Below are 106,797 nucleotides of genomic sequence, written 5' to 3'. Positions count from 1 at the left end.
GCAACGTCGCCGATGCCAGTCTGTACCGTTCGTTCGGGAAGATAGCCGTTGCGCACCACGGCACGGCGGCCGTCTTCCAGCGTCTTGTCGGCGTATTGCTCCAGGAACGTGCTCAACTCCGCCTCCACGGCCTTGGCGATCAGGTCTCGGGCCCCTTTGCGCAGCAGCTCATGCAACGGATCAGTAGCGCCGGCGTCTGGCTGCGTCACGGCTTGGAGAGTAGAATTGCTCATGGCGTATCCATCCTATGCTGGTTGTGATCTGGCGTGATCAATCAGCAGGATACGCCACCCTCTCTACTTCCCTCCATACACAAGACTTGAGCTTAACTCTACAACCAGCGGCAGGAGCCCAGCGACAAAGCCATCTGCGACCTCCTGGCCGAGACCATCGAACGCCACCTGCCCGAGGCCAAGAGCAAGGTGTGGCATGCCCACCCTGTCTGGTTCCTCGATGACAACCCGATAGTCGGCTACAAGAAGCTCAAGCACTGCGTGCGGCTGCTGTTCTGGAGTGGCCAATCCTTCGAAGAGGAAAGTTTGCAGAAAGAGGGCAGCTTCAAGGCCGCGGAAGCCCGTTACACCGCCGTCGAGCAGGTCAACGTCGAGGACCTCGAGCGCTGGCTCGGCAAATCCCGCGACATTCAGTGGGATTACCGAAACATCGTCAAACGCAAGGGGCGGCTTGAACGGTTGAAGTGAAGGGCGTACGCCACATCCTCAGCTCTGTAGAGGCGCTAGCCAGACCTGCCGGCCCTCGCGCCGAACCCTTCCTTCGCGCTGAAGCTGTGCCAGCGCGCGATAGACCGACTCGTGCGTCAGCCCGATCTCACCTGCCAGGGCTTTCCAGCTGCCCGGCAGCGTAAACTCCGCGTTCTCTCCGCTGGCGTGCGCCTGTAGATAGGCGAGCAGGCGCTCCTGGGCACGGGGTATGTTGAGAATCTCGATGCGCAGGCGCGCCTCATGCAGCCGCCGGGCCAGATCGATCATGAGCTCGGTCGCCAGCGCCGGTTGCCGCTGCATGCCTTCGACCACGGCGGCCTTGGGGTAGCTGAGCAGACAAGCCTCGGTGTCGGCCATTGCATCGCAATGGTAGCGAGCTGCGAACAACGAAGCCTCGGCCAACCAGCGGGCGGGGCCGGCGCGGTCGACGGTCACTTCCGCTCCCGCCAGGTTCATCCGCATCATCCGCACCTGACCGGACAGGATCACGTACACCGAGGCGACAGGCTCCCCGGCGTGGAATAGCATCTCCCCGGAGACCAGCCGCCGCCGATGGCCAGGGCGGTCGGCTAGCGTCTCCAGGGTCGAGGCGATGCCCGGTAACGAACTGAATATGATCTCGCTCATACCCAAATGATGCTGCCGGGCCCACTCTAGGTGCAACCGAAACCGAGAGAGGGCATTCCAATGACACGTCTGTTGGCTTTTGTGCTGTTAGTTATCACCACCGGGGCGGCCCAGGGGGAAGCGACAGGGCATGGCTCCTACGCCGGGTTCCATTCACGCGAGATCAAGGCGCTCTCTGCCAGCGACGTGGAAGGGCTCCAGCAGGGCAGAGGGATGGAGCTGGCCCTGCCAGCTGAGTTGAACGGCTACCCAGGCCCCATGCACGTGCTGGAACTGGCCGATGCACTGAACCTGACGGAAGAGCAGCGGGAGCGCACCGAACAAGCCTTTGAGCGCATGCGTGAACGTGCCAGTGACCTCGGCGAGCAGGTAATCGAAAGCGAGCGCGAACTCGACCGGCTGTTTGCCGAGCGCCGCGCAACGCTCGAGGAAATCGAGCGCCTAACCGATCAGACGGCTCGGCGCTGGGGCCAACTGCGGGCGGTACACCTCGAATACCACCTGGTCATGCTCACGGTGCTCGATGACGAGCAAGTTCGGCGGTATGTCCACCACCGTGACCAGCCTGATAATGGCCACGGAGACAGGCATGGCCACGGTCACTTGCACTAGGACTTGCTCATCCCCTTGTTTTCACCTTGACGGCGTAGGACGTGTGTCCTACGCTCAGGCTATCGTTAGGACGAGCGTCCTATCCGTCTCGAAGCAGCTAGGTGCAAGGAGGTTCGATGCAGGCAAACTCGACCCGTGAGTCGATTGTCAGTTCAGCGGATGATCTTTTTTATCGGCAAGGCTTCGAGCAGACCACTTTTGCGGACATAGCGGGGGCTGTTGGCATATCCCGGGGTAATTTCTATTACCACTTCAAGACGAAAGACGAAATTCTGGAAGCCGTGATAAAGCGGCGCCTCGCCAACACGCGCAACATGCTCGATCAATGGGAGGCCAATAGCAGCGAGCCCGAAGAGCGCATCCGCAGCTTCATTCGCATCCTGATCGGTAACCGGGGCAAGATCATGCGCCACGGCTGCCCGGTCGGCACGCTCTGTGCCGAGCTTGCAAAGCTGGAGCATCTCCAGCGCGATGCTGCGAACGAAGTCATGACCTTGTTCCGTACCTGGCTACGCCGGCAATTCGCTGCCATGGGACATGAAGCCGATGCCGATGTACTCGCGATGCACCTGCTGGCGCGAAGCCAAGGGATTGCCCTCGTGGCAAATGCCTATCAAGACGGGAACTTCGTCGATGCGGAGGTCGAGCAGTTGCTCGATTGGCTAGACACCTGCACAGGCGTATCTCCGCGCCTGCGCGCCGAACAATCACAAAAAGAGGGCTAGTCATGCACTTGGTACTTCTACGCTTCGCCAGCAACAAGAGCGAGGCAGGTCGCTTCATGGAGGGGCACAAACAGTGGCTCGAGCGCGGCTTCGATGAGGGAGTGTTCCTTGTCTCGGGCACTATCCAGCCGAAGTTGGGGGGAGCCATCTTGGCGCATAACGCCTCTCTGGATGATCTTCAGCAGCGTGTCAGCGAGGATCCGTTCGTGGCAGAAGGTGTCGTGAGCGCGGAAATCATCGAAGTGGCTCCCTCCAAGGCGGATGAGCGGCTAGCGTTTCTGCTCTCCTAGCATTCCGACCTGCTTCACTCAGGACGACAAAATGACAAATCTGATTCCTGGCCCTGACGGACGCCAACGTTGCCGCTGGTGTAGCGCTGCACCTGAGTTTCTTGCGTACCACGACACTGAATGGGGATTCCCGGTCAGCGATGATCGGCGCCTGTTCGAAAAGCTGTGCCTCGAAGGGTTTCAGTCAGGCTTGAGCTGGCGCACGATACTCGCGAAGCGAGAGAACTTTCGCGCCGCTTTCTGCGGCTTTGACTTTACCCGTATCGCTCGGTTTGACGATCACGACGTCGAGCGCTTGCTAGGCGATCCGGGCATCGTTAGGCACCGCGGCAAGATCGAAGCAGTCATCAATAATGCTCGCTGTGCCATGGAGCTCGTCGAGCGAGAAGGTTCTCTTGCGGCCTTCTTCTGGCGCTATGAGCCAGCTGCTCACCAAGACGTCGAGCCACAGAGTGCATCGACATCGGCGGAGTCGATAGCCCTGTCGAAGGCGCTCAAGAAACAAGGCTGGAAGTTCGTTGGCCCGACAACGGTTTACGCCTTCATGCAGGCCATGGGGCTGATCAACGACCACGCGATAGGCTGCGTCATCCGAGACGAGGTCGAACGTGCCCGTCTGAGCTTCGAGCGGCCTGTCGCTGCGTAGCCATACAGCGAAAGTGCCATTAGTGCCCCGAGCCAGGTATCTGGCCCAGGGCACTACCGTTTAACGATGAAGGCCGGCTCGGCTCTCTACACCTTGCTCACGATCAGCGCGGCATTCACCCCGCCGAAGCCGAACCCGTTGCACAGTACGTGCTGAGTGGCGTGCTCCCGCGCCTGGCCGGAGACGATATCCAGGTCGTGCAGATCCTCGTCGCGGTTCTCCAGGTTCAGGGTAGGGGGTAGGCGATCGTGCATGGCGGCCAAGGCGGAAAAGATGCTCTCCACGCCGCCGGCGGCACCCAGTAGATGCCCTGTCGAGGACTTGGTGGCAGAGATCGGAATGCCAGCCAGGGCGTCGCCGAAGGCGTTGCGCAGGGCGGCGATCTCGGCCCGGTCGCCGACCGGGGTCGAGGTGGCGTGAGCGTTGATGTGGTCGATATCGGTGGGCTTCAGGCCCGCCATTCGCAGCGCGGCCCGAATGGCCGCCGCGGCGCCACCGCCATCTTCCGGGCCGGCGGTGATGTGGTGAGCATCGGCGCTGGTGCCGTAGCCGCTAAGGATCGCCAGCGGCGTCGCCCCGCGCGCCTCGGCGTGGGCCAGGGTTTCGATCACCAGCAGCCCTGCGCCTTCTCCCATCACGAAGCCGTTGCGGCCCTGGTCGAAGGGGCGTGACGCCTTGCCGGGATCGTCCTGCTCGGTGGAGAGTGCCTTCATGGCGTGGAAGCTGGCCAGCGACAGCGGGTCGATACAGGCCTCGGCGCCGCCCACCAGGGCCACCTCGGCCTCGCCGCTGCGAATCATGCGCATGCCGTCGCCGATGGACTGCACCCCGGCCGCACAGGCCGTGACCGGGCAGCCGATCGGCCCGCGCAGGCCATAGCGGATCGAGACGTTACCCGCCGCCAGGTTGGCCAGGAAAGCCGGCACGGTGAATGGGGAGAGTCGGCGGTGGCCGCGCGCCGTCAGGGTGCTCTGCGCCTGGGTGATGGTGGGGAAGCCGCCGATGCCGGAACCGATGATGGTGGCGGTGGCCAGCCGGTCCGCATCGCTTTCGGGAAACCAGTTGGCCTGGGTCAGCGCCTCTTCGGCGGCGGCCATGGCATAGAGGCTGAACAGCTCCAGCTTGCGACGCTCCTTGGCATCCAGCACGCGGTCCGGGTCGAGGCCGGCTTCAGGGTCATCCTCGATGCCTGGCACCGAGCCTGCCACCTTGATCGGCAGTTCGCCGGTATCGATGCGGGTGATCGGAGAGATGCCGGAACGGCCGGCGAGAAGGCGCTCCCAGCTTGCCTTGACGCCACAACCAAGGGGACTGATCATGCCCATGCCGGTGATGACGAGCGGTGATTGCATGGTAATTTCCTGAACAGCTTGGGGTTGTGCCACGCTAACAGTCAGGTTGATATGATCAACATAATATTCAGCGTGGGAGTGTGAGATCGCCATGCCCTACTCGACGAACCACAAGGCCAAATCGCGCGAGCGTATTCTCAAGTCGGCCATCGAGCTGTTCAGCCGCAAGGGTTTCGAGAAAGTCTCCATCGCTCAGATCATGAAGCTGGCCAAGATGACCCACGGCGCTTTCTATGCCCACTTCGCCTCCAAGGAAGCGCTCTACCACGCCTCGGTGCGGCAAACCCTCGAGAGCAGCCGCGCGGCCAGGCTGGTCAAGGGGCCGCTCTCGGTGAAGCACCTGACCGAGCTGGTCGCCAACTGCTGGAATCTCCAGGAGCTGGAGCGCAAGCACAAGCCGGGGCCGGAGACCGTGCTGTTCAACGAGATCGGCAACGAGAACGCCGAGGTCCGCACGCTCTTCGAAGCCTCCTACCTGAGCATGAAGAAGATGCTGGAAACCCGGCTCATCGCCTTGAGTCGCTTGAAGAAACTGCCCTTCGAAGCCGACCGCGAGGTCATCGCCGACAAGTCCCGCGCCATTCTCGCCTCGCTGGTAGGCGCCGTGGCTATCGCCAAGAGCCTGCCCGGCGAGCAGGAACGCCAGCACATCCTCAATGCCGCCCAGCGCAACATCCTGCAGATGCTCGGCGTCAGCGAGAGCGAGCTGGAGAGTATGCTGGGCGATATAGGGCGAGAGCAGAGCCCCGCGTAGCATGCGTCTGCACATCCATATTGATACCTGAGGCGTTACAGGTTACACTTGAGACATGATCCGAAGCTTCAAACACAAGGGCTTGGCTAAATTCTTCAAGTCCGGCAGCACAGCAGGGATTCAGGCCGCTCATGCCAATAGGCTTCGGTTGATTCTCGGTAGGCTGAATGCAGCAACAGATGCCAAAGATATGGATTTGCCTGGCCTTAGGCTGCACGCCCTTACAGGGAACCGCTCCGGAATTTGGTCAGTCACGGTTAGTGGTAACTGGCGAGTGACGTTTCGGTTCGAAGATGGAGATGCCGAGATAGTAAATTACGAGGATTATCACTGAGGTACCCGCCATGCTGATGCACAATCCCCCCCACCCTGGTGAAGTATTGCGCGAGCTATGCCTCGAGCCTCTTGGCTTGTCTGTAACGGCGGCCGCAGAAGGATTGGGCGTGAGTCGAAAGACCCTGAGCGCTGTGTTGAACGGTAAGGCTGGCATTAGCCCGGAAATGGCAATACGGCTGTCTATCGCGTTTGATACATCGGCAGAAAGCTGGCTGAACCAGCAGGCGCAATACGAACTTTGGCATGCCGAACAGCATCGCAATGAGCTCAAGGTCAAGCGGCTTGTTGCTGCCTAGGTAACTTATCCGGGGTAGGGCGGTAGCTGACCGGCCTGCCGGCGTCACGCCAACCGCCTTCATTCGAACGGATCAGGGAGGAAAGGCACAAATGGCACGCGATAATCCCAAACCCTCGGCCGAAGCCAAGCCGAAGCTTCTTTCGGGAGGCAACCCACAGATCCCCAAGGGTGACGGCGACGCCCCGGTGCAGGCCTACATCGCCGCCATGCCGGAGTGGAAGCACGACGTCGGGCGCAGGCTCGATGCGCTCATCGTGCGTACGGTTCCCGAGGTGCGCAAGGCCGTGAGATGGAACTCGCCCTTTTATGGGGTCGAGGGCCAGGGGTGGTTTCTCACCTTCCACTGCTTCACCAAGTACCTCAAGGTGGCGTTTCTCAACGGCGCCTCGCTGGAACCACCGCCACCCATCGAATCCAAGGACCCCAACACCCGCTACCTGCATATCCACCAGGACGAACCGATCGACGAAGCGCAGCTCACGGAATGGCTTCGCCAAGCCTCCCGGCTGCCCGGCGAGCGCATGTTCTAGCGAAATCTCGGCCGGCGTTTCATGGTGGTTGTTGAGCACATGTGGTTGCGAGCCGCGCTCATAGCCTACCCCTATCGAGCCGAAAGCCTCCCTCTTGCTTGACGGCTTCGTTCCTGACTCCTTCACTGTATTTTGACGGCTTACAGGACGCCTCTCTTCCTTCTGGCTCGGTCAGAGGGTGCTGAATCCGAGGCGATACAAAATCGTCAGTCCAACTGTCCTGTGGGCCACCATTCAGTCGAGGAGAAGACCGTGTCCGATCAAAAGCCTACACGCCGGGAGTACGGGGCGCGCACCACGTCCCGTCTGCAGGGCAACGAGCACTGGTGGCCCGACCAGCTCAACCTCAACATTCTTCATCAGAAGCACCCGGATGCCAGCCCGTTCGGTGCCGACTTCAGCTATGCCGAGGCGTTCTCGCAGCTCGACGTCGACGAGCTATGCGCCGACCTCGATGCCTTGATGACCGACTCGCAAGACTGGTGGCCCGCCGACTGGGGCCACTACGGCCCGTTCTTCATTCGCATGTCGTGGCATGCGGCCGGTACCTACCGCGCGCTGGACGGTCGCGGCGGCGGCGGCACCGGCGCCCAGCGCTTCGCCCCGCTCAACAGCTGGCCCGACAACGGCAACCTGGACAAGGCACGCCGCCTGCTGTGGCCGATCAAGCAGAAGTACGGCGAGAAGATCTCCTGGGCCGACCTGCTGGTGCTCGCCGGCAACCGGGCGCTGGAAACCATGGGCTTCCGCACCTTCGGCTTCGGCTACGGTCGCGCCGACATCTGGGCGCCCGAGGACGACATCTACTGGGGTCCCGAGACCGAGTGGCTGGCCACCAACGACGAGCGTTACACCGGCAGCTGGGAAGACGGCAGCCGCGTACTCGACAACCCCCTCGCCGCGGTGCAGATGGGTCTCATCTACGTCAACCCGGAAGGCCCCAACGGCGTGCCGGACGCCATGAAGTCCGCCCAGGACGTACGCGAGACCTTCGCCCGCATGGGCATGAACGACCGCGAGACCGTGGCGCTGACGGTGGGCGGCCACACCTTCGGCAAGATGCACGGCAACGGCTCGCCGGATGCCGTGGGTGATGCCCCCGAGGCCGCCAAGATCCACGAGCAGGGCTTCGGCTGGGCCAACACCAATGAGACCGGCCTCGGCGAGTACACCGTGACCTCCGGCCTCGAAGGCGCCTGGACCCCGACCCCGACCAAGTGGGACAACTCCTACCTCAACACCATCTTCGCCCACCAGTGGGAGGTGAAAAAATCGCCCGCCGGCGCCAACCAGTGGGAGCCGGTCGAGGTCAAGGAGGGCTACTGGGTGCCCGACGCCCACGTGGAAGGCAAGAAGAACCCGCCGGTGATGAACACCGCCGACATGGCGATGATCACCGATCCCACCTACCTGGAGATCGCCAAGGAATTCCACCAGAACCCGGACAAGCTCGCCGACGAGTTCGCTCGCGCCTGGTACAAGCTGCTGCATCGCGATATGGGCCCGCGCGCCCGCTACCTCGGCCCGCAGGTGCCGGATGAAGAGCTCATCTGGCAGGACCCGGTACCCGATCACCAGGGGCCGCTGGTCAACGACCAGCAGATCGCCACCCTCAAGCAGCAGATCGCCGACTCCGGCCTCACCGCCAAGCAACTGGTGAGCACCGCCTGGGCCTCGGCCTGCACCTACCGCCAGACCGACCACCGCGGCGGCGCCAACGGCGCGCGCATCCGGCTCGAACCGCAAACAGGTTGGGACATCAACAAGCGCTCCGGCGTGTTCGAGGTGATCGACAAGCTCGAGCAGATCAAGGACGACTCGGACGCCAACATCTCCCTGGCGGATATGATCGTGCTGGGCGGTAGCGTCGGGGTCGAGATGGCGGCCAAGGCGGCCGGGCACAACGTCACCGTGCCGTTCACCCCGGGCCGTACCGACGCCACCCAGGAGATGACCGAGGTGGATACCATCGCCTACCTGGAGCCGAGGCACGACGCCTTCCGCAACTACATGCAGCCCCAGGCGACCTCCATCCCCGCCGAGCATCTGATGGTGGACCGCGCCTTCATGCTCAACCTCAGCGTACCGCAGATGGCCGCGCTGCTCGGCGGCATGCGGGCCATCGGCGTCAACGTGGGTGACAACGACGACGGCATCCTCACCGACCGCCCCGGCCAGCTGACCAACGACTTCTTCGTCAACCTCGTCGACATGGGCACCGTGTGGGAGCCCCTCGACGAGAGCGAAGAGCGCTTCGAAGGCCGCAACCGCAAGACGGGTGAGAAGAAGTGGACCGCCACCCGCGTCGACCTCGTGTACGGCTCCAACTCCCAGCTACGCGCCATCGCCGAGGAGTACGCCGCCAACGGCGGTGAAGAGCGCATGATCGACCGCTTCGTGAAAGGGTGGGTCAAGGTCATGGAGAACGACCGCTTCGACCTGCACCGCTGAACGACAGGTCCGCGGCAGTAACGCGGACCTGATTTAAATAATTGACCCCGAAGGTTGGTTACCCAGCCTTCGGTTTTTTTTGTTCCCCTCATGCTTTCGTTGACGTTGCTCTAAACGTTTCGCTTGGTTACGGTTAGTAAAAAGTCACAGAAGATGACTAAGTAACCAAGACGTACTCAGGGACTGCCGCATTAGGATGATGCGAACCATCATCCATTCTGCCAGCAGGGGCGGTAGCGTGCCCCGACTCCCAACTTCCCCGCCAGACGAAATCAGTCCTATTTACATTCTCCAGTAACTTACTGAATCCAAATAGTTTCGACCGCGCATGGTATTCTCTGACAATTGATTGATTCAGAAGAGATAACCCATGCGTCATGAAGGCAAACTCACCGAGTGGAACGACGCCAAGGGCTTCGGCTTCATCACGCCAGCCGCAGGCGGCCCTCGCGTGTTCGTCCACATCAGCGCCTTTCCCCGCGATGGGCGCCGCCCAACAGTCAACGAGCCGATTACCTACCACCTGACACGAGATAGCCAGAACAGACCGAGAGCGCAGAAGGCGGGCTACCTGAAAGCGGCACGCCACGCATCACCACGGTTCCAGAGGACTGATAATGGCATGCGCCATCGCCGCTGCGTTCTTTGCACTCCTGGCAGCCCTGAGCGCTGCCGGCCACGTGCCAATGCATCTCCTGGCGGCATACGCGCTGCTGAGCGTGATCACCTTCGCCATGTACGGCATCGACAAAGCCGCAGCAGGGAAGGGCAGAAGGCGCACACCGGAAGCCACGCTGCTCTTCGCAGGCCTGATCGGTGGTTGGCCAGGCGCGCTGATAGCGCAGCGGCTGTTTCGGCACAAAACTAGGAAGCAGCCATTTCAGGTCATATTTTGGTGTGGGGTAGTGGTGAATTGTGGGGTGATTGGGTGGCTGATTTATACAGGTGAGGCGGCGCGGCTTTGGGCTGGTTTAGGAATCGGTTAACAGAAACAAAATCTGGTGTGCAAAAGGCACTCGGCTACATACCAGCATATTAGGTAAGCCGCATACAGTATATTGGAGCCGGCAAAGCACGCACGTACGCGAATTCTGCATAAGTTGCTGAGCTATACTTAGGCGTTTGAAAAATCAACGAGTTGGAAGAAATGAAGCGCGTCAGATAATATTTTTGAACGAGCAGGTTGTTCATTGAATATCAGGATGTGCAGTCCAATCACTGTTATGTTTGGCAAGAGGTCAAATTTTGAGTCACCCGATATTTGATTCGTTCCTTAGAGATCTTGAGACTCATGCCAAGGATGAGGCGCTAGACGATATTCAGCAGTACCATGTTGATTGCTGGAAATCATGCAAGACCATTCGGATCGCTCTAGACAAGCTGAAAATTGCCGAAGACTGTATTCGGCAGTCATACCGTTATTGCCAAAATGATCATCAGCTCGCTGAATACATAGAGTTTCATGTTGAAAATTACTTGATTCGAAGTAGGTCGGTTTATGACAGGGTTCTAATCTTTGTGAATTATCTCTGTGATATTCAGATGGCTAAAGAACATGTAAATCATAACTCTATTTTGACCAACCGGAAGGTGGAGCAGTCAGGACTAAAAGAAGCAATAAAAAGAGTAAAAAAGACATGTGAGGTTTATCGTTTCGAGAGAAACTCTGTAGTTCATCATGATAGCTATACCGACGATCGGCTTGATTGGGTGGATACGGCACTCAAAGCGAAGAACATACTGGGTGGGAGATTAGATTCCATTGGGTTAAATGAGAGTCACGTAACCGATGCCGCTGCTTCGTTCCTTGCTGAGAAAATGGAGGAGTTTAGGAAGAATTCTGAAAGCATTGCGGGCGCGGTCTTTGGGTTTTTGGATGACGCGCAGATAGTTTACGATCAGCGTGCACAATGAACATAACAATCACAGTCACTGCGACGGTTACTGCATTGCGGCTTCGCCTCCATTTCGTAACCGCGCGTGCTGTGCGGCGTTATGTGCTCAAAAAACGGTGACACACATTGTCTTGGTCATGCTTTGTAGACATAGTGAATGTAGTTTCCCAGATTGCGACGACCGCAATTGCTGGATTTGGGGCATGGATCGCCTACCAGACGTTGCTGCGAACACCTGTACAAGAACCGGAGCCCGAAGAGCCAGAACTTCCGGCTACAGCGGCGTTGGAGCCAAAGAGCGTAAAAGTTTTTCACACTTCGACTCAAGAAACGTGGCTCAAAGTTACTAATATGGGCCTTGAGTGCCACCTTGAGGACACTCGTCCGGGCAAACGCAGCGGTCTTCAGTGGCGGTTCACGAAGGAGCAAGCAAAAGCGATTCTATCGGCCTATGACTTCAGGGTGTATCCAGGGTACAAGCTGTATAGCGGTGTCTTTTCGATTGGTCCTCGGCGAAATTGGCTCTATTCAAAAAGGCTCTACCCGGAGCCAACGCTCCTTGAGTCGGAGATAGAAAGGCTGTTGAAAGATGCAAGCACATAACAAACCCATCAACTCGGACAGCAAAAAGCGGCGCTCCTCGTTCCTCGTCGCTCTGCTTTTTGCTGCCGGTGATGGCGAGCGTTATACGGATTCAACATCTGGTGCACAGTACAATTGAGAAAGAATATGACATTTGATGATTGGAAAGCCGAAACTAAGTCAAGGTTACCAACTTGCTCTGTTTATCGCGTTCTGAAAGACAAGTGCGACGACGATCCTGCTGGAACTCAAGTTCTTGAGATTATTGACAACGCTACCTACTACGCCTTCCAGAGAACAAAAAGCATTCTTAGACACATGGGAGAGTTCACTCTACACGATGGTGATCATTTATTCCGTGTTTTGTCGTTGATGGAGCGCTTGCTATCCGAAGAGCAGTTAAATTCACTGAATATCCCGGAATTAATGCTGCTCACATTATCTGCTTTTTTTCACGACATTGGCATGGCTCCAGATGAAGCAGATGTAATAGCCTGGAAGAAGGTATGGGACACGAGCCCAAACTTTGAAAATGAAGAGGAAAAGCTAGAGTATAGAAAATTCCAGCGGTTCTATTTTTCCAGACCAGATGACCTTGATTGGATAGAGAGGTGCATAGATAAAGGAGATCAAACTGGAGCTGATACTGCAAAGGCTCATCTTATTACAGAATATATAAGGACTACACATGCAGATCGAGCTAAGGAAATCATAAAAAAAGATTGGATGAATAAAATCGTATTTCGAGACACTGATCTTACAGTTGAGTTTGCGCGAATATGTTTCAGTCATAACGAAGATCCGCTTTGCGTATTTGATTTAGACTCGGCGTACTTATGTGGCCCAAGCCTTTATGCAAACCTACAATTGATTGCTAGTCTTCTGCGCCTAGCAGATATCCTTGATTTTGACGCAAAGCGAACGCCTTCCGTTCTACTGTCCCATCTGTATGTGCGTCATCCAGTTTCGTTACGCGAATGGAATAAGCACCGAGCAGTAGAAGCATGGAGTATAACACCGGATATTATACAGTTTCATGCAAAGTGCGGTCACCCAGCTATTGAGGCTTCGATAAACGATTTTTGCGATCTGATCGATATCGAGCTCGGCGCCTGTAACAATATTTTTGCGTCTATAAATAAACAAGATAATCGCTTTTTAGGGCAACATGCAATTAATCTTCCTCTGAGAGTTAATCGCTCAAAGATTGAAACGCAAAAAAATATCGACGGCGACCCGATTTATCTTTATAAGCAAACTCAGTTCAATCTAAGTAAAAAGCAAGTAATAGATCTTCTGATGGGGACTAAACTATACGGTAACCCCGAGGTTGCATTGAGGGAGCTTATTCAAAACTCTATTGACGCGTGCTTGTTGAGGCAGGCTTTAGAGTGTGCATGGGAAACAAACTATTCGCCAAAAATATTGGTAAAATATTATTCTCATGAAGGGCAAGATATTCTCGAGGTGGAAGACAACGGGACTGGAATGGACCAGCATATTATCGATTCTTACTATTCAAAAGTTGGTTCATCGTTCTACAAGTCGTCCGAATTCTATGATCTCAAGTCGCAATCTAAGGCGAGTTTTACGCCCACATCAAGATTTGGTATTGGTATTCTTTCGTGCTTTATGGTTGCAGACACGCTTTCTGTCGATACTAGGCGTGTATATGGACCACATGAATCTAGCGCGCCGTTGAGCCTTACTGTCGAAGGGCAAGAAAGTATATTTTGGATACAGCCTGGGAATCGATCAATACCTGGTACGACCACAAAATTGTTCCTTCGTAAATCTGAAAACCCTTGGGACCGTATGAGTGAAAGCGAATTTATAGATTCTGTAGAAGGAATTATTCCCAACCCACCATTCGAAATTAAAATAGAAACTTCTTCACACAGCAAATCTAGGGACGAGACAAGCTTTCTTCAGGTTCGCGCTAGTTCATTAGAAAACCACTCATGGGCAGATCATGATAACGTACGGAAAATTGAGGTCGAATTTAATGAACCATCAAAAGGATTCGTCGGATCTGCAGTGATAGCCATACTAGAGAGTCATGGTGTGCCCGTATCTAGATTAGAAATGACCTCTCGAACTATAGATATCAACGGCGAAGCGTATGAACTTGGTAAGAGTATTTCTCTTGGTGTAAATGAAATAAAAGAATCGGCGACAAATATATCGATCGATGAGGATGGTGAAATTGATCAATCTGATTCGTATCGCGTGCTCAATAAGTCTGTCTCAAAGCTATCGCTACACGGTATTGAAGTGCCAACCACATTGTTTCCTGAGTCATGGAGAATGCAAAAGAATCAAGTGAGGCTTTCATGGCCGCTTCCAATAATTTTGGTAGTAGATATTTGTGGAGACGCAGATTTAGATCTAAATTCACCAAGAACACAGATTATTATGTCGGAAAAATGGGCGGATTTTGAAAGACGGCTTGCATTTGAGATGTTTTCAGGTGTCCTGAAGCAGGTTTCAAGTGAATACTGGGGGCGTCTCAAGGACGTTTTGATTGAAAATACGGAAAATACAAACCTAATCCAAATTCTAAATCAAATCTCGAAATGTGATGAATTTTCAAGTGAAGTACAACGACGTAAAAAACTTCGCTGAGCTACGATTTTTACTCGTGTGATCTGGCCGGACAAAAAAATAGCTAGGAGCACCTAACGTGAAAATAAGAAAGTTGTCAGTTAATGGGTTTAGATGCCTGCTCGACTTTTGTATTGATTTTGATGATGAATTAACAGTTGTTGTAGGTGAAAATGATGCAGGAAAGTCTTCTCTTATTGAGTGCTTGAAACTTATAACTCAAGGAAAAATGATTGAGCTAGATGATTTCAATCATGATCTAGAAATAATTGAGATTGGTGTTGAGACGGAAGATTTTACATTTAGCAAGATCTATCAGAGAAATGACGACATTATTAATCAGAATAACTTAATAGCAGTTCCCACACCTCGTTATATTGGAGAGATTACCGATTGGTTGCAAGATGATGATCTTGACGTATCCCTTCAGGAAACAGAGGCGAGGATCAAGCAGATTGCAAAGACGTTAGGGCTCCCAGTTAGGTCGAATTCAAATGTAGAAAATTTAAAATCGTTAATATTGGGAAAATTGTCAGGTGATGAGGTAGAGATAGAAGGGGCCTCGTTTCCTTCTTTCAATAATATTCAACTTGATGGAAGGCATTTTGAAAATGTTTCCGGTTTTTTCAAAGAGGTTTTTCTAAAGGGAAAACAAAGTGAGATTTGGGACGAAAAGATAAGCGAAGATAAAACTATAGAAGAAATTGTTAGGGAAAAGATTAATAGCTATTCCCAGCATATAGAACAAAGCATTGCAGAGACGGGAATTCTTGATCGTATGCAAATGTTTCTAAGTGAACTCACAGAAGTTAAAATTGAACCAATATATCAAAAGAGGGATTTAAATATTGATGCAAAGGTTAAGTTTATGGAAGGTGGCAAGGAGGTGTCAATAGATAAGAAAGGGGATGGAACTAAGCGAAGAATTACCATGGCTCTATTGGAGTATAAAAAAGAGCAATCCCTTCTGGAGCATGATACATCCACAATTTACTTACTTGATGAGCCAGATACTCATCTTCATGTAAAAGCACAAATTGAATTTTTGGATACAGTAAAAAGTTTCTCTCGTAACGGGAGTCAAGTAATCCTCACCACTCATTCTCCTTTTATAATCAATGCAGTAAGTCCAAGACAGCTTAGGTTGCTTGAAAACAACGAAAACAGAAGCCGGGTTCGATATTTAAGACAGGATGTCGAACTGGCAGACAGAGTTCTCCGCTCTCTTGGAGTTGAGAACACATATCTGTTCTTTTCACGACATATTGTTATCGTCGAAGGAGAGACTGAGGAGCAGTTTTTACCATCTTATTTCCTTAACAGATTTAATGAAACACTATCGTCGTCTCTTATAAAAGTAATGAACTGCAAAGGAATAACTAACATACCTGGGTTTGCACGAGCAATTCTTGAAATACATAACCCTGATAATATTCATTTGCTATATGACAATGATGCCTCTCCAGAGCTTTCAGAGCTGATAAATAATTTGAATGTTCCGAACGAGAGGAAGTACGTGGTCGGCGATAGAGAATTCGAGGATGCATTCAGTGATGAGGCGCTGCACTCAGGCTGGAGCCAGTATTTACAGGCAGCGGAGAAAGAGGTGCCGACGGGTTGGACTGTTGAGGCAATTTCGGAGCTTCGCGCAAGCTGTCAGGAAAACGAAGAGAAGTTTTCTAAGAAAATTAGAAGCTTAAATCAGGGAGGAAAGAGGATGAGCAAACCAATTTTGGGAAATGCTCTAGCAGAACACCTGTCCGACGAGCAGCTCCCGGAAAGACTGCTTGAGCTTATCCAAGCGGTTAGACAGGTATAACGATTTGCAGCAGTGCACGCCTTCGGCGCCGGACGCTCGTACCTTGCGCCGCTGTGCAAAGCGTTAGGTTGTTGAAAAAAGAGGTCTTTTAGATGTCAACAGCAAGGATATCTGAGTCTCTAACAGGAGACAAGCTCTATCAGCGGCGTGCGAGAGAGGCGCTGCCCCTTCTAGTGCGCCAAGCTTATGCTGGCGAGCCGATTACGTACGAGAATCTTGCCGCAGAGCTTGGTATGCCGAATCCCCGCAACCTGAACTACGTGCTTGGGAGTGTGGGCCAGAGCATGATCGCGGTGGGGAAGCATTGGCAGCTAGAAGTTCCTCCCATCCAGTGCCTCGTCATTAACAAAAGCAGTGGGCTTCCGGGCGAGGGCATAAGCGAGTTCTTTGGCACGCTCGCTGACTATAGGAAGCTCTCGAAGCGGCAGCGTCGGCAGGTGGTGGATGCAGAGCTGGCGAAGATATATGGGTTCTCGCGGTGGGCAGAGGTTTTGGAGTTCTTTGGCTTGTCTCCTGCCGCTCCCGATTTTCATGTGTTTGTGGATCAGGCAAGAGAACGCAGGGGTGGAGAGAGCGAGGCCCACAAGGCACTAAAGGCTTACATTGCAAAATATCCTCACGTTGTTGGGCTGCCGCCCACCCTTAGCCCTGGGGAGCAGGAGTATGCACTGCCATCTGGAGACTTCGTAGATGTGTTCTTTAATCATCGTGGTGAGCACATCGGTATCGAAGTGAAGCCTGCCTCATCGGATGATGTGGACATCACCCGAGGACTCTACCAATGCATCAAGTACCAAGCAGTACTTGAGGCGGTTCAGGGTGCTAACGGGCAGGCAAAGAATGTAAGGACGGTACTTGTTCTAGCCGGCGCGCTCTCGAGGCCGCTGATCGCACTGAAGAACGTGCTTGGTGTTGATGTCATTGATGAGGTGCAGGTGCCGAGGACCTAACTACAAGTTGCCGACGACGGCTTCACTGCGGTTGCAACTTCGCGTTAGCCAACCATCCCTCTCATGCCCCACCCACCTGACAAAGGAAGCCACCAGTGATCATCCCCCAAGACGGGCGCTTGCGGCTGGATCGTGAGCGCTTGAAGCAGCATCGCAAGCGGCTGGGCCTGAGTCAGGAGGCGCTGGCTGAGTACTGTTTTGATCGGCGCTTGTGCGTTTCCATCGCTTCCATCAAGCGGGCCGAGAGTGGCAAGGCGGTGCTTTATCGTATGGTTACAGGCGCGATAAATTTACGCGTCTAACCGGTGCGGCGCCAAACGCCTTCATTTTACTGTGCGAAGCTTAATGATTTGGGGCGAGCTGACAGTTTGGCGTTAATTTTGCAGCATGCTTCATGCTTAATGGTTGACGGGAAATGTTTATGGATAGGTGGCGAAAATACAAAACTAATGGTGAATCTCCCATTATTCTTGTTCCTGACAGCCTTGAGCCTGTCCCCGATAAGAGTCAAAAGCGAAACAAATATTCTCAATTGGCGGCATGGGTTGGGGCTCTTTCTCAAGCAGCTATGCTTCTCGTTGTGTTGTTTGGTTATATTTATACTGTTCGGCCCGTATTCCAACATCAACTTCTGCAAGAAAAACTTGCATCAGCGGAATTGAGTAGATTAGAAGTTGAGAGCCAGACTCTTATTTTGCAAGCTGAGAGAGATGAGGCTGAAAAAAATCTTCAAGCGAATCTTGCGGAAGCTGCGTTTTACCGGCTGGAAATCGAGGAGCAAATTAAAATTTTGCAAGACGAAAGAGATCAAGCTGAAACTAGTCTTCATGATGTAAAAAGCCAGATCGTGACGGTGGAATTGCAGCAGGAAATGCTAGAGGAGGAGCTTCAGGAGTCGAGGCAGAGAGCGCAACAAGCAATGAGTCGCGCCAGTCAGCTTGAGGGTTTAGTTCAAGAGCAGCTGAGAGAGCTTGAAAATGCGAGATGGGAGCTGCTTATGATTGACTTTAGTTTTTCGCGTATCTTCTCTGATATGGCTATTTCTTCTCTTGAAGGGTGGGGGGGAAGTTTCCCTGAATATCTTCAGCAGTACAGGAATGGATGGCCAGACCCATTTTCTGGTCTTAAAAGCTCTATTGAAGAACTCCGGGGGAGAAATGTAAATGAGTCCAGATATCCTGAAAATTACATTAATGAATTTGCAGAATTTATAGACTCTAGGCAAGATCGCTTGACCTGTGATTCACCACCATTTGATGATCTTAATGCCTTGTTTCAAGAGAAGGTCTCGCAAATCGACTTCGTTGTAAAAAATAAAACCGATGAGTATATAGATGGTTTGGTTGAAGAATATAGAGGAAGAGGACAGAGGGTTAGGATAACTGATGAGTTTAGAGATAGAACAGCTCGCATGTATCGCGTAACAGAAGAATATGATGTGAACCGTGAGTTAAAAGAAGTGGTTGAAGAGTATTTGCGTGCCTGTCGTTTAGTGGCGCAAAATGTCATCGACGAATTTGAAGATATAAAAGGTGTTGTCCGCTGAGTAAGTTTCGACAAGCTGCTGTGGTCGGAAAATAGATAATATTAGCGCGACGATATCAAGCTGCTGCTGGGAGTAGCCCATGATCTAGCAGGCCTTGCTTGCATTCTGCAGATCTGTGGCCAGTTCTGGGAGACTGAGCTTGCGACGTGCTACCTTTCTTCGGAGATCATATATCTTTACCCATAGTATTACAGACGAGGGTCAGACACTCGTTCTATAACCCTCGGGGCACTAACTCAATTTGCTTTTTAGTGGCTGACTGTCAGTTAAATATTGTCACGCTTCATCATGCCTCAACAACACGGCAAAGGTAGCCACCCAGTGATCATCCCCCAAGACGGGCGCTTGCGGCTGGATCGCGAGCGCTTGAAGCACCATCGCAAGCGGCTGGGCCTGAGTCAGGAGGCGCTGGCCGAGTACTGTTTTGATCGGCGCTTGTGTGTCTCCATCGCTTCCATCAAGCGGGCGGAGAGTGGCAAGGCGGTGCTCTATCGTACCGCGCGCCATCTGGCCGAGATCTACGAGGTCGGGGTCGAGAAGCTGTCGGCGAAGACAGTCTTGTGCAGTAAGGATTGAGATTTGGCTTGTAGCTGCAAACAGCTTTCGGTAGACCACTTTTCGAATCAGCTGAGGCGAGGAGCGAAAGTTAATGGCGAGATGCTCTAGACTTTTCAATTGATCAACAGTTGTCCTCTAATGCTTGCGGGAATAATGTTGATCTATAAATTTTTTTTAGCTCTCATGAAAATATTTGCAGCTGTACACTTTTGTGAGAATGAAAATTATCCTTGGCGCTAACTGTCGGCTCATCTGATTCTGGTGCTGATTTGAGTCGATATTTTTCGGTAGCGTTATGGTTGGGAGTGGTAATGGATATTGAATTTTTGGAGTCGGAAATCAGAAAAAATTTTAGTGATGCTGTTGTGGAAGCAAGTTCGCAAGGCGGCATTCTTAATTTATTGGTTGCCTTCGAAGCAAAGAATGGGAAAGAAGCAAACAATAAAATAATGAGGGTTTTAGCAGATCTCGGTGCTTTAGATTTTTTTAGCGCAGTGAAAACAACCTGGTATCCTAGCAAAAATAAAATGCTGGAAGATAAAGTTAGGGGTTTTGTTTTTTCTGCCCTAAAGCCAATTCGGAGAGGTTCTTATGAATATTCAGTTGGTGTGGAAGTGGAACTTCGGAATTCTGATTTAATTATTAGCTTGGCTAGCATGATTTTTATGTCCAGTGCAAAAAGTAATGATGCTAAAGCTAGCATTGTGGAAATAAATGAAAAATTGCTCGCTGTGTCTGGTGCAAAAAGAATTATTATTCATGTAGGTGACGGGCTTCCTTCATATCCACAACACAGTTCTTTTGAGGGGGACGATGATGATGAATGGAATCCGAATTGGCCGAGTAAAACTGGCAAACCATCGGGAAAAGGGCGAGGAAACAATCCACCACGACGATAAAATCTAGTTGCTTCAGTTAAAAACTTCTGAAAAAAATGTTCCATGTCTTCTGTGAAGGTCTCACCATTGATCATTCCCCAAGACGGGCGCTTGCGGCTGGATCGTGAGCGCTTGAAGCAGCATCGCAAGCGGCTGGGCCTGAGTCAGGAGGCGCTGGCCGAGTACTGTTTTGATCGGCGTTTGTGCGTCTCCATCGCTTCCATCAAGCGGGCGGAGAGTGGCAAGGCGGTGCTGTATCGTACCGCGCGCCATCTGGCCGAGATCTACGAGGTCGAGGTCGAGGAGCTGTCGGCGGAGGCCGAAGAGGCCGCCGTTGTCGCTTCCGATATCGAGGAGATGGAGAGCGCCCGCGTACTGATCCAGCTGCATGCCGTGGCGGCCGATCCCTCGGCGCTGGCGAGCTGGGTGCAGCATTTCGGCGGCAGCCTGGAGGAAGGGGGCACGGCGCTGTTCGGCCTGCCTCGGGCTTACCGCAGCGATGCGCAGCGCGGCCTGCTGTGCGCCGCTACCCTGGTGGAGCAGGGGGTGGCCCGTGGCGTTTATCTTCAGGCCGGCCACTGGCCTACGGCTGCGCCGCTTTCGATGTCGGGTGAGCAGAGCGGCGTGTGGGTCGAGCGTGGCGTGGCGGTGCAGTTGGCGGAGCGCTTCGTTTTCGATGATGCAGGCGGGGAGTGGCTGCGCTATTGCCAACCTCGGGACGAGGCTCATGACGCTCGCTTCGAACTGGTGGGGCGCCGGGTGCAGTTGGGTCAGCTGCAAGCCATCCTGGAGAGCACCCAGGCCTACCAGGCCGGTCATCTGATCTATATCCGCGGTGTGGCCGGCATCGGCAAGACGCGCCTCAGCGCGGAGTTCGCCGAGATGGCCGCGGCCCATGCCGATCATCATCAGGCCGAGGTGCTGGATTTCGGTACCCGCGCCGATGAAGGTCCGCTGATGCAGCTCGCGCGCTCGCTGCTGCAAGCGTCCGGTGAGGCGCGGGGGGAGGAAATAGCCGAGGCGCATCTGCTGGCCCGTCTCTCGGCGCTGCGCCTGCCGATGGATCACGCCATGCTGCTGCGTCCGCTGCTGGGCTTGCCTCAGCCGGAGGAGGCGCAGTCGCTCTATGCGGCCATGACCCCAGCGACCCGCAGCCAGCGCCTGGTGCTGGCACTGCGCGATCTGCTCCTGGCGCGCTCCATTCATCGCCCGCAACTGGTGGTGGTGGAGGATCTGCACTGGGCCGACGAGGCACTGCTGGCCACGCTCACCGGGCTGCTGCAGGGTACCCAGGAAGCGCCGGTGATCTGGCTGTTCACTTCGCGCCTGGAGCAGGACCCGCTGGAGAGCCGCCTGCGCCCGCAGCTGCCGGAGCTGCCGCTCACCCTGATCGAGCTGCCGCCGCTGCGCCCGCAGGAGGCCGAGGCCCTGGTGGCCAGCTACGGCGCGGTGCCCGCCGAGCACGCCGCCCGCTGCGTGACCCAGGCCCAGGGCAACCCGCTGTTCCTGACTCAGCTGCTGCTGTTCCATCCTCATCGCAGCCTGCCGGCCAGCCTCGCCAATCTGGTACAGAGCAAGCTGGATCAGCTCACCGATCTGGATCGCCGGGCCATGTGCATCGCCGCGGTGATGGGGCAGCGCTTCTCCCTGGCCTCGCTGCAGGAGGTGCTGGGGCAGGCCGATTATCAGCCCGAACTGCCCCAGCGCTACAGTCTGGTGCGTCCGCTGGAAGAGGGCAGCTACCGCTTCGTGCATGACCTGATCCTGCAAGGCATCTACGAGGGGATTCCCAAGATCCAGCGCGACAGGTTGCATCTGCGCCTGGCCGCGCTCTACGGCGAGGCGGAACCGGGCTTGCGGGCGCGCCACCTGCATCGCGCGCGCTCGCTGGAGGCGCCGAATGCCTTCCTGCAGGCGGTGGTGGCGGAAATGGCTCGCTATCGGCACGAGGAGGCCATGGCGCTGCTGAGGGATTGCCGCGCCATCGATTACGCGCCGAAGGATGAGTACCGGCTGATGCTGCTGCAGGGCCAGGTGGCGATGGCCACCGGGCAGATCCAGGCGGCGCGGGAGCACTTCGAGGCGGCGCGCAGCTTCGCCCGGGAGGAGCGTCAGCGCATCACGGCCGATCTGTGGCTGGCCCGGGTGCTGAACATGCTCGATGCGCTGGCGGCGGAGGAGGCGATTCTCGACGGCCTGCTGCCCTTGGCCGAGTCGCTGGAGGACCCCTTGCCCCTGGCCGAGGCGCTCTATCTCAAGGGCAATCTCTATTTCCCCCGGGGCGATTTTGCCACCAGCCGCGCCTATCACACCCGCGCCCTGGAGCAGGCCCGCCGTGGCGGCGACGTGCGCACCGAGATCCAGGCCCTGAGCGGGCTGGGCGATGCCCACTATGCCGAGGGGCAGATGCGCAGCACCCTCGAGCTGTTCGATCACTGTGTATCGCTGTGCCGAACCCATGGTCACGCCGATCTGGAGGCCTCCAACCTGTTCATGCTGGGTACCGCCCGCATCTACGCCAACCAGACCGAGGCGGCGCTGGCCGACTGTTTCGATGCCGCCGAGCTGGGCAAGCGGGTCGGCAATCGCCGTGCCGAGGTGGTGGCGCGGCTCACGGCGGGATGGATTCTGCTCTCCCAGGGCGAGCCTTATGCGGCGGACGAGCAGATCGAACAGGCGCTGACGGTGGCGCGTGGGCTGGGCTCCGGTCGTTTCGAGGCGTTCCTGCTGGAGAGTCGGGCCAGGGTCGAGCTGATCACCGGGCGGCTGGTCGAGGCGCGAGCCAGCATCGAGCGTGCCTGGCAGCTGGTCGAACAGCACGGCCTGAAAGCCTTTATCGGCCCCTGGGTGCTGGGCACCCGGGCGCTGCTGGAAGAGCAGATCGAGACGCGCCTGGCGACGCTACAAGAAGGCGAAGCGCTGCTGGATGCCGGCTGCGTTGGGCACAACGGCTATCGCTTCCTGATCGCGGCGGCGGAGGTCAGCCTGCTCGACGGGCGCCCGGAAGCGGCCCGCCACTACGCCCGGCGCCTGACCCACCTGATGGGGGCGGAGCCCTGTGCCTGGGGCGAGCACCACCGCGCCCTGATCGAAGCCCACGCCGCCTGGCTGGAGAGCGGGGGCAAGCATGGCGAGGTGGGCGGCGAGTCGAGCGCTCAGGCCGCCCTAGAGGCTAGCTGGCAGCAGGGCGAAGCCGCCGGTCTGCGGATGACCCTGCCTTGTCTGGCTGCTGGGCGGCGCTAAGCGCAGCGGATTGGCGCGACGCTCCGGTGCCGCCAGCAGCAGCGCGACGAGATGCGCCGACTGCTCCAGGCACTGCTCCTGCAGGCCGGCGCCGCGGGTCCAGCCGCCGGCGAACAGCAGCGGGCAGACGTCCTGCCGGCCTTCGAAACGCTTGCGCGCGGTGCTCTGGTTGTAGCGCTCTATCTCCGCCTGCGCCTCGAGGCACTCGGCATCCAGCACGTTGTGTTTGAACAGGGTCCAGGCCTTGGCTTCCAGCGCGCTCTCCATCGGCGGCAGCCGGTCGCGGTAGCCGGACTCGCCGGGGGCGGCACCCGCCAGTGCGACGGGAACGTCCAGCGGCGCGGGGTGGCGGTCGAGCATCTCGCCGCGGGGAATCCGGTTCAGGTCATCCACCAGGGAGACGAAGTACTGCGGCAGGCCCGCCCGGTCGTAGCAGGGGTTCTCGGCATCGTTCTGATGGCGATTCGCCACGTAGTCGATGCGGTAGGGGAAGAAGGTGTCCTCGGGGTTGCGCACCTCGATGTTGTAGGTGCGCCACAGGTTGCGATTGGGCGGCAGCCGAGCGGCGGAGGTATGACAGACCCCGAAGCTGCGGGTGTAGCGCACCTTGCCGAGAATGTGCTGCAGCTCCCGCTGGGTGTCGCTAAGGCCATCGCCGAAGGTCAGCAGCGGCAGGGCGTCTTCGGCATGGGTGGCCATGATCAGCAGGTCCGCTTCCCAGCGGCGCTTGCCGGGTGCACGCTCCGTCAGCGTCACGCCTTGGGTCGAGAGGCTGGCTTCCACCTCGATACCGCGCAGGATCTTCACCTGCGGCCCCGGTGTCAGCGGATTGACCAGATGCGCCGCCAGCGCCTCCAGCCAGTGCTGGGCGCCGTGCTCGAAATAGCGGCGGTCCGGCGGCGAGCCGCCTTCCTGAATGCGGTAGTACTCGAAGGGCGCCTGCAGCGGCATGCCGCCCGGGCCGCGGTCGTCGGCGAAGTACATGGCCGAGATGCGGGGGTAGTAAATGCTGTGGCGAATGCGCTCCAGCCGGGCCGATAGCTCGGGGTCGTCCCAGTCGATGGTGGCGCTCAACTGCTCCGCCGCTTCGCCCAGCATATCGGCGGGAGCGGCCACGCAGCCATCGAAGAAGTCGTCCACCGTATAGCGCGGGGTAATGCGCCGGCTCTCCACCAGATTGATGGCGCTGCGGTGAACCACGGCGATCAGCATCGCCAGCCGGCCTCCATCGACCAGGCTCAGCTCATGGGCCGGATCGCTCACACCGCGCACCAGATCCCGGTCATCGGTGAGGGCGATGCTGCCGTCGCGGCTGAAGTAGCACTCGGTATTCTCCAGCGGCTTCATGCGCTCCAGCTCACCGATCTCGGCGAGTATCGTGCGCAGGCGGTGGTAGGTGGCCAGGTTGACGTCATTCACCCCCAGGTCGGCCCAGCGGCGGTAGGGCGTCTCGGGTTTGCCCGGCATGCGCCGGTTGCCCAGGTCGACCCACACCGTCTCCGCGTTGCCGCCCAGGGTGGCCTTGCGCTCGAACAGGGTGATCTCGATCTGCCGGGCCGCCTCGCTGCCGAACTTCTGTAGGTAGTAAGCCAGCGACAGGCCGGAAACCCCGCCGCCAATGATGGCGACCCGCAGCGGTGCATGGTCCATGGTGACGCCCCCGTTCGTTGTTTTCCTAAGAATCCCTCAAGAGGATGGTGTAACCAAGGGGGTGAGACGAGGTGATACCGAAGTGATCCGTTGCGCTTCGTGGGGCTGATACCGGCGTTCATGGTGATACCGAGCTGATGCGGTCGGTATGAGATTCCTCAACTGGAATGACTAGGGCAGTAAGCCGCGGTCGAGGTCCGACCGCCATTCCAGAACAACATACGAGGTATCACCCCATGAACGCTCCGCAAACCATCGACAAGCAGCTGATCGCCCACGACTTCCGTGTCGCCATGCATGGCAAGCTCGAGCCCGAGAAGATCGACGATGTCGCCCAGACACTGGTTGCTTCCGAAACGGCCTATCCCGCCAACGGCAGCGTGGCCAGCCTGATCTTCTATCTGAAGTTCCAGGTCAATATCACCAATGGCGGCAAGACCTTCGACGGCAACGCTGGAGGCGCCTCCTCACCGGGCGGCGGCGCACTCTTCGGACACGTCTACACCAACGATCTCGAGCGGCTTTATCGCGACACCGTGAGCTTCGAGTTCCAGGGCACGCCGGTCTACCTGAGCATCCTGTTCTTCGACAGCCACAGCAAACTGCTGGGCCACTTCCAGTCGGGGGCAGTCTCCACCGTCACCGGTGTTGGAGGTGGCAAAGGCAAGTGGCATTGAGCTGTGTACTTGTTCCTTACTTGGTCAACAACCGGGGGCGCTTAGGCGCCCCCGGCTTTGTTAGGCGTCAATAAAATGTCTCCGTGCCTGTTGGCGTTGCCGGCAACGCTGGCGTAGGGTAAGGAAAAACTGAATAAGCATGCGCATGAAGCCCAGCGTGCGTACACCCCTAGGCCACGACAAGACGCCATGCAGCCGATCACGATCAGACACATGGAGCCTGCCGATATTCCGCAGGTGCATGCACTGTACTCCGAGCCCCACGCATACTCGGATACGCTGCAGCTCCCTTACCAGCCGGTCGCCGTTTGGGAGAAAAGGCTCGACTGCTCTCGCCCGGGTTTCGTCTGCCTGGTTGCCATCCAAGACGAGCAGGTTGTTGGGCAGCTGGGATTGGAAGTCTTCCAGTCTCCTCGTAGACGCCATGTCGCAACATTTGGCATGGGCGTCAAGGCAGCCGCCCGGGGCGCCGGCGTAGGATCTGCGCTCGTAGCGGCCGCAATCGAAACCTGCGAGAAGTGGATGAACGTTTCGCGTATTGAGGTCGAGGTCTACACAGAAAACCAGGCAGCCATTGGTCTCTACGAGAAGCATGGTTTTGTGATTGAGGGAACGTGCCGAAACTACGCTTTTCGCAACGGCCAGTATGTGGACGCACACCTGATGGCGAGGGTGGTAGCCTAGTTCATTGACGTTGGTGGGTTGTCTTTTGTGCTCAATAGGAAAAAAGAAATGTTAAATCATGTGATGATTGGGTCGAATGATCTCGAGCGTTCGAAGCGCTTCTACGATGCCGTGCTCGGCACGCTGGGAGCAGGGGAACCACTGCGCCACCAGGCGGCTTCCGGCCATATGCGTCTCTTCTACCGGCATGAAGGGAGCACGTTTTGTGTGACTGAGCCCATCAATGACGAAGAAGCGACGACTGCGAATGGCAGCACGATTGGCTTCAAGTGCAACTCCCCTGAGCAGGTTCAGGCGTTCCATGACACAGCGGTCGCACATGGAGGCAAGACGATCGAAGATCCGCCCGGGCTAAGGGAAAGCAGCTTGGGCGCAGTGCATCTCGCTTATGTACGTGACCCGGATGGCCACAAGCTATGTGCCATCTATCGCGCAAAGTAAGCATCGTTGGCTGAAGGCACCCACAACTGCCCGCGCGCCGCGTTTAGAGACGCGGCGCGTGAGTAGTAGTCTATGCAATTTTTCAGGGAGATATAATGGTTACGATAAAGGCGTGTTATATAGATGATGAACGCCAGTACATGGAATTTAAAGCTCAGCTAACAGCCAATAACCAAATAGATGAAAATGAGAAAATTTTTGGTGTGGCGGTAGAGTGGGAGAAGGAAAAGAGCAACTATACTAAATGGCCTTTTATTGTTTCTCCAGATGATGGGCATTGGGCTTTCGTCGAGTGGGAAGGAAGCGACCAAGTTACCATGATCGATCTAATGGGAAGGAACGTCGTTGTGGGTGCGACATTTACGAGAATAGATGGCATGCAAGGGAAAAGTAACTATAAAATTAAGTCCATCGCGGTGGCATAAAAATCTGGCACTTCTCGCACGACACCCAGCGTTAGGCAACTCTTGCCATGCTTGGTCGCACGCACTACCATGTTGCCTGTCATCGCGACATGCGCGACTGACCGTAAGCGTTCAACGTCAATCAACGCGCCGCTACCACCGGCCTGCCGGAGGGGTTAGCTCGGTTTTGAGCGAATGTGCCTTACTTGACTGTATCCAGGAGAGCCTGATGAACGCTTCAGACAAACCGACCATTTTTCTTGGCATCCCAAAACTTCCCGCGCGTTATGCATCCCTCGTTATGCCTTTGTTGCTGTCCATCCTGATGACGTGCATCGTTTCGCTGATCAGTACGTTGACGGGTGTGAGCATTACCCCGCAGTTCATTGCTAAGTGGCTGAGTGCATGGGCTGTTTCTTGGGTCATTGCATTCCCGGTATTGCTGTTAGTACTGCCGATTGTCCGCAAGGCTACTGCGGCTCTAGTGCGAGCATCCTGATAATTGAGTTAAGCCAGACACAAAGCCCTGAGCCAAGCAGTTGGCTCAGGGCTTTCGTTTCTATGCCTGCCTACTCCGCTTCCAGCGCTGCCCACCTTCGAGCGGTTCGGCCGGCTGACAAGGCCCTACGCGTGGTTTTTATGTCTAGCCGTATCTTTGGCTGGCGGCAAGCCGAAGAACCGGCGGTATTCGCGGCTAAATTGTGACACGCTTTCATAACCCACGGTGAATGCCGCACTGCTCGCCGATACCCCTTCTCCAAGCATTAGCCGTCTTGCCTCGATCAAACGTAATTGTTTCTGAAACTGCAGCGGTGTCAGTGAGGTCTGTTGACGGAAATGGTGGTGGAATGATGAGGGGCTCATACCCGCTACGGAAGCCAGATGCTCCACTGGCAAAGGTTTGTTGAAGCCTGTACGCAGCACTGTCACCGCTCGAGCGATGCGCTGGGCATGTCCCTCGGGCCAACCGAGGCGGCTGATGGCAGAGCCATGGCGCCCAGCTAGTAGCCAGTAGTGCAGTTCCCGCATCAGCGAAGCGTGCAGCACCGTTACGGAAGCTGGACGATCCAGAAGACGCATCAGGCGTAGCACGGCCTCGCTTACCTCGACATCGGTTGGTTCAACCTTTATCGGTGCTGAGTCTGGGGGCGGGATGGATTGAATTTCCTCCATCAGCTCAGTGACCAGTGCAGGATTCAGGTCGATCACCAACGAGATATAAGGGGCTTCGGTAGTCGCCTGAATGATCTGGCTAACAGTTGGTACATCCGCCGTGATCAGTAATGAATCTCCAGCACCGAAGGTGAATACGTCAGCTCCCATCATCACCTGCTTACTGCCCTGCAGTACTAGGCATGCGAGAGGGCGGGTGATTGCATAATCCAGCCCACTGGGCTCGGGCGCAGTAAGGATAGTCAGCTCTGGAATCGGTGTCTGGGCCAGGCTGTTGGGATCTGATTTCCTTACATAACCTCTAACGGCCTGAAGCAGAGCATCGGTCATGATTCGTCCCTTGAGCAGTTGGTAGCCGCATCGGTGTCCCGTTGGAGGAATAGGCAAATAGCGTCGAGGTTTCGGTAAGGACGGGTTTTTTCACGGAACACACAATGAGATCCCGTTCACGAACCACAGGGTATTATCATGACCAAGATCGCCATTGTAACCGGTTCCAGCCGTGGTCTCGGCCGTAACACCGCACTGAATATCGCTCGCCAGGGCAGCGATGTCGTCATTACCTATCATAGCCAGGCCGATGCGGCTTTGACGGTGGTTGCTGAAGTCGAAGCGCTGGGGCGCAGGGCTGTCGCGCTGCAGCTCGACGTGGGCAATGCCTCTAGCTTCGCGGCCTTCGCTGATCGGCTGCGTATGATGCTCCGCGATACCTATCATCGTGACACCTTCGATTACCTTGTCAACAACGCTGGGCATGGTGATATGGCACCGTTGGCCGAAACCACTGAAGAGCAATTTGATGCGCTGGTAAACGTACACTTCAAGGGAGTCTTCTTCCTTACTCAGGCATTGCTGCCACTGATTGCTGATGGTGGCCGCATCATCAACCTTTCCTCTGGGCTGACTCGTGTCTCCTATCCAGGCTTTTCCGCCTACTCGGCGGTCAAGGGAGCAGTAGAAGTCCTGAGTGTCTACATGGCCAAGGAATTGGGAAGTCGCGGCATCACGGTTAATACCGTGGCACCGGGGGCGATTGAAACCGACTTTCTTGGTGGGGCAGTTCGCGATATTCCAGACCTGAATAAAGTCTTCGCTGAGATGACAGCTCTGGGCCGTGTGGGCGTTCCCGACGACATCGGCCCAATGATTGCCAGACTTTTAGGGGAGGAGAATCGCTGGATCAATGCCCAGCGCATCGAGGTTTCCGGCGGCCAAGCGATTTAAACTGCCAGCGCCACGCCGAGCTTCGAACGGCTCGGCTGGCGCCATTTGCTGAGCCAGCCGACGAGAAGAGAGGGTAGCTCACTTTCCTTTGTAAGCTATTTCTTACATTCTTATCAGCGAAGCGCCACAGATACGCCTGGCCGCGATTGGTATGCTTTGCTGCGCGAAAAAGCGTGCGTACGCAAAACGACCAATAACATCGAGTACTTCCAGCCGCAGGGAGGCGACATGGCCAAGGCCACCGGTTTGCATTTCACTCTGACCTTGCCCGATACCGAGGGCCTGGCGGTCATCGAGTTCACCCACCGGGAACGGCTCTCCGCCCCCTTCAAGCTCACGGTGCGCTTCGCCAGCCGTAACGGCAGCCTCTCCGCCCGCGACATCCTCGACCGCGAGGCCACCCTGACGATCTGGCAGGACGACGAGATGCTGCGCCAGGTGAACGGCATCGTCAGCGAGTTCGCCCGTGGCGACCGCGGCCACCGCCACACCTTCTACCGGATCGAGATCCGTCCCGCCCTGTGGCGCCTCGGCCTGCGCCAGAACTCGCGCATCTTCCAGGAGGTCTCGCCGCTCACGGTACTCAACACCCTGTGCGACGAGCACGGGCTGACCGATCTCGCCTTCGCCGCCACCCGTGAACCCGAGCCTCGGGAGTACCTCACGCAGTACCGGGAAGACGATCTTGCCTTCGTCGAGCGTCTGGCCGCCGAAGAGGGGCTGTTCTACTTCCATGAGTTCTTCGAGACCGGTGGCGAGACACCCAGCGCCGCCCACCGCCTGGTGTTCGCCGACGCGCCTCAGGTGCTGAGCCACCTGGGCGAGCGTACCTACCACGGTCGCGCCGGGGGCACGCCGCCGGCCCGTCATGTGCGCAAGCTGCAGCAGCATGCCCGGGTCGCGCCGGCCTCGGCCACGCTCAAGGACTACTCGTTCAAGAAACCTGCCTACGGCCAGCTGCACGACCACGCCGCACGCGATCTAGAAGCTCACGGCCAGCGCAGCGACTACGAACACTACGACTACCCCGGGCGCTACAAGGCCGATGCCTCCGGCCTGGCCTTCACTCGCATTCGTCTCGAAGCGCTGCGCCGTGGCGCCAATACCGCCGACGCCGAGAGCGACCTGCCTGAGCTCGCCCCGGGCACCCGTTTCACCTTGACCGACCATGACCTCGAGGACCTTAACCGCGACTGGCAGGTGCTCGGCGTGGTGCACCACGGCAAGCAGCCCCAGGCCCTGGAAGAGGACGGCTTCGTTCAGGGCAGCGAGCAAACCGATCAAAGTGATGGCCTGCAGGATCGGGCAGGCTCGGAAGCCATGACCCGATACCACAACGAACTGGTGCTCATGCCCGCCGACCAGGCCTGGCGCCCCGAGCCCAACCCCCGCCCTCGGGTCGACGGCCCCCAGATCGCCTTCGTCGTCGGCCCCGAAGGCGAAGAGATCCATTGCGACGAGCACGGCCGGGTCAAGGTGCAGTTCCCCTGGGATCGCTATGCCGAGCCCAACGAAACGGCCAGCGCCTGGCTGAGGGTGAGTCAGGACTGGGCCGGCGGCGGCTACGGCAGCATGGCGATTCCGAGGATCGGCCATGAGGTCCTCGTCAGCTACCTGGAGGGCGACCCCGATCAACCGCTGATCACCGGACGGATCTACAACGCCGTCAGTACACCGCCCTACGAACTGCCAGCGCACAAGACCCGCACCGTCATCCGCACCCAGAGTCACCAGGGCGAAGGCTTCAACGAACTGCGCTTCGATGACGAAGCCGGCCAGGAGCAGATCTGGCTGCACGCCCAGAAAGACCTGGAACTGCTGACCCACAACGACCGCACCGAAGAGATCGGCCACGACAGCCATCTCACCGTGCACCGCCACCGCATCAGCGAGATCCACGCCGACGACCACCTCACCGTGCGCCGCCAGCGCCACCTCAAGGTCGACGGCGACGACCACCTCATCGTTGGCGCCACGCGCCACGAAAAGACCGCCCGCGCCCAGCTCGTCGAAGCCGGCCAGGAGATCCACCACCAGGCCGGCAGCAAGACCGTGATCGACGCCGGCGCCGAGATCACCCTCAAGGCCGGCGGCAGCTTCCTCAAGCTCGACCCCAGCGGCATCACCATCGTCGGCGCCCAGGTCAAGATCAACTCCGGTGGCAGCCCCGGCTCGGGGAGCGGGCAAGGGGCGGCGGCGGCGCTGCTGCCGGGTGCCGCCACACCGGAAGCCAGCGAGGACGTGACGCTCAAATCGGTCGGTGCCGGGCTGTTTTCTCAGCTAGGTAATCTGCTGGATCTCGGCAATCCCGCCATGCTCGAAGGCTTGGCCAACCGCTGCAGTGCCTGTGCGCCTGCCGTGGGCAGCCCGGTCAATCCGCTGCTGGGCGCCAAGCTGCTGCCCGCGGAAACCGACTTCGCCTTGCCGGCACCGCGGCCCTTCGTGTTCTCACGCGGCTACCTCTCCGCCAATGCCCGTATCGGCGTGCTGGGGCAGGGGTGGTCGGTACCCGGCGACGGCCTCTCGCTCACTCTGCGAGACGATGCCTGCGTAATCCACGATGCCCAGGGCCGCGACATTACCTTCGGCGCTCTGGCGCCGGGTCAGTCGCGCTATTCGCCCACCGAGCAGCTTTGGCTGCGGCGTGGCGGCGAGCCGACTGAGCTGGAAGCGGGCAAGGATGGCGAAAGCGCCCGCTGGGCAGCTCTGCCAGAAGCCCTGCGTCACGACCCACAGACCATCGTGCTGAGCGATGATGACCTCTACTACGTCTTCGCACCGACGCAGGAGGCATCGTCTACCTGGCGCCTCGCCCAGGAACTGGACCGCAACGGCTACGCCACCACCTACCGCTGGGAAGCCGAGCTGCTCGTCCAGGTCGAAGACAGCGCCGGGCGCCACTTCCACTTCGACTACGAAGCACTGCTGCCGGCGAGCGAGCAGGACAGCGGCCAACGCCTCAGCGGCGTACGCCTGGTGCGTGAGGCCGATGGCAGCACCCAGGACGACTGGCTGGTGCGCTATGCCTACAGCCCAGAAGGCGACCTGATCAGCGTGCAGCTGCGTCACGGCGAGGTCGTACGCGAATTCGAGTGGCAGGACCACATGCTCACGGCTCACCGCGTGCCCGGTGGTATCGAAGCTCGCTACACCTGGGACCGCCATGTCCCGGAAGGCCGGGTCATCGCCCAGGAGGAGAGCGGTGGGCTGACGCGCACCTACGCCTACCATCCGGATCACACCCTGGTGACCGACAGCCTCGGCCGCGAGGAGCGCTACCACTTCAGCGGCTCTGGCCCCGGCCAGCGCTGGACGGCTCACACCCGTGCCGATGGCTCGGTTATTCAGTACCGCTACGATCACGCCGGGCAGCGTATCGCCACCATTGATCCGCTCGGCAGAGAGACCGCGCTCGAACGCGATGAAAGCGGGCAGGTCATCGCTCAGATAGGCCCCGACGGCAGCCGCTGGGCCATTACCCGCGACGCGCAAGGGCAGCCCATCGCCGTGTCCGGCCCGGAAAACCATCGTTGGCAGTTCGAGCGCGATGTCCGCGGCAACCTCATTCGTGTCACTGGCCCCGAGGGCACCACCACCTTCGCCTTCGAGAGCGAAGCGCTGCCCGATCGTCCCACCGCCGTCACCGATGCCGGCGGTAGCACCCGCCGACTCGAATGGAACGCCTTGGGCCAGCTCGTTGCCGAGACCGACTGCTCCGCCCAGACCACCCGCTACGACTACGATAGCCGTGGCTACCTGCTGGCCGTGACCAACGCTCTGGGTGAAACCACCCGCACCACCCACGACGAGATGGGCCGGCGCATCGCCACCCAACTACCTGATGGCAGCCGCTGGCAGCATCACCACGACCTGCAGGGCCGGCTCGTCGAGCAAGAGGGACCGCAAGGCTATCGGCAGCAGTTCCACTACGACGCCCACGGTCGCCCCGTACTGCGAATCGACGCCGACGGCGGCCGCGAGCATTACGCCTACGACGAAGCTGGCCGACTCAGTGAACTGACCCTGGCCAACGGCGCCGGCTACCACTTCGAGTACGACGAGATGGATCGCCTCGTCAGCGAGACCGGGCCGGACGGCCGCGAGCAGCGCTACACCTACGACGCCGCAGGCCAGTTGAGCTCTCGCGCCGAAGCCCACCGGCTTGGTCCCGACGGGCAGCCGCTCGCCGTTCATTACGAGTTCGACGCCAACGGACGCCTGATCGCTCGCCACCTGCCCGCAACCGATTCGGCCCCGGCCAGCACCGAGCGCTATCAGTGGCGCGCCGACGGCCAGCTCAGCGGTGTCGTCAATCCTGAGAGCGAGGTCTCCTTCGCTTATGACACTGCCGGTCGTCCCATTGGCGAACGGCAGCGCCATCATGCCGACGGCGACGTAGCCGCCTGGCAATGGCAGCACCAGCAACGCCTGACCGCCACCGGTGCACCCCAGGCCAGCCGCTACGGGGATCTGCCCGAACTCGCCTGGCACACCTACGGCAGCGGCCACCTGCACGGCCTCAGCGCTCCCGGGCTGGGCCTCGAGCTCGCCCTCGAACCCGACGCCCTACACCGTGAAACCCAGCGCCGCCTGAGTAGCGCCGACCAGCCCCAACCGCTGATTCTCGAGCGTGGCTACACGGCACTTGGCCAACTGGATCACCTCAGCCTGCGCGGCCCTGGCAGCGCCAAAGGCGAGCAGCACTACCGCTACGACGCCCTCGGGCGGCTCAGCTTCCGCGGCCAGGGTAGTGCCAGCCCGGTCATCGCCTATAGCTACGACGCGGCGGGACGCCTGATCGCCAGTCAGCACGGCGACCGTGCCCACCGCTACCCGGTGGATGCCGCCGGCAACCGCCTCGAAGGCCAAGCCAGCGCTCAGCCCGACAACCGCCTGACCCAGCTTGACGGTGCCCGCTACCGTCACGACGGTGCCGGCAACCTGATCGAGCGCGAGACTTCCAATGGCGAGCGGCTCAGCCTGGGCTACGACGGCGCCAACCGCCTGGTACGGTTGACCCGTACCAGCGCCCAGGGAGTGACCGAAGAAGCCCGCTACCGCTACGACGCCTTGGGGCGGCGCATCAGCAAGACCGTCCATCACGCCAACGGCACCACCGCCACCACCCACTACGGCTGGGATGGCGATCGGCTCGTGCACGAAGAGAAAGAGCGCCACCAAACCACCGTGGTCTACGAGCCCGGCAGCTTCGTGCCCATGCTCCGAATCGACCAGGCCGGTGATGGCGCAGCCAAGCAGATCAGTGCCTTCGTCACCGATGCCCTGGGCACACCCATGCAGCTCGTCACGCCCCGGGGCGACACCCTGTGGCAAGCCCAGCCCGACGACTGGGCCGCGGTCGCCAACGAACAGGGCCGCACCACCCAGCCCATCCGCTTCCAGGGCCAGTGGCACGATGAAGAGAGCGGCCTCTACTACAATCGGCACCGCTACTACGACCCGCAGCAGGGCCGGTACATCAACCAGGACCCGATTGGTCTGAATGGCGGCACCAACCTGTATGGTTACGTCAGCAACCCGACAGGGATGGTGGATCCGCTGGGGTTGTCTGGCCAAATCCGCTTGTTGGTAGGAGCAGAAAAAATAAGGGGTGAAGCTTGGTGTGCGGCGCAATATCTCGCAGCAGCAAGTAGCGTATCTCAGCTCCCCGCTATCGTGGAGCAGCACATTGAAATGGCTGACGAGGCAAGAAGTAGCCGTGTCGATGGCTGCGGCCAGAAAAAACGTAACCAACTAATTTATGGCTCGCCTGCAGATGTTGCCGAAGGTGGTTATAATGCGTGTTTGGATCGAGCTGAAAGAGGTTATCAAGAAAGGTTGTTGGAAATAGCCCGGGAGGATGTCACCCGACGTGCTGGTGTGGATGACCAGCTGAATGAAATTTTTCAGCGTTGCCTTGATCCTTCCGTTGGAGATTTGGAAGTGCCTCGTGGGCGTAGGTGATTTATAAATTAAGTTGTTGGAGCAAGGATGTTACATGGCTATTGAAAACAAGGTGTCGCAAAGTAAGATTATGTTTATAAACTTTCTGTCATATTTTATATTAATGACGGCGGCGCCAGCTTTGCAGGCCGACTCTATAATGTTCCAAGCTAATCTAGAAAGGAATGGTGTTTACGAGGCTGAAGGTCCAAAAAGTGAACCGGTACTGGCATGGACGTTTGATGCAGGTGCTGCTGTGTTTAGCACACCGTTGGTTTACAGTGGCATAGTATATTTTGTTGATATTGACGGCGGAGTGTATGCCCTCAATCAGAGTGACGGTACTTTGTTGTGGGAGAGGAGTCTAGGGGGGCAGCCAAGTTTTCAGATTGCAATTGACGAAGATGTGCTACTCGTAGGGCGGCTATTCTCGGAAGAAGGCGATGGAAGCTACTTGATTGCAATCGACCGAAAATCAGGAGAGGAACGCTGGAAGTTTGAGACCAATGATCGCTCGGGAATGGACTCCCCAACCATATATAATGACATGGTTTTTCTGGCATCTATGTCTAATTTTATCTTTTCTTTAGATTTGGCGGATGGAAAGGAGATCTGGCGGCACCCTATTTCAGGTGGCGATAGGCAGCCTCTTATTTCTAATGGCGTCCTGTATTTTCAAGATGTCTCACAGACAATTTATGCTCTTTCACCTGAGAGTGGAGAGCTACAATGGAGTTTTACTCCGCCCACTGATAGGCAGTGGCATTTTAGCACCCCGGCTATAGGGGGTGAGTATATTTATGCTCTGATAAGTGGTGAGGAAAGTAGTGTGCTTTCCAAAATAAATAAAATTAACGGAGAGCTGGTGTCTGAATTTCCCATTGATTATTCGAGTATGTCATCGGTCAGTTTGGCTGAAAATGTCGCATTTTTTGGCGATGATGGGGAGGGTCATGCAGGGGCACATGGCAACATGAATGCCATAAATGTTAAGAATGGAGAGTTGCTTTGGCGATTTGAAACAGAGGGCTTCGTGAGAGGGGGGGCTGCCATAGCTGGAGATATAGTTTATTTTGGTAGTCACGACCACTATCTATATGCAGTTGATCGCCATACGGGTGAAATGAAGTGGCGTTACGAAACGGGTGCAGGTATAGCATCCGCTCCAGCTGTAGTCGATGGGCGTGTTTATTTTGGCAGTATTGATGGCCATGTTTATGTTTTGGAATAACAACTGCGTCCTATAGTAAGGCTGTACAGTGATAGCATCCACTTGACACAAAACCCCTGAGCCAACCACTTGGCTCAGGGGTTTTCCGTTTCTGCTGTTTGCTTACTTCGCCGCCAGCGCCACGCCCACCTTGGAGCGGTTCGGCCGGCCGATGGTCTGGGTGATCCAGGTGCCGGTTTCGGCGAGCTTGTTGAGGTCGATGCCGGTTTCGATACCCAGGCCGTTGAGCAGGTAGACGACGTCTTCACTGGCCACGTTGCCGGAGGCACCTTTGGCGTAGGGGCAGCCGCCGAGGCCGGCGACGGAGCTGTCCACCACGCTGATGCCTTCTTCCAGCACGGCGTAGAGGTTGGCCAGCGCCTGGCCGTAGGTGTCGTGGAAGTGGGCGGCGAGCTTTTCCATGGGGATGTCGCGGCTCACGGCTTCGATCATGCGCTTGGCGGCGAGCGGGGTGCCGACTCCGATGGTGTCGCCGAGCGAGACTTCGTAGCAGCCCATATCGAACAGCGCCTTGCTCACCTCGGCTACCTTGGCCGGGGCGATCTCGCCTTCGTAGGGGCAGCCGAGCACGCAGGAGACGTAGCCGCGCACGCGCACGTTGGCCTCTCTGGCTCGCTCCAGCACGGGGGCGAAGCGCTCCAGTGATTCGGCGACGGAGCAGTTGATGTTCTTCTGCGAGAAGGCTTCACTGGCCGCGCCGAATACCGCCACTTCTTCCACGCCGCACTCCAACGCCGCTTCCAGCCCCTTGAGGTTGGGGGTGAGGGCGGCGTAGGTCACGCCTTGGCGGCGCGTGAGACCGGTCATCACTTCACGATGGTCGGCCATCTGCGGCACCCACTTGGGCGAGACGAAGCTGGCCGCTTCGATGTAGCCGATGCCGGCAGCGCCCAGGCGGTCGATCAGTTCCAGCTTGGTGGCCGTGTCGATCGGGTTGGGCTCGTTCTGCAGCCCATCGCGGGGGCCGACCTCGACCAGGCGCACGCGCTTGGGGAATGCCATTTGTAAACTCCTTCCTGTTCACGGCCATGGTCATGATTCGCGGCTGATCCGTCGACAGGGCTATGCGGAGGCGCTGTAAATCCTTCCCTGGACGCTACATTTGCCATCCATGGCAAATAACCTCCGCTTCGCCCTGTCCCCGGCGCCGCTTAGCTTGGCTCTCTCACTTCGTTTCCAGTTTACTCGGCGGGAGCAAACTCGAGCAGCACGTCTCCCTGGCCCACCGTATCGCCGGCGTTGAAGTGGAAGCTCTCCACGTGGCCGTCGGCGGGGGCGGTCATGGTGTGTTCCATCTTCATGGCTTCCATGACCATCAGCGGCATGCCTTTTTCCACTTTCTGACCGGCTTCCACCAGCAGCGCGACCACGGTGCCGTGCATCGGCGCGGTGAGGGTCGATTCGGCTTCGTGGTGGCCGTGGTCGATGGCGTCGATGCGGCGCCAGAACAGGCGGGTTTCGCCGCGCGGGTCGACCATCACGACGACGTTACCGTCGCGCCGTGCCTGCAGGCGACGGCGGTGCCCGTTGAGCGTGACGGCCACGGCGTCGCCTTCCAGGTGCTGCAGGCGGGCGGTAAGGGTCTCGCCGCCGATGGTCAGGTCCCACGGATCGGCGCCGCTGGCCCGGGTGCCTTCCACCACGACCACGCCTTCGGCGTCATGCACCTGAGCGATGGACGGGTCGCACAGCGAGATACGGATGGTATGCGGAGCATTGAGGCGGAAGCCGTCGTGGCGGTCCCACGGCGAGTCGCTCTCGCACTCGCGGGCGAGCTGGTTGAGGCCAATCAGCGCGGCACCGGCGTACTCTTCGATGCTGTACTGCTTCGGGGCGAAGAGAGTGGCTTCGTTCTTCTCGATGAAGCGGGTATCCAGCTCCGCGTTGCGGAACGCTGGGTGCGTGGCCAGCCGCTGCAGGAAGGCGCGGTTGGTCACCACGCCCTGCACGTCCAGTGCGGCCAGGGCGCGGTTGAGGGTAGAAAGCGCCTGGTCGCGGTCGTCGCCGTGAACGATCAGCTTGGCGAGCATGGGGTCGTAGTGCATCGAGACCACGTCGCCGGTTTCCACGCCGCTGTCCAGGCGCACCTGGCGCGGGTCGAGTCCGGCGCCCTTGAGGTCCATGGCGAAGCGTTCGAGCCTGCCGGTGGCGGGCAGGAAGTCCTGCTCCGGGTCTTCGGCGTAGAGGCGCGCCTCGAAGCTGTGGCCGGTGATGGTCAGCTCCTCCTGCTGGAGCGGAAGGGCTTCGCCCATGGCCACGCGGAGCTGCCACTCGACCAGGTCCTGGCCGGTGATCATCTCGGTGACGGGGTGCTCCACCTGCAGGCGGGTGTTCATCTCCATGAAGTAGAACGAACCATCTTTATCCAGGAGGAACTCGACGGTACCGGCGCCGACGTAGCCGATCTCCTTGGCGGCGCGTACGGCGGCTTCGCCCATCTCGCGACGCAGTTCGGCGGTCATGCCGGGGGCGGGGGCTTCTTCGAGTACCTTCTGGTGGCGGCGCTGCACGGAGCAGTCGCGCTCGAACAGGTAGACGCCGTTGCCGTGGCTGTCGCAGAACACCTGGACCTCGACGTGACGCGGCTGGGTCAGGTACTTCTCGATCAGCATGCGGGTGTCGCCGAAGGCGGCCTGGGATTCGCGACGGCAGCCGTCCAGCGCAGCCTGGAACTGCTCGGGGGCCTCGACCACGCGCATGCCTTTGCCGCCGCCGCCGGCGCTGGCCTTGAGCAGCACCGGGTAGCCGATCTTGTCGGCTTCGGACTTGAGCAGGGCGTCGTCCTGGTCGTCGCCGTGGTAGCCCGGCACCAGCGGCACACCGGCGTTGGCCATGCGCGCCTTGGCGGCGGACTTGTCGCCCATGGCGGCAATCGCCGAGGCGGGCGGGCCGACGAAGGTGATGCCGGCGGCGTCCAGTGCTTGAACGAAGGCGCCGTTCTCGGAGAGGAAGCCGTAGCCGGGGTGAATGGCGCCGGCGCCGGTGCGCTTGGCGGCCTCGACTACCGCTTCCACCTTGAGGTAGCTCTCGCGGGCGGCGGCCGGGCCCAGACGCACGGCCTCGTCGGCCTCGCGCACGTGGCGGGCGTTGGCGTCGGCATCGGAGTACACGGCCACGGTGCGCAGGCCCATGGCGCGGGCGGTGCGCATCACGCGGCAGGCGATCTCGCCACGGTTGGCCACCAGCAGGGTGTCGAAGGGCGTGGTGCGGGAATCGGTCTGGCTCATGAGCGGCGCTCCGAGGAATTCGTGTTGTCGTCGGCCCAGGCGGGGCGGCGCTTCTCGAAGAAGCTGGTCAGGCCTTCCTGCCCTTCGGCGCTCACGCGCAGCTCGCTGATCACGCGGCAGGTGTGCTCACGGGTGGCCTTGCTGTCGGAGTCGCGGGCCACTTCGGCGAGCAGCGACTTGGTGGCGCGCTGGGCCTGGGGCGAGCCGGCCAGCAGGGTGGCGATCATCGCTTCGACCGCCTCGTCGATGTGGTCGTGGCCGACGATCTGGTGGGCCAGGCCCAGTTCCAGCGCTTTATCGGCGTCGATCACCTCGGCGGTGAGCGCGTAGCGGCGCATCTGGCGCGAGCCCAGGGCGCGCTGCACGTAGGGGCTGATCACCGCCGGGGAGAGGCCGATCTTCACCTCGGAGAGGCAGAACTTGGCCTTCTCTGAAGCGATCACGATATCGCAGCAGGCGGCCAGACCCACGGCACCGCCGAAGGCGGCACCCTGCACGCGGCATACGGTGGGGCAAGGGAGGGTGTCCAGACCGTGCATCAGCTGCGAGAGCTTGCGCGAATCGGCCAGGTTGCCCTCGAAATCGTACTCCACCATGCGTTTCATCCAGCCGAGATCGGCCCCGGCGGAGAAGCTCTTGCCTTCGGAGCCCAGCACCACCACGCGTACCTCGCCGTGGCGGGCGGCGTCGTGGAGCTTGGCGAGGTGCTCGTTGAGCTCGGCGATCAGGCTGTCGTCGAAGGCGTTGTGCACGCCGGGGCGGTTCAGCGTCAGCCGGGCGACGCCGCGCTCGTCGATGCTTAGCTGAGAAAAGCTATCTGTATCAGTCATTTTTCGTGGCTCCCAAATCTCGTAAAGTATTCGAGCGAAGGCCAGGGCTAGGCCCGTTCCCGACGGGCCAACGCACTTCCCACATCCATGTGGGTCGCAAGGCAAAAAACGGCGAAAGAGCGGAGTTTAGGAGCCCTAAATGAGCATCTTGAGCCGTTTTTTAACGCAGTATGGGCGAGCGCAGACACTTTACGACTCACATCCGGAATACGCCGAACCGGGTGTCCTGAACCTCCGCGTTCATCGCCGCGGCGAGCGAGAGTCCCAGCACGTCGCGGGTCTGGGCGGGGTCGATCACGCCGTCGTCCCACAGGCGGGCGCTGGCGTAGTAGGGGTGGCCCTGGCGCTCGTACTGTTCGCGGGTGGGCTGCTTGAAGGCCTCTTCCTCCTCCGCGCTCCACTCGCGGCCTTCACGCTCGTACTGCTCGCGCTTGACCTGGGCCAGCACGCCGGCGGCCTGTTCGCCACCCATCACCGAGATACGCGCGTTGGGCCACATGAACAGCAGGTTGGGGTCGTAGGCGCGGCCGCACATGCCGTAGTTGCCGGCGCCGAAGCTGCCGCCGATCAGCACGGTGAACTTGGGTACCTTGGCGCAGGCCACCGCGGTGACGAGCTTGGCGCCGTGCTTGGCGATACCTTCGTGCTCGTACTTGGAGCCGACCATGAAGCCGGTGATGTTCTGCAGGAACACCAGCGGGATCTTGCGCTGGGCGCACAGCTCGATGAAGTGGGCACCTTTCACGGCGGATTCGGAGAACAGCACGCCATTGTTGGCGACGATGCCCACCGGGTAGCCGTGAATATGGGCGAAGCCGGTGACCAGGGTGTCGCCGTAGTAGCGCTTGAACTCGTCGAAGTCGGAGTCGTCGACGATGCGGCCGATCACCTCGCGCACGTCGAACGGCTTCTTGAGGTCGGTGCCGACGATGCCGTAGATCTCGCTGGGGTCCAGCCGCGGGGGCTTGGGCGCCTGCATCTTGAGCTGGCCGCGCTTCTGCCAGTTCAGCCGCGACACGCAGGCGCGGGCGAGCTGCAGGGCGTGGGCGTCGTTCTCGGCGTAGTGGTCGGCCACGCCGCTCTTCTTGGCGTGCACGTCGGCGCCGCCCAGGTCCTCGGCGCTGATGGTCTCGCCGGTGGCGGCCTTCACCAGCGGCGGGCCGCCGAGGAAGATGGTGCCCTGCTGCTTGACGATGATCGACTCGTCGGCCATGGCCGGCACGTAGGCGCCGCCGGCGGTACACGAGCCCATCACCACGGCGATCTGCGGGATGCCTTCGGCGGAGAGGGTGGCCTGGTTGTAGAAGATGCGCCCGAAGTGCTCGCGGTCGGGGAACACCTCGTCCTGGCGGGGCAGGAAGGCGCCACCGGAGTCGACCAGGTAGATGCACGGCAGGCGGTGCTTGCGGGCGATCTCCTGGGCGCGGATGTGCTTCTTCACCGTCAGCGGGTAGTAGGTGCCGCCCTTGACGGTGGCGTCGTTGGCGACGATCACGCACTCCACGCCACTCACGCGACCGATGCCGGTGACCACGCCGGCGGCGGGCACGTCGCTTTCGTACACCTCATGGGCGGCCAGCGCCGAGAACTCGAGGAACGGCGAGCCCTCGTCGATCAGGTGGTCGATGCGGTCGCGCACGAACAGCTTGCCGCGGCTCTCGTGGCGGGCGCGGGCCTTTTCGCCGCCGCCCTGGCTGATCGCCGCGGTCAGCTCGCGCAGCTTCATCACCTCGTGGCGCATGGCCTTGTCGTTGGCCTGGAAGCCGTCGCTGCGCGGATTGACCTGGGTATTCAGAATCGCCATCGGGGCTCCCCTTACTTGGATTCGTTGAACAACTCACGGCCGATCAGCATGCGGCGAATCTCGCTGGTGCCGGCGCCGATTTCGTAGAGCTTGGCGTCGCGCAGCAGGCGCCCGGTGGGGTACTCGTTGATGTAGCCGTTGCCGCCGAGCAGCTGGATGGCGTCCAGCGCCACCTGGGTGGCCTTTTCCGCGCAGTAGAGGATCACGCCGGCGGCGTCCTTGCGGGAAGTCTGGCCGCGATCGCAGGCCGCCGCCACCGCGTAGAGGTAGGCGCGGCAGGCATTCAGCGTGGTGTACATGTCGGCGATCTTGCCCTGTACCAGCTGGAACTCGCCGATGGACTGGTTGAACTGCTTGCGCTCGTGAACGTAGGGCACGACGACGTCCATGGCCGCCTGCATGATGCCGATGGGGCCGGCGGCGAGCACGGTGCGCTCGTAGTCCAGGCCGCTCATCAGCACGCGCACGCCCTTGCCCTCATCGCCCAGCACGTTCTCGACCGGCACCTCGCAGTCCTGGAACACCAGCTCGCAGGTGTTGGAGCCGCGCATGCCCAGCTTGTCGAGCTTCTGTGCGGTGGAGAAGCCGGGCATGCCTTTCTCGATGATGAAGGCGGTGATTCCCTTGGAGCCGGCTTCCGGGTCGGTCTTGGCGTAGACCACCAGCACGTCGGCGTCGGGGCCGTTGGTGATCCACATCTTGTTGCCGTTGAGGATGTACTTGTCACCCTCCTGGCGGGCGCGCAGCTTCATGGAGACCACGTCGGAACCGGCGCCCGGCTCGGACATGGCCAGCGCGCCGATGTGCTCGCCGCTGATCAGCTTGGGCAGGTACTTGGCCTTCTGCTCGGCATTGGCGTTGATCTTGAGCTGGTTCACGCACAGGTTGGAATGCGCGCCGTAGGAGAGACCCACCGAGGCGCTGGCCCGGGAGATCTCTTCCATGGCGATGCAGTGCGCCAGGTAGCCCATGCCGGTGCCGCCGTCCTCTTCCGGCACGGTGATGCCGAGCAGGCCCATGTCGCCGAACTTCTGCCACAGGTCGTTGGGGAACTCGTTCTTCTCGTCGATCTCGGCGGCGCGCGGGGCGATCTCGTCGCGGGCGAAGGCGTTCACCTGATCGCGCAGCATGTTGTGTTCGTCGTCGAGGCCGAAGTCGAGGGGCTTGTAGGCGGTCAGCATGGCGGAACTCCCTGATGGTTGTGTCGTCGCTGGTGTTTCTGTCGCTAGCGCAGCTGTGCGTCAGGTGCGAAGCTGTCGGGTTGCGCGAACCGCGCAGGCGCAGCTCGCATGGCTATTCACGAATGTTACTAGACTAGGCGAGGTTTACGTTAACGTAAAGTGCAGCCTTGGGGCGTTCTACGAATGTCGAAGAGGCAAGGACAAGGAAAGAGGAGGGTAGAGAGAAAAAAGCGAACGCCACCGGGGTTGCCGGTGGCGTAGAGAGAGTGAGGGACGACTCAGTTACCCAGCCACATGGCCAACTGATAGTAGATGGGGATACCCACGATCACGTTGAGCGGGAAGGTGAAACCGAGCGCCGCGAGCATGGCCAGGCCGATGTTGGCCTGAGGTATTGCCGTCCGCATGGCCGCCGGGGCGGCAATGTACGAGGCGCTGGCGGCCAGTGCCGTGAGAATCATCAGCGAGCCCATGGGCAGGCCCAGCATCAGGCCGACAGCCAGGCCGGCCATGGCCAGGAAGAACGGGGCCACCAGGGCGAAGGTGAGCAGGCGCCAGTGGTACCAGGGAATGGGTCGCAGGGTTTCCGCCGCGGTGAGGCCCATCTGCAGCAGGAACAGGGCGAGCACGGCATGGAAGGCGCCCATGAACAGTTCGGTCACGGCCGCACCTTCCCGCGGGCCGTACATGGCGCCGATCACCGCGCCGCCTGCCAGCAGGATGACGCCACGGTTGGTCAGGGTCTCGTGCCAGATGCCCTGGAACGCCTCGCTGGCTTCCTTGCCGGCATGGCGCCGGTAAAGTGCAATGGCCACCATGATCGCCGGCAGCTCCATCATCACCAGGTATAGGGTGACCTCGGCGCCGATGGGCAGGGCGCGGCTTTCGGCAAAGGCCAGTGCCACGGCGAAGGTACCGGCGCTCACCGAACCGTAGTGGGCGGCGATACTGGCGCTGTCGGCGGGAGAGAGACGTGCGAAGCGGCGCAGGATGGGCATCAGCGCCAGCGGAATCAGTGCGCCGAGGGCGGCGACGGAGAGCAGTTCGGGGATCAGCGACCAGCGCAGGTTACCGTACAGTGCCATGCCGCCCTTGAGGCCGATGGTCAGCATCAGCAGCAGGCTCAGCGTGTCATAGGCGGCCTTGGGGATGTTGAGGTCCGACTTGACCACCCCGGCGAGCAGGCCGAGCAGGAAGAACATGACGACAATGTCAGGCATATCTCTCTCTTCTTCTGTAACCGCAAATGGCAGAGTAGTCGCGGATTGTGCGCAGCGCCTGATATTGATTCCAATAGAATCTCGATAAGATTACTATAGGTGATTATCTATATGACGCGCTGCGGGGCCGCGCCATGAACGTTCGTCACCTTACTTTCCGCCTGCTTCAGGTCTATGTCGTGGTGGTACGAAGCGGCTCGGTCAGCGAGGCGGCGCGCCAGCTCCACCTGACCCAGCCTACCGTCTCGCAGCAGCTCAAGCGCTTGAGCGAAGCGGTGGGTGAGCCGCTGCTGCATATGCGTCGCGGGCGCTTGCTGCCCACCGAGGCAGGGCGGGAGCTCTACCGCGCCAGTCGTGAGGTGCTGGGCCGCTTCGACGATTACCGGGACTACCTCGAGGCATTGCGAGGCGGTGAACGGGGCCGCTTCAGCATCGCGCTGGTCAACACCGCCCAGTACGTGCTGCCACGTTTGCTCGGTCCCTACAGCCAGGCATTTCCCGACGTCGACGTGACGCTGCACATCGGCAACCGCCGCCAGATGCTCACGCGCTTCGAGCGTCAGGACGACGACCTTTATGTGTTCAGCCATCCGCCCTCCCTGGTGCATGCCCTGGCCGGCCGCTTTCTGCGCAACCCGCTGGTGGTAGTGGCGCCTCAGGGGCACCCTCTGGCCAAGCGTGAGGCAATCGCCATGAACGAGCTGCTGGGGGAGCGCTTCCTGCTGCGCGAACCGGGCTCGGCCACGCGCATGATGTTCGAGAGCTGGTTGCAGGAGCACGGCCTGTCGCTGGGGCCGACCCTGCAGATGGCCAGTAACGAGGCGATTCGCGTGGGCGTGGCCGCCGGAATGGGCCTGGCCGTGCTCTCCGAGCACGTGCTGCCGCCGGAGCATCCGGATATCGCCATCCTGCCGGTCACCGATTTCCCCATCGAGAGCCACTGGCAGTTCATCGTACGCCGCGACCGCCGCTTGCCTCACGCCGCCCAAGGCTTTCTGCGCTTCGCCTCGGGACATCTCGGCGAGTGCGTGCAACCGCGTTTCCTTGCCAATGAGCTGGCAAGGCTACTGGCGGATCTCGATCAGTAGTGTGTGATAAGAGGATTAGACATTGGTCGAGTATGGTTGCCATGCAAGGTTGGTGACAGGTTGGCCCTCTAGAGTTGGCGCTGCCGGGGCGAGGCTCCGCAATAAACCAACAATGAGGGTGTACACGCCATGTTCGAAGGAATTTCACAGACCGGTCGGAAGGTGCTCATGACCGGCACTCTGGCAGCCGTGTTGGCTGCACTCACGATGACAGCGCCCGTCGCGGCGGACGATTACCCTGATCGCCCCGTCGATATGGTGGTGGGCTTCGGTACCGGCGGCAGCGCCGACCGCATGGCGCGCGCCATGTCCAACTTCCTGTCCGAAGAACTCGAGACGCCCGTGCGCGTGACCAACCGCCCGGGAGCAGGCACCCAGGTTTCCGCCAACTATATTCTGTCGCGGCCGGACGACGGCTACACCGTTTACGCCTCCACCTTTGCGCCGTACCTGACCAACACCATCCTGACCGGTGGGGCGTCCTACGCCATCGACGACTTCTCGTTCGTCAACTTCCAGTGGTTCGATCTCGACCTGATTGCCGCCAACAAGGACAGCGGCTTCGAGGACCTGCCTTCGCTGCTGGAGGCAATCCGCGACAACCCCGGCCAGGTGCGCGGCTCGGTGGTGCAGGGCTCGGCGGGCCATCTGATGGTTCGGCTGCTGCTCGATGAGGCTGGCATTCCCCAGGACAACCTCAATCTGGTGACCTACAACAGCGGCGGCGAGGCGCGTTCCGCGGTGGCCGGTGGCCAGGTGCACTTCACCTCGATCAGCGCCGAGGGCAGCGAGGGCATCCGTGAGTTCCTCACGCCGCTGGCCGTCGTCAACGACGAGCGCATCGACCAGTGGGACGCTCCGCCCATCAACGAGGCGCTCGAGCCGATGGGTCTCGAAGTACCGGTGCTGCAGGGCTCGATGCGCGGCTTCGCCGTCAGCAGCGAAATGGAGCGCCAGTATCCCGAGCGCTTCGAGGCGCTCTCCGAGGCGATCCAGAACACCCTGGCGCGCAAGGATGTCCAGGATCATCTCTCCGCCAACGACATCGGCGGCGTCTGGGTCGGCCCCGAGCGCGCCAACGAGCTGATGCAGGCCAACTACGAAGTGTTCGAGAAGTACGCTCACCTGCTGAAGTGATCCCTGCCGCATGACGCGGCCCCGGCCAGCCATGGTCGGGGCCGCCTGGAGTCGTCTCATGACCACCCATAAACGCGACTATGGGGACCTGCTGGTCCTCATGGCTCTGGCCGGCTTTACCCTGTGGTACCTGATGGATGCCATTCGGGTCTCGTCGGCCATACAGAATCTCCTGCTGATCCTGCCCTTGTCTCTCGTGGTGCTGGCCATCGTGCTGCTGGAGGTGGCCATTCGCCTGAAGCAGGGCACTCTGCTCACCCGTCCGGATGACGGTGGGGAACCGCTGCATCGCACGCTGCCGGTAGTGGGGCTGTTTGCCGCCTATGTCATCTCTCTGGAAACCCTGGGCTTCGATGTGGCCACGGTGCTGTTCGTTGCCCTGTTCCTGCTGCTCAAGGGCGAACGTAACTGGCTGCTGCTGGGCGGCTACAGCCTGGCCTTCGGCTTCGGCACGGCGTTCTTCTTCGCCGAGATGCTGCCCTATCCCATGCACATGCTGGTCCTGCCGGACTGAGGGAGCGACACCATGATCGATCTAGCTGCGGTCGAGCAGGCGCTCGCGCTGCTCTTCACCAATTTCAGCCCCTGGATGGTGGTCGTACCGGGCATCATCATCGGCCTGATCTTCGGGGCCACGCCGGGCCTGCAGATATCCATGGCCATGGCGATCTTCCTGCCCATGACGCTGTACATGGACTTCGTGCAGGCCATGCTCTTCCTCACGGCCATCTTCACCGGTGGCTCCTTCGGCAGTGGCATTCCGGCCATCCTGATGAACATTCCCGGGACCTCCTCGGCCATTGCCACCGCCTTCGACGGCTATCCCATGGCGCGCCAGGGCAAGCACAACCAGGCGCTGGGCGTGGCGCTGGCCTCGTCCGTCATCGGCGTGCTGATGGGTTACCTGATCCTGTTCCTGATGATCCAGCCGCTCTCCTTCATGGTGCTGAAGCTGGGGCCGGCGGAGATGTTCGCCGTCATCCTGTGGGGCATGACGCTGATCGCCACCCTGCGGGGCGAGCATATGCTGAAGGGGCTGATGGCCGGTTTCGTCGGCATGCTGGTGGGCACCATTGGCTTCAACGAGCTGGGCATGGCCAGGGGCACCATGGGGCAGACCTTCCTGCTCGACGGGGTGCCGGTCATCCCCGCGATGATGGGTATGTTCGCGGCTTCGGAGCTGTTCAAGCTGGCCAACAAGGGCTACATCGTCGAATCGGAAGCCTCGCGCAAGGTCAAGATCTCGGAAATCTTCCAGGGCTTCAAGATGGCCGTGACGTATCCCTGGGTACTGATCCGGGGTGGCTTCATCGGCGTGTTCGTCGGCGCCGTGCCGGGGGTGGGGTCGTCGGTATCCAACCTGCTCTCCTATGTGGAGACCCAGCGCCGCGACAAGGACCCGAGTTCGTTCGGCAAGGGCAACCCCAAGGGCGTGGTGGCGTCCGAGTCGGCCAACAGCACTTCCGAGGCGGGCTCCATGGCGACACTGCTGGCGCTGGGCATCCCGGGCGGGGGCGCCACGGCGGTGATGCTGGCGGCTTTCGCCATGCACAACATCACCGGTGGGCCGCAGTTCATCCGTCAGCAGACGGATGTGGTCTACGCCATCATCTTCGCCAACTTCGCCCAGGTGTTCCTGCTGATGGTGATCGGGCTGCTGTTCATCCCGCTGCTGGCCAACATCGTCAAGGTGCCGATGCGCTACCTGATTCCCTCGGTGCTGGTGCTGGCGGTGATGGGCTCCTTCGGCTTGACCGGCAACATGACCGGACCCGCCACGGTGCTGATCTTCGCGGTGGTCGGCTGGCTGCTGCGTCATTACGGCTATTCGGTGCCTGCCGCCGTGATCGGCATGCTGCTGGGGGCCATGGCGGAGAAGTCGCTGCTGCACTCCTACCAGATCAGCGGCGGCAACCTGGCCTACGTGCTGGAGCGGCCGGTAACGCTGATCATCCTGGCCTTGTTGCTCATCTCGCTGTTCGGTCAGCACCTGGTGAACTGGTTCCGGCGGCGCCGCCAGCCGCTCGGCGCCTGAGCGATGGGGCTGCGTACCGTTTCGACGTTGTCGATCGGGGCTCTGGGTGGCGCTGTCGCCACCCTGGTCTCGTTGCCCATGGCCTGGATGCTGGGGCCGCTGTTCGCGGTGCTGATTGCTTCATTGGCCGGCGTAAGAGCGGGTATCGACAAGCGGCTGCATCGCGGTTCCATCGCCATGCTGGGGCTGTTCATCGGTAACCGGATCGAGCTGGGCGAGCTGTCGCACCTGCTGGAGTGGTATCCCAGCGTGCTGGCCATGCTGGCGTACATGGGCTTGATGCTGACCGGCGGCGCCTGGCTGTTCTCCAGCAGCGGGATGAGCCGGCTGAGCGCCGTGTTCTGCTCTTTCCCGGGCAGCATGAATGCCACGGTGATCCTGGCCGAGCGTCTGGGCGTGGACATCCGCTGGATTGCCATCACTCACGCCATGCGTCTGGTAATCGTGGTGGCATCGGCGGCCTTCATGGCCAGCTACCTGGCCGGAGGCATTGCACTGGGTGAGGGCAACGGCGTGAGCTGGGCGGGCGTCTCTCTGCTGTTGCTGGCACCTGCTTCCTGGTGGCTGGGCCGGCTGCTGCGCTTTCCGCTGCCGGAGTTCCTGGGGCCCATGGCCGTAGGGGTGGTGCTGGCGAGCCTGGGCCATGGGGTGGCGCTACCCGATGTGCTGCTGGTGGCCACCTTTCTGGTGCTGGGCAGCTCGGTGGGGGCGCGCTTTGCCGGCACGCCTTGGCAGCGGGTCGTCCAGGTGGGGCGCTACGGGCTGCTGTTCGGGCTTTATGCCGTGTTGATGGCGGTGGCCACCGCCTGGCTGTTGGCGAGCTTCACGACGCACTCCTTCACGGCGGCGCTGCTGGCGCTGCTACCGGGCGGTGTCGGGGAAATGGCGGTGATCGCGGTGGCGCTGGACGTCGACCCGCTCTACGTGGTGTCGCACCATGTGCTGCGCCTGCTGCTGCTGATTCTGGCGACACCGGCGATCATTTCACTGGGCAGGTGGCTGGGGGAAGGTCACCGTCACCGTTAGCCCTTGCCCCGGTGGGCTGTCGAGTGCCAGCGTGGCGCCGTGGGCGCGGGCGATCTCGTCGACGATGGCCAGGCCAAGCCCACTGCCCGGCGTTTCGGGGCTGGCACGGTAGAAGCGCTCGGTCAGTCTGGCCAGCTGCTCCGGGCTCACGCCGACCCCGTCATCGCTGACCCGCAATTGCACCGCTCCCTCGCTGCGGGAAACCCGCACGTAGATGGTGCCGCGATAGGGCTGGCTGCCGCCGGCATGCTGGCTGGCGTTCTCGACCAGATTCTGGATCAGCCAGCGCAGCATCACGCTGTCCGCCATGACAAAACAGTCGCTCTCACGTTCGCAGAACTCGAGCTCCTGACCGCGCTGGTAGATCCGCGAAATCGAATCGGTGCATGCCACCCGGCTCAGCTCGGCGAGGTCGGCGATGGCCATGGCGGAAGTATCCACCAGTTCGTGGCGCGCCTTGGCCAGGGTGAGCAGCTGCTGCACCGTGTAGCCTGCGCTCTCGGCGATACGCCCGATCTCCTCAAGGCTGTTCCTGGCTCGCGGGTCGATGGACTGGCGGGAGGTGAGCTCCGCCAGGGCGCGAATCTCCGAAATGGGCGTGCGCAACTGGTGCGATACATCGGCATTGAACTGCTGGGTGTTGTGAATGCTCTGGCGCATTCGCATCATCAGGCCATTGATGCTGGCGACGAGCGTCGAGACTTCCCTGGGCACTTCGGCTTCGATCGGCTCGAGGTCGTTCTGCGAACGGCGGCGCAGCGAGCGGCTGATCGAGCGTAGCGGGGCCAGGCCGCGATGAATGGCGAGCAGGGCGATGGTCACGGCCAGCAGGCCGCCGATGGCGATCAACACCGAGAGCGTGAGCAGAAACTCGTTGATCATGTTCTGCCTGGCTTCGGTCGATTCGGCCACGATCACTTCGATCTGGCCGCTGCGGGTGGAGCGCACCACGGGGAAGGTGGTGGCCACGGCACGCAGCGTATTGCCGGCGTAGCGGGTGTCGTAGAACAGCGGCTCGTCGAGGTCGCCGGGCGGGTCTGCCAGACCGTCGAAGCCCGCCAGCATGTTGCCCTCGGCATCGCGTATCCGATAGAAGATCTTGCCATCGCCGCGGCTGCCCAGGGTGCTGATGCTGAAGTAATGCATGTTGATGCGCAGCTCGCCGTCTACCGAATAGATGCGTCGCTCCAGGCGCTCCGCAGCGTTGAGCAGCATGTCGTCGAAGGTCTCGGTGATCTGGTGGGAGAGCACGTAATAGCTGGTGGCGAGGGTCAGCAGGCCGACCAGAGTAAAGGGCAGGCCGATCCACAGCAGCAGGCGGGAGCGAATGGAAGTCATGTCAGCTGGACTTGGTGTCGAGCAGGTAGCCGAGGCCGCGTACGGTGCGCAGCTGGATGCCATCGCCCAGTTTCTTGCGCAGGCGCGAGATGTAGGTCTCGATGGCGCTGGGGGAGACGGCATCGTCCAGGTCCGATAGCCGGTCGATCAGCTGCGCCTTGCTCACCAGGCGCCCCTGATTGATCAGCAGATATTCGAGTACCTCGCGCTCACGCCGGTGTAGCGTGACCGGCTGGCCAGCGACCAGTACGGCCGGGCTGCCGGAAGGCAGCTCGATGTCACCGCACTGCAGGCTATTCTCGCCGAACTGCTTCGCCCGACGCACCAGTGCCTTCGCCCTCGCCACCACCTCCACCAGCGAGAAGGGCTTGGCCAGGTAGTCGTCGGCACCCTCCTCCAGGCCGAGCACGCGCTGGTCCAGGGCGTCCCGCGCCGAGATGATCAGCACGGGCGTCTTGTCGTGCCGGCTGCGCAGGCGGCGCAATAGATGAATGCCGTCCAGCTCGGGCAGGCCTAGGTCCAGCAGGATCAAGTCGAAGGAGAGCGTTTGCAGCAGGTGCTCGGCGCTGCGACCGTCGCCGCAGGTCTCCACCTGGAAGCCCGCCTCGCCGAGGAAAGTGGCGATGGAGGTGGCCAGGTTCGGGTTGTCTTCGATGACCAGAGCTTTCACATGTCATCCCGGATTTAAGTCTGAAGAATGTGGATGATAAAGGATCCTGAGGCTCAGCGCTGTTCCGAGTGGGCGCGGTCGATGGTGAGAAGCCCCAGCCGCTCACCCCGAGTGGCTGGGGCTTGGCGATTGCGGGGCTCATGCAAGGCTGCCGTGGTGCGTTTTCGCCTTGGCCAGCCAGGCGGCCAGGTGGGCGCTGAGTTCGGCGGCGTCGTCATCGGCGCCGTGGATGGCGCCCGACTTGCGCCTTCGCATGAAGGGCAGGCCCATGGCGTAGAGGCCGGGTGCTACAACGCCGCCTTCGTGACGCAGGCGCCCGCGGGCGTCGAACGCCGGTACCTGGAGCCAACTGAAGTCGGGACGAAAGCCCGTGGCCCAGAGCACCGTCTTGATCTCACCGGCAGCCAGGTCTAGGCCCAGGCAGGGCCGCGGCAGCACCCGGGTGGACGCTGGGCGCTCCGGGGCCGGCAGGGCGTCGTGCCAGCCATGGGCGATGGCCCAGGCGTCCAGGTTGTCGAGCAGCCGCGACAACTTGAGATCCGCCGCGGTGCAGTGAACGGCCAGCGAGCCCGAGAACTGCAGCCGGGTGCCGGCAAGGCCGGCCAGACGCCCCACCAGGCGAACGCCACGCCCGCTCAGGACGTTGAGGTCGAGATCCTCGGACGTGGCGTTGCCCAGCAGCTGCGGCGAAGGCTGGCGCCGGGCGCGGGCGAGATCTTCCACCTCGTCGAAGCGCTGGTCGAGCAGGCCGGCATGCTCCAGCCACCATTGAATGTCACGGCCGCGGTAGCGTCGCGGCAGGCGCAGGTGCTGCCCCACGGCCAGCGTGACGGGACGACCGCTGCGCTGAAGCTCGTCGGCCAGCTGAACGCCGGTGGCCGAGGCGCCTACCACCAGCACGCCGCCTTCTGGCAGCTGTCCCGGGTGACGGTAGGCGTGCGGCGTCAGGCTCATGATCCATGGCGGCAGGGCCGCCGCCATGGCAGGCACGACGGGGAGCTGGCAGGCGCCGGTGGCGATGATCGCCGCGCGGCAGCGCCATTCGCCCCGGTTGGTGACGAGCCGGTAGCCGTCCTCCGCCTGGTGCAGCGCGAGCACCTCGGTTGCGGTATGCAGCGGGGCCGAAAGGCCCCGTGCATAGTCGTCGAGAAAGGCGATCAGCTCCGGCATGCTCATGAAGCCTTCCGGCTCCGGCCCGGTGTAGGCCTGCCCGGGCAGGCGGCACTGCCAGTTGGGCGTGAGCAGGCGCAACGACTCCCAGCGTTCGTGGCGCCAGGCGTTGGCCACCTCGCCGCGTTCCAGCACCACATGGTCGATGCCGTGCCGGGCCAGATGATGGCTCATGGCGAGCCCGGCGTGCCCGGCGCCGATGACAACGGCGGTGACGCTTTTCATTTCAGCTCGACCTTCACGTGGGTGGGATTGGTCAGCAGGTCGTACACGGCCGAACGCTTCTGCGATTGGGCGACCAGCGCCTCGATATCCGCGCGGCTGGCGTCGGCGTCGATCTCGAACGTCACGCGAATGTCGTCGAAGCCGTTGCGCACCTCCGGGTCCATCCCGAGGATGCCCTGGATGTCCATGTCGCCCTCCACCATGGCCTTGACCGAGCGCAGCTGGATGCCGCGATGCTGGGCTACGGCGGCAACGCCGGCGGTGAGGCAGGCTGCCAGTCCGACGAGCACGTATTCCACCGGAGTGGGGCCCTGGTCTTCGGCGGCGAACACTTCGGGATGGTCCGCCTGGTAGGTGAAGCGTGAGCGATGCCGCTGGGTTTCGCCGAGGCCGTGGAAGTCCTCGACGGCGATCTGGCTGTGCGTGCCGCGAATCCAGTCGCAGTGAGCGCGCCAGGTGAAGCGGGCAGCCGCCGGAGCCTGGGCCAGCGCTTCGCGGGCGCCGAGCAGGGCGGTGACGTTGACGCCGTTGTCGATCGGTTGAGTGATGGTGTGCATGGAGCTCTCCTTCTTTGTTTTCTCGTCGTGGGTGACCGTCAGCGGTCAGGAACGAGATTCGGTGGGGCACGTGAGACCCAGCGTGGGAGAGGGCGTGGTTTTTTCAGGGCTGCGCCGTGGTATCGGCCGGTACGATACGCTGAAAGGCCCAGATACTGCTGACCGGCATGCCGGCCTGATGCTGGGCCAGGCGTACCGATTCGGCATCGGGCGCTTGGTAGAGGCAATGCATGCGCTGCCGGTCGAGGGAGAAGTGAGTGCGCAGGAAGCGTACGCGATGGTTGGACAGACAGGCGGCCCCGGCGTTTTCCAGGGCCTGGATCGCCTCGAAGGTGACGGGGGCGGCGAAGTGACGTTCGACCAGCACGTTGCCTTCCGCCAGCTCTGAGTCTTTCAGGCCCGGTGCAGCATGCACGGTGCCGCCCCACAGCGAACTGACATCGGCCCCAGCCTGGCGCAGGCCGATACGCGCCGATTCCACGTCGGGTGCCTGAAAATGACAGACCAGGCGTTGCCCATCTCGTGCCAGCAGGCTTTCCTGCCATTGGATCCGATGCAGATCGAAGCATGGCTGTCCTTCCAGGGTCAGGGCACGCACCACCTTCGATCCGAGAGGGCGCGGGAGGCGGCGCTCCAGGAACACGTCGATCATGCTTCGTCCTCGGCGGCAGGTTGCTCCAATAGCGTGTGACAGCGTCGCCTGACCCAATCCGCAATGGGCTCCTGCAGCAGACTTTCGGCGGCCTGGGCATGCTCACGCCGTTCGTCTTCGTCACCCAGGCGGCGGGCGCACTCGGTCAGCAGGGCGTGGGCCAGCAGCTGCTCGCTGCGACGTTCGAGCACATGGGCATGCTCCAGAGCCTCGCCGGCGCGCTGCCTGGCCGTTTCGGTTCGAGCGCGAGCGAGATCGAGCCGTGCCGCCTGCAGCAGCAGCGTGGCCAGGCGATGGCGGGCATCGGCGTGGCGCAGGGTGACGAGCGCGACGCCGAAGGGGGCGGAGTCGTCCTCGAGGGCATAGGAACACAGGGCCGCGGCAGCGTCGGCATAAGGTGCCTCGCTGCCGTCGCGCAGGCGCTTGCCGAGTTCCTGCAACTGGACGCAGCGCTCTTGGGCCTGGCGGTAATCGTCGCGCTCCAGGTCGATCAGCAGCAGCGACTCCTGCGCCTGGAACTCGCCCAGTCGGTCGCCCATGGCCTTGCACAGGGTGCGAGCCTCGCGAAAGTAGCCCGCCGCCTTGTCGAAGCGATCCTCATGCAGGCTGAGCAGGCCTTGGGCCAGGGGGATGGCGGGATGGCCGATGTGCTGCCGAGTGGCCAGTTCGCGTGCCTGCTCGAGCAGCTCGGCCGCCTGGCCAAGGTCGCGCTCCAGCATGGCCAGACAGCGCGCGGTTTCCGCCATGGCGATGACCTGCTCGCGGTCATCGCCGCAGCGGGTTGCGCGCTCCGCCTGGAGAGTCTGCTCATGGGCGTCGCTCCACTGGCCGTGAGCCCAACGGATATGGCTGGCCAGCTGGTAGCCGAGCCGGGCATGGGCGAGGGCGCCGTGCTCCAGCGCCTGCTCGGCCAGCGCCACCACTGCGCCGACACCTGCCTCCCAGTCCGCCAGTGGGGCGGCGCTGTAAAGAATCTCGTGCAGTTCGATGGCGAGACAGACACGCTGGGTGCCGGTCATGCCATCGGTCAGGGCCAGGCCCTGCTGGGCGAAGCGCTGGGCTGCTTCGTTGGCGAAGTTGCGCAGACAGAAGCGCCCGGCTTCGATCATGGCCCGGGCTGCCAAGTCGAGGTCGCCGCTGGCCTGGGCGTGGTGTGCCAGCCGACTGGCCTGGCGCATGTCGTTGAGGGGGCTTGCGGCGAGCCATTCGGCGATGCGCCGGTGCATGGTCTGTCGCCGTACCGGGGAAATGGCATCGTAAAGCTCGGTTGCCATGGCGCTGTGCGTGAAGCGCAGGCCTCGAGCGTCGCTTGAGAGCCAGTGATGGCGTTCGGCCACTTCCAGGGCGATACCGAGGCGATTGGTATCGAGACCCGAGACCTGGCCCAGGGTGGTGAAATCGGGATCCGGTGCCAACAGCGCGGCCCAGCGCATCACTTCCAGGGTGTCGCCCGTCAGGTCCGGATGGATTTCCCCCGTGCCCACCGCTCCTGCGGCGTGGGGAGTCGCGGTATCGACATTCTCCGGCAGGGGAGGCAGTGAGGACTTCGGCTCCCGCCAGGCACGCAGCAACTGGCCGTTGAGCGGCAGGCCCGCCTCGCGGATGAGCCGCACGCCCAGTTGCAGCTGCTGTTCGGCCTCGCGCGGGCGGTGCAACGCCAGCAGCAGACGCACCAGTTGCGCACGCGCCGTTTCATTGAAGGGCGCCAGGCGTACCCAGGCATGGGCGTGGGGCAGGGCATGCTGCGGAGAGTCGGCCAGACGCTCGACCAGGGTCGTCAGCAGGGTCGTCTGGGCGCGTATGGCCGCTTCGCGTTCGGCCAGGCACCAGCCGTGGAAGTCATGAAAGCGGTCCAGCTCCAGCCCCTCCAGAAAGGGGCCACGGTAGCGGTTGGCAGCATGCTCCAGCGCTTCGATGTCGGCCTCTGCCAGGCCGCCGTTGCACAGCGCATGCAGGCCGGCCACGTCGATGTCGATGTCGGAGGTATCCAGGCTCACGGCGAGCCGGTCGGCTCGCAGTCGTGGCCGACCTGGTGTGTCCACCAGTCGACGCAGCTTCGACAGGCTCCAGCGCAGCGAGCCCCGGGGATCGTCGGGAAGCTCCCACAACAGATCGCACAGGTGCTCGCGGCTCAGGGGGCGTGAATGACGGGCCAGGTAGGCGAGCAGGGCGCGGGTCTTGCGGGAAGGCGGCAGCGACAATACCTGCCCGTCCCGAATGACTTCGAGATCGCCAAGCAGGTTGAGGGTCAGCGTGTTCATGTCCGGACCCGATGTTGTCACGCTAGCAGTATAGTCGCCGATCGCGCCGGGCTGGCCGGTCATTTTCAACTCCGTCTTCAAGGACGTCGCCAGAAAAACCACGCTGGCTCACACGCCGGCTTCCTCGCCACGGGGCGAAGCTGTCGGCATGCCCATCCGAGGAGACCCATCATGACCCGTTACGCCAGCATTCTGGACACCATCGGCCGCACTCCGCTGGTGCGACTCGCTCGGCTTGCGCCGCCGACGGTTAACGTGCACGTGAAGGTGGAGGCCTTCAATCCCATGGGCTCGGTCAAGGACCGTATGGCGCTGGCGGTGATCGAAGCGGCCGAGCGCAGCGGCGACCTGCGCCCGGGCCAGACGGTCATCGAGGCCACCAGCGGCAACACCGGCATCGGCCTGGCCATGGTCTGCGCACGCAAGGGCTACCCGCTGGTGGTGACCATGGCGGAAAGCTTCAGCCTGGAGCGGCGACGGCTGCTGCGTTTCCTCGGTGCCCGCGTGGTACTGACGCCGGCCGCCGAGAAGGGCAGCGGCATGCTGGCCAAGGCAATCGAGCTGGCAGAGAGGCACGGCTACTTCCTGTGCCGCCAGTTCGAGAACGAAGCCAACGCCGAGGTGCACAGTCGCACCACGGCAAGGGAAATACTCGACGACATGCAGGGCGAGCCGATTCATGCCTGGGTCAGCGGCTTCGGCACCGGTGGCACGCTCAAGGGCGTGTCCCGGGTGCTCAAGGCGGCCGATCCGCGTATTCGAATCGTCGTTGCCGAGCCCGACAACGCCCCGCTGCTTGGCAGCGGCGAAGTGCAGCCGGCAGGCGTCAGTCATCCGCGTTTCCGCCCGCACCTGATGCAGGGCTGGAGCCCCGATTTCATCTCGCCGCTGACCCAGCAGGCGGTAGCCGCCGACATGGTGGACGACGTCGTGCCGGTGGCCGGGGATGAGGCGCTGCGGCTGGCCCGAGAGCTGGCCCGCAAGGAGGGCATCTTCGTCGGCATTTCCGCCGGTGCGACCCTGGCTGCGGCGCTGGAGGTGGCAAGGCGAGCGCCGGCCGGCAGCCATATCGTCTGCATGCTGCCCGACACCGGTGAGCGCTACCAGTCCACCCCGCTGTTCGAGGGCATCGAGGACGAGATGAACGAGGAAGAGCTGGCGCTTTCGCGCTCAACGCCCGGGTGTCGTTTCGATGTGCCCGCGCCACGTCCGGCGACCGTTGCCGCAGCGGCGGCCGTACAGCCGGTGGCTACGGCGTACGATGTCGAGGCCGAGCGATGCCTGGAGGCGTGCCTGGCCCAGGCGCCGGTGGTGATGTTCTCCCTTGCCTGGTGCGAGTTCTGCTGGGCGGCGCGCAAGCTGTTCGCCCGGCTGGGGGTCGACTACCTGAGCGTGGATCTCGATTCACCCGCCTATCAGACCGACGACATGGGCGTGCGCCTGCGCCCGGTGCTGGCGCGGCGTTGCGGAGCGCCGACCATCCCGCAGATCTTCATCGGTGGCGAGCCCCTCGGCGGCTGCAGCGAGCTGTTCGAGGCATGGCACGACGGCAGCCTGGGGCGGCGACTCGCCGCCTGCGGCGTCGCCTTTGATGCCGAGGCCATTATCGACACCGGGCTGCTGCTGCCGGCCTGGCTGCATCCACGTTCCGCCACGGCCTGAGGGAGAGAGAGCCATGAGCTATATCGCAACGAAGCCACCCGAGCAGGCCGAAGGCGAGGTGCAGGCCATGTATCAGCGCCAGCAGGCGCACTTCGGCTACCTGCCCAACTACGCCCGGCTGTTCTGTCATCGCCCCGAGGTGATGAAGGCCTGGGCGACGCTGATCGCCACTATCCGCCGCCCCATGGAGTCGCGCCGCTACGAGCTGGTGACCGTTGCCGCCGCCCGGGCCCTGGGCAACTCCTACTGCTCGTTGGCCCATGCCAAGTTCCTCTCGGAGCTGGTGGGCATGGAGGCCACCCAGGCCGTGCTACTCGGTGAGGAAGGCGCACCCGACCCGGTCGAGCGCGACATCATGGCCTTTGCCGCCAAGGTGGCCTGCCGCGCTCAGGAGGTCGGCGCCGAGGATATCGAAACACTGCGCGCCCATGGGCTTGCCGATGACGAAATATTCGACATCGTCGCCGTGGTCGCCGGGCGCGCCTTCTTCACACGCATTCTTGACGGTCTGGGTGCCGAGCCCGATGCCGCCTACCGCGAACTGCCCACCAAGCTGGCCGCGGCGCTTTGCGTGGGCAGGCCGATAGCGTCGCCCAGTGCCTCAGCCACGGTTTCGATCGCCTGCGGATCGATCCCGGTGCCGGGGCCAGAACACCAGGCGGAGTGCACCATGGCGGTAAGTTCCTCGACGCCACCCTCGGCCACCGGCAAGTGACCGGAGAGTACCGTGGTCGGCGCCAGGCGCTCCAGGCCATGCAGTGCGCGGCCCAGGGCAGCGCGGTCGGCCGTGGCCAGCCAGGGAGCATCGATCGCTGACCAGGCCACCAGGCCATCCCGTAGCGTGGAGGTCGCAATCTCCCTGACGCTCTCGGCCGGCTGAGGAAGCAGGGCGCCGAAGCTGTCGGCGGCAAACAGGGTTCGCGAGCGAGTATCGAAGAAGCCGAGGGTTTCCGGTGCGTCGTAGTAAGGCGGACGCAGCGGAACCAGCTCGCGATCTCCCAGCGTGAGTCGTGCACCGGGCTCCAGCAGGTGCACGCGACTGACGTCGAGGCCGAGCAGCCCCATCTTGCCCATGCCGAGGAAACTGGTCACGACCCTTGCCTTGGGGGCGCGCTCCAGGATGCGGGACAGATTGCCGATATGGTCGGCATCGGTATGGCTCAGCCAGATCCAGCGCAGGTCGGTGAGGTCGATCTCCGCCTCGAGGGCATCGAGGAACGAGTCGCCGAGTGCGGCCAGGCCGGTGTCGACCAGAACCGGCTCACTCCCCTTGTGCAGGAAAGCGTTGATCGCCAGGCCGCCCATGCCGGGCAATGGCAGGAAGGCGGGCAGTACATGCCAGTCGCTCCCGGCCTTGAGGGTGTGCAGCATCGTTGGGTTGTTTTCGTGGCTCATGGTGGCCTCCGCTGGGCTCTCGTTTTCAGTGAACACCGTTGTTCACATCGAGAGTGATAAGCTCGGCGGAGCCGCTTGTCAAGCTTTGAGTAAACATGTATGTTCATTGAATGACAAAGACACGCCGTTATACCCAGCGCAAGCGCGCCGCCGACCGTGAAGAGACCCGCCTGCGCATTGTCGAGGCAGCGATGGCACTGCACGAGGAGATCGGGCCAAGCGACACGACCATCAGCGCCATCGCCCAGCGGGCGGGCGTCCAGCGCCTGACCGTCTATCGTCATTTCCCCGACGAAACCGCGGTATTCGAGGCGTGTACCAGCCACTGGCTCGAGCTGAACCCACCGCCGGTACCAACTGCCTGGGAGGCCTGCGAAGGCGACGATGAGCGGGTGTATGCGGCGCTGCTGGCCTTTTATCGCTACTACCGGGGCACCCAGCGCATGTGGCAGGGTGCACATCGCGATGAGCCGAAGGTACCGGCGATCCAGGGGCCCATGGCGGAGTTCCGCGCTTATCTGCATGGGGTTGGCGAGGAAATTGGCAAAAGCTGCGCGGCGGGCGGGGATTCACGCCTGACGATCACGCTGCAGCATGCCCTGGCTTTCACCACCTGGGCCTCGCTGGAGTCGTTGGGACTCGATGACGAGGCCAAGGCGGCTCTGGCGCTGGCATGGGTGCAGGGGCTCGAACGCTGAAACGTCGCCCGGCATTTTTCATGTAGGTGAGCGACTGAGCTATTGCACGGCTGGCCGCTACGGAGAAGGAGGAGACGCCGTGAGCGAATACACCGATTCGCTGCGCGATGTGTTCGAGCTGTTCGGCCCCATCACCGCGCGGCGCATGTTCGGCGGCCACGGCATCTATCACGATGGCCTGATGTTCGCGCTGGTGGCCGACGATACGCTCTATCTCAAGGTCGATGCGCACAACCTGGGCGACTTCGAGCGCGAGGGGCTCGAGCCGTTCGCGTACGACAAGGGCGGCAGGGTGGTGCAGATGTCCTATTACCAGGCGCCGGAGGAGCTGTTCGAGGACCGCGAGCTGGCCGCAGCCTGGGCACGCCGCTCCTTCGAGGCCGCCCTACGCGCTCAGGCGGGCAAGCGCAAGACGAAATCCTGAGGCCCGGCCGGTGACGTTCAGATGGCGGGTGGCCCCTTGAGCTCGACGGTGTTGCCTTCGGGGTCTTCGAGGTAGAGCGAGGGGCCTGTGCCCTCGGCGCCGTAGCGTTGCATGAGTTCGCCGGCCTCGATGCCGTGCGTGGCCAGATGTCGGCGAATCGCCACCTCGTCGAAGGGCTCCAGGCGCAGGCAGAAGTGATCGAGATTGCGCCCCTCGCGGCTCGGGGCGGCGCCGCCGCGCTGTCCCAGTTGGCCTGCCACGGGTACCAGATCGATCAGACTGCGTCCGGCGCGCAGCTGGATCAGGCCGATCTCTTCCTGACGCTTCTCCACCGTGCAGCCCAGCACGTCGCAGTAGAAGGCAAGCATGGCGTCGGTGTCGCTGATGCGCAGCACCAGATGATCGATTCCTTGGATAGGCAGCATGATTTCCCGCTTCTCGTGAGGAGCCCATCGACACTATGGCTCAGGCAGTCGGCAGGCTCCAGCGCTTGAGTCACTTCCACCTGCCGCGCCCTCGCTCCGGTACCATGCGGCCGAAGTAGAGCAGGCCGAAGATCAGCCAGGCCACAGTGAGTATCAGCGTGAAGCCAAGCACGGTGGGCGCGCCGAACTGGGCGATGAGCGGCAGCGATGCCGCGGTGAACAGCCCGCCCCCGACCACCGGTTCGAACATCAACTGCTTGTAGCCGAAGCTTTCGAAGGCGCCGGAGCGGTTCTTGGGGTCGGCCATGCGCATCAGCAGCAGGCCAGTGACGGTCACCCCCATGGATTGGCCGAAGTCGCCGATGCCACGCTCGAACCAGTTCTCGGGGATCACCCGCGGGGCGATCACGATCAGCACGAACAGCGACCAGCCGATGCCGGCCAGGGCCAGCAGCAGGAACGGGATGAAGTGCTCGCCCAGGGCAGTGAGCGACAGCGTTGCCAGGGCGGCGACGATGGTGAAGTCGAGGGCGGTGCCGGCGATCCGTGCCATGGTGCGGCTCGAGACATGGGGCTCGAGGCCGAAGCGCGTCACGCTCAGCTGCACGATCACGCCGCCGATCATGGCGATGGGAAACAGCGGCACGTGGGCGAGAATCTCCAGGCCATCGTTGCGCGCCCAGGTCTGCTGTTCGATCCATTGCAGGGCCGTGAGAATCAGCCAGCCGATGGCGATGGCGATGCCGACCAGGCCGAGGTGCAGGCTCAGCGGGTCGGCGGTTTCCTCCTCCTGGGCCAGATCCTTCTTGAACTCGCTGTACTCCTCGGTGGGCGGCAGGTCGCTGGCGTCGCTTTGGATGCTCACTTCATCCAGGGCTTCGGCGGTTTTTTGCGGGTTTTCCAGTTGGATGACGCCGCGCCGGGCGGCTAGGTTGATCATCAAGGTACCGATCAGCACACCGGAGACGATGCCCACGGTGGCAAGCCCCAATGCCAGGTCGGCGCCCTCCTCGAAGCCGAGCTCGGCGAAGGTGTCCGCCATGCCTGCCGCCGTGCCGTGGCCGCCCTCGAAGCCGATCTCGATCAGGGCGCCGGCCATGGGATTCATGCCGAACACGGGCGCCAGGATGAGAATCGCCAGGGTCAGGCCGACCACGTACTGGCCCCAGGCCATGGTCTGGCCCACCACCACCTGCGGCCCGGCGCGCATCCAGATGGTGCGGAGTCCGGGAATCGGTCGGCCGATGAAGAGTGCGGCGAACACCACGTTGATCAGCAGGCCGGGCAGTGCTGCCCAGCTCTCGAAAACGTACTCGGGAAACAGACCGGCGGCTTCCTCGAAGGGGCCGGTAACGACGCGGCCCAGCACCTCGGGGCCGAGCAGCAGCAGGATGGCCCCGCCGATCACCGAGCTTGGCAGGAACAGTCGCCGCAGCCAGGGAGAGACGTTACGAATGGCGTTGCTGGCCAGCAGCACCAGTGAGATAAGCACCAGGGCGATGAAAAGCTCGCCCACCGTCATGGTCATGTCGCTCTCCTTCCTTGGGCCGCTTCCTGCCATGCATTGCCTGGTTCAGCTTAGCTGAATTCGTCCACCGTCCAAGGATGCGATACGTTATCCTGCTTCGGTCGTTGCATGCTCGATACTGGACCAGAACCCATGACCCGACTGTTCAAGAAGCACTATCACCCGGCCGGCACCGCTCCGGGAACGCTGCGCGAGCTGACGCTGGAGCAGGCGGCGCTGTTGACGCCGGCCACGTACACGCTGGCCCGTCGTGAAGCGGGGCGCTGGGGCGAGCCCCATGAGGTCGCACCTGAGGCCACCCCCAGTGTCGACGGGCAAGAGCCGCTGTGCTGGCTGCACGTGCAGGGCGTGCCCACGGCAGAAGAGCTGGAACTGTTGGGCGACCGGGTGGGGCTGCATCCGCTGGCACAGGAAGACATTCTCAACGGCGGGCAGCGGCCCAAGGTGGAGCGCTTCGATGAGTCGCTGGTGGTGTTCCTCGGCATTCCGGAAGTGGACGCTGAGGGCGACCTGCATCTCTATCAACTGGCGCTGTTCATGGGTGGCAACGTCATCATCAGCTTCATGGGCGGGGCGCTGGATCCTTTCGTCGTCTTTCGCCGACGGCTCAAGGAGCGTGGCGGCCGGGCGCTGGGCGAGGCGGACGACCTGCTCTACGGTTTGCTCGACGCCGCCGTCGACCACGCCTTCCCGGTGCTCGACAGCGTGGGCGAGCGTATCGAGGAGCTCGAGGTGGAAATTCTCGACCGCCCCGACAGCTCGACCCTGGAGCACCTGCATGGGCTGAAGCGCGAACTGATCATGCTGCGCCGCTATCTGTGGCCCACCCGCGAGGTGATCAACCAGCTGTTGCGCGATCACGACGATCTCTTCACACCAGACACGCGACTCTGGATGCGCGACATCTACGACCATACCGTGCAGGTCATCGACCTGGTGGAGAGCTATCGCGACATGACGGCCAGCCTGCTCGACGTCTACCTCTCCAGCATGAGCAATCGACTCAACGAGAGCATGCGTACCCTGACCATCATCGCCACCGTGTTCATGCCGCTGACCTTCATCGTCGGCGTGTACGGCATGAATTTCGAGAATCCCGACAGCCCCTTTGCCATGCCCGAGCTGGGCTGGTACTGGGGCTATCCTATGGTGTGGGGTGTGATGATCGCCGTCGGAATAGGAATGGTGGTGTGGTTCAAGCGCAAGCGCTGGTTCTAGGTGCCGGGATGGATATGTCATGGACAGCCCCCTCGTCGAAACCCGCAGCTACCCCGATCGCGAACTGAGCGACCGGCACGGCTTTCACCAGCTGCTGCTGGGGCTCGATGGCGCCCTGGAGCTGGAAGCGGCAGGGCGGCTCATTCACGTGACCCGCGGCGTGCTGGCCCCGGTGGCCAGCGGCGACCTGCATCATTATCTGGCGCCGGGAGACAACCGCGTGCTGGTGCTCGATCTGCCCGAGGGGTGGTGCGAGGCGCTGGCTCTGGATGGCTTGTTTGAAGGTTCGGCGCGGCGTTTGCCGGAGCCGCTGGTGACCCAGGGGGAAAGGTTAGGCGGCACCGATCAGGCGCTGGCCCGCTGGCTCGAGCTGGCGCTTGGAGCCGGCGGTCGTCGCCTGGTGCCGCCGCGGCTCAAGCTGCTCGATTTGCTGCCCGCCATGCGCGCCGACCTGGCGCACCCCTGGCGCGTGGCCGAGATGGCTCGCCGCTGCCACCTGGCCGAGGCCGTCTTCGCCCGCCAGTTCCGTGCGCTAACCGGCCAATCGCCCCACGAATGGCTGGTGCGGGAACGGTTGGCGCTGGCCCGCGAGCGGCTGCTGATCGACAACGTCTCGCTGACCGAGGTGGCCCAGGCCTGCGGCTTTGCCGACAGCGCCCATTTTTCCAAGAGTTTCCGCCAGTGGCATGCGGTTTCGCCCAGCGAGTGGCGGCGGCTGGCGTTGGTGAAGCGCGCTGCCGCCAGAAGTCAGGATTCGACAAGCGACAGCCTGGCCTGAAGGGCATGCTCGAGCCTCGACGTTGTTGACGAGGCTTGCGCAATGTTATCGCTCTCCCGCCATCAGGCCACGGCCATCGGGGCCACCACCATTCTCAACTGGGCATTGCTCGCCACCCTGACGCAGCTCTCCGGGCCGATACCGCCGTTCCTGCTCACCGGGCTGGCCTTCGGTATTGCCTTCCTGTGTTTTCTGGCCTGGAGCCTGTGGCGGCGTGAGTCGTTCACGGCGCCGCTACGTCAGGCGCCTTCTGTGTGGGCGCTGGGAGTGGGCGGGCTGTTCGGCTATCACGCGCTCTACTTCATCGCCCAGCAGAATGCACCGCCGGCCAATGCGGGGCTGATCAGCTACCTGTGGCCGCTGCTGATCGTGCTGTTCGTCGGCCTGCTGCCTGGGGAGCGGCTGCTGCCCAGGCATGTACTGGGCGGGCTGATGGGCTTTGCCGGGGCGGCGCTGTTGATCGGCGGCGACCTGGGCGCGGGCGGCAGCGTACTGGGCTATGGGGCGGCCTTCGCCTGTGCCCTGGTGTGGAGTGGCTATTCGGTGCTGTCGCGAACCAAGAAGGCGGTGCCGACCAGCGCCGTGGGTGGCTTCTGTCTGGTCACGGCGCTGCTGGCCTTCGTCTGCCACGGCCTGTTCGAGGCAACGCGCTGGCCCCAGGGCATCGAGTGGCTGGGCGTGGTCGGGCTGGGGCTGGGGCCGGTGGGCAGTGCCTTCTTCACCTGGGACATCGGCGTCAAGCACGGCGACCTGCACCTGCTCGGGCTATTGGCCTATGCCACGCCGCTACTCTCCACACTGGTGCTGATCGTGGCCGGCTACGCCGAGGCCACGCCGCTGTTGGCCTTGGCGGCAGGCGTGATCACCCTGGGCATGCTGGTCGGTAGCGGTGCGCTGGCCCGCCGCAAGAGGCGGGAACCCCCCGTGCGCTCCGCCTGAGTCGGGCGCACGGGCTGGCACAGACCGTTCAGAACGAGTCGTTAAAACGAGCCCACCAGCGAGCCCACCACGATCAACAGGATCAGCGAGATGATCGGCCCCACCACGGCCACCGCGGCGATGTCCAGATAGGCCTGGCGGTGAGTCAAGCCGCAGATCGAGAGCAGCGTGATCACCGCGCCGTTGTGGGGCAGGGCGTCCAGCCCGCCGGTGGCCACGGCGGTGACCCGGTGCAGCAGATCGGGCGAGATGCCGGCCGCCTGACCCATGGCCAGGTAGGTGTCGCCGAGGGTGGAGAGCGCGATGCTCATGCCGCCGGAGGCGGAACCGGTCATGCCGGCCAGCAGGTTTACGGCGATGGCCAGCGAGATCAGCGGATTGTCGCCGCCGGCGGTGGTCACCCAGGCGCTGATGGCATCGAAGGCCGCCAGCGAGGCGATCACCGAGCCGAAGCCGACCAGGCTCGCGGTGTTGAAGATCGGCAGCAGCGAGGCGTTGGCGCCGCTGTCCAGCGAGGCGGTCAGCTGCTGCAGCCGCGGCCAGTTGAGCGCGATCAGCACGAGGATGGAGAGCACCAGGGCGGCGATCACCGACCACACGCCGCGCACCGATTCGATACTGGTGGCGCCGTAGACCGGATCCGCCAGGTAGCCGGTGTCCATGGCCGGGATGACCACAACGGTGAACAGCAGGTTCAGCGCGATTACCAGCACGATGGGTAGCAGTGCCAGGGGCAGGCTGGGCAGCCCGCTGCGTGGCTGGGGCTGAACCTCGGCCAGGTCGAAGCCTTCGCCGGCGGCGCGCTCGCGCAGGTGATCGGGAGGCGTGGGCTCGCTGTCATGCTCGCCGTAGCCTTCGCCCGCTGCCCGGGCCTGCCGGGCGCGGTAGGTGAGCCAGGCCTGGCCCAGGCTCAGCATGATCAGCCCGGTCATGATGCCGAGCCCCGGTGCGGCGAAGGGCGAGGTGCCGAAGAACGGCATCGGGATGGCGTTCTGGATGGCCGGGGTGCCGGGCAGGGCGGTCATGGTGAAGGTGAAAGCGCCCAGAGCGATGGTGCCGGGAACCAGCCGCTTGGGCAGGTCGGCCTTGCGAAACAGCGCCGCGGCAATGGGAAACACGGCGAAGGCCACCACGAACAGCGACACGCCGCCGTAGGTCATCACCGCGCAGGAGAGCACCACGGCGAGAATCGCCCGGCTCTCGCCCAGGCGTTCGACGATGGCGCCGGCCAGCACCTCGGCGCTGCCGGAGTCCTCCATCAGCTTGCCGAAGATCGCCCCCAGCAGGAACAGCGGGAAGTACTGGACGATGAAGCCCCCGGCCGAGCCCATGAACACCTGGGTGTAGCTGGCCAGCAGCGGGGTGTCCACCGACACCAGCGCCACCAGGGCAGCCAGCGCCGGGGCCAGGATCAGCAGGCTCAGGCCGCGGTAGGCCAGGTACATCAACAGGACCAGCGCAACGACGATGGCCAGGATGCCGCTCATGACTTGTCTCCCTTACCGCTCTTCTTCCTTGTCATGGAGCCCTTGCGACTGCTCGCCTCGTCGGCGGGCCGCTTGTCATTGGGCGGCTTGTCGTTAGATGGCCTGGCGCTGGGCTCCTCGGCGCTGGGCTTGTCCAGTTCAGCCGCGTCGACGTCCTGGCTCGTGCCGCTGGGGCGCGCGAGCGGGCGGAAGGTATCGCTGAACACGGCATTGAGATCGAAGGTGGAGCACTGACCCAGCTTGTCGAAGTTCTCCTGCAGCCACAGGTCGGCCCAGCCGCGGCCCTGGCGATAGAGGCGCGAGACGAAATCCCACTGGGCGTTGAGCTTGCTCGAGGCGGAGAGCTTTTCCACCTCCTGCTCGGCATGGATCAGGTGCAGTCGCATGGAGCGGTAACGCTCCACTTCGAGCCCTTCGGCGTCGATCAATTGCTGCAACAGCTGAATGCTGCGCAGCTCCTTGATCAGGCTGGTATTGAAGGTGATCTCGTTGATGCGGTTGATGATGTCCCGGGCACTGTCCGGAAGGCGTTGACGCACCAGCGGGTTGACCTGTACCACCACCAGGTCCTGACAGTCCATGTCATCCACCAGCGGGAACAGTGCCGGGTTGCCGCTGTAGCCGCCGTCCCAGTAGGCCTCGCCGTCGATTTCAACCGCCGGGAACATGAACGGCAGGCAGGCCGAGGCCATCACGGTATCCACCGTGATCTCGGGCTGAGAGAAGACCTTGGCGCGGCCGGTTCTGACGTTGGTGGCGGTGACGTACACCTTGGTCTTGCGACAGGCATTCACCCGTTCGAAGTCGACCAGCTTACCCACCAGGTCGCGCAGCGGATTGAGCTTCATCGGGTTTAGCTTCGCCGGGGCGATGAGCTGGGTGAGGCTTTCGAACAGCAGATAGCTGGGCGAGTTGTCCAGGCTGCTGTTGCCCATCAACTGGTCCCACGGTGTCGGTTGGATGGGCGAGAAGCGCGCCGCATCGCTGACGCCACGCCAGAAATCGTGCAGTGCCTGGCGCGCGCCCTCACGCCCGCCGCGGTGCAATCCATCGGCCAGCACCACGGCATTCATCGCTCCTGCACTGGTACCGCTCACGCCGTCGATCTCCAGCCGCTCCTCTTCCAGCAGGCGGTCGAGCACGCCCCAGGTCAGGGCGCCGTGTGAGCCGCCGCCCTGCAGGGCGAGATCGATGTGCTTGCGTTCTTCCTTGGCCATGACAGCTCCTGCGTGGTTCATGTTGCATTGCAGTATAACGACTTCAGCTGCGATTGCATGTCGGGTCAGGGGAGGAAACCGAACAAGGGTTGAACTAAAGTCTAATGACGTGGATAATATGAAAAATGCTTCCACAAACGTAACGGAGGCGGTTCCGAGAACCGTGAGAGATCATGAATACACTGCGTTTCCCCACTATCTGGGATCTGCCGCTGCCGAGCCGTCGTGACCTCAACGCCGTCGACAGCGAAGCGGCCCCCGCCACCGAGCGCTTTCTGACCATCTGGGATGTTCCGCTGCGCGCCAAGAAGGCCAAGCACAAGCGTGCTGCCCGCAAGCTACCCAAGTTCTATATGTGAAGGGCGAGCTTGGGCAGTGATCAAAGGCGTCCATGCCGGTCGGCATGGACGCCTTTTTCGTCTGTGGTTGGGGATTTGAGCGCTTACCGCTCACCCACCGTCGAGGGGACTTGTCGCTTGCAGCTTGGCCAGTGTCGTCACCAGGCGCCGGCAGAGGGCGTCGAGGCGCTCCCGCTGGCTCTCGTCCGTCAGCTCACCGGCTTCACCGAAGGCCTGGGCGGCGCGGGGTATCGCCAGCGGATTGGGCAGCACGGTCACGCCGAGATTGCCCAGCAGCTGGCGGAGCAGGGCGAGGCTGCGCATGCCGCCGAACGCCCCCGGCGAGGCGGAAACCACCGCGGCCACCTGGTCGGCGAACAGGGCCAGACCGCTGTTCTCTCCGTCCGAACGGGACATCCAGTCGAGCGTGTTCTTCATCAGCGGGGTAATGAAGCCGTTGTACTCCGGTGAGGCGAGCAGCAGCCCCTGATGCTCGGCAAGCAGGGCCTGGAGGCTGCGCGCGTTGGCAGGGAGCCCTTCGCGATTTTCCAGATCGCCGTCGTAGAGCGGCATCGGGTAGTCGCGCAGGTCGATGAAGGTGGCCAGGCCGCCGACATGTTCGACTCGCTCGGCCGCCAGGCGGGCGAGGCGCTTGTTGAAAGAGTTCTCTCTGGCGCTGCCGGCGAAGACCAGTATGCGCGGTGGCGTATAGGTGGTCATGAGTGCCTCTCTTCAGGTGGCGGGGAGGGGAAGCCGTCTTCAGGCCTGCCAGGGCAGCGGCGGCGGCTCCAGGCGCTTGCCATCGAACTGGGGAATGCTGCCGAAGCGCTCGCTGCCGGCTTCCCAGTCGCGCTGGGCCTCGATGATCTCGGCCTTGCTGTGACCGACGAAGTTCCACCAGATCAGGATCTCCTCGCCCAGCGGTTCGCCGCCCACCAGGATCGCACGTCCACCTGCCGGCAGTTCGATGGTGACGTCGCGGCGTCCGCGCCCAAGGTAAGCCAGCTCGTTGGTGGCGAAGCGTTCGCCTGCGATCGCGAGTTCGCCTTCCAGCGGCAGCAGGCCGTACTCGAACTCCTCACGTAGCAGCAGCTCCAGCGCGCCGCCCGACGAGGCCGCCAGATCCAGACCCACCAGCGGCGAAAAGGCCAGCGTCGGTGCGCGGTGGCCGCCGAACTCCCCGGTGAGCAGGGTCATCTCGACGTCGCCTTCGCGCCACTGCGGCAGTGTCGGATAGTGGTCGAAGCGCGGGTCGGTGCGACGATGGGCTTCGGGCAGGGCGATCCAGAGCTGGGCGGCATGCAGGTGCGACTCGCCGGGTACCGACTCCTCGGTGTGACTGATTCCGCGACCCGCCGTCATCAGGTTGACCTGGCCGGGGCGAATCACCTGCTCGTTGCCCAGACTGTCACGATGCAGCACTTCCCCCTCGATCATCCAGGTGAAGGTCTGCAGGCCGATGTGCGGGTGGGGGCCGACACGCAAACCGCGTGAGTCGCCTTTGAACACCGCCGGGCCGGCATGGTCGAGGAAGCACCAGGCGCCGATCAGGCGGCGATGGCGCGAAGGCAGCACGCGGTTGACGGGGATGCCGCCCACGTCGGCGGTACGCGGTGCGACATGCTGCACCTGGCGTTTACCGTCGACGATGGGGCAATCCAGGGAGGAGGAGAGATCGGCTTCGTTGACGAGATTGCTCATTGTCGTTTTCCCGGAAGGATGAAGTGGGCAGGACGGAAGGCGCTCGTTTCAGCATAGGCTCTGGCCGTTCGCCCTGCCTGAGAGAGGAGGCTCATGACTCAACGGAACAGCCAGGGCGCTACTAGTTTCACCACCCGGGGCATGACCACGTAGACCACCAGCGCGACGATGGTGGCGGCGATCAGCCCGTGACGAATCCCCCAGGTGTCGAGTAGCGGCAGCAGGCCGAACAGCGGTTGCCACAGCAGCGGTACGATGATGGTCAGCGGCCAGATCACCGAGGTGGTCACCAGCCACTGTTTCCAGCGCGTTGGCTGCCTGCTGGCGGGGGTGGGGGGGGTGAACCAGTAGTCGATGCCGCTGACGATCTCCACCCGCTCGGCCTGTTGCAGGTCTCCCTGAATGGTCGCCATGAGTTCACGGCGTTCGGCCGACTCCCGCCAGCGTCGGGCGTCGTCGTCGCTGGCGAAGCGCACGGCGATCTCGTAGTCGTGATGACCTTCGGGAGGACGCAGGATGTGCACCCCCTGATGGCCGGGGAAGCGTCCGGCGGCCTCGATGATCTGGCGCAGCCAGGTCTCGTAGCGATCCGCGGCCCCGGGCCGCACGCGGTGGTGGATCTGGATGGTCGCCCCGTCGCAGTGGTCGGTGGGTTTGAGTTGGTGAGTGGACATGACGCCTCCTGGGCAGGCCGAAGTGCGTGGTGAATGGGGTTGGGCCCGGCAGGTGCCGGGCCCGGCCCATTAGCGCTTCTGGGCGGTGTAGCTCTGGATCAGGTTGGCGTAGGCGGGCAGGTGGCCGGCCAGCAGGCCGCCGAAGCCCTCGATGTCGTTGCGCCAGTCGCGGTGCAGCTCGCAACCCACTCCGAACCAGGTCATCAGCTGAGCACCGGCTTGGGACATGCGGTCCCAGGCGGCGTCCCGGGTGGTCTGGTTGAAGGTGCCGGAAGCGTCGGTGACGACGAATACCTCATAGCCTTCTTCCAGGGCCGAGAGTACCGGGAAGGCCACGCATACCTCGGTCACCACGCCGGCGATCAGCAGCTGCTTCTTGCCGGTGGCCTTGATCGCCGCCACAAACTCTTCGTTGTCCCAGGCGTTGATCTGTCCGGGGCGGGCGAAGTAGGGTGCGTCGGGGAACATCTCCTTCAGTTCCGGCACCATCGGCCCGTTGGGGCCGTCCTCGAAGCTGGTGGTGAGGATGGTGGGGATCCCGAAGAACTTGGCGATGTCGGCCAGGGCCAGCACGTTGTTCTTGAAATCGTCTGGGCTGAAGTCGCGCACCAGCGAGAGCAGACCGGACTGATGATCGACCATCAGCAGGGCCACATCGTCCTTGTCGAGTCGGTTGTAGGTAAAGGACATGGCGTCTTTCCTCTTGGGTTGAGGGAGGGGTTGGGAGAGTGCGCCCGGTCAGGGAGCCGGGCGCGGTTGGGCGCGGCGGTGCCGCTAACCCTCCAGGCGACCGAACTTGCCGGCCTGGAAATCGGCGAAGGCTTGATGTATCTCGGCTTCGCTGTTCATCACGAAGGGGCCGTACCCCACCACCGGCTCGCCCAAGGGGGCTCCGGCGAGCAGCAGCAGCTTGGCGTCGTTGTTGGCTTCAAGCCGTATCTCGTCGCCCTGGCGCTCGAAGCACACCAGGCCGGCATCACGCACCACGGCGTCGCCGTTGACCTGTACCGTCCCTTCGAGCACCACCAGCAGCGTGGTGTGCCCTTCGGGGACTTGCAGGCTCGTTTCGCCGCCTGCCGACAACCGCAGATCCCACACCTCGATCGGGCTGAAGGTATGAGCCGGCCCTTCGTGGCCGCGGTACTTGCCGGCGACCACCCGTAGCTCGCCGGCGCGGTCAGGCAGCGCGACGCGTGGAATGTCGGCGTCGAGCAGGGTCTGGTAGGCCGCGGGGGCCGACTTGTGCTCGGCCGGCAGGTTGACCCACAGCTGCACCATTTCCAGGGTGCCGCCCTGCGCGGTGAAGTCGCTGGAGTGAAACTCCTCGTGAACGATGCCGGCTCCGGCGGTCATCCACTGCACGTCACCCTCGCCGATGCGACCGCCGCTGCCGGTGGAGTCGCGATGCTCCAGTTCGCCCTTGTAGACCAGGGTCACGGTCTCGAAGCCACGGTGCGGGTGAGCGCCGACGCCGCGCGGCCGGCTTGCCGGCGGGAAGTCATGCGGGCCGGCATGGTCAAGCAGCAGGAAGGGGCTCAGGTGATCGGCGCCGTGGCGGTCATAGCTGAACAGCGAGCGTACGGGGAAGCCGTCGCCGACCCAGTGGCCGCGAGGGGCGCCGTAGATGCCTTGGATCTTCTTCATGGTCTGGCTCCTGCATGGATTGGGCCTTTGCCCGATACAGGAAGCTTATGAGGAGAACGGAAGGGGCAGTAGAGGGTATAATTCACACTCAGCGTTCCATGAATAGGACAACAAGGGCGGAACGATATGCAGGACCTCAACGACCTCTACTACTTCGTCCAGGTGGTGGACCATGGTGGCTTTGCCCCGGCCGGGCGCGCCCTCGGCATTCCCAAATCGAAGCTGAGCCGACGCATCGCACAACTCGAGGAGCGACTGGGTGCCCGGTTGATTCATCGCTCCACGCGCCATCTCTCGGTCACCGAGCTGGGCCAGGCTTATTACCGCCACTGCGCGGCGATGCTGGTGGAGGCGGAGGCCGCCGAGGAGCTGATTCAGCGTAACCTGGCGCTACCGCGGGGTACGGTGCGGCTGAGCTGCCCGCCGAGCCTGCTGCACTATCTGATCACCCCGCTGCTGGTGCGCTTCATGGCCCAGTGTCCCGACGTGGAGGTGCAGGTGGAGGCCACCAGCCGCAGGGTGGACGTGATAAGGGAAGGTTTCGACATGGCCATCCGCGTGCGTTTTCCGCCGCTCGAGGACAGCGATCTGTCGATGAAGGTGCTGTCGCGCAGCCCTCAGCGCCTGGTGGCCGCCCCCGCCCTGTTCGAAGCATGGCCGAGGCCGCAAGCGCCGGGCGATCTGGCCGGGTTGCCCAGCCTCGACTTCGATCAGGTGGGCAGACAGCACGACTGGGTGCTGGACGGCCCCGAGGGGGCGACGGCGCAGATTCGTCATCATCCGCGGCTGGTCACCGACAACGCCGAGACGCTTCATCAGGCCGCGTTGGCCGGGCTGGGAGTGGTCAAGCTGGCTTTGCTTGTCGCCGGCAACGACTTGAAGGCGGGACGTCTCGTCGACGCGATACCCGGCTGGGAGCCGAGGGGTGGCGTGCTGCATGCGGTCTTCCCCTCGCGGCGGGGCGTGCTGCCCGCCGTGCGGGCATTGCTCGACTTCCTGGCCGAGCACATCAACGAGATCGACTTCACCAGCGATACCGCCTGGGCGTTGTCTCAGGTGACGAGCGAAGCGTGAGGCGGGTGGGGAAGGGGGATTGGCAGGTTCAGCACAGCCGCACGCCGAGCAGCAGCAGCGACGCATCGGCGGTTTGCCAGCCCCACCAGACCAGTGCCAGGGCACCGGCCAGGACGATCAGAGCGGCAAGTTTCACCAAGGGGTAACGCTTCATGCCTGAGCCTCGCGAGGAGCGTTGCGCTCGATGGGGGCCTCGCTGATGAACCAGTGCAGCAGGGCGGCGATCACCGAGAGCAGAATGGCAAGCTTCCATACCACATCATAGTCGCCGTGCAGATCGTAGAGCATGCCGCCCAGCCATACGCCGGTGAACGAGCCGACCTGGTGGAACAGGAAGACGATGCCGCCGAGCATGGAGAGATGGCGTACGCCGAACACCGCGGCCACGATGCCGTTGGTCAGCGGCACGGTGGAGAGCCACAGCAGGCCGATGGCGATGCCGAACAGGTAGGCGCTGGCGGGGCTCAGCGGCAGGAACACGAAGGCGGCGATCACCGCGCCGCGGGTCAGGTAGAGCCAGCTGAGCAGGCGCGGCTTGGAGTAGATTCCGCCGAGCCAGCCGGCGGCGTAGGTACCGAAGATGTTGAACAGCCCCACCAGGGCCAGCACCGTGCTGCCGACGTGCAGCGCCAGGCCGTTGTCGAACAGATAGCCGGGCAGATGCACGCCGATGAACACCACCTGAAAGCCGCACACGAAGAAGCCCAGGCAGAGCAGCCAGAAGCCGCGATGGCCGGCGGCTTCGTCCAGCGCCCCGCGCAGTGAGAGGTCCGTGGCCAGGCGCGCGGAGGGGCGGTCCTTCAGCATGGCGCCGAGCGGCACCATCATCGCTGCCAGGGCGCCCATGGCCAGCAGCGCGGCCGACCAGCCCAGCCAGCCGAGCAGCCCCAAAGTGCCGGGCAGCATGGCGAACTGGCCGAACGAGCCCGCCGCGCTGACGATACCCATGGCCATGCTGCGCTTCTCCGGGGCCACGGCACGGCCCACGGCGCCCAGGATCACCGAGAAGGTGGTGCCCGAAAGCCCCAGGCCGATCAGCAGCCCGGCGGAGAGCGACATCCCCAGCGCCGACTCGGAAATCCCCATGAACAGCAGACCCAGGGCATAGAGCGCACCGCCGATGACCACCACCCGGGCGGCACCGTAGCGATCCGCCAGCGCGCCGGTGAAGGGTTGGGCAAAGCCCCAGATCAGGTTCTGCAGCGCCAGGGCAAAGGCGAATACCTCACGCCCCCAGCCCAGATCGCTGCTCATGGGCTCCAGAAACAGACCAAACCCATGGCGTAGCCCCATGGCCAGCGAGATGACCAGGCTGCCGAGCAGGATCAGCAGCAGCGAGTGGCGGCGGAGGGCGTCCATGGTGTGTCCCGTTTGCAGGCTAACGAGCATGCACTATCGCGCGTTATCGAGGGGCTGGCAATGTCGCCATTTGGCGACTTCCTTGTAGCCGCTGCGCCACATGTGTAACAGCGCTGTACTTCGCTATCATGAACACTGTTCGTCAACTTGGAGAATCACCATGTCACGGCGCTTGTCATTTACTTTACTGGTCGTCCTTGCCGCCATGCTGATGGCCGGCTGCAGCTACCAGCCGGCACGCATCAAGTCGGAACCGTTGATCGTCATCGACGACAATCGCGGTGGGCATCACGGCGGCCGCTTCTGCCCGCCCGGGCAGGCCAAGAAGGGGCGCTGCTGAAGCCGCTCCTCGGCCACTCAGGCGGTGTTTGTCAAAACAGGCGGTATCCAACAGGCAGTACCACGTAGATGCAGTACCACATAGATGCAGTACCACATAGATGCAGTACCACATAGAGAGTCGCGCTCGAACCGAAACACGACGACTCCGTACGGGAAACGAAGGGGCATCTTCCGCTTTGCCAGCGAGGTAAAAGTCATGAAACTGCTCCCGCGTCTGCTCACCCTGGCCGTTCTGCCCATGCTGCTGGCGCTGGCCGGCTGCAGCTATTCGCCGGCACGCATCACCCCCGAGCCACTGGTGGTGGTCGATGGCTCGCATCGCCACTATCACGGCGACAAGCACCGCTACCGCCACCGCGATCGCTACGTGGAGCGGCACTATTACTACCACGATCGACGCTACCGCGATCATCGTCGCGGCGGCTTCTGCCCGCCCGGGCAGGCCAAGAAGGGGCGCTGCTGAAGTAACCGGATGGTTTCACGATGCCGCCCGGCAGGGTAGGGTAGAAGAACTATCGACTCGCTTCGCTTGAGGAACCGAGATGAAGCTCTTCTACCACCCCGATCAGGAGCTGCACGCACCGGGCTCCTTCCTGCTGCGCGGCAAGATCACCGCGTCTCCTGAGGGCCCGGTGCGTGCCGAGCTGCTGGCCAGGGGTATCGAGGCCACCGGTCTGGCACTGCACGAGCCGGAGGACGTCGACAGCCCGCGGCTGCGCAGCCGTCTGGAGAAGATTCACACGCCGCGCTATCTGAGCTTCCTCGAGACCATTCATGCCCGCTGGCGCGAGCTGCCCGGTGCTTCCGAGCTGGTGATGCCCAACATCCACCCCTGCGGCGGCGGACATCACTATCCCCGCCACCCGGTGGGTCAGGCGGGCTGGCATCTGCACGACATGGCGTGCCCCATCGGCGCCGACAGTTTCCGCGGCATACTGGCCAGCGCGGCCACGGCCCAGGCAGCTGCCGAGGCGCTGCTGGAAGGCCATGGCACCACCTATGCGCTGTGTCGTCCCCCCGGCCACCACGCCGGGCCCGATCGGGCCGGAGGATTCTGCTTCCTCAACAACTCGGCGTTGGCGGCAACGGTGCTGCGCGAGCACTTCGCGCGGGTGGCGATACTGGATGTCGACCTGCACCACGGCAACGGCACTCAGGACATCTTCTATTACAGGGGCGATGTCTGGACAGGCTCGCTGCACGTGGATCCGAGCGACTTCTATCCTTTCTTCTGGGGCGGCGCCAACGAGGAGGGCATGGGCGAAGGCCTGGGCGCCAACGTCAACCTGCCGCTGCCGTTGGGCTGCGACGGGGCGGCGTTCCTCGAGGCGCTGGAGATCCTGATTGCCAGGCTGGAAGCCTTCCGCCCCGAGGCGGTGGTCGTGGCGCTGGGGCTCGATGCGCATCGTGACGATCCGCTGGCCGGCATGACCCTCGACACGCAGGATTTCACCGCGGTGGGGCGTCGTCTCGGCCGCATGAGACTGCCCGTCGTCCTGGTTCAGGAGGGTGGCTACCCGACCGAACACCTCGGCAATAACCTTGCCGCCTTCATGGATGGCTTCATGGGTGGCTGACGTCGCCTCGTAGCCATGCCATGATCGGCAGCTTCATTCCCATCACCTTTTGCAAGAGAGAACGACATGTCCGTGCAATACCATGAGAGCAACGCCCGCATGAGCCAGATCGCCGTGCACAACGGTACCGTCTATCTGGCCGGCCAGGTGCCGAGCGATGCCACTGCCGACATGCGCGGCCAGACCGAGCAGGTACTGGCGCGCATCGACGAGCTGCTGGCTCAGGCCGGCAGCTCCAAGGAGCATCTCATCTCGGCCCAGGTGTGGGTGACCGACATGGCCGAATTCGACCAGATGAACGCCGCCTGGGAAGCCTGGGTGGTGCCGGGGCGTCCGCCGGTTCGCGCCGCGTTGGAGGCCAAGCTGGCCAAGCCCGAGTGGAAAGTCGAGATCATGGTGATCGCGGCGCTGCCGGAGGCCTGACATGCGCGTCGTCACCGCCGATGAGGTAGCCGCCGCGCTGCCCTGGGAGGCGCTGATCGAGCGATTGGCGCTGACCTTCCGTGAAGGAGTCGAGGCGCCGCCGCGTCATCATCACGCCATGCATCGGCCGGATGGCGAAGCCACCATGCTGTTGATGCCGGCCTGGGAACGGGCCGGCTACATTGGCGTGAAGATGGTCAACGTCTTCCCGCAGAATGCCGAGCATGGCCTGCCGGCCATCGCCGGCGTCTATTTTCTCAGCGAGGGGGCCCATGGCCGCCCGCTGGCCTGTCTCGAGGGCAGCGAACTGACCCGGCGGCGCACGGCGGCGGCCTCTGCGCTGGCGGCCCGCGAGCTGGCCCGCGAAGACGCCCAGTCGCTGCTGGTGGTGGGCACCGGCAAGCTGGCCCCGATGGTGATCGAGGCACACGCCGCGGTGCGCCCCATTCGGCGCGTGCGCGTGTGGGGGCGCAGCGTGGAGAAGGCGCGCCAGGTAGCGGCTGAGTACGCCGAGCGCTTCGACTGCGAGGCGGTGGAGGATCTCGCTGCCGCTGCTCGCGAGGCCGATGTGATCAGCTGCGTGACGCTCTCCAGCGAGCCATTGATCCGCGGCGAGTGGCTCACTCCCGGCACGCACCTCGACCTGATCGGCGCCTTTCGCCCCAGCATGCGTGAAACCGACGCCGAGTGTGTGCGTCGCTCTCAGGTGTTCGTCGACACCTACGCCGGGGCCAGGGGCGAGGCCGGCGACCTGCACCAGGCCATTGCGGAAGGGGCGTTCTCCTTCGACGACATCGCCGCCGACCTGGCGGAGCTGCTCAAAGGGGAGAAGCCGGGGCGTACAAGTCCCGATGCGATCACGCTGTTCAAGTCGGTGGGGGCTTCGCTCGAGGATCTGGCGGCTGCCATCGAGGTCTGGGAGCAACTGGAGAAGCGGCCATGAGCGAAGGGCGCAGAACCGGTTTCTTCTGGCACGAGCGCTGCTTCTGGCATGACCCCGGTGCCATCGGCGTGTTCTCGGCGCCGGGAGAGTTCCTGCAGCCGCAGCCCGCTTCCGAAAGCCCCGAGAGCAAGCGTCGGCTGAAGAACCTGCTCGAAGTCTCGGGGCTGATCGACGAGCTCGACGTGCGCAAGGCGCCGCCTGCCAGTCGCGAGGACCTGGCGCGATTCCACACCGGGCGCTATCTGGATGAACTCGAAGAGGGCGACAGGACTCACGGCGGTGACGCCGGGGAGTGTGCCCCGTACACGCCGGGCAGCCTGGCGGCGGCCCGTCAGTCGGCCGGCCTGGCGATCGCTGCGGTGGAGGCAGTTGCTGGCGGTGAGTTGCCCAATGCCTACGCCCTGTGTCGCCCGCCGGGACATCATGCCGAGGCCGACCGCGGGCGCGGCTTCTGCCTGCTCGGCAACATTCCCGTGGCGGTGATGCGGGCCAGGGCGCTGGGTCTGGTTCGGCGCGTGGCGATTCTCGACTGGGACGTGCACCACGGCAACGGGCAGCAGGCGGCGTTCTACGACGACCCCGACGTGCTGACGGTGTCGATCCACCAGGCCGGCAACTATCCGCTCGACACCGGCGACTTCGGTGAGCTGGGCGAGGGCGCGGGCCTAGGTGCCAACCTCAACCTGCCGATGCCGCCCGGCAGCGGCATCGGTGCCTATCGCTATGCCATGCAGGAATTGGTGCTGCCCGCCATCGGTGGCTTCGCCCCCGATCTGATCGTGGTGGCCTGCGGCTACGATGCCTGTGGCAAGGACCCGCTGGGCAAGATGATGCTCAACAGCTCGGCCTTCGCTGCCATGACGCAGCAACTGAAGGCCTTGGCCGAGCGTATCGGCGGCGGCAAGCTGGTGATGATTCATGAGGGCGGCTATTCCGAGGGCTACGTGCCGCTGTGCGGTCATGCGGTGCTGCAAGCCCTGTCGGGTAGCCGCATTGCGGTACCCGATCCGCAGAACGACGAGATCGCCGCCTGGGCCTACCAGTCGCTGCAACCCCATCAGCGCGCGCTGATCGACAGCTGGCGAGAGGGGTGGCAGCGCGTTGGAACGACGAGGACGACATGACCCCGTTATACGATCGCGACGGCTGGATCTGGCTGGACGGCGAGTGGCTGCCCTGGCGCGACGCCAAGACGCACCTGCTCACCCACACCCTGCACTACGGTATGGGCTGCTTCGAGGGCGTGCGGGCCTATGCGGGAGCCCACGGCACCCACCTGTTTCGGGTCGCCGAGCATACCCGCCGGCTGCTCGACAGTGCCCACGCGCTGGACATTCCCGTGGCCTTCGATGAAGAGGTGCTGATCGAGGCGCAGCGTCAATGCCTGGTGCGCAACGAATTGCGCAATGCCTATCTCAAGCCGACCGTGTTCTTCGGTGCCGAAGGGCTGGGGCTGCGCGCCAAGGGCCTTTCGGTGCACGTCATGATCGCCGCCTGGGATCTGGGCGATTACGTTTCGTCCGAAGCCGCCACCCTGGGGCTGCGGGCGCTGACCTCCTCCTGGGCTCGCCACCACGTCAACATCAGCCTGTGCCGGGCCAAGACCAACGGCCATTACGTCAACTCCATCCTGGCGCTCAACACCGCCGTCAAGGCGGGGTTCGACGAGGCGATCATGCTCGACCCCGAGGGCTACGTGGCCGAGGCATCCGCCGCCAACGTCTTCCTGCTGCGCGACGGAGCGCTGCATACGCCGGAAGTGACCTCCTGCCTGCAGGGCATCACCCGCGACAGCGTGATTCACTTGGCCCGCGAGGTGCTCGGGCTCGAGGTGCGCGAACGCCGTATCACCCGCGACGAGCTGTATACCGCCGACGAGGCCTTCGTCACCGGCACGGCCGCCGAGATCCTGCCGCTGCGTGAGCTCGACGGGCGCCACATCGGTGCCCGAGCCGGCGCACCATTGCCGGGGCAGCCCATCGACGTCAACTCCGTGACGGCGCAGCTGCAGCAGCTCTATCGGCAGGTCACCCGCGGCGAGCTGGAAGACGGCCTGGCGAACTACGGCGTCTGGTTGACGTCGATGTGACCCCCGCGCGCATTGCTGCGATCCACGGCGAGACGGGCATGGCCTTGCGCAGGCTGCTAATATGGCCCCACCTCGGAAGAAGTGGAATGAAATGGCTCAGCTGATAGTAGGTATTGCCGCCCATACCGTACTGGCGTTGGCGGCTATATGGGGCGCAGCTGCGCTGTGGTTCCGACTGCCCGGTACACCGAACCGGCGGCGTCTGGCGGTAACAGGGTGGAGCCTGGTTGCACTGGTGCTGGTCATGCTCGGTGCTCAGGGGTTCTGGCCGGCAAGCGTCGTCTTGCTGCTGTTGATGGCGGCGCTGCTGACCTGGTGGTTCCGTCTGGAGCCCACCCATGATCGACCCTGGTCGGCGGACGTGGTGCATCTGGCCACGGGGGAGGTGTGCGGCGATCGCCTGACGCTGCATCACGTGCGCGATTTCGACTGGCACACCCGGGACGAGGCGGACGAGCACTGGGAAGAGCGCAGCTACGATCTCGAGCGGCTCGACTCGGTGGACATGATCGTCTCCAGCTGGGGGCGCCCCGGCGTTGCCCATGTGATGATCTCTTTCGGCTTCGAAGGTGAGAACTTCGTGCTTTTCTCCGTGGAGGTACGGCGCCTGAAGGGCGAGCGCTTCTCCGAGATCGGCGGTTTCTTCCGCCAGTACGAGCTTGCCATCGTCGCCGCCGACGAGCGCGATGCGGTAGGGCTGCGCACCAAGGTGCGCGGCGAGCGGGTCTCGATCTATCGCCTGCACATGTCGCGCAGGGCGATGCGCTCGCTGCTGCTGGCCTACGTCGACGAGGCCAATGCCCTGGTCGAGTCGCCGCGTTTCTACAACACCATCACGGCCAATTGCACCACGCTGATCTTCGACATGGCGCGCGGCATCGGCGCACGCCTGCCGTTCGATTACCGTCTGTTGGTCACCGACCGGCTGCCGGGCTATGCCTTCAAGGTGGGCGGGCTGTGGCCCGGCCATTCGCTTCCCGAGCTGGAGGCAAGCGGCCGGATCGACGAGCGGGCGCGGCAGGTGCACCGTGCGCCCGATTTCTCGCAGCGAATCCGTGAGGGAGTGCCCGGCTGGGAGTCGCTGCAGGTCGGCGAGCCGGAGGTCGTGGCGGAGCCCCGAGAGTCGTAACTGCGCGCCGAGGGTCATGAAAGCGCGTCGAGCGTCATAAAAGAAAGAGCGCCACGGGCAAGTAGCCTCGTGGCGCATGTCTCCCTGGGCATATTCGATGCCGCATCCCGTTCCGCTTCCTTGCTCGCGTCCGTGTCGTGCCTTCGACAGTGTCCATTGCCCGATCCCCTCATGGGATCACGCCCTTTGTCTCACGGCGGCGATGACAGTGCCGTAACGAGGAAAAGAAGGTTCCGTGACAGGGCATTTCGAAGCCTAGTCGTCCGTGGCGGATTCTTCCAGTGAGCGCAGCAGGCCCCGCAGCAGCGACAGCTCCTTGCGGCTGGGCTGAGCCCGGGCGAACAGGGCCTGCAGCTGGGCCTCGGTGCGAGCGTGGGGCTGGGTCAAAAAACCGCTGGCCTGCATCACCCGGCTCAAGTGCTCCTGGAAATGCGCCATCTGCTCGCGGGTCGGCTGACCCTCCTCGGCAGGGCGCGGCGGGCGATACTCGCTCTCTGGCCGCAGGCGCCAGGCCTTGAACGTTTCGTAGGCGAGCACCTGTACCGCCTGGGAGAGATTGAGGATGCCGTAGTCCGGATTGGCGGGGATGCTGACCTGATGGCTGCACAGCCGGATCTCGTCGTTGGTCAGGCCGAAGCGCTCGCGGCCGAACACCAGGGCCACCGGGTCGCCCACCGCATTTGCCACCAGCTCGCGGGCCATCGCCTCGGGCTCGTCGAAGTGGGGCAGCGGCAAGCTGCGCAGCCGGGCGCTGGCCCCCACCACCTGTACGCAGTCGGATACCGCCTCTTCCAGCGAGGCCACCACTCGGGCACGGTCGACCACGTCCTCGGCGCCTGCAGCCAGCCGCGACGCCTCGGCATCGGGAAAGCAGCGCGGATTGACCAGCACCAGATTCGTCAGGCCCATGGTCTTCATGGCCCGCGCCGAGGCGCCGATGTTGCCGGGGTGATAGGTCTGGACGAGAACGATACGAATATTGGCGAGCATGGGTCGGCTTGCTTGTTGGGAAAAGCGTGATGGTAGCCCAAAAAGCACAAGCCCCGCACGATGGCGGGGCTTGCGAGGGGCTCGGGTCAGGGCCGGCTTACATCATGCCGCCCATGCCACCCATTCCGCCCATGCCGCCCATGTCCGGGCCGCCTTCCTTCTCTTCCGGGTCGTCGGCGATCATGCACTCGGTGGTGATCATGAGGCCTGCCACGGAGCCGGCGGACTGCAGCGCGGTACGGGTTACCTTGGCCGGGTCCAGCACGCCCATTTCGAACAGGTCGCCGAACTCGCCGGTCTGGGCGTTGTAGCCGAAGTTGCCCTGGCCAGCCTTCACCTCGTTGAGGATCACGGAAGCTTCCTGACCGGCGTTGGTGACGATCTGACGCAGCGGAGACTCCATGGCGCGCAGCGCGATGGCGATACCGTGGGTCTGGTCCTCGTTCTCACCCTTGAGGTCCTTGATCTTGGTCAGCACGCGCACCAGGGCGGTACCGCCGCCAGGCACCACGCCTTCCTCGACCGCAGCGCGAGTGGAGTGCAGGGCGTCTTCGACGCGGGCCTTCTTCTCCTTCATCTCGACTTCGGTAGCGGCACCGACGCGGATGACGGCAACGCCGCCGGCCAGCTTGGCGACGCGCTCCTGCAGCTTCTCGCGGTCGTAGTCGGAAGAAGTTTCTTCGATCTGCGCGCGGATCTGGTTGACGCGGGCTTCGATGTCGCCCTCGTTACCGGCGCCGTCGATGATGGTGGTGTTCTCCTTGGACATGGTGATGCGCTTGGCGCTGCCCAGGTGATCCAGGTTGGCCTGCTCCAGGGTCAGACCCACTTCCTCGGAGATCACGGTGCCGTTGGTCAGGATGGCGATGTCCTGCAGCATGGCCTTGCGACGGTCGCCGAAGCCGGGCGCCTTGGCAGCCGCAACCTTGACGATGCCGCGCATGTTGTTGACCACCAGGGTGGCCAGGGCCTCGCCTTCGATGTCCTCGGCGATGATCGCCAGCGGCTTGCCGGACTTGGCGACGGCTTCCAGCACCGGCAGCAGTTCGCGAATGTTGGAGATCTTCTTGTCGACCAGCAACAGGTAGGGGTCTTCCAGCTCGACCGCCATGGTGTCCTGGTTGGTCACGAAGTAGGGCGACAGGTAGCCGCGGTCGAACTGCATGCCTTCGACCACTTCCAGCTCGTCCTCGAAGCCGCGACCTTCGTCGACGGTGATGACGCCTTCCTTGCCGACCTTCTCCATCGCTTCGGCGATGATCTCACCGATGCGCTTGTCGCCGTTGGCGGAGATGGTGCCGACCTGGGCGATGGCCTTGGAGTCGGTGCAGGGCACGGCCAGCGCTTCGATTTCCTTGACCGCAGCGATGACGGCCTGGTCGATGCCGCGCTTCAGGTCCATCGGGTTCATGCCGGCGGTCACGCCCTTCATGCCCTCGGTAACGATGGACTGAGCCAGCACGGTGGCGGTGGTGGTGCCGTCACCGGCGACGTCGGAGGTCTTGGAAGCGACTTCCTTGACCATCTGCGCGCCCATGTTCTCGAACTTGTCCTTCAGCTCGATCTCCTTGGCCACGGAGACGCCGTCCTTGGTCACGGTCGGAGCGCCGAAGGACTTCTCCAGTACCACGTTGCGGCCCTTCGGACCCAGGGTGGCCTTGACGGCGTTGGCCAGGATGTCAACGCCACGGGCCATGCGCTTGCGGGCGTCATCGGAGAATTTGACTTGTTTCGCTGCCATTTTTCGTTACTTCCTGTGAGTTCGTGAACGTCTTATGGGAACGGAGTAAGGGTCGTCGGCTCAGCCTTCGACCACGGCGAGAATGTCGGACTCGCTCATGATCAGGACTTCCTCGCCATCGATCTTCTGCTTCTCGACGCCAAAGCCATCCTTGAAAATCACGGTGTCGCCGACCTTGACGTCCAGCGGGCGAACATCGCCGTTGTCGAGAATCCGGCCGTTACCGACGGCGAGCACTTCGCCACGAGTCGGCTTTTCCTGGGCGTTGCCCGGAAGCACGATGCCGCCAGCGGTTTTTTGCTCTTCTTCAACGCGACGGATGACGACGCGATCGTGCAAGGGACGGATGTTCATTGCTCACGTTCTCCTGATGGTCTGTGGTGCCATGCATGGACATGGCGGTTCGTCATTCACTTCCAGAAGGTCTGGAAGGGGAGGCGAGGACGCCTTCCTTGTCAAAGGCACCGAGCTCCGCTCGGCACCGTAGCCTTGTGCTGACCGAGAAATGGGGCCGGGCAAATCCCTTTCAAGGGCCAGCAATAAAAAAAATTCGCGACGCGTGGAACGCTGGGCGGCTGTCAACGGCGCGGTTCGTCGCGGCTGATGAACTCGCCTTCCAGCGGTTGCCCCTGCTCATCGTGGCGCTGCCGTTCGGCTTCGTGCCCGTGGTGCTGCCACCCCGCATCGCGTGGCGTTTCATCGTGCGGCGCTGCGCTCGAGGTCTGGCGGGTGACGGTGGCGAGCCAGCGCAGATTGAGCAGCGCCAGCAGCCGGGCCAGCAGGCGTCGTGCACCGGGCATCACACAGAGCAGGCCGAGTGCATCGGACAGGAAGCCCGGGGCGAGCATCAGCGCGCCACCGAAGATGAGAGCGGCGCCGGTGAGCAGTTCGCTGGAGGGCAGCTCGCCCTGAGCCATGCGCTCGCGGGCGCGCAGCAGCGTGGCGGTACCCTGCTGCCGGATCAGGTAGAGACCGGTGAAGCCGGTGGCCAGTACCAGAAGCAGAGTGGGCAGCAGGCCGATCTGGCTGCCGACGGAGAACAGGACGACGAAGTCGAGTAGGGTGAACAGCGAGAAGAAGAGCAGTAGCGGCATGTCGGCTCCGAGGATGTCGTTCAGTGCTAGATGGGGATGCTCGAGTGGAATTCAAGCGCAAGCGTAGGGCCCCCTTGGCATCCGCGGTCGTCATCCTTTATGCTGCAATGCACAAAAAGTCCTTTCAGCCTCAAGTCGGTGCCCTGAAGTGCCGAATAGAGGGGTAAGGCAAGAAGAACGGCTCGGCCGCCTGATGGGGCAGTGAGCCCAAGAACTCATACCTCTGACAAGGGACAGCGAATGAAACTGGACAAGAGCGTGATCGCCATCACGGGCGGTGCCCGTGGCCTTGGTTTTGCCATGGCGCATCGTCTCGGACATCAGGGCGCCCAGGTGGCGTTGCTGGACATGGACACGGATGCCTTGGACAAGGCCGTCTCCGCGTTGCATGCAGAAGGGATCGAGGCGGAAGCGTTTCAGGTCAACGTGGCTGACGAGGCCTCGGTGAAGCGCGCCTTCGGTGACGTGGCGGCCCGCCTGGGACCGGTCAGTGGTCTCGTCAACAACGCCGGCATTCTGCGCGATGCGCTGCTGGTCAAGGCGAAGGACGGCAAGGTCGAGAAGACCATGTCGCTGGAGCAGTGGCAGTCGGTCATCGACGTCAATCTCACCGGTGTGTTCCTGTGCGGGCGCGAAGCCGCAGCGCAGATGATCGAGGCGGGGCACGACGGGGTGATCGTCAACATCTCCAGCATCTCCCGGGCGGGCAACATGGGGCAGAGCAACTACGCCGCGGCCAAGGCCGCCGTGGTAGCGCTGACCACCACCTGGGCCAAGGAGCTGGCGCGCTACGCCATTCGCGTGGGCGCGGTGGCGCCGGGCTTCATCGAGACCGACATGACCGCCTCGATGCGTGAGGACATGCTGGAGAAGCTGACCGCAGGCGTGCCGCTCAAGCGTCTCGGCAACCCGGACCACATCGCCCAGAGCGTGGCGTTCATCATCGAGAACGACTACTTCACCGGACGCGTGATCGAATGCGATGGCGGCCTGCGCTTGTAATACGCCAGAACGTTACCCTGCCAGAACGACAGCGAGGCCGGCATTTGCCGGCCTCGCTGCGTGTGACCCATCCAGAGGCAGGGCTTGCCTCAGAACGTGACCTGATCGCGGAACTTGTCCACTGTGGCCTGGCCGATACCGCTGACCTGCGTGAGGTCGTCGGCACTCTCGAAGTTGCCGTTGGCTTCGCGATACTCGACGATCGCCTGGGCCCGGCTCGGGCCGACCCCCGGCAGTTCGGTAAGCAGCTCGGCATCGGCGGTGTTGACGTTGATCGGAGCGACGTCCTGAGCTGCAGCGAGTGAGGCGAAGCTCAGCAGGAGTGCCAGCAGTGCACCTTGAAGGATCCTTTTCATATTTTTCTCTCGTATGGTTCATGTAACGACACCGTAACGGTGTCGCTTTTCAACCTAATCGAGATCGGGGCGGTAGCGAGAGAGGCATATCGCCATTTGCTACGTAAGACAATGCCGATAAGTTTTGGGCGACATCGACCCGAAACCTTGTGAGCCGGGCAGCCCGGACGGCTGCGCCGGCCCTCGTGAATCGTTCAGTGCTGCTCGGCGACCTTGTCGGTGCGTGCCGCCAGGATGAAGTCGTTCTTGTGCAGGCCTTTCATTTCATGAGACCACCAGGTCACGGTGACCTTGCCCCATTCGGTGAGCAGGGCGGGGTGGTGGCCGGCTTCCTCGGCAATCTCGCCGACCCGATTGGTGAAGGCCAGTGCCTGCTTGAAGTTGCGGAACTTGAACACGCGCTCGAGCTGCTTGATGCCGTCGCGCTCCACCATCTCCCACTCGGGGATGTCGCGCCTGAGCGTCTCGAGTTCGTCGTCGGTGACATGGGGTGCGTCCCAGCTGCATGCTTCGCACTGCTGTTCGGAAAGTTGGGTCATGGTCGCTCCTCGTCAGGGTTTGTTGGTATGGGTGTCGTCGCTTGCGTTCAGGCTTACGCCTTGGCTGCCTTCGGGGCCGGCTCGAAGCGCGGTTCGTGCAGGCCCAGCTCCATGGCCCGGTGCACCATGGCCATGATGTCCTGCTGGGAAAGGTCGTGCAGGGTCGTGAGATCGTCCAGTACGTAGTAGAGCGGCTGCAGGATGTCGATGCGGTACGGGGTGCGCAGCGCCTCGATGGGGTCGAACGGCAGATGCTCAGGCGTATCCGACAGCGCGTGCAGGGTCTCCTTGGGCGAGGAGATGATGCCGCCGCCGTAGATGCGCCGGCCGGCCGGGGTATCCACCAGGCCGAACTCCACCGTCATCCAGTACAGGCGCGCCAGGTAGACCCGCTCCTTGGGCTCGGCTGCGAGACCCAGGCGGCCGTAGGTAGCGGTGAACTCGGCGAAGGCCGGGTTGGTGAGCATCGGGCAGTGGCCGAAGATCTCGTGGAAGATGTCCGGCTCCTTGAGGTAGTCGAGCTCTTCCGGCGTACGGATGAAGGTGGCCACCGGGAAGCGCCGGTTGGCGAGCAGCTTGAAGAAGGTGTCGAACGGGATCAGCGCCGGTACCTGGGCGGTTTGCCAGCCGGTGGCCGCCTGCAGCACGCGGTCGATGTCGGCGAGCTGGGGGATGCGGTCCTCGGGCAGGGCGAGGCGCTCCAGGCCGTCGAGGTACTCCTGGCAGACGCGCCCTTCGAGCATGCCGAGCTGGCGTTGCATCAGGGTCTGCCAGGTGGCGTTGTCCTGTTCCGGCCAGTCGATGTAGCCATTCTCGTCGGGCAGACGGGCGCGGTATCCGGTCTTGCTGGCGACATCGCTCAGATGCGGATTGGATGACGTCATGGGGCACTCCGGTCGGCTGAAATCTTGTGTTTGTGTGGCGAACCTTTGACTCGAGTCTAGGGCCGGTATGCGCCTTGCCTGTCAGGCTGCGGATGGCTTTTTCGAAGGGAAATGAGGCTTGATCGTAAAGAAATCGTGACAGTTGGTGCCGGGGCGTCTTCCCATATCGTCAGCTTCAGCAGTGTCGAGGTTTGTACCGTCTCGGGTGTCACGTTATCTTTACAGGCGAGTCACGTCGGCTTGACGTACTTTTTCGCGCCCGGAGGCACCAGCGCCATGAGATTGAGGTTTCACTGCCAGAACCGCATCGGCATCCTGCGCGATATCGTGTCCCACTTCGTCGACTACGGCCTCAACGTGGCGCGGGGCGAGGTGGGCGGTGAGCATGGCAACGCCATCTATCTGCACATCCCCAATCTGCTCAATGCACAGCTGGCCACGCTGAAGCCGGTGCTCGAGGCGATACCGGGGGTGTTCGGGGTGCGCCGGGTCAGCCTGATGCCCAGCGAGCGACGTCATCTCGAGCTCGATGCGCTGCTGTCGTCGCTCTCCGATCCGGTGATGTCGATCGACATGGAGGGGCACGTGGTGGCCGCCAACCGGGCGGCGGGCCAGCTGCTCGGGGTGCGCATCGACGAGGTGCCGGGGCTGTCGCTCAACCGCTACCTGCCCGACGTGGATCTGCCGGCGCTGGTGCGGCGCAACAATGCGCGGGTCAACGGCCTGCGCATCAAGCTGCGCGATGCGACCTTCCTCGCCGACATCGCGCCGCTGCACCGCGAGCACCACGACGACGTGGCTTCCCTGGCCGGCGCGGTGGTGACCCTGCACAGCGCCGACCGGATCGGCGAGCGCATCTACCAGGTGCAACGCCAGGAGCTGCGTGGTTTCGATGCGCTGTTCCAGGCCAGCCCCCGGCTGGCCGCGCTGATCCGCGAGGCGCGGCGCATGGCGCCGCTGGACGCGCCGCTGCTGATCCACGGCGAGACCGGTACCGGCAAGGAGCTGCTGGCGCGGGCCTGCCATCTGGCCAGCGCCCGCGGTCAGTCGCCGTTCATGGCACTCAACTGCGCCGGCCTGCCGGAATCGATGGCCGAGACGGAGCTGTTCGGCTATGCGCCGGGTGCCTTCGAGGGGGCGCGGCCCGAGGGCAAGCTCGGGCTGCTGGAGATGACCGCAGGCGGCACCATCTTCCTCGACGAGGTGGGCGAGATGAGCCCGCGGCTGCAGGTCAAGCTGCTGCGTTTCCTGCAGGACGGCGGCTTTCGCCGGGTGGGCAGCGACGAGGAGACCTATCTCGACGTGCGGGTGATCTGTGCCACCCAGCAGGACCTGCCCCGGCTCTGCGCCGAAGGCCACTTCCGTCAGGATCTCTATCATCGGCTCAACGTGCTGTCGCTGGCGGTGCCGCCGCTGCGCGACTGTCTCGACGGCATCGAGGCCATGGCGCTGCATTTCATCGATCGCGCCGCGCGTCAGATCGGCTGTCGCATGCCGTCGCTGTCACCGGCGGCACTGGCCAGGCTCTCCACCTATCACTGGCCCGGCAACGTGCGCCAGTTCGAGAACGTGCTGTTCCAGGCGGTGTCGCTGTGCGAGGGCGACGCCATCGAGCCCGCTCATCTGCGTCTGCCGGACGTGGGCGAGACGCCGGGACTCTCGGGCATCGATCTCGACGGCTCGCTCGCCGACATCATGGGCGACGTGGAGCGTCGTATCCTGGCCTCGCTTTATCCGCAGTATCCCTCGAGCCGCCAACTGGCCAAGCGGCTCGGGGTCTCGCACACCACCATTGCCAACAAGCTGCGCCATTACGGTATCGGTGCGGGTGACGCCTGACCCTCGACCAGCGTCGTGCGAGAGGCCAGCTCCCTGACCTCGGCGTAACGGTAGGCTTCCAGCGCGCCGAAGCCCGCCAGGCGGCGCGCCTTGAGCCGGGTGAGCAGGGGGCTGGTCAGGCCGCAAAGGAAGCGCGCCAGCAGGTCCGGCGTGACGGGATGAGGTTCGTCGCTGGCTGCCAGCTGTTGCGCCAGCTCGCCCGCGAGCCGTGCGACGGTCTCGCGTGTTATGGGCTCGAGCGGTTCGGGTTCGGGCAGGTTGGCAATGGCGCCGCGGCAGGCCGAGCAGTGGCCACAGCGCTCCGGCGCCCGGGTGTCGCCGAACCATTCGGAAAGCCGGCGGCTCAGGCAGGCTTCGCTCTCGAACAACGCCAGCATGGCGTGCAGACGTTCGACCTCGGCCCGCTCTTTGTCGTGGAAATAGGCGTGCAGCTCTTCGCTCAGGGCCGCGGCGTCGATGTCGCCGCGCAGCACCTCATAGACCTCGGTCATCTGCTTGCTTTCGAGCACCATCCAGCCCTGGGCGACGAAATAGTCCAGCGCGGTGAGCACGCGGGCGCGCTCGACGTTGAGGCCGCGCTCCTCGCCTAGCCGTTCGAGGGCCGCGAAGTCGAGGTTGAACCAGGTGCGGGCACGCTGCGAGGCGTCGACAATCGCCTGAACGAAGGCGCTGCGTTCGCCCTGGAAGCGCGATACCAGCACTTCGGGTTCGTCGTGCAGGCGGAAGCGGTACTCGGCGAAGTAGCTGTAGCGCGGCGCGATGTAGCCACGCAGTTCGAGTTGCACCAGCAGCGTCTTGAGCGGCAGCGGGCGAATGTTGCTGTGCTGGGAGAGCGAGTTGAGCACCAGCTCCCATTGGCGTGCGCTGCCGGCCGCCTCGATCAGCTCGTCGATCACCTTGCGGATGCCGTGAAGCTCCGGGGTGTCGCCGTAGACGAAGTTCTCCAGCACGTTGACGTGATCGCGCCCGGCCAGCATCAAGCAATCGGAGGGCTGGCCATCGCGGCCGGCACGGCCGATCTCCTGGCTGTAGTTCTCCACCGACTTGGGCAGGTCGAAGTGCACCACGTTACGGATGTCGGCCTTGTCGATGCCCATGCCGAAGGCGATGGTGGCGACGATGCAGGGCGTATGGCCTTCCATGAAGTTGCGCTGGATGCGCTCGCGGGTCTCGGCGTCGAGCCCGGCGTGGTAGGCGGTGGCAACGAAACCCGCCTTGCTCAGGTAGGCGGCCAGACGCTCGGCGGTCTGCTGCAGGGTGACGTAGACGATGGTGGGCTGGGGCGGTTCGCTGCCCAGCCTGGGCCTGAGCCACTCGACCAGGCGACGCGCCCGGGTCTCGGCAGGTACCGGCGCCACTTCCAGGTTGAGGTTGGGGCGGTAGAAGCCGGTGGCGGTGACGTCGCCCTCGGCGATGCCGAAGCGCTCGCGCATGTCGGCGATTACCCGCGGCGTGGCCGTTGCGGTCAGCAGCAGTACCTGGGGGATGCCGAACTCGTGGCGGTAGTGGGGTAGCTTGAGGTAATCGGGGCGGAAATTATGGCCCCACTCCGAGATGCAGTGGGCTTCGTCCACGACCAACAGCGAGATCGGCACGCGGCGGATGAAGGCGCGGAAGCGCTCGTTCTTGAGCCGCTCCACCGAGACCATGAGGATGCGGATCTCGCCGCGCTTGACGCCTTCCATCACTGCCGCCGTTTCCTCGCGGCTCTGGCCCGAGTCGATGCTGGCGGCGGCGATGCCGTGGCGCGCCAGGAAGGCCAGCTGATCCTGCATCAGCGCCAGTAGCGGCGAGATCACCAGTGTCAGGTGGGGCAGGTGCAGGGCCGGCAGCTGATAGCACAGCGACTTGCCCGAGCCGGTGGGAAAGATCGCCGCCGCCGAACGGCCGGCGGTTATCGCTTCGATGACCGGGCGCTGGCCGGGGCGGAAGTCGTCATAGCCGAAGACCTGCTGTAACGTCTGATCGATCACGTGGGCACTCCCTGCTCAGTTGTTTTGCGTTGCGCTTATGCGAAAGGCGGAGGCCATGACGACCACCGGGCGAACATTCTCGCATATCGTCGGTTTCGACGATTGTCCGTTCCCACGCGGGCATCGCGGCGACGTGGCCATTGTCGGCACGGTGTTCTCGGGGCTGCGCCTGGAGGGGGTGCTTTCCGGCAGGGTGCGCCGGGATGGCGTCAACAGTACACGGGAACTGATTCGTCTGGTCGGCCACTCGCGGTTTGCTGCGCACTTGCAACTGATCATGCTGCAGGGCGTTGCCTTGGCCGGTTTCAACGTGATCGACGTGCAGCACCTGCACGCCGAGCTGGGTCTGCCGGTACTGGTGGTGGCGCGTCGGGCGCCGCGCCAGGGTGCCATGCGCCGGGCCCTGCTCGAGCGCATTCCCGGCGGTGCCCGCAAATGGGCGCTGGTCGAGCGTCTCGGGGAGATGGAGCCGCTGGCAGGCGTCTACGTTCAGCGCGTGGGGTTGAGCGCAGAGGAGGCGGTCGCCGCGATACGTGCCACTACGCCCCATGGCAGCGTGCCCGAACCGCTGCGCGTGGCGCACCTGATCGCCGGCGGCGTGACCACGGGAGAGAGCCGCGGCAGGACCTAGGCAGGCAACGTGTAAAACTGTGGCCACTGGCGCCATGACCCGAGGGGCCGAGCTTGGCATAATGCCCCTCTTTTCTTCGCCCGCAGGGAAGACCCCATGACCGCCTGGAGCAAGCTGCTGATCGCCACGACGCGGCTGATCGACCTGCACGACAGCGCCCACGAGCCCGGCTCTCCCTTCGTTCAGGTGAGCCAGGAGCAGCGTCGCGGCCTGCGCGACGGCTACTGGCTCGACCTCGGCTGCCTGCTGCTCGACTACCTGCTCGACGAGGACTTCGCCACCAACAGCGCCTTCGTCTCGCAGAGCCGCTGCCTCAATCACCTGCGCGAGGTGTACCCGGGGCTGCCCCACGACGACCTGAGCTTCGTCATCAATCTGCTCTCCACCCCCAGCGAGATCCACTTTCGTCAGCCATCGTCATCGCCGACGACGGGCGACGACGCGACGGCAGAGGAGCGCAGCCGGCGCAGCACCAAGCGCACCGCGCTGATCGAGAAGCAGGGCCAGACCGGCCAGGTGCGCCTCACCCCGAGCGGTCGCCAGGCGGTGACCCTGGCCAGCCAGGTCGAGGACCTGCTCTACTCCGAGTACGACGCCGCCAAGGTGCTGGCGGCGCTGGCGCGGGGCGATTTCGCCCGTATTCCCGACATCACCAACCAGATCCTGCTGGCCATCCGCGCGCTGACCCAGGAGCTGCGCCGGGTGCGCGAGAACCCCACTCGCGAGGGCAAGCTTTCCGCCCTGCTCGACAACGAGCGCCACTACCACAACGCTCTGACCAACATTCAGCAGACCCTGCTCGACGCCCGCGCCCAGCTCGCCACGCCGCGCCTGATGGAGCGCTTCGAGAGCTGGCGCGAGGCGCAGTCCGACGACTGGGACCTGCGCGTGCTCTCCGGCGCCATCGGCCGCGTGCTCACCGCCATCGAGAACCTCTCGCGGCGGCTCTCGGAGCTGCTTGCCGACATCGCCGAGGGACGCATCCAGGCCATGGGCGTGATCGACTTCCAGGACATGGCGCGCCAGCTGCTCGAGGCGCCGCCCGCAGGTGCGCTGCGCGATGCGGTGGTGGCGCGCATGATGCCGCTGCACGTGCAGGCCACCTTCCCGCGTTTGGCGCCGCTGGTGCCGCTGCTCGAGAGTCGTCGCGCCGACGTCAGCCCGGTGGCGCTGGTGTTCGACGAGGCGCGCGACGCCGCCCCCGAGGACCCGCTGCTGGCACGCTTCCTCGAAGCGCGCGGGCCGGCGCTGCGCCAGCGCCTCAGACGCGCACCGCTGTCGCTGCCCGAGGCGCTGACCGAGGGCTGGCACCGCTTCGAGGAGGGCGACTGCCTGGCCCAACTGCTCAACACCTTCGTCGATACCGAACTGCTGGCCCCGGGGCTGACGGTGGGTATCGACGCGACGCCGTTCGAGCTCGAACTCGACGACGGCCGCCGCATCGAGGGGGCTGTGACCCCCTCTCTCGGCTTCTTCTCTCTACAGGCGCCCGGGACCGCGCCGAACTCCTTGCAGGCGCCCGGGGCCGCACCGAACTCCTTGCAGGCGCCCGGGACCGCGCCGCATTCCTTACAGGCGCCCGCCGCCGCGCCGCATTCCTTGCAGGCGCCCGCTGCCGCGCCTAACGACATATCGCGCATCGATCAGGACGAGCCAGTATGAACATGACCGAGATGGGCGAAGTGGTCGCCTACCTGCTGCGCTACCGCAGCGCCGAACGCACCCCGGGCGGCGGGCGCAAGCGCCGCGCCGCCCGCGAGGGCCAGCTCTCCGAGCGCGACGTCTGCGCGCTGATCGATGACGCCAGCGAGGCCGAGCGCGAGGCGCTGCGCGACTTCCTGGCCGGGCAGGGGCTGAGGCTCAAGGCCTTCGAGTCCGGCGACTACCCCGGCATCGCGCCCGGTTCGCGCTACTACGCGCTGCTGCCCGACCCGGAGCTGGAGCAGCCGCCGCTCTACACCCGCGAGCCGGTGTTCGAGGCGCTCAAGCTGCGCCAGGAGAGCCGCGCCGAGCTGGCCCAGTGGTACCTGCAGCTGTGGCTGCTGATGCACACGCTGCTCTACACCCGTTACAACCGCGCGCTCTCCGACGTCAGCCGCTACCAGGAGGCCACCTTCGCCGGAGCCGAGCTGGTCGAGCTGATGCGCGACCAGCTGGAGACGCTGCGCAGCCTGGGCGAAGAGGCGCCGGAGAGCAGCCGCGTGCTGCTGGAGGAGCGCGGCGAGGACATCAGCCGTCGGGTGCGTGCCTTCATCGACCTGCAGGTGCGCGCCGGCCTGCTCGAAGGCCTGCGCGACGCCGAAGCGAGTGCCGGCGCCGAGGAGAGCGTCGGCGAGGTGTGGCAGCAGACCCTGCTCGGGGCGCTGGAGAGCGAGCAGATCGGCATCCATCAGCTCGGCCACCTGCAGGCGTTGGCTCAGGGGCGTGCCCAGGGCCGCTATCGGGATGAAGACGCGTACGAGGCCGACATCGACGAGCACGAGGAGACCCAGGCATGAGCGTGATCAACCGCATCGAGGTCGCCAACCTGCTCAACAAGCACGGCGACGTGGCCTCGCCCTGGGACGCCAAGATGCGTCACCTGCTGCTCGACCTGCGCGGCCAGTCGAGCGCCATCAGCATGGAGAACGGCTTCGGCAAGACCACGCTCTCCGAGGCGCTGATCGGCCTGCTGTCGCGGGACCGCACGCTGCTCTCGCGCACCCGGCGCAAGTGCTCGCCCTCGGCGGTGGGCGGCAGTGCACGTAGCTGGAGCCACCTGCGGGTGGAGTTCCGTTCGCGCAGCGGGCTCGAGCGCCAGGATGACATGCTGGCGGCGGCGGGTGAGGAGGTAGCCGGCGAGACCTTCGTGTTCGGCTTCTACGGCTACAGCGACGGCAGCGGGCTTTCCTTCTACCACTATGCCGGGCGTCTCGAAGACGTGCCGGTGCACCACCAGACCCTCGATGGCAAGCTGGCGCTCTTCGCCAACCGCGACGTCAAGGCGGCCATGGCCGAGCGTAACGTGCGCCTAACCCACAACCGCGAGGAGTGGCTCGAGGCGGTGGGCGCCCACGTCTCCCGTCGCGAACTGGCCCAGCTCGCCGCCTTCCAGAAGGAGGGCGGCGCCGACAAGAGCCAGATCTTCAACGCCATCAAGCCTCGCGCCGGCGAGAAGGCCGACCAGGCGTTCTTCTTCGAGGTGCTGGCCCCCGAGATCCTCTCCGGCGCCACCCGCGGCGAGACCGACGAGAGCGAGGAGCTGATCGAGGAGGTGATCCTCAACTCCGGTACCAACATCACCGAGCTGCGCCATCGCCTGGAGGAGGCCGAGAGCGACCAGCGCCGCGCCAGCGACAAGGTGTTGCGCCTGGCCGAGCTGCGCGAGCAGGGCGAGACCCTGCGCGACGCCCGCGCTCGGTTAAGCGAGCTGGACCAGGGCCTGGCGGCCAGCGAAGCCTTGCTGGGCGGCCAGGCGCTGCTGGGCCTGCCCGGGCTGCCCCGCGCCGCTGCCGAGAATGACGCCGAGGATGACGCCGAAGCGCGCGGCGTCGCTCCGCTGGATGGTTTCGCCTGGATCGCCGGTGATACCTCGCGGCCGCGGGTCTCCACCTCGCTGCTGGCGACGCTCTCCGGCCTTTCCGAGCGGGCCGTGCGTCAGGCGCTCTCCGAGCGCGGCGCCCGGGTCGACGTGCACCGCCGGCTGATTCACCTGCCCCAGGCCGAGTGGCCGCTCAACCGCGACGTCGGCCACGTCAGCTTCAAGGCTGCCCGCGAGTGGCTGGCCGAAAGTCACGCCCTGGCCGACGACACGGCCCGCGACCGCGCCCTGAGCGCGCTGGACGAGGGCGCCGACGCCTTCGAGGCCGCCGATGGCAACCGCTTCCGCGAGGAGGTGATCGGCGACGGGGTCTATCTCGAGGAGCTGACCCGTGAACTCGCCGAACTGGACGAGCGCCGCGACGACCTGGAGCACGAGCGCGAGCGGCTGGAGTCCCAGCAGCGCGACTTCGTCGACAACCAGAGCTTCTACACCCAGGCGCTGGCCGAGGGGCTGTTTAGCGAGGCCGAGCTGGAAACCCCCGAAGCCAGCGCCGAGGCGGCCAAGGCCGAGGCCGCCGACGCTCGCCGTGCTCTCAACGCGCACCTGGGCCGCGTCGGCGAGCTCAAGCAGATCGCCGCCTGGCACGATGCCTACCGCCGCGAGTGCCCGGGTACCGCACCGGCCGAGCGGCTCGAGGAGAAGCTGGAGCGCGAGGCCGAGCTGGCCGAGTCCCTCGACGAGCTGACCCGGCGCCGCGACGAGGCGCTCGGCGCCTTCGAGACCGCCCGGGCCGAGCGTGAGCGGCTCAACGGAGAGCGGGAGCGCCTGACCGGCGAGCAGGGCCTGCTGGCCCGCGGCCAGGCGCCCTGGCGCGCCTTCGTCGAGGGCTGGCCGGGTGAAGAGGTGAGCGGCTTCTGGACGCGGCGCAAGACCGCGCTGGCCGAGCTGGAATCGAACTGTCGCGAGGCCGAGCAGCGCCGTCAGGAGGCCGAGCGTACCCTGGCCCGGCTGGCACCGCTGGCCGAGGCCGCCCGTCGTTACGCTGAGCTGCACGGCGACGACGAGCCGGTGCACCTGCGCTCACGCCTGCGCGAGCGGGAGCGCGAGCTGGGCGACGAGCGCAAGCGGCTGCTCGACGAAGAGAACCACCTGCGCACGCTGCACCGGGCGCGGCTCGACTTCGCCGAGCGCAGCGAGCTGACCCCGGAGAAGTGGTTGGCCGACGCCCGGCGTCGCTATCCGCGGCTGCTGCGCGAAGCGGAGACGCTGGAAGCCGACATCGCCGCCCGCGAGCGCTATCTGGAGAGCCTCTCCGGCGATCCGCTGGAGCGGCGCGTGGTGGAGGCCGAGGCCCACCGCCAACTCGACGAAGCCGGCATCGCCTGGCAGCCGCTGCATGCGGTGCTCAACGTCGACACCCACACTCCCGAGCAGCGCCGCGAGTGGCTGGTGCAGGCCGCCGGGGTGCTGTTCGCCCCGGTGGTGGCCGGGCGCGAGGCGGCCGAGGCAGCCGCTGCCGAACTTATCGAGGCGGGCCTGGCGGTGCCGGTGTTCGAGGCCGAGGCGCTGACCGGCCTGCTGAGCCGTGGCGAACCGCCTTTGGGCGCAGTGGCCGGCGTCGAGACCCTGGCGGTGAAAGCGGCGCTGGACCCGAGCTATCTGGAAGCGCTGCGCGAGGCCACCGAGAAGCGGCTGGCCGCCGACCGCGAGCGGCAAAAGGCGCTGGCCGTGGAGTGCGAGCGGCTCGACCCCCATGGCGAGACCTTCGCCCTGGCGCTGCGCGCCCGCGAGGCCGACGAGGCCCAGGTCGAGATGGCCCTGGAGGCCCTGGCCGAGCGGCAGGCGGAGTTGGCCGAGCGCGAGGCGGAGCTGGCACCGCGGCTGACCGATGTCGCGCTCGCCTGTATCGACGACTACCAGCGCTACCTGCAGGAGGGGGGCGAGTTCGCCCAGCAGGAGGCCGCCGAGGCGCGGCTCGAAGCCGAGACGGCGCTGGCCGAACTCGCACCGCGGTGCGAAGCGGCGGTCCGCGAGTTGGAGGCCCATGGCCAGACCTGGCTCGCCGCCGAACAGTTCAGCGACGCCGGCGGCGTCGAGCGGCTGCAGGCACTGGAGGCGCGCCTCGCCGAACTCGAACGCCACCTGAGTGAGGCGAGTGTACGACTGGCCGCCGCCGAGGAGCAGCGTGAGACGCTCAAGCGCCAGGTGGAAGAGACCGAGGCCCAACTGCGCGGCATCTTCAGCGACGGCGAGCGCGACCGTCTGCGTGCCCTGGCGCGCTTCGAAGCGGAGGGCGGCGTCGACTTCATGGTCACTGCCGCCGAGGTGCAGGAGGAGCTGGAAGCCGCTCAGGCCCGGGCGACCCGCCGCGCCGACTTCGACTTCACCCGCATTCGCGCCTACCTGGAGGTACGCGACGCCGCCGGCGGCAGCCAGAAGCTCGAGCGCGAGATCGCCCGGGTGCGGCGCGAGCTGGGCGAGCTGCGCGAAACGCGCAAGGCCCGTGGGGAAGAGCGCGACGCCCTGGAGGCACGCCTGGCCGAGCAGCGCCGGGCGCTGGCCTGCATCGATCAGCTGGCGGTGGAGTGGCTGCGGGTGCTGCGCGACCTGCCCGAGGGCTGGCCACGGCGCCTGGCGGCGCTGGTCGATCTCGCCGAAGCCAGCCGCTGGCCCGGGGAGGCGGACGAGCACGCGGCGCGCAACGCCGCCCTCGACGCCTGGCACGACATGACCGGCAGCGAGGGGCAGGGCGAACTCGACATCGAAGCGCTGGAGGCCTGTCAGCAGACCCTGGTCGATGCCCTGGGCGAACTCAACCTGGGCGAGCAGGCGCGCAACCGCGAGCGCCAGGCGCGCCAGGTCGAAGGCGGCGAGCGCAAGCTGGCCGAGGCCCTGGCGGAAGCGGCCCACAGCCGCATGTTCAGCGACACCGAGCGTGCCCGTCTGGCCGGGCTGACGCATGCCAGCGCCGAGGCGCTGGACGATCTCTCGCGCCTGCACGATCAGCTGGCGGGCCAGCTCGACGACCACAAGGTACGGGTCGAACGGCTGCACGCTTCCCGCGAGCAGATCGAAGGCACCCTGGTGGAGCGCCTCAGCTCGATCATCTCGGACGCCGCCGGCAACCTCGACATCCTCAAGCGCGTGGCCAAGAGCAGCGGCGAGGGCGGTGCCTTCTTCGAGGTCAAGGCCTCGCTGATCGGCCCCGACCAGCTGCGCGACCTGATTGCCACGCTGCTGGCCGACATCGACGAGCACCAGGCCGCCATGCGTCGCCGCGCCGAGCGCGACGGCGGCATGGTCGACGGCGAGGCGCGCCGCCGCGACGACGACCTGCTGCGCCAGATCCGCCGGCGCATCTACCGCGGGCTGTTCCACGACGTGGCGATCCGCCTCAAGCACGACGCCATCCGCCCCCATGGACGGCTATTCTCGCTCAACGAGGAGATGTCAGAGGGCCAGCGCGAGGCGGTGTCGCTGATGTGGCTGGTCAAGCTCTCCGAGTTCGCCATCGAGCGCGAGCTGCGCGAACTGCCGGGGCACCACCGCCGCCGCGCGCGTACCAGCCGCGAGAGCGTGATCCTGCTCGACGGCCTGTTCTCCAAGCTCTCGCACCGCCGCCTGATCCAGGACTCGCTGGAGTCGCTGCGCAATACCCGCGGGCGCTTCCAGATGATCGGCCTGATCCACAACCCCAACTACGAGAACGACCCCGACATCTTCCCCACCTACCTGGTGGGCAGCGTGATCGGCGGCGCTCAGGGACAGGGCGGCCACGTGATGGTGCGCGACGGCCGCATCGCCGCGCCGGAATCGCTGGGCCGCAGCGTCGGCGAGGCCAGCCTGTTCGGTATTCATGTCAGCGAGCCGGCGACCCAGGAGTAAGCGATGCGCGATGCCACTCTGATGCTGAGCGAGGCGGCCAGGGATACCCTGGCCTGGCTCGAAGGGGAGTGGCAGCACGCCTACTCACGCGGCGGAAAAGGCAAAGGGTGGCGCTCATTTACCTTGATCCAGATGCTCCAGCAGAAGAACATCTGTGAGACGGAACTGCATGCCTGGCAGGTACTGGAGGAGTTGGGGCGCGCTGAGTTCATCGCTCTTCCAACGGGTGTACTGCTCTCGCCTCGCGCGAAGCTGCCGGTGAAAATCGAGTTGGCGGCTGCGCGTAGGGAGGCCCTGATGTCGGTTTCTCCTGCATTGGACCCACGGCTGGCATTGGAACCTAGGCAGCACTCGGCGTGGCGGAGGGCACAGGAAGGGCCGCTCGGTAGCTGGAGCACTGAGGACCAACTGGCCCTGGCCGAAGGCCTCAGACGGCTGGCCAACGACCTGCCGGGCGCTTATCAACTGAGCCCCTACGTAGCCAGCGCGCGCTACCTGCTGGGAAGCAGCAAACTGCTCGAGACTCTGCCCACCGAGCTGGTGCGCTCGTTCGGTATCGAGACGGACAGCTTCCAGGCTGCCGAGACCTGGCTGCTGGCCAGCGTGCCCGAGCAGCCCAAGGGACTCCTGCTGATCGAGAACGCGCAGAGTTTCAGTCAGGCCTGCCGCGTGGGGTGTGGCGAGCGCCTGGCCTTGATCTGCACGTTCGGCTATGGCCTCTCTCTAGCCAACGCTTTGGAGAGTGGGGATCGGGTACGGCTGGTCGGTCAAGGAACGGCCGGTGTCACCCTGGCTGATTTGCTGCGCCTGCCCAGCCCCACTTACTGGGGCGATCTCGACCCCGAAGGACTGCGCATCTATCAGAAGCTACGCCGCTCCCTGCCTGAGCTGGCGCTTTCCGCACTGTTCGGCCCCATGCTCGCTGCCCTGGAAACGGGAACTTGTCATCCCCTCGATGCATTGACCGGAAAGGCAGGGCAGCGCGTCGCCGGAGATTGGCAACGTGGGCTCGATCAGGAGTGGCTGGAGGATATGCAGGTTCAAGAGTTGGCAGGCAGCGCGCTTCCACTGTGCGTGCAGAACGAACTCATGGAGCGTATCTCACAGTAAGCCAATGGCATCCCTTGTACGTTCTGGAGCCTTGAACGCAAGCGGCCAAAACGAAGGGGGAAGCATCGGCCAGCAGTTCGCCTGCATAGGCATTTTGCCGTATGCTAAAGGCACATTGCCGCAGCGGGAGGGCTGATCATGCAGGCGCTGACTAAAGAACGCGAACACGAGCGCGACATTGAAGAGGAGGTCCTGGAACTCCTTGGAGGGCACGAAGGTGACACTCTGGACGCGCTGATCCGGGCTGGCATCCCTCTGTCGGTTCTGGACAAGCTTGCCCAACATGGCATCGATGCCGGCCGGCTGGGCATCATCAATCCTCGTACACTGCGTCACCGCCGACAAAAGTCTGAACCATTGAACAGCGATGAAGGCGATCGACTCTATCGCGTGAGCCGCATCGTCGTGCTGGCTGAGGATGTTTTCGGTAGCCAGGAAAAAGCGGCCACCTGGCTGAACAAGCCGCGCAGAGCCCTTGGCGGGCGAAATGCTTTCGAGGCCGTCAAGACGACCCCTGGCTACCTGGCAGTAGAGGAGCTACTGGAGCAGCTGCGCCATGGGTACGTCGCATGACCAAGGAAAGCCTCTGGCGGATCTCACAGTTTCAGGATCTCTCGGGCATTGGTGGTACCAAGGTGGCTGGGCGTTGGCACAACAAGGGCAGGCCCATCGTCTACCTCGGCGATTGCCCGGCCATCTGCCTGTTGGAAATCCTGGTGCATATGGAAGGGGAGCCAGACGAACTTCCCGAGGCATTCACCCTGCTACGAGTGGAGCTTCCTTCCGGGGCCGTGAGTCGCGCGCCCACGGTCGACCTGGATGCGACATGGCGTGATGACCTGAACATCACACGGCGCCTTGGGGACGCTTGGCTTGAAGCGGGAGAGTCGCTTCTGCTGCGAGTGCCCTCCGCCATCGTTCCCCACAACATGAACTTTCTCCTCAACCCGCTTCATCCAGATGCAAGCAAAGCAGCATTGACTAGTGAGTCATTCCCGGCTGACCGACGGCTTTATCCTCAGGTTTGACGGAGAAGGTCGGTCCAGGTCAGAAAGCAGGACTTCGCCTGGAAGCTTGATCAATACCTGAGCGAACGATTTGCGGACTTCGCCCAGATGCGCCCCTGTCGATTAGCGTGTCCTGCGTTACCATGGGGTGTCGTTTTGTCTGATGCTGTCGAAGGGGCTACCACCATGCACGTCATCATCGATCTCTGCGTCGTCCCGCTGGGGGTGGGGGTGTCGGTCTCACCGCAGATCGCCGCCTGTCAGCGGGTGATCGAGGCCTCGTGCCTCGAGCACCACATGCATGCCTACGGCACCAACATCGAGGGGCCGTGGGATGAGGTGATGGCGGTGGTCAAGCGCTGCCACGAGGTGGTGCACGAGATGGGCGCGCCGCGCATCACCACCACCATCAAGCTGGGCACTCGCACCGACCGCGAGCAGTCCATGGCCGACAAGGTGTCGAGCGTAGAAAACAAGCTACGCGGTTCGTGATTCGCTCATGCCGTGGATAGCGGCGTGAGCCAGGCATCGCCCAGGCGCAGCAGGTGGTCGGTGAGGGCGTCGAGCACCTTGCCGCCCTGGCGCCAGTGGTGCCAGTAGAGCGGTACGTCGATGACGAAGCCCGGCGAGAGGTCGACCAGGCGACCATCGGCGAGGTAGGGGCCGGGGTCTATCTCTTGCAGTCGCCCTTCGCTGAGCTCCCGCTCGGCCTGGCGCTCCGGCACCATGCCGTAGCCGAGCCCGGCCAGTGCCAGGCCGATGAAACCCTCCGAAGAAGGGCAGAGGTGGTGGGGGAAGGGCGGCTCCACGCCGTGCTGGGCCAGATAGCGGTGCTGCAGGCGGTCGTCGGGGCCGAACACGATGGCCGGCGCCCGGCGCAGCGCCTCCGGGGTTACGCCCTCGGCGAAATGACGCGCCACGAAGGCGGGGCTGGCCAGGGCGCGATAGCGCATACTGCCCAGCGGATAACTGCGCGCGCCTTGCACCGGCGTGGGCGAGTCGCAGATGCAGCCGGCTACGTCACCGTCGCGCATGCGCTTGAGCGCCACCTCCTGATCCTCCACCACCAGATCGAACAGCACGGGATGTTCCTCGCAGAAGCGTCCGATGGCCTCCGGCCACCAGGTGGCCAGGCTGTCGGCGTTGATCGCCAGGCGCAAGCGTTGCTCACCGCTGCCGAGCGCTGGCACTTCACCGAGCAGGTCGCCTTCCAGCAGGCGCACCTGCTGGGCATGGTTGAGCAGTTTCCGCCCCAGCGGGGTGGGAGCGAGGCGTGGGCTGCGCACCAGCACCGGCTGGCCCAGGCGTGCCTCGAGCAGCTTGATACGCTGCGACACCGCCGATTGCGTGAGCCCCAGGTATCGCGCGCCGCGTTCGAAACCGCCTTGATCGATCACCGCCATCAGTGCCTCGAGCAGTTTGTAGTCCAGCATCAGTAATGCTAATCCCCAAGTTCGTTTATTTATTTCTCTTATCATCATGGCGAGCTTAGCCTTGGCGGCATCGACTTGCCAGGGAGAAAAAACGATGTGGTTGTCATGGCTCAACGGGTTACTGATCTGCGCCGGGCTGATCGTCGCCATCGGTGCCCAGAATGCCTTCGTGCTGCAGCAGAGCCTGCGCCGGCAGCATGCCTGGCTGGTGGCCGGGGTCTGTGCACTGTGCGACTGGCTGCTGGTCGGTGTCGGCGTGCTGGGCCTGGGCATATTGATCGCTCAGCAGGAGACGCTGATGGAAGTGGCCCGTTGGGCCGGTGCCGCCTTCCTGGCCTGGCAGGCATCGCTGGCGTTTCGTCGGGTCTTCATCGGTCAGGCCCTGGTAGCGGGTGGCGGCGGCATCCAGTCGTGGCAGGCCGCTCTGGCGGCAACGCTGGCGGTGACCCTGCTCAATCCCCAGGTCTATCTCGAAACGGTGGTACTGCTCGGCGCCATTGGCGCGGTGCAGCCGAGCCCGCTGGGCTTCTTCATCGGTGCGGCGATGGCCTCGTTCGGCTGGTTCTTCGGCCTGGCCGCGGCGGCGGGCTGGCTGGCGCCACGGCTGGCCAGCCCCCGAGTGTGGCGTGCCATCGACCTGGTGATCGGGCTCATTCTGGCCTGGGTGGCGTGGAGGTTGGCGAGTGGCTCCATGATTCCTTAGTGGCTCCAATGTAAAGATAGCTTTACGCCCTGTCACGATATCGCACCGCCCGAAGTGCGCTGTCGTCGCACCTGGATCGGCTGTAAGGATTCTTTTACATGGCGCTGGCGAGTTATCCCCAGCGGGCGCTGCCAAAGGTGCTCGCGGGGCGTTTCTCGGGGAGAGGGCGCGCACTAGTCTGGAGTCACCCGTTGGCACCTCGAGGGGTGCCGAACCCGACGCAGACACTGCGCTTGCACAATAACGTCCACCCCCTGGAGGAAACAATGAACGCACCCGCCAAGACCGTTTCACCGATCTCACAAGACAATCCGATCGGTACCAACGGCTTCGAGTTCGTCGAGTACAGCGCACCCAGCGCCGAAGGCATCGAGGAACTGCGCGCGCTGTTCAACCGCATGGGCTTCACCGAGACGCGCAAGCACCGCTCCAAGCAGGTGTTCCTGTTCCAGCAGGAGAACGTCAACTTCGTACTCAACGCCGAGCCGGACAGCCACGCGGCCGAGTTTGCCAAGGTGCACGGCCCCTGTGCCTGCGCCATGGCGTGGAAGGTGGCCGACGCCAAGCAGGCCTTCGAGTATGCCCTGGCCCACGGCGCCGAGGCGGTGGAGAATCCGGTCGGTCCCGGCGAGGTGGGCATTCCCGCGGTACGCGGCATCGGTGGCTCGCTGCTCTACTTCGTCGACAACAAGGTCGACAGCGAAGGCCGTACCATCTACGACATCGACTTCGAGCCGATTCCCGGCCGTTCGCCCAACGACAACAGCGTGGGTCTGAAGGTGCTCGATCACCTGACCCACAACGTCGACCGCGGCCAGATGGACAAGTGGGCCGACTTCTACACCGAGATCGCCAACTTCCGCGAGAACCGCTACTTCGACATCAAGGGCAAGAAGACCGGCCTGCACTCCCGCGCCATGACCGCCCCCTGCGGCAAGATGCACATCCCGATCAACGAGTCCGCCGACGATAGCTCGCAGATCGCCGAGTTCCTGCGTGAGTACAACGGTGAGGGTATCCAGCATCTGGCCATGGCCACCGACGACATCTACGCCACCGTGCGGGGCCTGCGCGCCAACGGCGTGACCTTCCTCACCACCCCGGACACCTACTACGAGAAGGTCGACACTCGCGTGCCCAACCACGAGGAGAACGTCGAGGATCTGCGCGAGCTGAGCCTGCTGATCGACGGCGGTCCGGACGAGGGCGTACTGCTGCAGATCTTCACCGAGACCGTGATCGGTCCGATCTTCTTCGAGATCATTCAGCGCAAGGGCAACGACGGTTTCGGCGAGGGCAACTTCAAGGCCCTGTTCGAATCCATCGAAGAGGATCAGATCCGGCGTGGTGTGCTCAAGGCCGACTGATCCAAGTCACGGCTCCCGTTCCATCGGACGGGAGCCGTTTTTTTGGTGCGCCAGGCATGGCGCGCAGCGCCCGACGGGCGCTGTTTCCGAGGGTGGTGCCTCGGAATGACTTGGGGGTGAAAGTCCCCTACGGACCCTGATAGCGGGAACCGTTAGCCGAACAGCAAGGGTGTCCGTCGCGAGACGGAATCTGAAGGAAGTTGGAGGCAAACTCCCGGCCCGACGAACAGAAATCGCATACGAGGCTGTCGCCACCTGGGCGAGAGGGCCAAGAAACTCGAAGCCCAATAGCTATCCGGAAGGGGCGGCAGTAGATGCGGCGGGTGTATGGGAGGAAGGTCGCGCGTCTTACCCTGGGAGGTCTGATGGTCTGCCACAGTGCTACCGGCG

General features: G+C 63.2%; 98 protein-coding genes and 3 pseudogenes. 63 read left to right on the top strand and 38 right to left on the bottom strand.

Going from position 1 to position 106,797, the window contains the following annotated elements:
• Positions 1–233 (bottom strand): annotated as a pseudogene (locus tag C4S71_RS14800) (IS256 family transposase); the annotation flags it as partial.
• A gap of 132 nt (positions 234–365) precedes the next feature.
• Between C4S71_RS14800 and C4S71_RS14795 the strand changes: the two are divergent.
• The gene (locus C4S71_RS14795) at positions 366–701 is read left to right on the top strand and encodes a DUF1801 domain-containing protein (protein WP_103969654.1); all 336 of its coding nucleotides are present in this window, start codon (positions 366–368) and stop codon (positions 699–701) included.
• A gap of 18 nt (positions 702–719) precedes the next feature.
• Here the strand turns inward: C4S71_RS14795 and C4S71_RS14790 are convergent, their stop codons facing one another.
• A complete protein-coding gene (locus C4S71_RS14790; protein ID WP_103969653.1) occupies positions 720–1,349 on the bottom strand; it encodes a Crp/Fnr family transcriptional regulator in 630 nt (209 codons plus the stop codon).
• A gap of 60 nt (positions 1,350–1,409) precedes the next feature.
• Here C4S71_RS14790 and C4S71_RS14785 point away from each other — a divergent pair, with 60 nt between their 5' ends.
• From C4S71_RS14785 to C4S71_RS14770, 4 genes are all read left to right on the top strand, one after another.
• On the top strand, positions 1,410–1,961 hold the full coding sequence (locus tag C4S71_RS14785) for a Spy/CpxP family protein refolding chaperone (protein ID WP_103969652.1): 552 nt from the start codon (positions 1,410–1,412) through the stop codon (positions 1,959–1,961).
• A gap of 116 nt (positions 1,962–2,077) precedes the next feature.
• Positions 2,078–2,686, top strand: coding sequence for a TetR/AcrR family transcriptional regulator (locus tag C4S71_RS14780; RefSeq protein WP_103969651.1), 609 nt, complete (start codon positions 2,078–2,080; stop codon positions 2,684–2,686).
• Positions 2,687–2,688: 2 nt separating this feature from the next.
• Complete coding sequence (locus tag C4S71_RS14775; protein ID WP_103969650.1) at positions 2,689–2,976, top strand: YciI family protein; 288 nt, start codon at positions 2,689–2,691, stop codon at positions 2,974–2,976.
• Between the two features lie 31 nt (positions 2,977–3,007).
• The gene (locus C4S71_RS14770) at positions 3,008–3,622 is read left to right on the top strand and encodes a DNA-3-methyladenine glycosylase I (protein WP_103969649.1); all 615 of its coding nucleotides are present in this window, start codon (positions 3,008–3,010) and stop codon (positions 3,620–3,622) included.
• A gap of 86 nt (positions 3,623–3,708) precedes the next feature.
• Here C4S71_RS14770 and fabF read toward each other — a convergent pair whose 3' ends face one another.
• Entirely contained in the window at positions 3,709–4,974 is a 1,266-nt protein-coding gene (gene fabF / locus C4S71_RS14765; protein WP_103969648.1) for a beta-ketoacyl-ACP synthase II, read from the bottom strand.
• A 91-nt stretch (positions 4,975–5,065) separates the two neighbouring features.
• Between fabF and C4S71_RS14760 the strand changes: the two genes are divergently transcribed.
• From C4S71_RS14760 to C4S71_RS14695, 16 genes and pseudogenes are all read left to right on the top strand, one after another.
• Positions 5,066–5,728: a TetR/AcrR family transcriptional regulator gene (locus tag C4S71_RS14760; protein ID WP_103969647.1), complete on the top strand. Its 663-nt coding sequence runs from the start codon at positions 5,066–5,068 to the stop codon at positions 5,726–5,728.
• A gap of 55 nt (positions 5,729–5,783) precedes the next feature.
• A complete protein-coding gene (locus C4S71_RS14755; protein ID WP_086510387.1) occupies positions 5,784–6,062 on the top strand; it encodes a type II toxin-antitoxin system RelE/ParE family toxin in 279 nt (92 codons plus the stop codon).
• 10 nt (positions 6,063–6,072) lie between these two features.
• Positions 6,073–6,360, top strand: coding sequence for a HigA family addiction module antitoxin (locus C4S71_RS14750; protein ID WP_026038096.1), 288 nt, complete (start codon positions 6,073–6,075; stop codon positions 6,358–6,360).
• A 91-nt stretch (positions 6,361–6,451) separates the two neighbouring features.
• Positions 6,452–6,892, top strand: coding sequence for a DUF1801 domain-containing protein (locus tag C4S71_RS14745; protein WP_103969646.1), 441 nt, complete (start codon positions 6,452–6,454; stop codon positions 6,890–6,892).
• A gap of 252 nt (positions 6,893–7,144) precedes the next feature.
• Positions 7,145–9,343, top strand: coding sequence for a catalase/peroxidase HPI (gene katG / locus C4S71_RS14740; RefSeq protein WP_103969645.1), 2,199 nt, complete (start codon positions 7,145–7,147; stop codon positions 9,341–9,343).
• Between the two features lie 370 nt (positions 9,344–9,713).
• A pseudogene (locus C4S71_RS23035) lies at positions 9,714–9,893 on the top strand (cold shock domain-containing protein); the annotation flags it as partial.
• A 67-nt stretch (positions 9,894–9,960) separates the two neighbouring features.
• Positions 9,961–10,329 (top strand): DUF1294 domain-containing protein, encoded by a 369-nt coding sequence (locus C4S71_RS14730; protein WP_235014491.1) that lies wholly within the window; start codon positions 9,961–9,963, stop codon positions 10,327–10,329.
• 259 nt (positions 10,330–10,588) lie between these two features.
• Complete coding sequence (locus C4S71_RS14725) at positions 10,589–11,257, top strand: Cthe_2314 family HEPN domain-containing protein (protein WP_103969643.1); 669 nt, start codon at positions 10,589–10,591, stop codon at positions 11,255–11,257.
• A gap of 710 nt (positions 11,258–11,967) precedes the next feature.
• Positions 11,968–14,445, top strand: a complete 2,478-nt coding sequence (locus C4S71_RS14720) for an HD domain-containing protein (protein ID WP_103969642.1) — start codon at positions 11,968–11,970, stop codon at positions 14,443–14,445.
• A gap of 58 nt (positions 14,446–14,503) precedes the next feature.
• A complete protein-coding gene (locus C4S71_RS14715) occupies positions 14,504–16,243 on the top strand; it encodes an ATP-dependent nuclease (RefSeq protein WP_103969641.1) in 1,740 nt (579 codons plus the stop codon).
• 92 nt (positions 16,244–16,335) lie between these two features.
• Positions 16,336–17,193, top strand: a complete 858-nt coding sequence (locus tag C4S71_RS14710; protein ID WP_103969640.1) for a hypothetical protein — start codon at positions 16,336–16,338, stop codon at positions 17,191–17,193.
• A gap of 95 nt (positions 17,194–17,288) precedes the next feature.
• Positions 17,289–17,495, top strand: a complete 207-nt coding sequence (locus tag C4S71_RS14705; protein WP_103969639.1) for an XRE family transcriptional regulator — start codon at positions 17,289–17,291, stop codon at positions 17,493–17,495.
• Positions 17,496–17,614: 119 nt separating this feature from the next.
• Positions 17,615–18,739, top strand: coding sequence for a hypothetical protein (locus C4S71_RS22330; RefSeq protein WP_146064610.1), 1,125 nt, complete (start codon positions 17,615–17,617; stop codon positions 18,737–18,739).
• Between the two features lie 321 nt (positions 18,740–19,060).
• Positions 19,061–19,315, top strand: a complete 255-nt coding sequence (locus tag C4S71_RS14700) for a helix-turn-helix transcriptional regulator (protein WP_235014489.1) — start codon at positions 19,061–19,063, stop codon at positions 19,313–19,315.
• Positions 19,316–19,608: 293 nt separating this feature from the next.
• Positions 19,609–20,196 (top strand): hypothetical protein, encoded by a 588-nt coding sequence (locus C4S71_RS22325; protein ID WP_235014486.1) that lies wholly within the window; start codon positions 19,609–19,611, stop codon positions 20,194–20,196.
• Positions 20,197–20,262: 66 nt separating this feature from the next.
• The gene (locus tag C4S71_RS14695; protein ID WP_146064608.1) at positions 20,263–23,418 is read left to right on the top strand and encodes an ATP-binding protein; all 3,156 of its coding nucleotides are present in this window, start codon (positions 20,263–20,265) and stop codon (positions 23,416–23,418) included.
• Here the strand turns inward: C4S71_RS14695 and C4S71_RS14690 are convergent.
• The gene (locus C4S71_RS14690) at positions 23,341–25,068 is read right to left on the bottom strand and encodes an FAD-dependent oxidoreductase (protein ID WP_103969636.1); all 1,728 of its coding nucleotides are present in this window, start codon (positions 25,066–25,068) and stop codon (positions 23,341–23,343) included. The genes C4S71_RS14695 and C4S71_RS14690 overlap by 78 nt on opposite strands.
• A gap of 236 nt (positions 25,069–25,304) precedes the next feature.
• Between C4S71_RS14690 and C4S71_RS14685 the strand changes: the two genes are divergently transcribed.
• The 5 genes from C4S71_RS14685 to C4S71_RS14665 all read left to right on the top strand — a co-directional run bounded on the left by C4S71_RS14685 (position 25,305) and on the right by C4S71_RS14665 (position 27,773).
• On the top strand, positions 25,305–25,745 hold the full coding sequence (locus tag C4S71_RS14685) for a VapA/VapB family virulence-associated protein (protein ID WP_103969635.1): 441 nt from the start codon (positions 25,305–25,307) through the stop codon (positions 25,743–25,745).
• Between the two features lie 189 nt (positions 25,746–25,934).
• A complete protein-coding gene (locus C4S71_RS14680) occupies positions 25,935–26,429 on the top strand; it encodes a GNAT family N-acetyltransferase (RefSeq protein WP_103969634.1) in 495 nt (164 codons plus the stop codon).
• Between the two features lie 48 nt (positions 26,430–26,477).
• Positions 26,478–26,870, top strand: coding sequence for a VOC family protein (locus C4S71_RS14675; protein WP_103969633.1), 393 nt, complete (start codon positions 26,478–26,480; stop codon positions 26,868–26,870).
• A 95-nt stretch (positions 26,871–26,965) separates the two neighbouring features.
• Positions 26,966–27,295, top strand: a complete 330-nt coding sequence (locus tag C4S71_RS14670; RefSeq protein ID WP_103969632.1) for a hypothetical protein — start codon at positions 26,966–26,968, stop codon at positions 27,293–27,295.
• A gap of 208 nt (positions 27,296–27,503) precedes the next feature.
• On the top strand, positions 27,504–27,773 hold the full coding sequence (locus tag C4S71_RS14665; RefSeq protein WP_103969631.1) for a DUF2798 domain-containing protein: 270 nt from the start codon (positions 27,504–27,506) through the stop codon (positions 27,771–27,773).
• Positions 27,774–27,898: 125 nt separating this feature from the next.
• Here the strand turns inward: C4S71_RS14665 and C4S71_RS14660 are convergent, their stop codons facing one another.
• Positions 27,899–28,777, bottom strand: a complete 879-nt coding sequence (locus C4S71_RS14660) for an AraC family transcriptional regulator (RefSeq protein WP_103969630.1) — start codon at positions 28,775–28,777, stop codon at positions 27,899–27,901.
• Positions 28,778–28,915: 138 nt separating this feature from the next.
• On the opposite strand from C4S71_RS14660, the gene C4S71_RS14655 reads away from it, so the two are divergent.
• The 4 genes and pseudogenes from C4S71_RS14655 to C4S71_RS14645 all read left to right on the top strand — a co-directional run bounded on the left by C4S71_RS14655 (position 28,916) and on the right by C4S71_RS14645 (position 36,845).
• Positions 28,916–29,671 (top strand): SDR family oxidoreductase, encoded by a 756-nt coding sequence (locus C4S71_RS14655; protein ID WP_103969629.1) that lies wholly within the window; start codon positions 28,916–28,918, stop codon positions 29,669–29,671.
• A 228-nt stretch (positions 29,672–29,899) separates the two neighbouring features.
• A pseudogene (locus C4S71_RS22750) lies at positions 29,900–31,915 on the top strand (type VI secretion system Vgr family protein); the annotation flags it as partial.
• 69 nt (positions 31,916–31,984) lie between these two features.
• Positions 31,985–35,635 (top strand): RHS repeat-associated core domain-containing protein, encoded by a 3,651-nt coding sequence (locus C4S71_RS22745; RefSeq protein WP_235014494.1) that lies wholly within the window; start codon positions 31,985–31,987, stop codon positions 35,633–35,635.
• A gap of 34 nt (positions 35,636–35,669) precedes the next feature.
• Positions 35,670–36,845: an outer membrane protein assembly factor BamB family protein gene (locus C4S71_RS14645; RefSeq protein ID WP_103969627.1), complete on the top strand. Its 1,176-nt coding sequence runs from the start codon at positions 35,670–35,672 to the stop codon at positions 36,843–36,845.
• Positions 36,846–36,947: 102 nt separating this feature from the next.
• On the opposite strand, the gene C4S71_RS14640 is transcribed toward C4S71_RS14645, so the two are convergent.
• From C4S71_RS14640 to C4S71_RS14615, 6 genes are all read right to left on the bottom strand, one after another.
• A complete protein-coding gene (locus tag C4S71_RS14640) occupies positions 36,948–37,847 on the bottom strand; it encodes a hydroxymethylglutaryl-CoA lyase (RefSeq protein ID WP_086510400.1) in 900 nt (299 codons plus the stop codon).
• A gap of 179 nt (positions 37,848–38,026) precedes the next feature.
• Complete coding sequence (locus C4S71_RS14635; RefSeq protein WP_103969626.1) at positions 38,027–40,072, bottom strand: acetyl/propionyl/methylcrotonyl-CoA carboxylase subunit alpha; 2,046 nt, start codon at positions 40,070–40,072, stop codon at positions 38,027–38,029.
• Positions 40,069–40,902 carry an enoyl-CoA hydratase-related protein gene (locus C4S71_RS14630; RefSeq protein WP_103969625.1) on the bottom strand — a complete coding sequence of 278 codons (834 nt, stop codon included), beginning with the start codon at positions 40,900–40,902 and terminating at the stop codon, positions 40,069–40,071. Before C4S71_RS14630 ends, C4S71_RS14635 begins: the two co-directional genes overlap by 4 nt.
• 196 nt (positions 40,903–41,098) lie before the next feature.
• Entirely contained in the window at positions 41,099–42,706 is a 1,608-nt protein-coding gene (locus C4S71_RS14625; RefSeq protein ID WP_103969624.1) for a carboxyl transferase domain-containing protein, read from the bottom strand.
• A gap of 11 nt (positions 42,707–42,717) precedes the next feature.
• Positions 42,718–43,887 carry an isovaleryl-CoA dehydrogenase gene (locus C4S71_RS14620; RefSeq protein WP_103969623.1) on the bottom strand — a complete coding sequence of 390 codons (1,170 nt, stop codon included), beginning with the start codon at positions 43,885–43,887 and terminating at the stop codon, positions 42,718–42,720.
• Positions 43,888–44,165: 278 nt separating this feature from the next.
• Complete coding sequence (locus tag C4S71_RS14615) at positions 44,166–45,107, bottom strand: sodium-dependent bicarbonate transport family permease (RefSeq protein WP_086510407.1); 942 nt, start codon at positions 45,105–45,107, stop codon at positions 44,166–44,168.
• A gap of 134 nt (positions 45,108–45,241) precedes the next feature.
• Here C4S71_RS14615 and C4S71_RS14610 point away from each other — a divergent pair, with 134 nt between their 5' ends.
• The 5 genes from C4S71_RS14610 (at position 45,242) to C4S71_RS14590 (ending at position 50,393) form a co-directional block, all read left to right on the top strand.
• Complete coding sequence (locus C4S71_RS14610; protein WP_086510408.1) at positions 45,242–46,195, top strand: LysR family transcriptional regulator; 954 nt, start codon at positions 45,242–45,244, stop codon at positions 46,193–46,195.
• 168 nt (positions 46,196–46,363) lie between these two features.
• Positions 46,364–47,332 (top strand): Bug family tripartite tricarboxylate transporter substrate binding protein, encoded by a 969-nt coding sequence (locus tag C4S71_RS14605; RefSeq protein ID WP_235014483.1) that lies wholly within the window; start codon positions 46,364–46,366, stop codon positions 47,330–47,332.
• A gap of 58 nt (positions 47,333–47,390) precedes the next feature.
• Positions 47,391–47,846: a tripartite tricarboxylate transporter TctB family protein gene (locus C4S71_RS14600; RefSeq protein WP_086510410.1), complete on the top strand. Its 456-nt coding sequence runs from the start codon at positions 47,391–47,393 to the stop codon at positions 47,844–47,846.
• A gap of 12 nt (positions 47,847–47,858) precedes the next feature.
• Positions 47,859–49,367 carry a tripartite tricarboxylate transporter permease gene (locus C4S71_RS14595; protein WP_086510411.1) on the top strand — a complete coding sequence of 503 codons (1,509 nt, stop codon included), beginning with the start codon at positions 47,859–47,861 and terminating at the stop codon, positions 49,365–49,367.
• A 3-nt stretch (positions 49,368–49,370) separates the two neighbouring features.
• Entirely contained in the window at positions 49,371–50,393 is a 1,023-nt protein-coding gene (locus C4S71_RS14590) for an AbrB family transcriptional regulator (RefSeq protein ID WP_103969621.1), read from the top strand.
• Here the strand turns inward: C4S71_RS14590 and C4S71_RS14585 are convergent.
• From C4S71_RS14585 to C4S71_RS14560, 6 genes are all read right to left on the bottom strand, one after another.
• The gene (locus tag C4S71_RS14585; protein ID WP_103969620.1) at positions 50,352–51,731 is read right to left on the bottom strand and encodes a sensor histidine kinase; all 1,380 of its coding nucleotides are present in this window, start codon (positions 51,729–51,731) and stop codon (positions 50,352–50,354) included. The genes C4S71_RS14590 and C4S71_RS14585 overlap by 42 nt on opposite strands.
• A gap of 1 nt (position 51,732) precedes the next feature.
• Positions 51,733–52,401 (bottom strand): response regulator transcription factor, encoded by a 669-nt coding sequence (locus tag C4S71_RS14580; protein ID WP_103969619.1) that lies wholly within the window; start codon positions 52,399–52,401, stop codon positions 51,733–51,735.
• Between the two features lie 138 nt (positions 52,402–52,539).
• Positions 52,540–53,796: a flavin-containing monooxygenase gene (locus C4S71_RS14575; RefSeq protein WP_103969618.1), complete on the bottom strand. Its 1,257-nt coding sequence runs from the start codon at positions 53,794–53,796 to the stop codon at positions 52,540–52,542.
• Positions 53,793–54,353 carry an OsmC family protein gene (locus C4S71_RS14570; RefSeq protein ID WP_103969617.1) on the bottom strand — a complete coding sequence of 187 codons (561 nt, stop codon included), beginning with the start codon at positions 54,351–54,353 and terminating at the stop codon, positions 53,793–53,795. The genes C4S71_RS14575 and C4S71_RS14570 overlap by 4 nt, the downstream gene beginning before the upstream one ends.
• Before the next feature lie 103 nt (positions 54,354–54,456).
• The gene (locus C4S71_RS14565; protein WP_086510417.1) at positions 54,457–55,005 is read right to left on the bottom strand and encodes a DUF4242 domain-containing protein; all 549 of its coding nucleotides are present in this window, start codon (positions 55,003–55,005) and stop codon (positions 54,457–54,459) included.
• A complete protein-coding gene (locus C4S71_RS14560) occupies positions 55,002–57,266 on the bottom strand; it encodes an ATP-binding protein (RefSeq protein ID WP_160113396.1) in 2,265 nt (754 codons plus the stop codon). Before C4S71_RS14560 ends, C4S71_RS14565 begins: the two co-directional genes overlap by 4 nt.
• Before the next feature lie 171 nt (positions 57,267–57,437).
• Between C4S71_RS14560 and cysK the strand changes: the two genes are divergently transcribed.
• On the top strand, positions 57,438–58,928 hold the full coding sequence (gene cysK / locus C4S71_RS14555) for a cysteine synthase A (RefSeq protein WP_103969615.1): 1,491 nt from the start codon (positions 57,438–57,440) through the stop codon (positions 58,926–58,928).
• Positions 58,929–59,459: 531 nt separating this feature from the next.
• On the opposite strand, the gene C4S71_RS14545 is transcribed toward cysK, so the two are convergent.
• A complete protein-coding gene (locus C4S71_RS14545; RefSeq protein ID WP_103969614.1) occupies positions 59,460–60,323 on the bottom strand; it encodes an oxygen-binding di-iron domain-containing protein in 864 nt (287 codons plus the stop codon).
• Between the two features lie 110 nt (positions 60,324–60,433).
• On the opposite strand from C4S71_RS14545, the gene C4S71_RS14540 reads away from it, so the two are divergent.
• Positions 60,434–61,021 carry a TetR/AcrR family transcriptional regulator gene (locus tag C4S71_RS14540; protein WP_086510421.1) on the top strand — a complete coding sequence of 196 codons (588 nt, stop codon included), beginning with the start codon at positions 60,434–60,436 and terminating at the stop codon, positions 61,019–61,021.
• 79 nt (positions 61,022–61,100) lie between these two features.
• Complete coding sequence (locus tag C4S71_RS14535) at positions 61,101–61,445, top strand: TfoX/Sxy family protein (protein ID WP_086510422.1); 345 nt, start codon at positions 61,101–61,103, stop codon at positions 61,443–61,445.
• Between the two features lie 17 nt (positions 61,446–61,462).
• On the opposite strand, the gene C4S71_RS14530 is transcribed toward C4S71_RS14535, so the two are convergent.
• A complete protein-coding gene (locus tag C4S71_RS14530; RefSeq protein ID WP_103969613.1) occupies positions 61,463–61,870 on the bottom strand; it encodes a VOC family protein in 408 nt (135 codons plus the stop codon).
• A 70-nt stretch (positions 61,871–61,940) separates the two neighbouring features.
• Positions 61,941–63,398, bottom strand: a complete 1,458-nt coding sequence (locus C4S71_RS14525) for a sodium/glutamate symporter (RefSeq protein WP_103969612.1) — start codon at positions 63,396–63,398, stop codon at positions 61,941–61,943.
• Positions 63,399–63,530: 132 nt separating this feature from the next.
• On the opposite strand from C4S71_RS14525, the gene corA reads away from it, so the two are divergent.
• Genes corA through yddG form a run of 3 tightly spaced genes read left to right on the top strand, consistent with a single transcriptional unit; the run spans position 63,531 to position 66,333 of the window.
• Positions 63,531–64,616 carry a magnesium/cobalt transporter CorA gene (gene corA / locus C4S71_RS14520; protein ID WP_086510425.1) on the top strand — a complete coding sequence of 362 codons (1,086 nt, stop codon included), beginning with the start codon at positions 63,531–63,533 and terminating at the stop codon, positions 64,614–64,616.
• Positions 64,617–64,635: 19 nt separating this feature from the next.
• Positions 64,636–65,394 carry a helix-turn-helix transcriptional regulator gene (locus tag C4S71_RS14515; RefSeq protein WP_103969611.1) on the top strand — a complete coding sequence of 253 codons (759 nt, stop codon included), beginning with the start codon at positions 64,636–64,638 and terminating at the stop codon, positions 65,392–65,394.
• Between the two features lie 42 nt (positions 65,395–65,436).
• On the top strand, positions 65,437–66,333 hold the full coding sequence (gene yddG, locus C4S71_RS14510) for an aromatic amino acid exporter YddG (RefSeq protein WP_103969610.1): 897 nt from the start codon (positions 65,437–65,439) through the stop codon (positions 66,331–66,333).
• Between the two features lie 41 nt (positions 66,334–66,374).
• Here the strand turns inward: yddG and C4S71_RS14505 are convergent, their stop codons facing one another.
• Both C4S71_RS14505 and C4S71_RS14500 read right to left on the bottom strand, forming a co-directional pair.
• Positions 66,375–67,820 carry a GntP family permease gene (locus tag C4S71_RS14505; protein WP_103969609.1) on the bottom strand — a complete coding sequence of 482 codons (1,446 nt, stop codon included), beginning with the start codon at positions 67,818–67,820 and terminating at the stop codon, positions 66,375–66,377.
• Positions 67,817–69,037: a patatin-like phospholipase family protein gene (locus C4S71_RS14500; RefSeq protein ID WP_103969608.1), complete on the bottom strand. Its 1,221-nt coding sequence runs from the start codon at positions 69,035–69,037 to the stop codon at positions 67,817–67,819. The genes C4S71_RS14505 and C4S71_RS14500 overlap by 4 nt, the downstream gene beginning before the upstream one ends.
• A 173-nt stretch (positions 69,038–69,210) precedes the next feature.
• On the opposite strand from C4S71_RS14500, the gene C4S71_RS14495 reads away from it, so the two are divergent.
• Entirely contained in the window at positions 69,211–69,396 is a 186-nt protein-coding gene (locus C4S71_RS14495; RefSeq protein WP_103969607.1) for a hypothetical protein, read from the top strand.
• Positions 69,397–69,486: 90 nt separating this feature from the next.
• Here the strand turns inward: C4S71_RS14495 and C4S71_RS14490 are convergent, their stop codons facing one another.
• From C4S71_RS14490 to C4S71_RS14470, 5 genes are all read right to left on the bottom strand, one after another.
• Complete coding sequence (locus C4S71_RS14490) at positions 69,487–70,095, bottom strand: NADPH-dependent FMN reductase (RefSeq protein ID WP_103969606.1); 609 nt, start codon at positions 70,093–70,095, stop codon at positions 69,487–69,489.
• 39 nt (positions 70,096–70,134) lie between these two features.
• On the bottom strand, positions 70,135–71,076 hold the full coding sequence (locus C4S71_RS14485) for a pirin family protein (protein ID WP_103969605.1): 942 nt from the start codon (positions 71,074–71,076) through the stop codon (positions 70,135–70,137).
• 98 nt (positions 71,077–71,174) lie between these two features.
• A complete protein-coding gene (locus C4S71_RS14480) occupies positions 71,175–71,750 on the bottom strand; it encodes an antibiotic biosynthesis monooxygenase (RefSeq protein WP_103969604.1) in 576 nt (191 codons plus the stop codon).
• Between the two features lie 69 nt (positions 71,751–71,819).
• Positions 71,820–72,440, bottom strand: a complete 621-nt coding sequence (gene ycaC / locus C4S71_RS14475) for an isochorismate family cysteine hydrolase YcaC (RefSeq protein WP_103969603.1) — start codon at positions 72,438–72,440, stop codon at positions 71,820–71,822.
• An 84-nt stretch (positions 72,441–72,524) separates the two neighbouring features.
• Positions 72,525–73,394 carry a pirin family protein gene (locus C4S71_RS14470; protein ID WP_103969602.1) on the bottom strand — a complete coding sequence of 290 codons (870 nt, stop codon included), beginning with the start codon at positions 73,392–73,394 and terminating at the stop codon, positions 72,525–72,527.
• A gap of 126 nt (positions 73,395–73,520) precedes the next feature.
• Between C4S71_RS14470 and C4S71_RS14465 the strand changes: the two genes are divergently transcribed.
• The gene (locus C4S71_RS14465; protein ID WP_103969601.1) at positions 73,521–74,468 is read left to right on the top strand and encodes a LysR substrate-binding domain-containing protein; all 948 of its coding nucleotides are present in this window, start codon (positions 73,521–73,523) and stop codon (positions 74,466–74,468) included.
• 28 nt (positions 74,469–74,496) lie between these two features.
• Here the strand turns inward: C4S71_RS14465 and C4S71_RS22900 are convergent, their stop codons facing one another.
• Complete coding sequence (locus C4S71_RS22900) at positions 74,497–74,622, bottom strand: hypothetical protein (protein ID WP_254914266.1); 126 nt, start codon at positions 74,620–74,622, stop codon at positions 74,497–74,499.
• Positions 74,619–75,827, bottom strand: coding sequence for an MFS transporter (locus C4S71_RS14460; protein ID WP_103969600.1), 1,209 nt, complete (start codon positions 75,825–75,827; stop codon positions 74,619–74,621). The genes C4S71_RS22900 and C4S71_RS14460 overlap by 4 nt, the downstream gene beginning before the upstream one ends.
• 160 nt (positions 75,828–75,987) lie before the next feature.
• Here C4S71_RS14460 and C4S71_RS14455 point away from each other — a divergent pair, with 160 nt between their 5' ends.
• The 8 genes from C4S71_RS14455 (at position 75,988) to C4S71_RS14420 (ending at position 82,330) form a co-directional block, all read left to right on the top strand.
• Entirely contained in the window at positions 75,988–76,167 is a 180-nt protein-coding gene (locus C4S71_RS14455; RefSeq protein ID WP_103969599.1) for a hypothetical protein, read from the top strand.
• Between the two features lie 198 nt (positions 76,168–76,365).
• A complete protein-coding gene (locus tag C4S71_RS14450) occupies positions 76,366–76,632 on the top strand; it encodes a hypothetical protein (RefSeq protein WP_086511988.1) in 267 nt (88 codons plus the stop codon).
• 79 nt (positions 76,633–76,711) lie between these two features.
• Positions 76,712–77,746 carry a histone deacetylase family protein gene (locus tag C4S71_RS14445; RefSeq protein WP_103969598.1) on the top strand — a complete coding sequence of 345 codons (1,035 nt, stop codon included), beginning with the start codon at positions 76,712–76,714 and terminating at the stop codon, positions 77,744–77,746.
• Positions 77,747–77,812: 66 nt separating this feature from the next.
• The gene (locus tag C4S71_RS14440; RefSeq protein ID WP_086511986.1) at positions 77,813–78,169 is read left to right on the top strand and encodes a RidA family protein; all 357 of its coding nucleotides are present in this window, start codon (positions 77,813–77,815) and stop codon (positions 78,167–78,169) included.
• A gap of 1 nt (position 78,170) precedes the next feature.
• Positions 78,171–79,112, top strand: a complete 942-nt coding sequence (lhpI, locus tag C4S71_RS14435; RefSeq protein ID WP_103969597.1) for a bifunctional Delta(1)-pyrroline-2-carboxylate/Delta(1)-piperideine-2-carboxylate reductase — start codon at positions 78,171–78,173, stop codon at positions 79,110–79,112.
• Complete coding sequence (locus C4S71_RS14430) at positions 79,109–80,236, top strand: class II histone deacetylase (RefSeq protein WP_103969596.1); 1,128 nt, start codon at positions 79,109–79,111, stop codon at positions 80,234–80,236. Before lhpI ends, C4S71_RS14430 begins: the two co-directional genes overlap by 4 nt.
• A complete protein-coding gene (locus C4S71_RS14425) occupies positions 80,233–81,201 on the top strand; it encodes a branched-chain amino acid transaminase (RefSeq protein ID WP_103969595.1) in 969 nt (322 codons plus the stop codon). The genes C4S71_RS14430 and C4S71_RS14425 overlap by 4 nt, the downstream gene beginning before the upstream one ends.
• Positions 81,202–81,292: 91 nt before the next feature.
• Complete coding sequence (locus tag C4S71_RS14420; protein ID WP_103969594.1) at positions 81,293–82,330, top strand: Lnb N-terminal periplasmic domain-containing protein; 1,038 nt, start codon at positions 81,293–81,295, stop codon at positions 82,328–82,330.
• A 255-nt stretch (positions 82,331–82,585) separates the two neighbouring features.
• On the opposite strand, the gene C4S71_RS14415 is transcribed toward C4S71_RS14420, so the two are convergent.
• From C4S71_RS14415 to C4S71_RS14400, 4 genes are all read right to left on the bottom strand, one after another.
• Positions 82,586–83,320: an RNA methyltransferase gene (locus tag C4S71_RS14415; RefSeq protein WP_103969593.1), complete on the bottom strand. Its 735-nt coding sequence runs from the start codon at positions 83,318–83,320 to the stop codon at positions 82,586–82,588.
• Between the two features lie 97 nt (positions 83,321–83,417).
• Positions 83,418–85,061 carry a chaperonin GroEL gene (gene groL, locus C4S71_RS14410; RefSeq protein ID WP_086511980.1) on the bottom strand — a complete coding sequence of 548 codons (1,644 nt, stop codon included), beginning with the start codon at positions 85,059–85,061 and terminating at the stop codon, positions 83,418–83,420.
• Positions 85,062–85,121: 60 nt separating this feature from the next.
• Entirely contained in the window at positions 85,122–85,415 is a 294-nt protein-coding gene (locus C4S71_RS14405; protein ID WP_010628243.1) for a co-chaperone GroES, read from the bottom strand.
• A gap of 224 nt (positions 85,416–85,639) precedes the next feature.
• Positions 85,640–86,155 (bottom strand): FxsA family protein, encoded by a 516-nt coding sequence (locus C4S71_RS14400; protein WP_086511979.1) that lies wholly within the window; start codon positions 86,153–86,155, stop codon positions 85,640–85,642.
• Positions 86,156–86,395: 240 nt separating this feature from the next.
• On the opposite strand from C4S71_RS14400, the gene C4S71_RS14395 reads away from it, so the two are divergent.
• On the top strand, positions 86,396–87,157 hold the full coding sequence (locus tag C4S71_RS14395; protein ID WP_103969592.1) for an SDR family oxidoreductase: 762 nt from the start codon (positions 86,396–86,398) through the stop codon (positions 87,155–87,157).
• 89 nt (positions 87,158–87,246) lie between these two features.
• Here the strand turns inward: C4S71_RS14395 and C4S71_RS14390 are convergent, their stop codons facing one another.
• The 3 genes from C4S71_RS14390 to phhA all read right to left on the bottom strand — a co-directional run bounded on the left by C4S71_RS14390 (position 87,247) and on the right by phhA (position 88,936).
• The gene (locus tag C4S71_RS14390) at positions 87,247–87,513 is read right to left on the bottom strand and encodes a ComEA family DNA-binding protein (RefSeq protein WP_086511977.1); all 267 of its coding nucleotides are present in this window, start codon (positions 87,511–87,513) and stop codon (positions 87,247–87,249) included.
• 194 nt (positions 87,514–87,707) lie between these two features.
• Positions 87,708–88,052, bottom strand: coding sequence for a 4a-hydroxytetrahydrobiopterin dehydratase (locus tag C4S71_RS14385; RefSeq protein ID WP_086511976.1), 345 nt, complete (start codon positions 88,050–88,052; stop codon positions 87,708–87,710).
• Between the two features lie 53 nt (positions 88,053–88,105).
• Positions 88,106–88,936, bottom strand: coding sequence for a phenylalanine 4-monooxygenase (gene phhA, locus C4S71_RS14380; protein WP_086511975.1), 831 nt, complete (start codon positions 88,934–88,936; stop codon positions 88,106–88,108).
• 276 nt (positions 88,937–89,212) lie between these two features.
• Here phhA and C4S71_RS14375 point away from each other — a divergent pair, with 276 nt between their 5' ends.
• A complete protein-coding gene (locus C4S71_RS14375; RefSeq protein ID WP_103969591.1) occupies positions 89,213–90,775 on the top strand; it encodes a sigma-54-dependent transcriptional regulator in 1,563 nt (520 codons plus the stop codon).
• Here C4S71_RS14375 and C4S71_RS14370 read toward each other — a convergent pair.
• Positions 90,748–92,748: a RecQ family ATP-dependent DNA helicase gene (locus C4S71_RS14370; protein WP_103969590.1), complete on the bottom strand. Its 2,001-nt coding sequence runs from the start codon at positions 92,746–92,748 to the stop codon at positions 90,748–90,750. The two genes, C4S71_RS14375 and C4S71_RS14370, sit on opposite strands and share 28 nt — an antisense overlap.
• 55 nt (positions 92,749–92,803) lie before the next feature.
• Here C4S71_RS14370 and C4S71_RS14365 point away from each other — a divergent pair, with 55 nt between their 5' ends.
• The 8 genes from C4S71_RS14365 (at position 92,804) to C4S71_RS14330 (ending at position 103,396) form a co-directional block, all read left to right on the top strand.
• Positions 92,804–93,379, top strand: coding sequence for an endonuclease dU (locus tag C4S71_RS14365; protein WP_103969589.1), 576 nt, complete (start codon positions 92,804–92,806; stop codon positions 93,377–93,379).
• 96 nt (positions 93,380–93,475) lie between these two features.
• Positions 93,476–95,041, top strand: coding sequence for a hypothetical protein (locus C4S71_RS14360; RefSeq protein ID WP_235014481.1), 1,566 nt, complete (start codon positions 93,476–93,478; stop codon positions 95,039–95,041).
• Positions 95,038–95,877 carry a hypothetical protein gene (locus tag C4S71_RS14355; RefSeq protein ID WP_086511971.1) on the top strand — a complete coding sequence of 280 codons (840 nt, stop codon included), beginning with the start codon at positions 95,038–95,040 and terminating at the stop codon, positions 95,875–95,877. Before C4S71_RS14360 ends, C4S71_RS14355 begins: the two co-directional genes overlap by 4 nt.
• Positions 95,874–100,787 (top strand): coiled-coil domain-containing protein, encoded by a 4,914-nt coding sequence (locus tag C4S71_RS14350; RefSeq protein WP_103969588.1) that lies wholly within the window; start codon positions 95,874–95,876, stop codon positions 100,785–100,787. The genes C4S71_RS14355 and C4S71_RS14350 overlap by 4 nt, the downstream gene beginning before the upstream one ends.
• A 3-nt stretch (positions 100,788–100,790) precedes the next feature.
• Positions 100,791–101,897 carry a Wadjet anti-phage system protein JetD domain-containing protein gene (locus tag C4S71_RS14345; RefSeq protein ID WP_103969587.1) on the top strand — a complete coding sequence of 369 codons (1,107 nt, stop codon included), beginning with the start codon at positions 100,791–100,793 and terminating at the stop codon, positions 101,895–101,897.
• Positions 101,898–102,035: 138 nt separating this feature from the next.
• On the top strand, positions 102,036–102,470 hold the full coding sequence (locus C4S71_RS14340; RefSeq protein WP_086511968.1) for an antitoxin Xre/MbcA/ParS toxin-binding domain-containing protein: 435 nt from the start codon (positions 102,036–102,038) through the stop codon (positions 102,468–102,470).
• The gene (locus tag C4S71_RS14335) at positions 102,467–102,925 is read left to right on the top strand and encodes an RES family NAD+ phosphorylase (RefSeq protein ID WP_086511967.1); all 459 of its coding nucleotides are present in this window, start codon (positions 102,467–102,469) and stop codon (positions 102,923–102,925) included. Before C4S71_RS14340 ends, C4S71_RS14335 begins: the two co-directional genes overlap by 4 nt.
• 165 nt (positions 102,926–103,090) lie before the next feature.
• Positions 103,091–103,396: an MTH1187 family thiamine-binding protein gene (locus tag C4S71_RS14330; protein ID WP_103969586.1), complete on the top strand. Its 306-nt coding sequence runs from the start codon at positions 103,091–103,093 to the stop codon at positions 103,394–103,396.
• Positions 103,397–103,401: 5 nt separating this feature from the next.
• On the opposite strand, the gene C4S71_RS14325 is transcribed toward C4S71_RS14330, so the two are convergent.
• Positions 103,402–104,337, bottom strand: a complete 936-nt coding sequence (locus tag C4S71_RS14325; protein ID WP_086511965.1) for a LysR family transcriptional regulator ArgP — start codon at positions 104,335–104,337, stop codon at positions 103,402–103,404.
• Between the two features lie 94 nt (positions 104,338–104,431).
• Here C4S71_RS14325 and C4S71_RS14320 point away from each other — a divergent pair, with 94 nt between their 5' ends.
• Together C4S71_RS14320 and hppD are read left to right on the top strand one after the other, a co-directional pair.
• Entirely contained in the window at positions 104,432–105,040 is a 609-nt protein-coding gene (locus C4S71_RS14320; RefSeq protein ID WP_103969585.1) for a LysE/ArgO family amino acid transporter, read from the top strand.
• A 266-nt stretch (positions 105,041–105,306) separates the two neighbouring features.
• The gene (hppD, locus tag C4S71_RS14315) at positions 105,307–106,407 is read left to right on the top strand and encodes a 4-hydroxyphenylpyruvate dioxygenase (RefSeq protein ID WP_103969584.1); all 1,101 of its coding nucleotides are present in this window, start codon (positions 105,307–105,309) and stop codon (positions 106,405–106,407) included.
• Positions 106,408–106,797 lie beyond the last annotated feature (390 nt).

The organism is Billgrantia desiderata (genome assembly GCF_900108215.1).
In the GTDB taxonomy this organism is placed as follows: Bacteria; Pseudomonadota; Gammaproteobacteria; order Pseudomonadales; family Halomonadaceae; genus Halomonas; species Halomonas desiderata.
This window is presented reverse-complemented; position numbering and strand designations above follow the sequence as displayed.

Coding starts and splice junctions, on each gene's coding strand:
- C4S71_RS14790 (WP_103969653.1), bottom strand. CDS start 1,349: ATGAGCGAGATCATATTCAGTTCGTTACCGGGCATCGCCTCGACCCTG.
- C4S71_RS14785 (WP_103969652.1), top strand. CDS start 1,410: ATGACACGTCTGTTGGCTTTTGTGCTGTTAGTTATCACCACCGGGGCG.
- C4S71_RS14780 (WP_103969651.1), top strand. CDS start 2,078: ATGCAGGCAAACTCGACCCGTGAGTCGATTGTCAGTTCAGCGGATGAT.
- C4S71_RS14775 (WP_103969650.1), top strand. CDS start 2,689: ATGCACTTGGTACTTCTACGCTTCGCCAGCAACAAGAGCGAGGCAGGT.
- C4S71_RS14770 (WP_103969649.1), top strand. CDS start 3,008: ATGACAAATCTGATTCCTGGCCCTGACGGACGCCAACGTTGCCGCTGG.
- fabF (WP_103969648.1), bottom strand. CDS start 4,974: ATGCAATCACCGCTCGTCATCACCGGCATGGGCATGATCAGTCCCCTT.
- C4S71_RS14760 (WP_103969647.1), top strand. CDS start 5,066: ATGCCCTACTCGACGAACCACAAGGCCAAATCGCGCGAGCGTATTCTC.
- C4S71_RS14755 (WP_086510387.1), top strand. CDS start 5,784: ATGATCCGAAGCTTCAAACACAAGGGCTTGGCTAAATTCTTCAAGTCC.
- C4S71_RS14750 (WP_026038096.1), top strand. CDS start 6,073: ATGCTGATGCACAATCCCCCCCACCCTGGTGAAGTATTGCGCGAGCTA.
- C4S71_RS14745 (WP_103969646.1), top strand. CDS start 6,452: ATGGCACGCGATAATCCCAAACCCTCGGCCGAAGCCAAGCCGAAGCTT.
- C4S71_RS14730 (WP_235014491.1), top strand. CDS start 9,961: ATGGCATGCGCCATCGCCGCTGCGTTCTTTGCACTCCTGGCAGCCCTG.
- C4S71_RS14720 (WP_103969642.1), top strand. CDS start 11,968: ATGACATTTGATGATTGGAAAGCCGAAACTAAGTCAAGGTTACCAACT.
- C4S71_RS14710 (WP_103969640.1), top strand. CDS start 16,336: ATGTCAACAGCAAGGATATCTGAGTCTCTAACAGGAGACAAGCTCTAT.
- C4S71_RS22330 (WP_146064610.1), top strand. CDS start 17,615: ATGGATAGGTGGCGAAAATACAAAACTAATGGTGAATCTCCCATTATT.
- C4S71_RS22325 (WP_235014486.1), top strand. CDS start 19,609: ATGGATATTGAATTTTTGGAGTCGGAAATCAGAAAAAATTTTAGTGAT.
- C4S71_RS14690 (WP_103969636.1), bottom strand. CDS start 25,068: ATGGACCATGCACCGCTGCGGGTCGCCATCATTGGCGGCGGGGTTTCC.
- C4S71_RS14685 (WP_103969635.1), top strand. CDS start 25,305: ATGAACGCTCCGCAAACCATCGACAAGCAGCTGATCGCCCACGACTTC.
- C4S71_RS14680 (WP_103969634.1), top strand. CDS start 25,935: ATGCAGCCGATCACGATCAGACACATGGAGCCTGCCGATATTCCGCAG.
- C4S71_RS14675 (WP_103969633.1), top strand. CDS start 26,478: ATGTTAAATCATGTGATGATTGGGTCGAATGATCTCGAGCGTTCGAAG.
- C4S71_RS14670 (WP_103969632.1), top strand. CDS start 26,966: ATGGTTACGATAAAGGCGTGTTATATAGATGATGAACGCCAGTACATG.
- C4S71_RS14665 (WP_103969631.1), top strand. CDS start 27,504: ATGAACGCTTCAGACAAACCGACCATTTTTCTTGGCATCCCAAAACTT.
- C4S71_RS14660 (WP_103969630.1), bottom strand. CDS start 28,777: ATGACCGATGCTCTGCTTCAGGCCGTTAGAGGTTATGTAAGGAAATCA.
- C4S71_RS14655 (WP_103969629.1), top strand. CDS start 28,916: ATGACCAAGATCGCCATTGTAACCGGTTCCAGCCGTGGTCTCGGCCGT.
- C4S71_RS22745 (WP_235014494.1), top strand. CDS start 31,985: ATGCTCGAAGGCTTGGCCAACCGCTGCAGTGCCTGTGCGCCTGCCGTG.
- C4S71_RS14645 (WP_103969627.1), top strand. CDS start 35,670: ATGGCTATTGAAAACAAGGTGTCGCAAAGTAAGATTATGTTTATAAAC.
- C4S71_RS14640 (WP_086510400.1), bottom strand. CDS start 37,847: ATGGCATTCCCCAAGCGCGTGCGCCTGGTCGAGGTCGGCCCCCGCGAT.
- C4S71_RS14635 (WP_103969626.1), bottom strand. CDS start 40,072: ATGAGCCAGACCGATTCCCGCACCACGCCCTTCGACACCCTGCTGGTG.
- C4S71_RS14630 (WP_103969625.1), bottom strand. CDS start 40,902: ATGACTGATACAGATAGCTTTTCTCAGCTAAGCATCGACGAGCGCGGC.
- C4S71_RS14625 (WP_103969624.1), bottom strand. CDS start 42,706: ATGGCGATTCTGAATACCCAGGTCAATCCGCGCAGCGACGGCTTCCAG.
- C4S71_RS14620 (WP_103969623.1), bottom strand. CDS start 43,887: ATGCTGACCGCCTACAAGCCCCTCGACTTCGGCCTCGACGACGAACAC.
- C4S71_RS14615 (WP_086510407.1), bottom strand. CDS start 45,107: ATGCCTGACATTGTCGTCATGTTCTTCCTGCTCGGCCTGCTCGCCGGG.
- C4S71_RS14610 (WP_086510408.1), top strand. CDS start 45,242: ATGAACGTTCGTCACCTTACTTTCCGCCTGCTTCAGGTCTATGTCGTG.
- C4S71_RS14605 (WP_235014483.1), top strand. CDS start 46,364: ATGACCGGCACTCTGGCAGCCGTGTTGGCTGCACTCACGATGACAGCG.
- C4S71_RS14600 (WP_086510410.1), top strand. CDS start 47,391: ATGACCACCCATAAACGCGACTATGGGGACCTGCTGGTCCTCATGGCT.
- C4S71_RS14595 (WP_086510411.1), top strand. CDS start 47,859: ATGATCGATCTAGCTGCGGTCGAGCAGGCGCTCGCGCTGCTCTTCACC.
- C4S71_RS14590 (WP_103969621.1), top strand. CDS start 49,371: ATGGGGCTGCGTACCGTTTCGACGTTGTCGATCGGGGCTCTGGGTGGC.
- C4S71_RS14585 (WP_103969620.1), bottom strand. CDS start 51,731: ATGACTTCCATTCGCTCCCGCCTGCTGCTGTGGATCGGCCTGCCCTTT.
- C4S71_RS14575 (WP_103969618.1), bottom strand. CDS start 53,796: ATGAAAAGCGTCACCGCCGTTGTCATCGGCGCCGGGCACGCCGGGCTC.
- C4S71_RS14570 (WP_103969617.1), bottom strand. CDS start 54,353: ATGCACACCATCACTCAACCGATCGACAACGGCGTCAACGTCACCGCC.
- C4S71_RS14565 (WP_086510417.1), bottom strand. CDS start 55,005: ATGATCGACGTGTTCCTGGAGCGCCGCCTCCCGCGCCCTCTCGGATCG.
- C4S71_RS14560 (WP_160113396.1), bottom strand. CDS start 57,266: ATGAACACGCTGACCCTCAACCTGCTTGGCGATCTCGAAGTCATTCGG.
- cysK (WP_103969615.1), top strand. CDS start 57,438: ATGACCCGTTACGCCAGCATTCTGGACACCATCGGCCGCACTCCGCTG.
- C4S71_RS14545 (WP_103969614.1), bottom strand. CDS start 60,323: ATGAGCCACGAAAACAACCCAACGATGCTGCACACCCTCAAGGCCGGG.
- C4S71_RS14540 (WP_086510421.1), top strand. CDS start 60,434: ATGACAAAGACACGCCGTTATACCCAGCGCAAGCGCGCCGCCGACCGT.
- C4S71_RS14530 (WP_103969613.1), bottom strand. CDS start 61,870: ATGCTGCCTATCCAAGGAATCGATCATCTGGTGCTGCGCATCAGCGAC.
- C4S71_RS14525 (WP_103969612.1), bottom strand. CDS start 63,398: ATGACCATGACGGTGGGCGAGCTTTTCATCGCCCTGGTGCTTATCTCA.
- corA (WP_086510425.1), top strand. CDS start 63,531: ATGACCCGACTGTTCAAGAAGCACTATCACCCGGCCGGCACCGCTCCG.
- C4S71_RS14515 (WP_103969611.1), top strand. CDS start 64,636: ATGGACAGCCCCCTCGTCGAAACCCGCAGCTACCCCGATCGCGAACTG.
- yddG (WP_103969610.1), top strand. CDS start 65,437: ATGTTATCGCTCTCCCGCCATCAGGCCACGGCCATCGGGGCCACCACC.
- C4S71_RS14505 (WP_103969609.1), bottom strand. CDS start 67,820: ATGAGCGGCATCCTGGCCATCGTCGTTGCGCTGGTCCTGTTGATGTAC.
- C4S71_RS14500 (WP_103969608.1), bottom strand. CDS start 69,037: ATGGCCAAGGAAGAACGCAAGCACATCGATCTCGCCCTGCAGGGCGGC.
- C4S71_RS14495 (WP_103969607.1), top strand. CDS start 69,211: ATGAATACACTGCGTTTCCCCACTATCTGGGATCTGCCGCTGCCGAGC.
- C4S71_RS14490 (WP_103969606.1), bottom strand. CDS start 70,095: ATGACCACCTATACGCCACCGCGCATACTGGTCTTCGCCGGCAGCGCC.
- C4S71_RS14485 (WP_103969605.1), bottom strand. CDS start 71,076: ATGAGCAATCTCGTCAACGAAGCCGATCTCTCCTCCTCCCTGGATTGC.
- C4S71_RS14480 (WP_103969604.1), bottom strand. CDS start 71,750: ATGTCCACTCACCAACTCAAACCCACCGACCACTGCGACGGGGCGACC.
- ycaC (WP_103969603.1), bottom strand. CDS start 72,440: ATGTCCTTTACCTACAACCGACTCGACAAGGACGATGTGGCCCTGCTG.
- C4S71_RS14470 (WP_103969602.1), bottom strand. CDS start 73,394: ATGAAGAAGATCCAAGGCATCTACGGCGCCCCTCGCGGCCACTGGGTC.
- C4S71_RS14465 (WP_103969601.1), top strand. CDS start 73,521: ATGCAGGACCTCAACGACCTCTACTACTTCGTCCAGGTGGTGGACCAT.
- C4S71_RS22900 (WP_254914266.1), bottom strand. CDS start 74,622: ATGAAGCGTTACCCCTTGGTGAAACTTGCCGCTCTGATCGTCCTGGCC.
- C4S71_RS14460 (WP_103969600.1), bottom strand. CDS start 75,827: ATGGACGCCCTCCGCCGCCACTCGCTGCTGCTGATCCTGCTCGGCAGC.
- C4S71_RS14455 (WP_103969599.1), top strand. CDS start 75,988: ATGTCACGGCGCTTGTCATTTACTTTACTGGTCGTCCTTGCCGCCATG.
- C4S71_RS14450 (WP_086511988.1), top strand. CDS start 76,366: ATGAAACTGCTCCCGCGTCTGCTCACCCTGGCCGTTCTGCCCATGCTG.
- C4S71_RS14445 (WP_103969598.1), top strand. CDS start 76,712: ATGAAGCTCTTCTACCACCCCGATCAGGAGCTGCACGCACCGGGCTCC.
- C4S71_RS14440 (WP_086511986.1), top strand. CDS start 77,813: ATGTCCGTGCAATACCATGAGAGCAACGCCCGCATGAGCCAGATCGCC.
- lhpI (WP_103969597.1), top strand. CDS start 78,171: ATGCGCGTCGTCACCGCCGATGAGGTAGCCGCCGCGCTGCCCTGGGAG.
- C4S71_RS14430 (WP_103969596.1), top strand. CDS start 79,109: ATGAGCGAAGGGCGCAGAACCGGTTTCTTCTGGCACGAGCGCTGCTTC.
- C4S71_RS14425 (WP_103969595.1), top strand. CDS start 80,233: ATGACCCCGTTATACGATCGCGACGGCTGGATCTGGCTGGACGGCGAG.
- C4S71_RS14420 (WP_103969594.1), top strand. CDS start 81,293: ATGGCTCAGCTGATAGTAGGTATTGCCGCCCATACCGTACTGGCGTTG.
- C4S71_RS14415 (WP_103969593.1), bottom strand. CDS start 83,320: ATGCTCGCCAATATTCGTATCGTTCTCGTCCAGACCTATCACCCCGGC.
- groL (WP_086511980.1), bottom strand. CDS start 85,061: ATGGCAGCGAAACAAGTCAAATTCTCCGATGACGCCCGCAAGCGCATG.
- C4S71_RS14405 (WP_010628243.1), bottom strand. CDS start 85,415: ATGAACATCCGTCCCTTGCACGATCGCGTCGTCATCCGTCGCGTTGAA.
- C4S71_RS14400 (WP_086511979.1), bottom strand. CDS start 86,155: ATGCCGCTACTGCTCTTCTTCTCGCTGTTCACCCTACTCGACTTCGTC.
- C4S71_RS14395 (WP_103969592.1), top strand. CDS start 86,396: ATGAAACTGGACAAGAGCGTGATCGCCATCACGGGCGGTGCCCGTGGC.
- C4S71_RS14390 (WP_086511977.1), bottom strand. CDS start 87,513: ATGAAAAGGATCCTTCAAGGTGCACTGCTGGCACTCCTGCTGAGCTTC.
- C4S71_RS14385 (WP_086511976.1), bottom strand. CDS start 88,052: ATGACCCAACTTTCCGAACAGCAGTGCGAAGCATGCAGCTGGGACGCA.
- phhA (WP_086511975.1), bottom strand. CDS start 88,936: ATGACGTCATCCAATCCGCATCTGAGCGATGTCGCCAGCAAGACCGGA.
- C4S71_RS14375 (WP_103969591.1), top strand. CDS start 89,213: ATGAGATTGAGGTTTCACTGCCAGAACCGCATCGGCATCCTGCGCGAT.
- C4S71_RS14365 (WP_103969589.1), top strand. CDS start 92,804: ATGACGACCACCGGGCGAACATTCTCGCATATCGTCGGTTTCGACGAT.
- C4S71_RS14360 (WP_235014481.1), top strand. CDS start 93,476: ATGACCGCCTGGAGCAAGCTGCTGATCGCCACGACGCGGCTGATCGAC.
- C4S71_RS14355 (WP_086511971.1), top strand. CDS start 95,038: ATGAACATGACCGAGATGGGCGAAGTGGTCGCCTACCTGCTGCGCTAC.
- C4S71_RS14350 (WP_103969588.1), top strand. CDS start 95,874: ATGAGCGTGATCAACCGCATCGAGGTCGCCAACCTGCTCAACAAGCAC.
- C4S71_RS14345 (WP_103969587.1), top strand. CDS start 100,791: ATGCGCGATGCCACTCTGATGCTGAGCGAGGCGGCCAGGGATACCCTG.
- C4S71_RS14340 (WP_086511968.1), top strand. CDS start 102,036: ATGCAGGCGCTGACTAAAGAACGCGAACACGAGCGCGACATTGAAGAG.
- C4S71_RS14335 (WP_086511967.1), top strand. CDS start 102,467: ATGACCAAGGAAAGCCTCTGGCGGATCTCACAGTTTCAGGATCTCTCG.
- C4S71_RS14330 (WP_103969586.1), top strand. CDS start 103,091: ATGCACGTCATCATCGATCTCTGCGTCGTCCCGCTGGGGGTGGGGGTG.
- C4S71_RS14325 (WP_086511965.1), bottom strand. CDS start 104,337: ATGCTGGACTACAAACTGCTCGAGGCACTGATGGCGGTGATCGATCAA.
- C4S71_RS14320 (WP_103969585.1), top strand. CDS start 104,432: ATGTGGTTGTCATGGCTCAACGGGTTACTGATCTGCGCCGGGCTGATC.
- hppD (WP_103969584.1), top strand. CDS start 105,307: ATGAACGCACCCGCCAAGACCGTTTCACCGATCTCACAAGACAATCCG.